The 114,249-nt window shown below is 42.7% G+C and carries 121 protein-coding genes and 1 riboswitch (2 of these 122 running past the window's edge); of the genes, 92 read left to right on the top strand and 29 right to left on the bottom strand.

Annotation, left to right across the window (positions count from 1 at the left end; all coding sequences use genetic code 11):
* The 7 genes from AB5N96_RS04350 to AB5N96_RS04320 all read left to right on the top strand — a co-directional run.
* Nucleotides 1-2,564, top strand: the 3' portion of a protein-coding gene (locus tag AB5N96_RS04350) for a DEAD/DEAH box helicase (RefSeq protein WP_499704749.1). Its footprint begins 682 nt before the window's first position; 2,564 of the gene's 3,246 nt are visible here — the last part of the coding sequence; the start codon falls outside the window, past its left edge; its stop codon occupies nt 2,562-2,564.
* 382 nt (nt 2,565-2,946) lie between these two features.
* The gene (locus tag AB5N96_RS04345; protein ID WP_499704748.1) at nt 2,947-3,132 is read left to right on the top strand and encodes a hypothetical protein; all 186 of its coding nucleotides are present in this window, start codon (nt 2,947-2,949) and stop codon (nt 3,130-3,132) included.
* A 978-nt stretch (nt 3,133-4,110) separates the two neighbouring features.
* The gene (locus AB5N96_RS04340) at nt 4,111-4,698 is read left to right on the top strand and encodes a hypothetical protein (protein ID WP_499704747.1); all 588 of its coding nucleotides are present in this window, start codon (nt 4,111-4,113) and stop codon (nt 4,696-4,698) included.
* Between the two features lie 48 nt (nt 4,699-4,746).
* The gene (locus AB5N96_RS04335) at nt 4,747-5,277 is read left to right on the top strand and encodes an ankyrin repeat domain-containing protein (RefSeq protein WP_499704746.1); all 531 of its coding nucleotides are present in this window, start codon (nt 4,747-4,749) and stop codon (nt 5,275-5,277) included.
* Between the two features lie 48 nt (nt 5,278-5,325).
* Nucleotides 5,326-5,505 carry a hypothetical protein gene (locus AB5N96_RS04330; protein ID WP_499704745.1) on the top strand — a complete coding sequence of 60 codons (180 nt, stop codon included), beginning with the start codon at nt 5,326-5,328 and terminating at the stop codon, nt 5,503-5,505.
* A 307-nt stretch (nt 5,506-5,812) separates the two neighbouring features.
* Complete coding sequence (locus tag AB5N96_RS04325; RefSeq protein ID WP_499704809.1) at nt 5,813-6,718, top strand: ABC transporter ATP-binding protein; 906 nt, start codon at nt 5,813-5,815, stop codon at nt 6,716-6,718.
* Complete coding sequence (locus tag AB5N96_RS04320; RefSeq protein ID WP_499704744.1) at nt 6,705-7,667, top strand: ABC transporter permease; 963 nt, start codon at nt 6,705-6,707, stop codon at nt 7,665-7,667. Before AB5N96_RS04325 ends, AB5N96_RS04320 begins: the two co-directional genes overlap by 14 nt.
* Nucleotides 7,668-7,715: 48 nt before the next feature.
* On the opposite strand, the gene AB5N96_RS04315 is transcribed toward AB5N96_RS04320, so the two are convergent.
* Entirely contained in the window at nt 7,716-8,474 is a 759-nt protein-coding gene (locus AB5N96_RS04315) for a PHP domain-containing protein (protein WP_499704743.1), read from the bottom strand.
* Nucleotides 8,475-8,652: 178 nt separating this feature from the next.
* On the opposite strand from AB5N96_RS04315, the gene AB5N96_RS04310 reads away from it, so the two are divergent.
* Complete coding sequence (locus AB5N96_RS04310) at nt 8,653-9,192, top strand: NUDIX domain-containing protein (RefSeq protein ID WP_204590042.1); 540 nt, start codon at nt 8,653-8,655, stop codon at nt 9,190-9,192.
* Between the two features lie 37 nt (nt 9,193-9,229).
* On the opposite strand, the gene AB5N96_RS04305 is transcribed toward AB5N96_RS04310, so the two are convergent.
* Complete coding sequence (locus tag AB5N96_RS04305) at nt 9,230-9,709, bottom strand: GNAT family N-acetyltransferase (RefSeq protein WP_499704742.1); 480 nt, start codon at nt 9,707-9,709, stop codon at nt 9,230-9,232.
* A 70-nt stretch (nt 9,710-9,779) separates the two neighbouring features.
* On the opposite strand from AB5N96_RS04305, the gene AB5N96_RS04300 reads away from it, so the two are divergent.
* The 6 genes from AB5N96_RS04300 to thiW all read left to right on the top strand — a co-directional run bounded on the left by AB5N96_RS04300 (nt 9,780) and on the right by thiW (nt 13,971).
* The gene (locus tag AB5N96_RS04300; protein ID WP_499704741.1) at nt 9,780-10,127 is read left to right on the top strand and encodes an NIPSNAP family protein; all 348 of its coding nucleotides are present in this window, start codon (nt 9,780-9,782) and stop codon (nt 10,125-10,127) included.
* Nucleotides 10,128-10,443: 316 nt separating this feature from the next.
* A riboswitch (TPP riboswitch) is annotated at nt 10,444-10,545 on the top strand.
* A 78-nt stretch (nt 10,546-10,623) separates the two neighbouring features.
* Nucleotides 10,624-11,310 carry a thiaminase II gene (tenA, locus tag AB5N96_RS04295; RefSeq protein WP_499704740.1) on the top strand — a complete coding sequence of 229 codons (687 nt, stop codon included), beginning with the start codon at nt 10,624-10,626 and terminating at the stop codon, nt 11,308-11,310.
* Nucleotides 11,300-12,040 carry a hydroxyethylthiazole kinase gene (thiM, locus tag AB5N96_RS04290; RefSeq protein ID WP_204590044.1) on the top strand — a complete coding sequence of 247 codons (741 nt, stop codon included), beginning with the start codon at nt 11,300-11,302 and terminating at the stop codon, nt 12,038-12,040. Before tenA ends, thiM begins: the two co-directional genes overlap by 11 nt.
* On the top strand, nt 12,037-12,897 hold the full coding sequence (thiD, locus tag AB5N96_RS04285) for a bifunctional hydroxymethylpyrimidine kinase/phosphomethylpyrimidine kinase (protein ID WP_499704739.1): 861 nt from the start codon (nt 12,037-12,039) through the stop codon (nt 12,895-12,897). Before thiM ends, thiD begins: the two co-directional genes overlap by 4 nt.
* Nucleotides 12,857-13,492: a thiamine phosphate synthase gene (gene thiE, locus AB5N96_RS04280; protein WP_499704738.1), complete on the top strand. Its 636-nt coding sequence runs from the start codon at nt 12,857-12,859 to the stop codon at nt 13,490-13,492. Before thiD ends, thiE begins: the two co-directional genes overlap by 41 nt.
* Entirely contained in the window at nt 13,483-13,971 is a 489-nt protein-coding gene (gene thiW / locus AB5N96_RS04275; protein WP_499704737.1) for an energy coupling factor transporter S component ThiW, read from the top strand. Before thiE ends, thiW begins: the two co-directional genes overlap by 10 nt.
* Nucleotides 13,972-14,010: 39 nt before the next feature.
* On the opposite strand, the gene AB5N96_RS04270 is transcribed toward thiW, so the two are convergent.
* Together AB5N96_RS04270 and AB5N96_RS04265 are read right to left on the bottom strand one after the other, a co-directional pair.
* Nucleotides 14,011-14,409, bottom strand: coding sequence for a cytidine deaminase (locus AB5N96_RS04270; protein WP_204590048.1), 399 nt, complete (start codon nt 14,407-14,409; stop codon nt 14,011-14,013).
* Between the two features lie 108 nt (nt 14,410-14,517).
* Nucleotides 14,518-15,141 (bottom strand): nitrite reductase, encoded by a 624-nt coding sequence (locus AB5N96_RS04265; RefSeq protein ID WP_499704736.1) that lies wholly within the window; start codon nt 15,139-15,141, stop codon nt 14,518-14,520.
* Nucleotides 15,142-15,315: 174 nt separating this feature from the next.
* Between AB5N96_RS04265 and AB5N96_RS04260 the strand changes: the two genes are divergently transcribed.
* The 5 genes from AB5N96_RS04260 (at nt 15,316) to AB5N96_RS04240 (ending at nt 20,051) form a co-directional block, all read left to right on the top strand.
* On the top strand, nt 15,316-15,897 hold the full coding sequence (locus AB5N96_RS04260; RefSeq protein WP_499704735.1) for a TVP38/TMEM64 family protein: 582 nt from the start codon (nt 15,316-15,318) through the stop codon (nt 15,895-15,897).
* 13 nt (nt 15,898-15,910) lie between these two features.
* Nucleotides 15,911-17,278, top strand: a complete 1,368-nt coding sequence (locus tag AB5N96_RS04255; protein ID WP_499704734.1) for a Mur ligase family protein — start codon at nt 15,911-15,913, stop codon at nt 17,276-17,278.
* Nucleotides 17,279-17,346: 68 nt separating this feature from the next.
* Nucleotides 17,347-17,934 (top strand): YdhK family protein, encoded by a 588-nt coding sequence (locus tag AB5N96_RS04250; RefSeq protein ID WP_499704733.1) that lies wholly within the window; start codon nt 17,347-17,349, stop codon nt 17,932-17,934.
* Nucleotides 17,935-17,990: 56 nt separating this feature from the next.
* Complete coding sequence (locus AB5N96_RS04245) at nt 17,991-19,352, top strand: sensor histidine kinase (protein WP_499704732.1); 1,362 nt, start codon at nt 17,991-17,993, stop codon at nt 19,350-19,352.
* A gap of 18 nt (nt 19,353-19,370) precedes the next feature.
* On the top strand, nt 19,371-20,051 hold the full coding sequence (locus AB5N96_RS04240) for a response regulator transcription factor (protein ID WP_499704731.1): 681 nt from the start codon (nt 19,371-19,373) through the stop codon (nt 20,049-20,051).
* A 36-nt stretch (nt 20,052-20,087) separates the two neighbouring features.
* Here the strand turns inward: AB5N96_RS04240 and guaC are convergent, their stop codons facing one another.
* Nucleotides 20,088-21,071 carry a GMP reductase gene (gene guaC / locus AB5N96_RS04235; RefSeq protein ID WP_499704730.1) on the bottom strand — a complete coding sequence of 328 codons (984 nt, stop codon included), beginning with the start codon at nt 21,069-21,071 and terminating at the stop codon, nt 20,088-20,090.
* Nucleotides 21,072-21,264: 193 nt separating this feature from the next.
* On the opposite strand from guaC, the gene AB5N96_RS04230 reads away from it, so the two are divergent.
* Together AB5N96_RS04230 and AB5N96_RS04225 are read left to right on the top strand one after the other, a co-directional pair.
* Nucleotides 21,265-21,972, top strand: coding sequence for an AzlC family ABC transporter permease (locus AB5N96_RS04230; protein WP_392455346.1), 708 nt, complete (start codon nt 21,265-21,267; stop codon nt 21,970-21,972).
* Nucleotides 21,969-22,298: a branched-chain amino acid transporter permease gene (locus AB5N96_RS04225; RefSeq protein WP_392455347.1), complete on the top strand. Its 330-nt coding sequence runs from the start codon at nt 21,969-21,971 to the stop codon at nt 22,296-22,298. The genes AB5N96_RS04230 and AB5N96_RS04225 overlap by 4 nt, the downstream gene beginning before the upstream one ends.
* 14 nt (nt 22,299-22,312) lie before the next feature.
* Here AB5N96_RS04225 and AB5N96_RS04220 read toward each other — a convergent pair whose 3' ends face one another.
* The gene (locus AB5N96_RS04220) at nt 22,313-22,669 is read right to left on the bottom strand and encodes a cryptochrome/photolyase family protein (RefSeq protein ID WP_499704729.1); all 357 of its coding nucleotides are present in this window, start codon (nt 22,667-22,669) and stop codon (nt 22,313-22,315) included.
* A 170-nt stretch (nt 22,670-22,839) separates the two neighbouring features.
* Here AB5N96_RS04220 and AB5N96_RS04215 point away from each other — a divergent pair, with 170 nt between their 5' ends.
* The 3 genes from AB5N96_RS04215 to AB5N96_RS04205 all read left to right on the top strand — a co-directional run bounded on the left by AB5N96_RS04215 (nt 22,840) and on the right by AB5N96_RS04205 (nt 25,721).
* Nucleotides 22,840-24,171 carry a hypothetical protein gene (locus tag AB5N96_RS04215; RefSeq protein WP_499704728.1) on the top strand — a complete coding sequence of 444 codons (1,332 nt, stop codon included), beginning with the start codon at nt 22,840-22,842 and terminating at the stop codon, nt 24,169-24,171.
* Between the two features lie 34 nt (nt 24,172-24,205).
* Nucleotides 24,206-25,183 carry a class F sortase gene (locus AB5N96_RS04210; protein WP_499704727.1) on the top strand — a complete coding sequence of 326 codons (978 nt, stop codon included), beginning with the start codon at nt 24,206-24,208 and terminating at the stop codon, nt 25,181-25,183.
* Between the two features lie 88 nt (nt 25,184-25,271).
* Nucleotides 25,272-25,721, top strand: a complete 450-nt coding sequence (locus AB5N96_RS04205) for a MarR family winged helix-turn-helix transcriptional regulator (RefSeq protein WP_499704726.1) — start codon at nt 25,272-25,274, stop codon at nt 25,719-25,721.
* Between the two features lie 55 nt (nt 25,722-25,776).
* On the opposite strand, the gene AB5N96_RS04200 is transcribed toward AB5N96_RS04205, so the two are convergent.
* The gene (locus tag AB5N96_RS04200; RefSeq protein WP_499704725.1) at nt 25,777-26,226 is read right to left on the bottom strand and encodes an ASCH domain-containing protein; all 450 of its coding nucleotides are present in this window, start codon (nt 26,224-26,226) and stop codon (nt 25,777-25,779) included.
* Between the two features lie 99 nt (nt 26,227-26,325).
* Between AB5N96_RS04200 and AB5N96_RS04195 the strand changes: the two genes are divergently transcribed.
* Complete coding sequence (locus AB5N96_RS04195) at nt 26,326-26,829, top strand: LURP-one-related/scramblase family protein (protein ID WP_204590061.1); 504 nt, start codon at nt 26,326-26,328, stop codon at nt 26,827-26,829.
* Between the two features lie 21 nt (nt 26,830-26,850).
* Here the strand turns inward: AB5N96_RS04195 and AB5N96_RS04190 are convergent, their stop codons facing one another.
* A complete protein-coding gene (locus AB5N96_RS04190) occupies nt 26,851-27,960 on the bottom strand; it encodes a site-2 protease family protein (RefSeq protein ID WP_499704724.1) in 1,110 nt (369 codons plus the stop codon).
* Nucleotides 27,961-27,972: 12 nt separating this feature from the next.
* A complete protein-coding gene (locus AB5N96_RS04185) occupies nt 27,973-28,491 on the bottom strand; it encodes a DUF1648 domain-containing protein (protein ID WP_499704723.1) in 519 nt (172 codons plus the stop codon).
* 204 nt (nt 28,492-28,695) lie between these two features.
* On the opposite strand from AB5N96_RS04185, the gene AB5N96_RS04180 reads away from it, so the two are divergent.
* The 6 genes from AB5N96_RS04180 (at nt 28,696) to AB5N96_RS04155 (ending at nt 33,396) form a co-directional block, all read left to right on the top strand.
* A complete protein-coding gene (locus tag AB5N96_RS04180) occupies nt 28,696-29,148 on the top strand; it encodes an Lrp/AsnC family transcriptional regulator (protein ID WP_499704722.1) in 453 nt (150 codons plus the stop codon).
* Nucleotides 29,149-29,294: 146 nt separating this feature from the next.
* Nucleotides 29,295-30,899, top strand: a complete 1,605-nt coding sequence (locus AB5N96_RS04175) for a gamma-glutamyltransferase family protein (RefSeq protein ID WP_499704721.1) — start codon at nt 29,295-29,297, stop codon at nt 30,897-30,899.
* Nucleotides 30,893-31,480 (top strand): chromate transporter, encoded by a 588-nt coding sequence (locus tag AB5N96_RS04170; RefSeq protein ID WP_499704720.1) that lies wholly within the window; start codon nt 30,893-30,895, stop codon nt 31,478-31,480. Before AB5N96_RS04175 ends, AB5N96_RS04170 begins: the two co-directional genes overlap by 7 nt.
* A complete protein-coding gene (locus AB5N96_RS04165; protein WP_499704719.1) occupies nt 31,477-32,013 on the top strand; it encodes a chromate transporter in 537 nt (178 codons plus the stop codon). Before AB5N96_RS04170 ends, AB5N96_RS04165 begins: the two co-directional genes overlap by 4 nt.
* A 9-nt stretch (nt 32,014-32,022) precedes the next feature.
* Entirely contained in the window at nt 32,023-32,799 is a 777-nt protein-coding gene (locus AB5N96_RS04160) for a DUF695 domain-containing protein (protein WP_499704718.1), read from the top strand.
* A gap of 39 nt (nt 32,800-32,838) precedes the next feature.
* Complete coding sequence (locus tag AB5N96_RS04155) at nt 32,839-33,396, top strand: MEDS domain-containing protein (RefSeq protein WP_499704717.1); 558 nt, start codon at nt 32,839-32,841, stop codon at nt 33,394-33,396.
* A gap of 32 nt (nt 33,397-33,428) precedes the next feature.
* On the opposite strand, the gene AB5N96_RS04150 is transcribed toward AB5N96_RS04155, so the two are convergent.
* Genes AB5N96_RS04150 through garR form a run of 3 tightly spaced genes read right to left on the bottom strand, consistent with a single transcriptional unit; the run spans nt 33,429 to nt 37,117 of the window.
* Nucleotides 33,429-34,772 (bottom strand): GntP family permease, encoded by a 1,344-nt coding sequence (locus AB5N96_RS04150; RefSeq protein WP_499704716.1) that lies wholly within the window; start codon nt 34,770-34,772, stop codon nt 33,429-33,431.
* 15 nt (nt 34,773-34,787) lie between these two features.
* The gene (locus AB5N96_RS04145) at nt 34,788-36,224 is read right to left on the bottom strand and encodes a four-carbon acid sugar kinase family protein (RefSeq protein ID WP_499704715.1); all 1,437 of its coding nucleotides are present in this window, start codon (nt 36,222-36,224) and stop codon (nt 34,788-34,790) included.
* Nucleotides 36,221-37,117 (bottom strand): 2-hydroxy-3-oxopropionate reductase, encoded by an 897-nt coding sequence (gene garR, locus AB5N96_RS04140; RefSeq protein WP_499704808.1) that lies wholly within the window; start codon nt 37,115-37,117, stop codon nt 36,221-36,223. The genes AB5N96_RS04145 and garR overlap by 4 nt, the downstream gene beginning before the upstream one ends.
* Before the next feature lie 161 nt (nt 37,118-37,278).
* On the opposite strand from garR, the gene AB5N96_RS04135 reads away from it, so the two are divergent.
* From AB5N96_RS04135 to AB5N96_RS04105, 7 genes are all read left to right on the top strand, one after another.
* Nucleotides 37,279-37,890: a GntR family transcriptional regulator gene (locus AB5N96_RS04135; RefSeq protein ID WP_499704714.1), complete on the top strand. Its 612-nt coding sequence runs from the start codon at nt 37,279-37,281 to the stop codon at nt 37,888-37,890.
* 99 nt (nt 37,891-37,989) lie between these two features.
* A complete protein-coding gene (locus tag AB5N96_RS04130) occupies nt 37,990-39,498 on the top strand; it encodes a hypothetical protein (RefSeq protein WP_499704713.1) in 1,509 nt (502 codons plus the stop codon).
* Nucleotides 39,499-39,520: 22 nt separating this feature from the next.
* Nucleotides 39,521-41,035 carry a hypothetical protein gene (locus AB5N96_RS04125; protein WP_499704712.1) on the top strand — a complete coding sequence of 505 codons (1,515 nt, stop codon included), beginning with the start codon at nt 39,521-39,523 and terminating at the stop codon, nt 41,033-41,035.
* Between the two features lie 15 nt (nt 41,036-41,050).
* Nucleotides 41,051-41,869: a S1C family serine protease gene (locus tag AB5N96_RS04120; RefSeq protein WP_499704711.1), complete on the top strand. Its 819-nt coding sequence runs from the start codon at nt 41,051-41,053 to the stop codon at nt 41,867-41,869.
* A gap of 184 nt (nt 41,870-42,053) precedes the next feature.
* Nucleotides 42,054-43,352 (top strand): diguanylate cyclase domain-containing protein, encoded by a 1,299-nt coding sequence (locus AB5N96_RS04115; RefSeq protein WP_499704710.1) that lies wholly within the window; start codon nt 42,054-42,056, stop codon nt 43,350-43,352.
* Nucleotides 43,353-43,608: 256 nt separating this feature from the next.
* Complete coding sequence (locus tag AB5N96_RS04110; RefSeq protein WP_204590900.1) at nt 43,609-43,710, top strand: diguanylate cyclase; 102 nt, start codon at nt 43,609-43,611, stop codon at nt 43,708-43,710.
* 3 nt (nt 43,711-43,713) lie between these two features.
* A complete protein-coding gene (locus AB5N96_RS04105; RefSeq protein WP_499704807.1) occupies nt 43,714-44,877 on the top strand; it encodes a putative bifunctional diguanylate cyclase/phosphodiesterase in 1,164 nt (387 codons plus the stop codon).
* Between the two features lie 32 nt (nt 44,878-44,909).
* Here the strand turns inward: AB5N96_RS04105 and cydC are convergent, their stop codons facing one another.
* The 3 genes from cydC to AB5N96_RS04090 form a co-directional block, all read right to left on the bottom strand.
* Nucleotides 44,910-46,595, bottom strand: coding sequence for a thiol reductant ABC exporter subunit CydC (gene cydC, locus AB5N96_RS04100; RefSeq protein WP_499704709.1), 1,686 nt, complete (start codon nt 46,593-46,595; stop codon nt 44,910-44,912).
* Entirely contained in the window at nt 46,592-48,298 is a 1,707-nt protein-coding gene (gene cydD / locus AB5N96_RS04095) for a thiol reductant ABC exporter subunit CydD (RefSeq protein ID WP_499704708.1), read from the bottom strand. The genes cydC and cydD overlap by 4 nt, the downstream gene beginning before the upstream one ends.
* 118 nt (nt 48,299-48,416) lie before the next feature.
* On the bottom strand, nt 48,417-48,722 hold the full coding sequence (locus tag AB5N96_RS04090; protein WP_392455364.1) for a nucleoside triphosphate pyrophosphohydrolase: 306 nt from the start codon (nt 48,720-48,722) through the stop codon (nt 48,417-48,419).
* 117 nt (nt 48,723-48,839) lie between these two features.
* On the opposite strand from AB5N96_RS04090, the gene AB5N96_RS04085 reads away from it, so the two are divergent.
* The 7 genes from AB5N96_RS04085 (at nt 48,840) to AB5N96_RS04055 (ending at nt 53,503) form a co-directional block, all read left to right on the top strand.
* Nucleotides 48,840-49,223, top strand: coding sequence for an SET domain-containing protein (locus AB5N96_RS04085; protein ID WP_204590884.1), 384 nt, complete (start codon nt 48,840-48,842; stop codon nt 49,221-49,223).
* 154 nt (nt 49,224-49,377) lie between these two features.
* Nucleotides 49,378-49,938: a sulfurtransferase TusA family protein gene (locus AB5N96_RS04080; protein ID WP_392455365.1), complete on the top strand. Its 561-nt coding sequence runs from the start codon at nt 49,378-49,380 to the stop codon at nt 49,936-49,938.
* Between the two features lie 17 nt (nt 49,939-49,955).
* Nucleotides 49,956-50,351 (top strand): DsrE/DsrF/DrsH-like family protein, encoded by a 396-nt coding sequence (locus AB5N96_RS04075; RefSeq protein ID WP_499704707.1) that lies wholly within the window; start codon nt 49,956-49,958, stop codon nt 50,349-50,351.
* A 40-nt stretch (nt 50,352-50,391) separates the two neighbouring features.
* The gene (locus AB5N96_RS04070) at nt 50,392-51,513 is read left to right on the top strand and encodes an MBL fold metallo-hydrolase (RefSeq protein WP_392455368.1); all 1,122 of its coding nucleotides are present in this window, start codon (nt 50,392-50,394) and stop codon (nt 51,511-51,513) included.
* A gap of 16 nt (nt 51,514-51,529) precedes the next feature.
* Nucleotides 51,530-51,757, top strand: a complete 228-nt coding sequence (locus AB5N96_RS04065) for a sulfurtransferase TusA family protein (RefSeq protein ID WP_499704706.1) — start codon at nt 51,530-51,532, stop codon at nt 51,755-51,757.
* Between the two features lie 17 nt (nt 51,758-51,774).
* The gene (locus AB5N96_RS04060) at nt 51,775-52,551 is read left to right on the top strand and encodes a sulfite exporter TauE/SafE family protein (RefSeq protein ID WP_499704705.1); all 777 of its coding nucleotides are present in this window, start codon (nt 51,775-51,777) and stop codon (nt 52,549-52,551) included.
* Nucleotides 52,552-52,636: 85 nt separating this feature from the next.
* The gene (locus AB5N96_RS04055; RefSeq protein WP_204590909.1) at nt 52,637-53,503 is read left to right on the top strand and encodes an aldo/keto reductase; all 867 of its coding nucleotides are present in this window, start codon (nt 52,637-52,639) and stop codon (nt 53,501-53,503) included.
* 40 nt (nt 53,504-53,543) lie between these two features.
* Here the strand turns inward: AB5N96_RS04055 and AB5N96_RS04050 are convergent, their stop codons facing one another.
* Together AB5N96_RS04050 and AB5N96_RS04045 are read right to left on the bottom strand one after the other, a co-directional pair.
* Nucleotides 53,544-55,670 (bottom strand): sensor domain-containing diguanylate cyclase, encoded by a 2,127-nt coding sequence (locus AB5N96_RS04050; RefSeq protein ID WP_499704704.1) that lies wholly within the window; start codon nt 55,668-55,670, stop codon nt 53,544-53,546.
* Nucleotides 55,671-55,761: 91 nt separating this feature from the next.
* Nucleotides 55,762-56,307 carry a hypothetical protein gene (locus tag AB5N96_RS04045; protein ID WP_499704703.1) on the bottom strand — a complete coding sequence of 182 codons (546 nt, stop codon included), beginning with the start codon at nt 56,305-56,307 and terminating at the stop codon, nt 55,762-55,764.
* Nucleotides 56,308-56,367: 60 nt separating this feature from the next.
* Between AB5N96_RS04045 and AB5N96_RS04040 the strand changes: the two genes are divergently transcribed.
* The 3 genes from AB5N96_RS04040 to AB5N96_RS04030 all read left to right on the top strand — a co-directional run bounded on the left by AB5N96_RS04040 (nt 56,368) and on the right by AB5N96_RS04030 (nt 58,663).
* On the top strand, nt 56,368-57,321 hold the full coding sequence (locus AB5N96_RS04040; protein WP_499704702.1) for a phosphatidate cytidylyltransferase: 954 nt from the start codon (nt 56,368-56,370) through the stop codon (nt 57,319-57,321).
* A 78-nt stretch (nt 57,322-57,399) separates the two neighbouring features.
* On the top strand, nt 57,400-57,984 hold the full coding sequence (locus tag AB5N96_RS04035) for a hypothetical protein (RefSeq protein WP_204590874.1): 585 nt from the start codon (nt 57,400-57,402) through the stop codon (nt 57,982-57,984).
* Between the two features lie 61 nt (nt 57,985-58,045).
* Complete coding sequence (locus tag AB5N96_RS04030; protein ID WP_499704701.1) at nt 58,046-58,663, top strand: NUDIX hydrolase; 618 nt, start codon at nt 58,046-58,048, stop codon at nt 58,661-58,663.
* 21 nt (nt 58,664-58,684) lie between these two features.
* On the opposite strand, the gene AB5N96_RS04025 is transcribed toward AB5N96_RS04030, so the two are convergent.
* A complete protein-coding gene (locus AB5N96_RS04025; protein ID WP_499704700.1) occupies nt 58,685-58,921 on the bottom strand; it encodes a hypothetical protein in 237 nt (78 codons plus the stop codon).
* Between the two features lie 122 nt (nt 58,922-59,043).
* On the opposite strand from AB5N96_RS04025, the gene AB5N96_RS04020 reads away from it, so the two are divergent.
* A complete protein-coding gene (locus AB5N96_RS04020; RefSeq protein WP_204590870.1) occupies nt 59,044-60,165 on the top strand; it encodes a GTP-binding protein in 1,122 nt (373 codons plus the stop codon).
* Between the two features lie 12 nt (nt 60,166-60,177).
* Entirely contained in the window at nt 60,178-60,327 is a 150-nt protein-coding gene (gene rpmG, locus AB5N96_RS04015) for a 50S ribosomal protein L33 (RefSeq protein ID WP_342527110.1), read from the top strand.
* 33 nt (nt 60,328-60,360) lie between these two features.
* On the opposite strand, the gene AB5N96_RS04010 is transcribed toward rpmG, so the two are convergent.
* Entirely contained in the window at nt 60,361-61,167 is an 807-nt protein-coding gene (locus AB5N96_RS04010) for an undecaprenyl-diphosphate phosphatase (RefSeq protein WP_499704699.1), read from the bottom strand.
* 17 nt (nt 61,168-61,184) lie between these two features.
* Nucleotides 61,185-61,769 (bottom strand): hypothetical protein, encoded by a 585-nt coding sequence (locus tag AB5N96_RS04005; protein ID WP_499704698.1) that lies wholly within the window; start codon nt 61,767-61,769, stop codon nt 61,185-61,187.
* 154 nt (nt 61,770-61,923) lie between these two features.
* On the opposite strand from AB5N96_RS04005, the gene AB5N96_RS04000 reads away from it, so the two are divergent.
* The 30 genes from AB5N96_RS04000 to AB5N96_RS03855 all read left to right on the top strand — a co-directional run bounded on the left by AB5N96_RS04000 (nt 61,924) and on the right by AB5N96_RS03855 (nt 91,597).
* Nucleotides 61,924-62,502 carry a copper resistance CopC family protein gene (locus AB5N96_RS04000; RefSeq protein WP_499704697.1) on the top strand — a complete coding sequence of 193 codons (579 nt, stop codon included), beginning with the start codon at nt 61,924-61,926 and terminating at the stop codon, nt 62,500-62,502.
* Nucleotides 62,502-63,587 (top strand): CopD family protein, encoded by a 1,086-nt coding sequence (locus AB5N96_RS03995; RefSeq protein WP_499704696.1) that lies wholly within the window; start codon nt 62,502-62,504, stop codon nt 63,585-63,587. Before AB5N96_RS04000 ends, AB5N96_RS03995 begins: the two co-directional genes overlap by 1 nt.
* 294 nt (nt 63,588-63,881) lie before the next feature.
* Nucleotides 63,882-64,454 (top strand): ANTAR domain-containing response regulator, encoded by a 573-nt coding sequence (locus AB5N96_RS03990; RefSeq protein WP_499704695.1) that lies wholly within the window; start codon nt 63,882-63,884, stop codon nt 64,452-64,454.
* Between the two features lie 110 nt (nt 64,455-64,564).
* Nucleotides 64,565-65,842, top strand: a complete 1,278-nt coding sequence (eutH, locus tag AB5N96_RS03985) for an ethanolamine utilization protein EutH (protein WP_499704694.1) — start codon at nt 64,565-64,567, stop codon at nt 65,840-65,842.
* 24 nt (nt 65,843-65,866) lie between these two features.
* A complete protein-coding gene (gene eutS / locus AB5N96_RS03980; RefSeq protein ID WP_499704693.1) occupies nt 65,867-66,208 on the top strand; it encodes an ethanolamine utilization microcompartment protein EutS in 342 nt (113 codons plus the stop codon).
* A 12-nt stretch (nt 66,209-66,220) separates the two neighbouring features.
* Nucleotides 66,221-66,709 carry a EutP/PduV family microcompartment system protein gene (locus tag AB5N96_RS03975; protein ID WP_499704692.1) on the top strand — a complete coding sequence of 163 codons (489 nt, stop codon included), beginning with the start codon at nt 66,221-66,223 and terminating at the stop codon, nt 66,707-66,709.
* A gap of 176 nt (nt 66,710-66,885) precedes the next feature.
* Nucleotides 66,886-68,301: an ethanolamine ammonia-lyase reactivating factor EutA gene (locus AB5N96_RS03970; protein ID WP_499704806.1), complete on the top strand. Its 1,416-nt coding sequence runs from the start codon at nt 66,886-66,888 to the stop codon at nt 68,299-68,301.
* A 14-nt stretch (nt 68,302-68,315) separates the two neighbouring features.
* Nucleotides 68,316-69,680: an ethanolamine ammonia-lyase subunit EutB gene (locus tag AB5N96_RS03965; RefSeq protein ID WP_499704691.1), complete on the top strand. Its 1,365-nt coding sequence runs from the start codon at nt 68,316-68,318 to the stop codon at nt 69,678-69,680.
* A gap of 12 nt (nt 69,681-69,692) precedes the next feature.
* Nucleotides 69,693-70,670, top strand: coding sequence for an ethanolamine ammonia-lyase subunit EutC (gene eutC, locus AB5N96_RS03960; protein WP_499704690.1), 978 nt, complete (start codon nt 69,693-69,695; stop codon nt 70,668-70,670).
* Between the two features lie 2 nt (nt 70,671-70,672).
* The gene (gene eutL / locus AB5N96_RS03955) at nt 70,673-71,320 is read left to right on the top strand and encodes an ethanolamine utilization microcompartment protein EutL (RefSeq protein WP_499704689.1); all 648 of its coding nucleotides are present in this window, start codon (nt 70,673-70,675) and stop codon (nt 71,318-71,320) included.
* 15 nt (nt 71,321-71,335) lie between these two features.
* Nucleotides 71,336-72,841 (top strand): aldehyde dehydrogenase family protein, encoded by a 1,506-nt coding sequence (locus AB5N96_RS03950; RefSeq protein ID WP_499704688.1) that lies wholly within the window; start codon nt 71,336-71,338, stop codon nt 72,839-72,841.
* Nucleotides 72,842-72,867: 26 nt separating this feature from the next.
* Nucleotides 72,868-73,155, top strand: a complete 288-nt coding sequence (locus AB5N96_RS03945; RefSeq protein ID WP_378142000.1) for a BMC domain-containing protein — start codon at nt 72,868-72,870, stop codon at nt 73,153-73,155.
* A 19-nt stretch (nt 73,156-73,174) separates the two neighbouring features.
* Entirely contained in the window at nt 73,175-74,029 is an 855-nt protein-coding gene (pduL, locus tag AB5N96_RS03940) for a phosphate propanoyltransferase (RefSeq protein WP_499704687.1), read from the top strand.
* Nucleotides 74,030-74,038: 9 nt separating this feature from the next.
* Complete coding sequence (locus tag AB5N96_RS03935; protein ID WP_499704686.1) at nt 74,039-74,341, top strand: EutN/CcmL family microcompartment protein; 303 nt, start codon at nt 74,039-74,041, stop codon at nt 74,339-74,341.
* Complete coding sequence (locus AB5N96_RS03930) at nt 74,316-74,651, top strand: BMC domain-containing protein (protein ID WP_499704685.1); 336 nt, start codon at nt 74,316-74,318, stop codon at nt 74,649-74,651. The genes AB5N96_RS03935 and AB5N96_RS03930 overlap by 26 nt, the downstream gene beginning before the upstream one ends.
* Before the next feature lie 12 nt (nt 74,652-74,663).
* Nucleotides 74,664-75,602 (top strand): malate dehydrogenase, encoded by a 939-nt coding sequence (gene mdh, locus AB5N96_RS03925; protein ID WP_499704684.1) that lies wholly within the window; start codon nt 74,664-74,666, stop codon nt 75,600-75,602.
* 72 nt (nt 75,603-75,674) lie between these two features.
* Nucleotides 75,675-77,042, top strand: coding sequence for an ethanolamine ammonia-lyase subunit EutB (locus AB5N96_RS03920; RefSeq protein WP_499704683.1), 1,368 nt, complete (start codon nt 75,675-75,677; stop codon nt 77,040-77,042).
* A gap of 11 nt (nt 77,043-77,053) precedes the next feature.
* A complete protein-coding gene (eutC, locus tag AB5N96_RS03915; protein ID WP_499704682.1) occupies nt 77,054-77,908 on the top strand; it encodes an ethanolamine ammonia-lyase subunit EutC in 855 nt (284 codons plus the stop codon).
* A 48-nt stretch (nt 77,909-77,956) separates the two neighbouring features.
* Nucleotides 77,957-79,384 carry a sensor histidine kinase gene (locus AB5N96_RS03910; RefSeq protein WP_499704681.1) on the top strand — a complete coding sequence of 476 codons (1,428 nt, stop codon included), beginning with the start codon at nt 77,957-77,959 and terminating at the stop codon, nt 79,382-79,384.
* An 85-nt stretch (nt 79,385-79,469) separates the two neighbouring features.
* Nucleotides 79,470-80,651, top strand: coding sequence for an acetyl-CoA C-acetyltransferase (locus AB5N96_RS03905; protein WP_499704680.1), 1,182 nt, complete (start codon nt 79,470-79,472; stop codon nt 80,649-80,651).
* A gap of 98 nt (nt 80,652-80,749) precedes the next feature.
* A complete protein-coding gene (locus tag AB5N96_RS03900; RefSeq protein WP_204590831.1) occupies nt 80,750-81,187 on the top strand; it encodes a MarR family winged helix-turn-helix transcriptional regulator in 438 nt (145 codons plus the stop codon).
* Between the two features lie 2 nt (nt 81,188-81,189).
* Nucleotides 81,190-81,807, top strand: a complete 618-nt coding sequence (locus AB5N96_RS03895) for an alpha/beta hydrolase (protein ID WP_392455386.1) — start codon at nt 81,190-81,192, stop codon at nt 81,805-81,807.
* Between the two features lie 62 nt (nt 81,808-81,869).
* Entirely contained in the window at nt 81,870-82,505 is a 636-nt protein-coding gene (locus tag AB5N96_RS03890) for a nitroreductase family protein (RefSeq protein ID WP_499704679.1), read from the top strand.
* Between the two features lie 171 nt (nt 82,506-82,676).
* Nucleotides 82,677-83,795, top strand: a complete 1,119-nt coding sequence (locus AB5N96_RS03885) for a sugar ABC transporter substrate-binding protein (RefSeq protein ID WP_204590825.1) — start codon at nt 82,677-82,679, stop codon at nt 83,793-83,795.
* Nucleotides 83,796-83,868: 73 nt separating this feature from the next.
* Nucleotides 83,869-85,389, top strand: a complete 1,521-nt coding sequence (locus tag AB5N96_RS03880) for an ATP-binding cassette domain-containing protein (protein WP_499704678.1) — start codon at nt 83,869-83,871, stop codon at nt 85,387-85,389.
* An 11-nt stretch (nt 85,390-85,400) separates the two neighbouring features.
* The gene (locus AB5N96_RS03875; protein WP_204590822.1) at nt 85,401-86,576 is read left to right on the top strand and encodes a sugar ABC transporter permease; all 1,176 of its coding nucleotides are present in this window, start codon (nt 85,401-85,403) and stop codon (nt 86,574-86,576) included.
* 74 nt (nt 86,577-86,650) lie between these two features.
* Complete coding sequence (locus AB5N96_RS03870) at nt 86,651-87,622, top strand: sugar ABC transporter substrate-binding protein (protein WP_204590819.1); 972 nt, start codon at nt 86,651-86,653, stop codon at nt 87,620-87,622.
* The gene (locus AB5N96_RS03865; protein ID WP_204590817.1) at nt 87,619-89,052 is read left to right on the top strand and encodes a sensor histidine kinase; all 1,434 of its coding nucleotides are present in this window, start codon (nt 87,619-87,621) and stop codon (nt 89,050-89,052) included. Before AB5N96_RS03870 ends, AB5N96_RS03865 begins: the two co-directional genes overlap by 4 nt.
* Nucleotides 89,049-90,551, top strand: coding sequence for a response regulator (locus AB5N96_RS03860; RefSeq protein ID WP_204590815.1), 1,503 nt, complete (start codon nt 89,049-89,051; stop codon nt 90,549-90,551). Before AB5N96_RS03865 ends, AB5N96_RS03860 begins: the two co-directional genes overlap by 4 nt.
* 11 nt (nt 90,552-90,562) lie before the next feature.
* Nucleotides 90,563-91,597 (top strand): sugar ABC transporter substrate-binding protein, encoded by a 1,035-nt coding sequence (locus AB5N96_RS03855; RefSeq protein WP_499704677.1) that lies wholly within the window; start codon nt 90,563-90,565, stop codon nt 91,595-91,597.
* Between the two features lie 19 nt (nt 91,598-91,616).
* Here AB5N96_RS03855 and ltaE read toward each other — a convergent pair whose 3' ends face one another.
* Nucleotides 91,617-92,639, bottom strand: coding sequence for a low-specificity L-threonine aldolase (ltaE, locus tag AB5N96_RS03850; protein ID WP_499704676.1), 1,023 nt, complete (start codon nt 92,637-92,639; stop codon nt 91,617-91,619).
* A 122-nt stretch (nt 92,640-92,761) separates the two neighbouring features.
* Here ltaE and AB5N96_RS03845 point away from each other — a divergent pair, with 122 nt between their 5' ends.
* Nucleotides 92,762-93,139: a VOC family protein gene (locus AB5N96_RS03845; RefSeq protein WP_499704675.1), complete on the top strand. Its 378-nt coding sequence runs from the start codon at nt 92,762-92,764 to the stop codon at nt 93,137-93,139.
* Nucleotides 93,140-93,165: 26 nt separating this feature from the next.
* On the opposite strand, the gene AB5N96_RS03840 is transcribed toward AB5N96_RS03845, so the two are convergent.
* From AB5N96_RS03840 to AB5N96_RS03830, 3 genes are all read right to left on the bottom strand, one after another.
* Nucleotides 93,166-94,281: a hypothetical protein gene (locus AB5N96_RS03840; protein ID WP_499704674.1), complete on the bottom strand. Its 1,116-nt coding sequence runs from the start codon at nt 94,279-94,281 to the stop codon at nt 93,166-93,168.
* Nucleotides 94,256-94,789 (bottom strand): sigma-70 family RNA polymerase sigma factor, encoded by a 534-nt coding sequence (locus AB5N96_RS03835; RefSeq protein ID WP_499704673.1) that lies wholly within the window; start codon nt 94,787-94,789, stop codon nt 94,256-94,258. The genes AB5N96_RS03840 and AB5N96_RS03835 overlap by 26 nt, the downstream gene beginning before the upstream one ends.
* A gap of 88 nt (nt 94,790-94,877) precedes the next feature.
* Nucleotides 94,878-95,249 carry a hypothetical protein gene (locus AB5N96_RS03830; RefSeq protein ID WP_204590805.1) on the bottom strand — a complete coding sequence of 124 codons (372 nt, stop codon included), beginning with the start codon at nt 95,247-95,249 and terminating at the stop codon, nt 94,878-94,880.
* Nucleotides 95,250-95,530: 281 nt separating this feature from the next.
* On the opposite strand from AB5N96_RS03830, the gene AB5N96_RS03825 reads away from it, so the two are divergent.
* On the top strand, nt 95,531-96,535 hold the full coding sequence (locus tag AB5N96_RS03825; protein WP_499704672.1) for a sodium:calcium antiporter: 1,005 nt from the start codon (nt 95,531-95,533) through the stop codon (nt 96,533-96,535).
* A gap of 43 nt (nt 96,536-96,578) precedes the next feature.
* On the opposite strand, the gene AB5N96_RS03820 is transcribed toward AB5N96_RS03825, so the two are convergent.
* On the bottom strand, nt 96,579-97,127 hold the full coding sequence (locus tag AB5N96_RS03820; RefSeq protein WP_204590801.1) for an ECF transporter S component: 549 nt from the start codon (nt 97,125-97,127) through the stop codon (nt 96,579-96,581).
* Between the two features lie 109 nt (nt 97,128-97,236).
* On the opposite strand from AB5N96_RS03820, the gene AB5N96_RS03815 reads away from it, so the two are divergent.
* Nucleotides 97,237-98,940 (top strand): ABC transporter ATP-binding protein, encoded by a 1,704-nt coding sequence (locus AB5N96_RS03815; protein WP_499704671.1) that lies wholly within the window; start codon nt 97,237-97,239, stop codon nt 98,938-98,940.
* Nucleotides 98,941-98,952: 12 nt separating this feature from the next.
* Here the strand turns inward: AB5N96_RS03815 and AB5N96_RS03810 are convergent, their stop codons facing one another.
* On the bottom strand, nt 98,953-99,795 hold the full coding sequence (locus AB5N96_RS03810) for a TetR family transcriptional regulator (RefSeq protein WP_204590796.1): 843 nt from the start codon (nt 99,793-99,795) through the stop codon (nt 98,953-98,955).
* A gap of 100 nt (nt 99,796-99,895) precedes the next feature.
* On the opposite strand from AB5N96_RS03810, the gene AB5N96_RS03805 reads away from it, so the two are divergent.
* The 5 genes from AB5N96_RS03805 (at nt 99,896) to AB5N96_RS03785 (ending at nt 106,133) form a co-directional block, all read left to right on the top strand.
* On the top strand, nt 99,896-102,991 hold the full coding sequence (locus tag AB5N96_RS03805; protein ID WP_499704670.1) for an efflux RND transporter permease subunit: 3,096 nt from the start codon (nt 99,896-99,898) through the stop codon (nt 102,989-102,991).
* An 86-nt stretch (nt 102,992-103,077) separates the two neighbouring features.
* Nucleotides 103,078-103,266 carry a hypothetical protein gene (locus AB5N96_RS03800; RefSeq protein WP_204590792.1) on the top strand — a complete coding sequence of 63 codons (189 nt, stop codon included), beginning with the start codon at nt 103,078-103,080 and terminating at the stop codon, nt 103,264-103,266.
* A 103-nt stretch (nt 103,267-103,369) separates the two neighbouring features.
* The gene (locus AB5N96_RS03795; protein WP_499704669.1) at nt 103,370-104,218 is read left to right on the top strand and encodes a VOC family protein; all 849 of its coding nucleotides are present in this window, start codon (nt 103,370-103,372) and stop codon (nt 104,216-104,218) included.
* Nucleotides 104,219-104,314: 96 nt separating this feature from the next.
* Complete coding sequence (locus AB5N96_RS03790) at nt 104,315-104,980, top strand: HAD family hydrolase (RefSeq protein WP_499704668.1); 666 nt, start codon at nt 104,315-104,317, stop codon at nt 104,978-104,980.
* Between the two features lie 52 nt (nt 104,981-105,032).
* The gene (locus AB5N96_RS03785; RefSeq protein ID WP_499704667.1) at nt 105,033-106,133 is read left to right on the top strand and encodes an MBL fold metallo-hydrolase; all 1,101 of its coding nucleotides are present in this window, start codon (nt 105,033-105,035) and stop codon (nt 106,131-106,133) included.
* A 23-nt stretch (nt 106,134-106,156) separates the two neighbouring features.
* Here the strand turns inward: AB5N96_RS03785 and AB5N96_RS03780 are convergent, their stop codons facing one another.
* Nucleotides 106,157-106,600: a GyrI-like domain-containing protein gene (locus AB5N96_RS03780; RefSeq protein WP_499704666.1), complete on the bottom strand. Its 444-nt coding sequence runs from the start codon at nt 106,598-106,600 to the stop codon at nt 106,157-106,159.
* A gap of 46 nt (nt 106,601-106,646) precedes the next feature.
* Between AB5N96_RS03780 and AB5N96_RS03775 the strand changes: the two genes are divergently transcribed.
* Nucleotides 106,647-106,838 carry a hypothetical protein gene (locus AB5N96_RS03775; protein WP_204590782.1) on the top strand — a complete coding sequence of 64 codons (192 nt, stop codon included), beginning with the start codon at nt 106,647-106,649 and terminating at the stop codon, nt 106,836-106,838.
* An 18-nt stretch (nt 106,839-106,856) separates the two neighbouring features.
* On the opposite strand, the gene AB5N96_RS03770 is transcribed toward AB5N96_RS03775, so the two are convergent.
* Entirely contained in the window at nt 106,857-108,617 is a 1,761-nt protein-coding gene (locus AB5N96_RS03770) for an ABC transporter ATP-binding protein (protein WP_499704665.1), read from the bottom strand.
* 187 nt (nt 108,618-108,804) lie between these two features.
* Here AB5N96_RS03770 and AB5N96_RS03765 point away from each other — a divergent pair, with 187 nt between their 5' ends.
* Genes AB5N96_RS03765 through AB5N96_RS03755 form a run of 3 tightly spaced genes read left to right on the top strand, consistent with a single transcriptional unit; the run spans nt 108,805 to nt 113,513 of the window.
* Nucleotides 108,805-110,190 carry an ABC transporter permease gene (locus AB5N96_RS03765; protein WP_499704805.1) on the top strand — a complete coding sequence of 462 codons (1,386 nt, stop codon included), beginning with the start codon at nt 108,805-108,807 and terminating at the stop codon, nt 110,188-110,190.
* Between the two features lie 11 nt (nt 110,191-110,201).
* Nucleotides 110,202-111,698, top strand: a complete 1,497-nt coding sequence (locus tag AB5N96_RS03760; protein WP_499704664.1) for an ABC transporter permease — start codon at nt 110,202-110,204, stop codon at nt 111,696-111,698.
* A 21-nt stretch (nt 111,699-111,719) separates the two neighbouring features.
* Entirely contained in the window at nt 111,720-113,513 is a 1,794-nt protein-coding gene (locus AB5N96_RS03755; RefSeq protein ID WP_499704663.1) for an ABC transporter substrate-binding protein, read from the top strand.
* 43 nt (nt 113,514-113,556) lie between these two features.
* On the opposite strand, the gene AB5N96_RS03750 is transcribed toward AB5N96_RS03755, so the two are convergent.
* Nucleotides 113,557-114,249: the 3' portion of an RQC-minor-2 family DNA-binding protein gene (locus AB5N96_RS03750; protein ID WP_499704662.1), read on the bottom strand. It continues 672 nt past the right edge of the window; only the last 693 of its 1,365 coding nucleotides appear in the window; its start codon lies beyond the right edge, outside the window; its stop codon occupies nt 113,557-113,559.

Below are 114,249 nucleotides of genomic sequence, written 5' to 3'. Positions count from 1 at the left end.
TGGATTTACTCCTTAACAATTATGAGGAGAGAATTGAACTATTAAGATTCTTATTTCCTCAAAAGAATTTTAAGGTGTCTAAAAAAAGTATTAATCTCAAAAATGTAGATGAATCACTTTATACGCAATATTTAATGAAGTATTGGGGATATGATCGATTCAGAGAATTGGAGATTTATAAAGATCCGGACAATTCTAATGAAGTTATCAAGGTGAGTCAGGCTCAAATTATTGACGACATTGTAGAAGAAGTAGAGAAAGCTAGAAACAATCACCCCTTCCGAGATGTGTTTGTGACCTCGCCAACAGGAGCGGGTAAATCTGTCATGTTCCAATTGCCTTCACTTATGCTTTTTGAAAAATATAAGCTTTTGACAATTGTTATATCGCCTCTAATAGGGCTGATGAAAGATCAGGTAGATAATCTACATGAACGAGGAATAAACAATACGGCAACTATCAACTCAAATATAACTCCGATGGAAAAGATGGAGATACAACAAAAGATTCAAAACAATGAATTGGCAATCTTATATATTTCTCCCGAAACGCTGCTTAGCCGCTCCGACATCAAAATGTTGATTGGGGATACAACGAAAGTGGGATTATTCATTGTGGATGAAGCCCACATCGTCACAACATGGGGGAAAGCATTCCGTTCAGATTATTGGTATTTAGGTACCTACTTACAAAAAATGCGTAAAGAAATGAAATTTCCGATTGCTACTTTTACTGCCACAGCTATATATGGTGGAGAAGAAGATATGTATAAAGAAACTCGGGACAGTCTGGGATTAATCAAACCTAAAGTTTATCTGGGTAAAGTTCGTCGAGAGGATTTAGCGGTAAGAATTCAGGCGACTGATAAAGAAATGAAAGATGGGCAATATCAACGTACCAAGTTTTTGATTACAGCTGAAAGATTGAAGAGTTTAGTTAAAAACGAGGAAAAAGTATTAGTGTATTTCCCGACTATACCGTTGATTCATAACTTTAAAATTTATCTCGAAGAAAATCATCCGCGACTAGCAGGGAAGGTCGGCGTTTATTACGGCAGGCTCAGTAAAGAAGAGAAAGAGAAAAATACCGAGCTATTTAAAAATGGTGAATTAAAAGTGATGCTCGCAACAAAAGCATTTGGTATGGGAATCGATATCTCTGACATACATCACGTTTATCATTATGCTCCGACAGGTAATGTCTGTGATTACGTTCAAGAAATAGGCCGTGCAGCCCGAGATCCTCGAATTGACGGCAAAGCTCACTTTGATTACTTGAAAAATGATTTTTCTCATATTAAGAAATTGCATGGTATGTCTATCATTCGAAAAAATCAACTCCAGATGGTGGCACAAAAAATATTTAGTGTATACAAAGAGAAGAAGTATTCGCGTAACTTACTTGTAAGTGTTGATGACTTTGCATATATCTTCGCTGAAAACAATGTAAACGACATGGATGGAGATGTAGAAGGAAAATTAAAAACAGCCCTTCTGTTAATCGAAAAAGATTTTGTGAATCGCATTGGGTACTCACCATTTGTTGCTAGGCCAAGAGGAATATTCTCGAGAGAGTATTTTCAAGTGACAGAAGCAGCTAAAAGGAAGCTTGATTTAGTAAAGAACTCGAAAATAGCTAAGAAAGTAAAAGAAATGCCCAAGGGAAATAAATACACAGCCATTTATGAGTTGAACTTAAAAGAGATATGGGAAAAAGATTATCGCAAGATGTCTTTTCCTGAATTTAAATATCATTTTCATAAGAAAGACGATCGCATTAAACTGGATTACTTGCACGAAATAGACCCAGTAATGCTTGTACAATTCACACCTAAAAATCAGTCTCTAGACTTTAGTATCAATCAGACTGTAACGAGACTAAATAAGATTGCAAAGTTCTTTTCGGGGCAGGTCTTGACTCAAAAGTTTTTCCAATTAGAACACTTTGCTGAATTTTTGACGAGAGAGATGAAAATCAACTCTTATGAATCACAAAACGTGGCGCATACCATTTTGCAAGCAATGGCGCGTTACGATCGTTTAGGGCAAAATTCCAATGCGCGTAATATTCTCTACAAAGAAGATACAAAAGGTTATCAGATTAGACCATCGTTTGATGATTTCTTCTCATTTGTAAATAAACAGGTTAACTTTTATTTTGGTGGAAGTACTCTGCACCAAGATATGGATAAACAATATTACATCTATTTATCTAAATCTAGTAGAGATACAACTGAAAAGATATCTATAATATTCGGACTTCTTGAATCACTTGGAGGATTAAATTATCAGATACAAGGTGGTAATAATCCTGAGATATACATTCGTATCAACTCCACTCTGCAACTAGAAAGTATGATCAAACATCCTGAACGATATCAAAACAAAATTTTAAACTCTGTTCACTATCGACACAAATTAAGTGTGGCTATGCTATCGCATATTTTTGAATCTCAAATGCCAACTGAAGAATTTTGGGATGTGATTGAGGAGTATTTTCTAGGCAAGATACCTGATCAGGTTATTGAAACTGTAAAGAATATTAAAGTGGGAATTCAGGGTTAGAATTAAAGATTTAAATACTAATACGATATCGCCTAAGTAGAGTTCATAATAATCTATTTAGGCGATTTTTTAATTTAAATATTTATTGTCATAGTATAAATTCAACAACCATTGAAAATTATTCAAAAAAGAAATAATATTTAGATAATAGAAATGGGGTTTTTAGGAGGTGAAAGATTTGGGGAGGTTTCCTGATGTAGATTGGTTTTGTGATCGTTGCGAAGCACATTTGAATGAACAAACAGCTTTTGATGATAACAAATATTTATGGCAATGTACAGAATGTGGTTTTAAAAATAGTATATCAAGTGTTAACATTTTTGATTCTAAAGATGATTTCAGAAATAGATAGTAAAGGCAAAAGTATCAAAGGAGGTAATTCATGAGTAGTTCAAAACAAAAAAGAATAGTAAAAAAAATTATCGATAATTTAGAACAGATGGACGAAGATGAAATGGAAAAATTATATGACCAATTAGACGAAGAGCATCAGATGAAAGTGGATGATGCTATTAGAGAGTTTGCTAACGCAGCTGTTGGTAGTGAATATTGGGATTCTGATGAGTAGTAAACATCGAGTTTCTTATAATACTTTTCTATAGTTTAATTCAGTGGAGTTTAGTCTCTCCTATCATAGTGATATCTAGAGTTCCAAGAAAGAGCATAGCGAAACAAGAACGTAGATATAAACATTTTTTTGCCAATGTTTGCTGAGTGAAAAAGAGTTGAAATTCTGGCTTTATTTTAAAAAATATTGGGTTTTATCTGAGGTGAAAAAATAGCGTGGGTAACCCTTCTTGAAAGAGTCTATCCACGCTATTTTAATTCTTTCTTGTTTATGAAGGATAATGTGATTTTTGAATAGGGTAGGTATACCGGAGATAATGCCTTAATGCTAGATAAAAATAAAACTTTCTCTAATTCTAATATCACCAGGACAAATATTAAACATCAATGGCGCAAGTAAATAAATATTTCAAACAAGTACAATTATATTCTTTTTCTCTAACACTACATACCTGATACCTGTGTCAGCCACAATTCCTCAGCAAAGCCTCGAATGGTGTCTGCACGAAAGCAGAATGGTGTCCAACACAGGTACATTCAGCTTTCTGTCGAGCGGATCTTCTTGCTACTAGATGGTATGCGCCTTAAAATAAAGCGGTCAGTGCTCTCTTCCAAACCCCCGCCGCTCCGCATACTCCACACACAATCGACAAACCTTGATTGTCTGATTGGCTTCGTTCCGGTACGTTCGCATGTCACGCGACTTCTTTTTACAGAAGTAACAAGCATTCTTGGGGATGACCGTACCAGAAGGTGTTTTTTGTGTAGTGAATAAACCCGTTAGTTTTTGAAATAGACTCATGTTAGTTGGATCCTTCTTTCCTTACGCACTTGGCATTATTTGCAATACTATCATAAACAAGTGCTTTCACAGCTGAGCCGAGATTAAAAGAACTAGGTGGGATCTAGACTCTTTCTATATAGGAGAGAGAGCGGTATAGTGAAAAGAGAAACTCGTTACTGTTTGGAGGACAAGACATTGCCCAAAATCCCATTAGAAATCGTAAAAGACCTTGGTATCAAGGGGATGGAATTCGCCAGGAAAAATCCAGATAAATTAAAAGCGGCAGCCGCTATGGTGCCCTCACTGGTCGGGATATTGTCTGACCTGAATGATAAAAAGCATCAATGGCATTTGAACAAATTGAAGAAGAAAAGTGAGCTCGGGAAGATGGAGTATCGGGAGACCCGCTATATGCGCTATCAAGATCAGATTTTGCCGAACTTGGAATCGTACAAGTACGCGAAGCTCGATGAATGCATTTCCGAAGTGGAGAGCTTTTTGATGCAATTGAAGAGTGAGATGACGGTAATCAAGCGTCCCAAGTTGATGCCGCGCGTAACCAAGTGGCAGGCTGTAAAAACGCAGCTGGAGGATTACCGAGATCTGCGGTTCTATAGTGAACTTTTGCGTGTGAATGATGATGCGGACTATGACAGTGCGTTTTTAACTAAAAGTGTGCAAACGTATTTTAGAGAGCTTCCGACGATTGAAGACCGCCGTGCATTTGTATTGCAGGTTACCGAGAAGGACGAGCAAAAAGTGGCGTTGGATTTTTTGAAATAACACTAATCGTATTTGAAAGTTACAAGTAGTAAAGGAGAAGGATTACGAATGGGCAATGGGGAAAGAGATTATTGGGTGACAATTAGGTTTGGTTCTTTAGAAGACTTTCAAGAGAAATTGCGAGCAGATAAGAAAACTGTAAGTGAGGTAATGAATCTTGTGGATGACCGGGGGATTAGTTTGCTACAACAGTCTTTGAGCAATAGAAAATTTGAGATTGCGGATTTGCTATTAAATCAAGGGGCTCTAGTCAATAACGTTTCAAAAGATGGGTGTAATGAACTGCATTACATAGCAGCGCACTTTGAGGATAGACATGCGGTACAACTAGCCCATAGACTGGTCGAGCTAAATGTCGACTTAGATTTACAAGATAAAAAATATGGGAATTCAGCATTTTTTACTATGTGTTATGAGGCATTCAAAGTACGTTCTGATGAAACAAATGAATTACTTCTCTCTTGTCTAGAGTTAGGTCCAGATGTGGAAATAATAAATAGTGCTGGATATTCAGTGAAAAAATTCATCGAAGAGAATGGGGACGAAGACTTGAAAAAGGCTTTAGTTAGTAGTAGATAGCCATGGAATATTGTGAAGCCGAATGTTGAAAAAGGGAGATTTTTCATTTTGAATAAACAGTATCTAGCAAGCTTGAAATTATTGTTACTAGTAGCAGCGATTCTTGGAATTGCAAAGTTTTGGTTAGACTTGCCACTTGGTTTTGGAATCGTGATAGTTCTTGGAACTGTAGCGTATACAATTTATAAAGATGTTCAAGCTGCGAGAAGCTTGAAGCAACAAAATTAAGAAGTGAAGCCGTTCTTCGTTAACTAGAAGAGCGGCTTTTTGAATGCTTAACTTGTGTATAACTTTTCAAGCCATACTTCCTTCTAATTCTGTGGATAAGCAAACTTGAGAATTTCTATGCACATGTGGATAAGTGAATCAGAATGCCATGTTGCTTTTAGTATACCGATAAATTTAAGGAAATCAGACCACTTTCTGAACATTTCCCAAAAAACTGTTCAAAAATTGAAACAAATTTCCAATTCATACGTACCTAAGGAGGGAGTACATATAAAGGAGTGAGGTCGTGAACGAACAAACAGTAGTGATGGACATCGTGAATCTGAAAAAGACCATTGGTAAAAAGGAAATCATCAAAGGTCTAAACTTCCAAATTCGTAGCGGTGAAGTTTTTGGATTCTTGGGGCCAAATGGTGCCGGGAAAACAACGACAATCCGAATGATGGTAGGCTTGATTGGAATTACAGAAGGCGACGTAGTGATTGAAGGAAAGAGTATCCGCAAAGATTTTAAAGGTGCCGTGCGTCGTGTTGGGGCGATTGTAGAGAACCCAGAAATGTATCCGTTCTTAAGTGGATGGAAAAACCTGAAGCAGTATGCCCGCATGATGGAAGGTATTACAGAAGAGCGTATCCAAGAAGTAGTCGCGCTTGTTGGGTTAGAGAAGGCGATTCATGAAAAGGCGGGACGTTATTCCCTTGGGATGCGTCAGCGACTTGGAATTGCTCAAGCGTTATTACATAATCCGTCGATTCTGATTTTAGATGAGCCGACGAACGGGTTGGATCCTTCCGGTATCCGAGAAATCCGCCTATACTTACGAAAACTTGCGCAAGAAGCGAACGTGGCCGTCATCGTATCGAGTCACATGCTGAGTGAGATTGAATTGATGTGTGACCGGATTGGGATCATCAAAAACGGGGAGCTTGTAGCGATTGAAATGGTGCAGACAAAAGCAACCGAAGCGACAGGCTTGATTGTCCAGTTGGAAGTGGAACCTGTCCAAGGTGCGCTTCAAATTGTCAAAGGACACGTGGCAGGAGAAGTAGTGGCTGAAGGCAATACACTGACGTTCTCCACAACACGGGAGACGATTCCCGTACTGGTGAAAGCACTGGCGGCGAAAGATGTTGCGGTCTATAGTGTGGAGCAGAAACAAGCATCCCTCGAAGACAAGTTCTTCGATTTGATTGGAGAGAATGTCATTGGGTAACTTTTTCAAGCTCGTTTGGAACGAGCAAGTAAAGATTTTTGGACGCAAATCGGCGTGGGTGATGGTTGGACTGGTCGTCTTATTAGTTATTGGGTCAGGTATTATGACAAACTCATTCTTGGATGAATGGGATACAAAAGAGTATTCGAATGACTGGCGTACAGAACTAACTGAAGAAAACGCAGCACTGGAAGCAGAGATTGAAGAGGCGGGAGACTTTGGCGGCTTCACACAGCAGATGCGCATTGATCAGAACAATGTAGCACTCGCAGAAGACATCCAACCAAAGCCATATGATGCGTGGGCGTTCACATATGACAATACGTTTATGATGATGATTGTCAGCCTATTTGCGATTGTGACGGCAGCTGGAATTGTCTCGAACGAGTTCAAATGGGGCACAATCAAGCTGTTATTGATTCGTCCAATTCAGCGTTCAAAGATTTTGCTTGCGAAATATGTATCTGTGTTTATTTTTACAGGAATTTTACTTGTGACATTGTTTGTCAGCTCAGTACTGGTCGGTGCAGTGCTGTTTGGAATCAATGACATCACGCAAACTTCTGTCATTCCAACGATGTCAGGTGAGTATCTGGTCATGAACTACATGACGGCGATCTGGCAGGAATACGGATTCAGTATGGTGTCGCTTGTGATGATGACGACACTTGCGTTTATGATTTCAACGCTCTTCCGCAGTAGTGGAATGGCCATTGGGATTTCGTTGTTCTTGTTGTTGTCGAATGGCGCTTTGATGTTATTCTTGTCTCGCTTTGATTGGGCGAAGTTCGTATTGTTCGCGAATACAGATCTTGGTCAGTATGTAGAAGGTGGCACTCCACTCATTGATGGCATGACGCTTGGTTTTTCGGTAACGATGCTAGTAATTTATCTTGTCGTGTTCCTTGCTGCTTCGTTTGTGACGTTTACGAAGCGGGACGTGGCGTAAGAAAAAGTTAACGAGACGCCCTCAAGTGAGGACGTCTCTTTTTTACTTCTATAGATACGGCTCGCCCCAGACACCTAGTTCAGGAGCGGCCCCGTTATGCAAAAACATACCACTTGCAGCAGGTGCTACTTTTACCGTGAATTGTTCATTTTGCACAGCTCGCTTTAAATCCCTTACGGTTGAACAGGTCGTATGGAGCTTTGTGTAGACCCGACCGTACTGATTTTTGTGAAATGCGCTTGTTCCTCCGACAACTGGTTTTGCAAAGCGCATTCCGAGATAATAAACCTCTTGAACGGATTCAGTTGTTGAAAGGATTGATAAATCTTTAGCATTCAGTTCGATTGCATCTAGCTTTTCAAGATGGCTTGGATGTAATTCGAAGTAGGCTCTTTGATGCGCGAGCGGGTGACCACCAATGACTAAAACTTCTTCAAGTTTTACCAAATCCATAAATTTTTCGAATGAGATATAATTTAGTTTATGTGTAAACGGTTGAAGTTGCATACGTAAGTTTCGTATGACAGTACGGTCTGCAATAAGTAGAAGGTGGTCCATTTCTTTCGTATGGACCTCGATTCCAGGAAAGACGCGAATGCCTTCCACTAAATAGTATCCGTCTTGATAAGGATAGAAATCATCTAATGTTCTGAAGACATCAAAGAAGTGGCGTGTGTTGAAATGTTCCGTAAGCGCGAATCCATCGAGTCCAGATTCTTGTGCAGCTTTTACCAATGTGCGAAAGTACTTCAAAGAAAATTCGTCGTATTTGGTGAGTTTGCCGTGCGTGTGGAAGTCAAAGTTCATCTCTGAACACATCCTTTCTATCTCGTAGTATACGTAGTTTGTGTGAAGAGAGAATGAAGGGAATGCTAATTTTTTGTAAAGAGCATAAGGTTTTGTTTGGACAAGCAATGGGAAAATCTACTATAGTAGAACCTCACCAGTTTTTTGGAACGGATTTTATGGGAAAAGAGGTGCCACGATGGAGTTATGGGATGTGTACACGAAAGACCGAAAGCTAACAGGGCGCACGCATGTCCGTGGAAGTGTACCAGCGCTTGTTGAAGGTGATTACCATATTGTGATTGATGTTTGGACATTCTTGCCGGATGGTCGTTTGATTTTATCACAACGCGATCCAGCGAAACCACACGGTCTGAAATGGGAGTCGACAGGTGGCTCGATTACCACGGGAGAGTCTTCTTTACTAGGAGCTGCTCGCGAAGTAGAAGAAGAATTAGGTTTATTATTAAACTCAGATGAAATGATCTTGCTCGGCGAACAAATCCGAAATGATTCTTTGATTGACGTATATGTCACGCGACTTCCAAAGAGGATTTCGTTGGATGAGTTGAGCTATCAAGTGGGCGAAGTAGTCGATGCCCGAATCGTAACGAAAGATGAGTTTTTTGAAATGGAAGCGCAAGGACTGCTCACGCACAATATGCTCCCGCGTTATGAGCTTTATAAAGAGATATTCGATACGTACTTTGAACCTGTACCGGTTCTCGAGACAAAATAAAAAGTGCCAGATGGAGAAGCCTCCTTCTGGCGTTTGTTTATATAGTGAACTTATAAAAAATCGTTGAATCCGTTTGGTTTATTTCTTTGAAGCCTGCTCGAATAAGTAGATTTTGAGCACGTACATTCGAAAGCTCTGTTTCAGCCCTATATGAATGGATCGCATAATTCTTTGAACCAAACTCTAGCGCTTGGGAGAGGGCTTCCTTGCCAAGTCCTCTTTGCCATAGTGTGGAGTCACCGATTGCTATGCCGATTTCTGCTCCTCCGTTATTTACTTCTGCAAAGTCAATATAACCGATGAGCTTTTGGTCCCACTCAATACCTATTCGAAAGAAGTCATTCGAGGTGTTTTCAACGAACATACCCCACCACGTGAAGAGCCGCTCTTCGTCTTGATTTAAACTCCATCCGTTCGCTTCGCAAAATAGTATATCTTGATTCCAAAGGAGGACTTGAGGAAAATCGGTAAACTCTAGTGGTCTCAATACTATAGAGGGCTGTGCAACATTATCCATGTGAGTATCGTCTCCTATTTTTGTTAAGTATAGCATGTACTGGATTTAGTGCGGTTGAGGAGGGGAAAAAATGTTTTATAGAAGGAAGTATTATCGTATTAGCACCGAGTTTTTAAAACCATTTAATCAATTATTCAATACAATTAATCTACCGAATCAGTTAAAACACGGCGCGAGACTCGTCGGGAGATGGAGTATGCCCCTAGATGATGGAATTACAGAGGTCTTCGCTATCTGGGAATACGATGATTACAACAAATATGTTGAGATCGAAGATGCTGTTCGCAGTGATAAGTACCATGTTGATAAAGTGCTCAAGTGGTATGAGGAACACGGAGGGAAATCCTTTGTCCAGTCGACTTATTTTATAGAGGTACGAAATGAGAAAATTGAAGACACGGTGCACGTACAGAAGTGAAGGAATAGACTATTTTAAAACAAAGGTGCCGACTCGTTTTCCTCCGAGTCGGCTTTCTTTTAGTTAGATTTCCAAGAACCAATCATTTCCTCACTCTTCTTCCAAAGCAAGCGTGCTGTCGTACCGTCATCAATTGCCTGCACACGCATGGGTTTGCCCTTCGTTTAGTGTGGCGCGTAGTGTTGGCTAGACAGCGCATATGGTCGAACAACTTGAAAACAATGTCATTTTTCGGCCGGAGTCGGTATACGTGACATTTGCAAAATGATTTTGCACCGTAAAAAAAGTATGGTATAGTAATCGCGACAACTACATGCACATCCACTAGGGGAGCCGAAGAGGCTGAGACGGACAAGTGTCCGGACCCTTTGAACCTGATCTGGATTATACCAGCGGAGGGAAGTGGCGCGACCGTTCTGGTAGTCTTTTTTGACGGCTTCACGCTACTTTCCTTCGGGGAAGTGGCGTTTTTTGTTGTCAGAAAGGATGGGAGATTATGAGTTTTTGCAAAGAGGTACGAGAAGAGTTTAAAGACAGCTGGGAGAGCAGTTTTCATCATCCATTCGTCACGGGGTTAGCAGACGGAACATTGCCGGAGGATGTATTCCGGTATTACGTTATGCAAGACGCTTATTACTTAACACATTTCGCAAAGGTACAGGCACTCGGCGCTGTGAAAGCGACCGATCTTCAAATGACGCGTGCCTTCGCCCATCATGCAGAGCAAACGTGTGCGGCCGAGCTTAGTTTGCATGAATCGTTTATGCAGATTTTGGGTGTGACTGAGTCTGAATGGGAGACATTCGAGCCTTCACCTTCTGCATATGCTTACGTGTCTCACATGTATCGCGCAGCTCAAGGGGATGTAGCAGACGTACTGGCTGCACTGCTTCCATGTTACTGGTTGTACTATGAAATTGGTGTCCATCTTCAAGGGGCAACACCTGACAATCCGATTTATCAGCGCTGGATTGCCACATACGGGTCTGAGTGGTTTGCGTCGCTTGTCGAGGAGCAGAAGGACCGGATGGATCAGTTGGCCGCAGACGTTTCACCTGCGCGTCTACAAGAACTAAAAGCGCACTTTAAACGCAGCACATATTACGAGTGGCATTTTTGGGAGCAGGCTTGGACTCAGGAAAAGTGGGTTGTTCAATCGGAGGTGCCAGCGTATGAGCGTTAATAACATCGCACCTGTTCCAATTGTTCATTGCATCACGAACTACGTGGTCGCAAATTTTGTGGCGAACGGACTAGTTGCAGCTGGCGCATCGCCCATTATGGGAGATGAAGAGCGAGAAGTGGCTGAACTTGTGCAGCTAGCAGACGCACTCAGTTTAAACTTAGGCACGCTGACAGAGCGCACTGTACGCAGTATGAAAGTAGCCGGAGAAGCCGCAGTTGAAAAGGGAATTCCACGCGTAGTGGATCCAGTAGGGGCAGGAGCTTCAGCGTACCGATTGCAATCTGCCAAAGAAGTGATTGCAGCAGCTCAACCGACACTTATTCGTTGCAATGCCGGAGAAGCCGCTGCGCTTTTAGGTAAAGACTGGCGCGGTCGAGGGATTGATGCAGGGACAGGAAACCAGGATGTGTCAGCGCTCGCTCTTGAACTGTCTACAGTCTATAACACAACAGTAGTCATTACAGGAAAAGTAGATTTCGTTTCAGATGGCAACGTTGTGTTGACAAACGACTCAGGGCACCCCGATATGACCAAGGCAGTCGGAACAGGCTGTTTACTGAGCAGCCTACTTGCAGCCTGGCTCGTTCAAGACGCTAGCCTTGAGGCAATCCGGGAGAGGTTGCATGAGTATGGCCGTGCTGGCGAAATCGCTGTAAAAAGTGGGATGGGTGGATTTCCTGCCGCGCTCTTAGACGCACTTGCAACTAAGGAGGTGTCTATCTCATGACCTATCCAGTTGCGCTAACTATTGCAGGATCTGATAGTGGAGGAGGTGCTGGTATTCAGGCAGATTTAAAAACATTTCAAGAACGTGGGGTGTTTGGAGTCTCTGCATTGACTGCTGTTACAGCTCAGAACACGCTCGGAGTCCAACGTGTCGGCATGGTGGAACCAGAGCTTTTAAAAGCCCAGCTGGATTCAATCGGTGCTGATTTTCAGCCTGCAGCTGTGAAGACCGGGATGCTAGGTGATTCGTTTGTTATTGAACAAGTTGTGCGAGCCATCGATGCCTATTCTTGGAATACAGTTGTTGTGGATCCAGTAATGGTTGCAAAGGGAGGGCATACGTTGCTTCAACAAGACGCGATCGAGTCATTGACGCAACTCCTTCTTCCAAAAGCATTTATTGTCACTCCGAATGTTCCTGAGATGGAGTTGATGACAGGACTGACGATTGAAGATGATAGCAGTGCACGAAGATCTATGGAAATGTTGTTGAAGACAGGTGTAAAGGCTGTGATTTTAAAAGGTGGGCATCGAACGGGGCCACTTGCGACGGATCTTTACCTGGACCAGTCCGGTAGAGAGTTCAGCCTGTCTACCCAAAGGATAGCGACACATCAGACACATGGGACAGGATGTACGTTTAGCGCAGCGTTGACAGCAGAGCTCGCCAAAGATCATTCGGTAGAAGCGGCCTGCACGGTTGCGAAACGGTTTATTCAAGCAGCACTTCAGTATCCTCTATCGCTTGGAGCCGGTCATGGTCCTACACATCATGCGGCATATAGAGTATACGGACAGGGAGAGGGGGAGAAACAAGATGCACAGGCACCTATACTTCATTATGGGCACGTCCGATAATCAAGATTTACCTGTTGAGAAAATCTTAGAAGAAGCGTTGGAAGCAGGTATTACAGAATTTCAGCTGAGAGAGAAGGGGCCGCATGCCAAGTCTGGTAAAGCGTTACTTGAACTAGCACTCAACTGCAAGGAGTTATGTGCGCGTCACGATGTCCCTTTTTTCATAAATGATGATGTGGAGTTGTGTATAACAAGCGATGCAGATGGTCTTCATATCGGACAAGACGATGGGTCTGTAAAAGCTGCTCGTCTGCAAATTGGACCGAACCGGAAGCTCGGCGTATCCGTTCATACTCTTGAACAAGCCATTCGAGCTGTGCAAGAGGGGGCTGATTATTTAGGAATTGGTCCTGTCTTTGCAACTAACTCGAAAGCGGATGCCCGTCCCCCGTCAGGTGTTTCAGTAATTCAAGAGGTACATGCTTTGTACCCAGACGTCCCAATCGTAGGTATTGGGGGCATCACCGAAGACAATGCCCATGTGGTGTGGGAAGCGGGAGCAACAGGTATAGCTGTGATTTCTGCGATTGCGCGCTCAACAAATCGTAAAGAGACCATTGCTCAGTTCAAGAAAGGAAGTGCCGTATGGAATTGAAACGATTGACGCAAATGGCGATGTTGAGCGCGCTTGGGGTCTTAGGTTCTCTGTTTATCTGGATACCACTTGGTGTGGCCAAAGCCTTTCCGGTACAACACGCTATTAATGTGATTTCTGCCGTGCTATTTGGACCAGTGGGAGCTGGCGTTGTGGCACTTGTGACAGCGTTGATTCGTATTTTTACTGGGACCGGCTCACTCTTAGCGATTCCAGGAAGTGTTTTAGGAGCTGTACTAGCGGGGCTACTCTACCGTTATACACGACGTATTGGTTTTGCAGCTATCGGAGAGTTTGTAGGGACAGGAGTGTTAGCCTCTTTAGTAGCTGTCCCATACGCGGCTATTTTTATGGGCACACAAGTCGGAGCATTCTTCTTCATGCCAGGATTTATGGCGTCGAGCGCTATAGGTGCGGTGTTAGGACTTGTCATCTGGCAGTTTTTAGAGCGATCTAAAGTAGCGTTGCCTGTAAACTAAATTAAAAACCACTTCGCAATCGCGAAGTGGTTTTTGGTATTACATATCTAAATCGGTAAACGCCATCGGCAACAATTCTTTCAATGCCAACGTGTAAATTTCATTTTTATCATTCGTTAAGTGGACCGGCATTTCGGGCTCGAAGAATTCTGCCATGACTTGACGACAGATACTGCACGGTGGAAGGAAGTCTTCCGTATTTCCATTCACCGCAATCTCCGCAAAATCACCTTTTTTATAGCCTTCCGTAATCGCTGTGAAAATTGCAGTACGCTCCGCACAGTTTGTTGCTCCGAACGAGACATTCTCAACATTCACACCAGTAAATACACGGCCATCTTTCATTAAAAGCGCAGCGCCAACAGGAAACTTCGAATACGGTGCATAAGCGCGCTCTTTGATTTCACGTGCTTGACTAACTAATTGTTCTTTATTCATCCAATCATCCCTCTCACGAAAAATGAACTTTCTCAAGTTCCCTGTCGATTTTTCTGAAAATGGGCAGGAAGACTAGTATACATTGTTTTGAAAGCGGATGCAACAAACTTAGTGTGCAACAAGGTGACGCATTGCCTCTATCCCATAACGATCCACAAACTTAGGCAAAGGCTCTCTTTTTTTCCCTTGTGCGGCATACAAATCTAATACTCGATCTATAGCAATATAAAGTTTGTCAGGAGAAGCCCCCTCTATTAGAATCTGACCAAGTTGAGCATCAATTCCTTTTGCTTTACCACCTACATACAAAGAATAAGTCTCTTTTATTTTCATGACTCCAATGTCATTTGTACGAGGTTCACCGCAACCAACCGCACACCCTGTATAGGCGGCTCGAACTGTAAATGGCATTGGCCGTCCAGCTATCCGGTTATTGATTTCTTTCGCTACAGGCATGCCTTCTTGTTCCGAACCTTTACAAAAATTACAGGTGCGTAAACTCTTTACAAAATTCCCCACAGGATAAACTGATAATCCCGCGTCCTCGAATGCTGTAAGGGCGGCATCCACTTTTGCTTGAGGAATATCAATATAGAGCTGCTGGAAGGTAGTCAGTTCAAGCTCGTCTTTTTCATCCATAAACGATGTCAGCACTAAAAGTTGTTTTCCCGTTAATTTTGAACCGAATCCAATCCCACCGTTTACAGCGAATCTTTGCTTCTCAACTGTCATTCGCTTCCACCTCCATCTACTTTTACGATTTTCTCCATTCTAATGATACTATACTAACGGGGGGTATGAAAAGAGCGTGTCATTTGGTTCATTTTTTCCCAAATCATCATTCCTCGCTTTTTTATTAGAGAAATGAAATTTATACTAAACATACATGTGCATGAAGGAGTGGAAATGGCTTCAATGACAGACTCACTACTAGCGTTACTTACTGAACCGAGCATATGGACGGCACTTGTCGCATTTATGACCGTCATTGTAGTCTCAATGGTTCCGGTTTTACCGCTCCCACTTCTATATGGGACAATCGGATTTACCTTTCCTGTGGGAATAGGTCTTCCCATCAATGTATTCGGATCCCTGCTTGGGACATTTTTGATCTTTAGTGCGATTCGCTACCTATTTCATAAAAAAGCCGCTATGTACGTGGTACGCCATGATCGAGCACGCCGCTTATTTACGCAGATGGGGAAGAACGGCTTTCAAGTAATTTTAATCGCTCGATTGATTCCGGTGGTCCCATCACTGCTCGTGAATGTTGTCGGTGCATTGTCCACAATCAAGATGACACCATTTTTACTAGCGACGGCCATTGGAAAAATGCCACTTATCACACTCTATACAGTTGCGGGGAACCAAGTAGATATCTATACATGGCAATCTATCCTTGCGCTACTCATCTATACTTTTGTATTGCTCGTTCTCGCCAACTTTGTTCAAAAGAAATGGCGTTTGACCTCTACACCTATCCGATAAAGGAGTCGAATTTATGCTGCTAGATGAATTACTTGCACCCCTATCACAAGACCCTTTACCTAAAATAGAACTAACAGGAATTGAAACAAATTCGCTGAAGGTTCGCCCGGGAGATGTATTTTTTGCACTGACGGGCCATGTTTTTGATGGCCATGCCTATATAGAAGATGCAATTGAACGAGGGGCTGTTGCGATCGTTGGTACAAAACCACTAACGTCCCTCAAAGTTCCATACATACAAGTCAAAGATTCTCGCAAAGCTGTGGCGATTGCTGCGAAGCGCTATTATAACAATCCATCCGCAACCAAAACCGTTATCGGCATCACCGGCACGAATGGGAAGACGACCACTTCATTTTATTTAAAAGAAATGCTTGAGAAGGCGGGGAAAAAGTGCGCACTTTTCGGGACTGTACAATACATCATCAATGGACAAGAATTGCCGTCTCCGAATACGACTCCAGACAGCCTAAATTTTCAGCGTATGCTGCACGAAAGTCAAGATGATGTGGTGATCATGGAAGTGTCCTCGCATGGCATTGACCAACTGCGGATTGAAGGAATCGAATTCGATTTTGCTGTATTCACAAATCTTGATCAAGACCATTTGGATTATCACGGCACAATGGAAGAGTACTTTCAAGTTAAAGCAAAGCTCTTTGATCAGCTAAAGCCGGCTGGTGTAGCGGTTGTTTGGACGGAAGGTTACTGGGGGCGTCGTATAGCAGAGAAACTTGAACATGAGTCTCATCACGTACTCGAGCTTTCCAAAGATGCTGTCGCACGTTTTGCAGATAGTAACATTCCATTTCACAATCAAATTAATGCGGTGCTCGCTGCTGCAATCGCTAAAAAGATGATTGTAGAAGAACAGGTTGTCGAGAGAGTCATTAAAGAGTTTTCAGGCGTTCCGGGAAGATTTGAAGTCATTCATGTATCAGGAAATCGACATGTCGTGATTGATTATGCGCACACAGCAGATGCCTTCACGCAAGTACTAGCCAGTGTCCGTAAGCTTGCAAAAGGCCAAGTGATTCATGTCTTTGGTTTTCGAGGAGGGCGAGATGAAACAAAGCGACAGGCAATGATTGAAGCATCTGAAAAGGGGAGTGACATTCAGATATTGACCTTCGATGATTTGAACGGACTACCTGTTCAAGATATGCGCAACCAACTTCAAAAATTAAAGTTTACGGGTATACGTATCGATGACCGGACGAAAGCGATTGCTTATGCACTTGAGCAAGCATGCTCTGGTGATTGGGTTGTCATCACTGGAAAAGGGAATGAACTGTACCGTGATCTTTACTCGGCACCTTGTCAAACAGATAACGAGACTGTTGACTGGTATTTCAAAAGAGAAAAAAATAACTCATTTTAATCATCTGCACAATTTTTTCATATTTTGTGGGTATGCTAAAAGAGACAAAGATAAAGGAGGCATTCCCAATGAAAAAATATACTGGTTTCGCTACTGCCACACTCACGGTAGCTTTATTAGTAGCAGCTTGTGGAGATGCTACTGACGACATGATGATGGATGAGTCACAAATGGAAGAGCATGGTGAGATGGGTCACGGAGAGATGGATCATGGTTCCATGAATCATTCGACAGATGGGTCCATTCCATCTGGCTTACAAGAAGCTGAAAATCCAACATTTGCTGTTGGTGAAACAGCTCTTATAACAGATGCGCATATGGAAGGTATGGAAGGGGTAGAAGCTGAAATCGTGGGCGCGTTTGAGACAACCGTCTATACAGTCAGTTATACACCGACATCTGGAGGAGACCCGGTCGAAGATCATAAATGGGTTGTCCATGAAGAATTAGAAGATGCTGGCGAAGCACCTCTAGAAGTGGGTACAGAAGTTACGCTTGATGCTGACCACATGGAGGGAATGGACGGTGCTACCGCTACCATTGATTCGGCGAAAGAAACAACGGTCTATATGGTAAACTATACGGACAAAGTAACTGGAGATGAAGTGACCAACCACAAGTGGGTCACAGAAAGTGAACTATCTCCTGTAAACTAACATCGTGAGAGTCTCTCCATCGTGGGGGGCTCTTTTTTGCAAGGAGGAGGGGGAAAATGAGCAAACTGTCCGTAAAATTGGCTGTGTGCTTTTTAGTGACAATCCTATTGTTAGAAGGCCTCTTGATGATGTATCTGCATCCAAATATCGAACAAGCACGATTGGATGAAGAGTATACGCGACAACTGGATACCGGCGCGAATCACCGGGAGGTTTTAGAAGATAATTTTTCTGAAGAGACCATCCATCATATCTTATTAATGGAGTCGCGCAATGACAGAGGTGTTGCACTCTTGGATGAAGAGCAACAAGTAGTCGATGCTTCTGGGCAGATTTCGGCGGAGTGGCAGCAAATCGCCTCGCGTTGGGATTTTTCAATGATTACTGAAGATACGATTTTGCAGAGAGAGTGGAGGGGCGAACCCTATTTAGTCAGTGCCCATCCATTTACTACAGAGACAGGGGAGTCCGGAACGCTTGTCATGCTACAGAGTACGTCAGCGATTCAAGCACTGATGGACACGTTAAACTTCCACTTTTTATTAGCAGGGGTAGGCAGTTTGCTTATTCTTGGCGTGATCTATTTGCTTATGACACGCTTTTTGACGCAGCCTCTCAACCGGATGAAAGTTGCGACAGAAAAGTTAAGTAAAGGCAATTTCAATGTAGTGCTTCCAATTGAAAGTAAAGATGAACTTGGAGAATTGGCAGCCTCTATTCAAAAGTTAGCACGAGACTTAGAACATCTTCAAAAAAATCGAACTGAATTTCTATCTTCCATTTCTCATGAACTTCGTACACCGCTCACCTATTTGGCGGGTTATTCACAAGTAGCGATGCGACCAGATGTGCAGCCTGCTGAAAAACAGAGGTATCTAGAAATTATTCGGGAAGAAACCGTTCGACTGACTGCACTGATAGAGGATCTATTTGAATTAGCCAAGCTTGAAGATCCGAGTTTTCGCATCGTGAAGGAGCAAATTGAAATGGAGCCTTTTGTGCAGAGAATTTGTCAGCGATTGGCCCCATCATTTGAACAACAAAATAGTCACTTACTGTATACTACTGAACCTGGTGTGGTCACGTATGCAGACCCTCTGCGTCTTGAACAGATTTTAGTGAATTTGTTAGACAATGCTCGGCGGTATGGGGGGAAAGGAATAGATACTCAGATTCGCGTTCACCGGGAGGGGGCAAAGACGCGAATTGTAGTAATGGATCAAGGGCAAGGAATTGAGGAGAATGAGCGTGAGGCCATTTTTGACCGATTGTACCGGATCGAGAAATCAAGATCTCGTTCGCATGGAGGGTCGGGTCTTGGTCTGTCTATTGTTAAAGAGCTGGTGGAGGCCCATGGTGGCTCTATTCAAGTGAACAGTGAATTAGGAAAAGGAACAATCTTCACTATTGTAATGTAAGAGGTGAGAGTGAGAGAGATGAAAAAAATTTTACTTGTAGATGACGAACGGCGCATGGTCGAATTGGTCGAGTTGTTTTTAAAACCTCATGGGTTCGACTGTGTGAAAGTAATGAATGGGACCGAAGCGCTTCATGTGATGCGTACGCAGACCATTCATCTCGTCATCTTAGATATTATGATGCCGGGGATGGATGGGTTCGAAGTGTGTGCGGAGATTCGTAAGCTATCTACAGTACCAATCTTGATGTTAACCGCACGAGAAGGAAAAGAAGCGGTGGTCAAAGGGCTGACGCTTGGTGCGGACGATTATGTCACGAAGCCTTTTGATGAAGAAGAGTTGGTTGCTCGAGTCCATGCCCTATTGAGGCGAGTTCCAGAGCCAGAGCCTGCAGGGATTGAAATAGATGGTATTCGACTCGATACAGAAAGTTATGCGCTCATTTGGGACAGCGGACATGTCCGGTTAACAATGAAAGAGTTTCAATTGGTAGAAGCCCTAATGAAGCATCCCAAAAGAACGTATAGCCGTGAACAGTTGCTAGCCATAGCTTGGGATTATGCAACCCATACAGATCCACGTACCGTAGATTCCCACATGCGTAATCTTCGGGATAAATTAAAAAAGGCAGAATTCCCAATCGATCAGTTCTTGGTAACTGTCTGGGGCATCGGGTATCGTTGGAAAGATGTTACCTAATAAGACCCCTGGGTTGAATCCCAGGGGTCATTTAGTTTAATACACTTTATCTCCATTAAAGATAGAGTTTTTGACAACAACATAGTCTACGTGACGGAGTGCGTCTAGTGTGTCGCCACCCGCGTATGAAATCGCTGACTGTAGGTCTTGTTCCATTTCTGTCAGTGTGTCTTGTAGTTTACCTTTGTGCTCGACAAACATTTTCTTCCCTTCGACGTTTTTGCGTTCGCCTTTTTGGAATTCAGAAGCAGAACCAAAGTATTCTTTCACAACTTTCCCATCAACTTCTTTCACTTCGCCTGGAGATTCGTCATGCCCTGCAAACAAAGACCCGATCATCACCATCGAAGCACCAAAACGAACAGATTTTGCAATGTCGCCATGTGTACGGATTCCGCCGTCTGCAATGATTGGTTTTGTAGCAGCTTTTCCACATAGTCGAAGAGCAGCGAGCTGCCAGCCACCTGTGCCAAATCCTGTTTTGATTTTTGTGATACACACTTTTCCTGGTCCAATCCCAACCTTTGTTGCATCGGCGCCTGCATTTTCAAGTTCACGAACGGCTTCTGGTGTCCCGACATTTCCTGCAATGACGAACGTTTCTGGAATATGCGACTTAATATGTTGAATCATCCGGATGACTGCATTCGAATGACCGTGGGCGATATCAATTGTGATGTAATCAGGAATAAGCCCTTGTTGTTTCAATTCTTCAATAAACGTGTATTCTTCTGGCTTTACCCCAACACTGATCGACGTCACAAGTCCTTTTTCCTGCATCATCTCAATAAATGCTTTACGTGCTTCCGGTTGGAAACGGTGCATGATGTAGAAGTACCCGTTCTCCGCTAAATACATAGCGATTTTTTCATCGATGATGGTCTGCATGTTTGCAGGCACGACTGGTAACCGGAACGTGTGGTTTCCGAATTGAATCGACGTATCACACTCTGACCGACTTTCCACGATACATTTATTTGGTACTAACTGAATATCTTCATAATCAAATACATTTTCCATTCATTCCATCCCCTAAAAACGAATATTTTAATTTAAAACACTATTAATGTTCGTCCATTGAGTAATTTACAGCACTTTTTGGAAATTGTCAAAGGCTTATCTGTAGAATTTAAAATAAACCTGAAAATAATGATACTTATAGGAATGGAAATATGGTACAACTGAGGTAGAGAGAGAAGGAGGCTGTTGCACCATGGCATCACCTGTAAGAAGAGCAGCACGTGCGGCTTTTCCTGCGACCATTCCGATACTAGCCGGATTCACGTTTTTAGGAGCGGCGTACGGAATCTATATGACTTCATTAGGGTTTCATCCGATCTTCCCGATTTTGATGAGCTTTTTTATTTTTGCGGGTTCGATTGAATTCATAACAGCGAACTTGTTGTTGATGGCATTTGCTCCGTTCCAGGCGTTTTTACTAGCCATTATGGTAAATGCGCGCCATCTTTTTTATGGGTTGTCGATGCTTGAGAAGTATCATTCTGTGGGGAAAAAGAAGCTATATTTGATTTTTGGAATGTGTGATGAGTCGTTTTCGATCAATTACACAGCGAAGCCAGATCCAACGATTGATAAAGGGTGGTTCATGTTTTTTGTCACACTTTATAATCACATGTACTGGGTAGGTGGTTCGACGCTCGGTGCTGTACTGGGTCAATTTATCACATTTAATACAGATGGCCTGTTGTTCGTAATGACGGCTTTGTTTGTGGTGATTTTCTTAGAAAACTGGCTACAAGAAAAACGCCATACAAGTGCGATGATTGGGCTGGTTGCATCCGTTGCTGCACTGATGATATTTGGCGCGAATCAGTTCGTCATTCCGGCGATGATCGGGATTTTGATAATTTTAATTGCTTTCCGGAAGCCGCTTGAGCGAAGGGAAGTGAAGCCGTTATGACACTTACACAACAGATTATAACGATTGCAGTAGTTGTACTCGGTACGATGTTGACGCGGTTTTTGCCGTTCTGGATTTTCCCGGCGGATAAACCGACGCCAGGCTATGTGTTGTTCTTAGGACGCTTATTACCGCCAGCTGTACTTGGCCTCTTGGTGATTTATAGTGTGAAAGATGTGGAATGGACCGGGGGATTATACGGGTTACCCGAGATACTTGGGATTTTACTGATTGTCGGTTTACATATATGGAAGCGCAATATGTTACTGTCGATAGCCGGTGGGACTGTATTTTATATGGTGCTTGTCCAAACGATCTTTGCATAAAAACAACCTCCCGCTCAGTCCGAGTAGGAGGTTGTTTTGTTGTCTAGATGAAACGCACCGGAAGCTAGCTGCGCTTTTAAAGATGCAGCCTTTTTCCGTATGGCTTCTTTGTCTTCTTCAGCGTGTTTCTCCCATGCCTCTTGAAATGACTCTGCCTCTCGGTAATCTACCGTATATCCTTTGTTTTTGAGTTCTTCCGCAAAGTGACGCATTGCTGAAAACACGAGAACAAGCTTCTGTTTGTGGTAGTTTTGCCAGGTCGAACGAGAGTGCGCTTCGACAAACAAAAAAACATCCGTTTCTTTATCTGCTTCTTTCACAATGGGTAAGTCATGTGAAAGGTGACTTCCAAAAATCCATCGCGTCGTCATCTGATCCCCTCCAATTAAATTGAGTATACGAAACAAATACACACGTGTCTAAAACCGTGTGTTTCTGGAGCAAAATCAGCAATTACTTCAACAATTCTTCGTTAAAAAGTGATCCATTGCGCAAATTCTTTCGTTAGCTCGTTATAGAGAAAAATGAAGGAGTGGATACTATGAAGAAACAAAAAATTATAGCTCCGCTTGCCGGGGCTGTTCTTTTATTATCTGGCATCACAACAGCGAGTGCTGCGGAACAAGCACCCACAACTGAGACTTCCGGTGTTGAGCTACGGGCAACTTTAGATGCCTTGTTATCTGAACACTATGTACTGGCTGTTGATAGCATGATGAAGATTTATGATGGTGATGAAGCAGCAGAAGCAGCAATGGATGCACTCGATGAAAATGCAGCAGATATGGAACCAGTCATTGCTTCTGTTTATGGAGAAGAAGGCGGTGCGGCATTCGTTGAAATCTTTGATAAACACAACACAGGGACGGATGACTACGCACTTGCTGTGAAAAATGGAGATGAACAACTAAAGCAAGAAGCATTGGATGGGATTCAAGCATTCGTTACCGAGATGGGCGACTTCCTAGGAACGGCTACTGAAGGAAATCTTCCAGCGGACGGGGCAAAAGAAGCGCTACGGACACATGAAGACTTCGTTCAAGATACATTTGATTTATATGTGGAGGGCGAGTACGAAGCGTCTTATATGACTTATTTAGAAGGGTTTAAACAAATTTTTGGAGCAGGAGCTGCAATCAGTGGAGCAATCCATGCACAGTTCCCCGACCAATTTACAGACCCGAACACGCCAGCTGGTGATTTCCGTTCGACTGTTAATCGTCTCGCAGCAGAACACTTTGCACTAGCACACCTAAGCTTAACAAAAGGGTTCACAGCTTCAGAAGACTTTGACTTTGTAGACTGGGCGCAGGACCAAAATACTGCTGAGTTTACTGGCGCAATCTCCACTTTTTACGGTGAGGAAGCAGCCACTCAGTTTGAACAAATTTGGACAGGAGAGCATCTTTCTGCACAAAGTGATTTAGCATTTGCTCGAGCAAATGAAGATCAAACGGCGATTGACGAAGCAACACAGGCCTTAACGAACGTGTTTGCTGATGAACTTGGAGTATTCTTAAGTGAAGCAACAGAAGGGCGAATGCCTTTAGAAGATACAGTTGCTGCAATTGCTGCACATGAAAAGTTTGTAATCGATACATTCAACTTTTATGTGACAGGTGATTTTGACGGCTCCTATTCTACGTATCGCGATGGATATGCGATTATGTTCGACCTTGGAGAATTGTTGAGTTTTGCGATTGTCGACCAGTTCCCAGAAGAATTTACGACAACGGCACCTGAAAAAATGCCAGCCACAGGTCTTGGTGGTTCAGAAGCAAACTCTACGATGAACCTATGGGTAGCGTTAAGTACATTGATTCTTCTTTCAGCAGGAGCAGTCATGTATCGCCAAAGAAAAATGCAGAACTAAAGCACACGATTCGGTTTAAGGGAGGAGGGTATTCATGCAAAAGCGCTTTCTGCCACTAGTTGTGGCATTACTTCTAATTACAAGTCTATTTTTCATCTTAGATCCGATAGGAGATGAACCAATAGGAGCGGAAGGGCAAACGACAGAGTCAAAAGAATCTCCACGTCAAGAAGTGAAGACATTGACGGAGATTCAAGATGATGTTGATAAAATCGCCGAATTCCCCATTCTCCCAAAACAACGTGAAAAGCTGAAAGAACTGCAAAAGCAGCGCCTAAATGCAATCAAGGGAATGGAGCCTCAAACAATAGAAATACCTTCTATTGGAGTTAAAGCTACTGTACAGCCTACAGGAGTATTAGAGAATGGAGAGATGGGGGTTCCGGATGATCCGGACGAAGTAGGGTGGTTTGAACCTGGATACAAAGTGGGGGCAAAAGGACACTCTGTTCTAGCGGGCCACGTCGACAGCACAACCGGACCTGCTATCTTTTATGATCTTAAAGATGTAGAAGTAGGAGAGCAAGTCATTATTACAGACTCCACTGGACGAGAGATGGTGTTTGAAGTAACGAATAAAGTGAGCTATAAAACTGAAGAAGCACCAATACGTGAGATTTTTGGACCGTCAAATCAACAAATGTTGAATTTGATTACATGTACAGGAACATTTAACCGGGATGTTGGATCGCACGATCAACGTCTAGTGGTTACGACAAAGCTTGTATCAGATTCTAGCGTGTTGGAAACAGAACCCGAAGCGCCTTCAAACATCTCCTTAAATGAAGCAACGAGTACACTTTCATGGCATGCAGTTCGTGACGATACAATTATCGGTTACCGGATTTACGCACAAAATCCGACTAGCGGAGAGATGGAAAAAATTAAAACTGTCTCCCTTTTCGACCGTAAGAAAGTTGTAGTGGATGGTGAGAAAGGAACAAAGTATTTTATTTCCTCTGTAGATGTTGATTTAAATGAGTCAGAAGCAGCAGAAATGGAATCAGAATAAATGCTCGAGGAGTGCATGCGGATACTATGCACTTCTCTTTTTCTTTTGATAGTTCAGTGTTAAAATACAATAAGGGAGGGGGATGTGTATGGGACAGCAATCAAAAGATTTATTTGAATTGATTCATTCTGCTGAAGCGGTAACGAATGAGGCGATTATGCGCTGGAATGAGGAGTTTTCACACCCACTCGGTATTTCACCAATCCTCGTGTTGGCAGAACTGAAACGTAAAGGTCCACAAAATTCGATGAAGCTTGCAGAAGTGTTGCATTTTACAGGTGGTGCGATGACCAATATTGGGAACAAGCTCGTGAAATTAGAATTGGTCGAGCGTCAAGCGGTTGAGGGAGATCGTCGCCAAACCAAGCTTGCAATTACAGAGGCAGGAGAGCAAGTGCTCGAAGAAGCCACACAGTTGGGTCGCAAGCATCGTTTGGAGCTTTTTAGTATATTATCGGAACAAGAAGTTGAACAGTACTTAGCCATCAATCAAAAACTATTGACGGTCTTACGTGAACGTAAACAAGGAACAAAATAGACAAGACTAGTAGCTTCTCTAAACAAAATGAGAGACGCTACTTTTTTAGTTACTATTACTTCACATCTATAAGTTCAAATCGCTCACAGACTAAAGGCATGTCATCACTGAAAGAAAGATTATGCTCTTTTAGAGCCATGGTAAAAAATTCTTTATGGACTCTATACCAGTATTCGTAAGAGAGGTCTCCTTCACCCTCTGCGCGCGCAAAAGACTCTGGAACTTCATTCATCGGCATGATAGACACCTCTGAAGTACGAATAATTGCGACGGGTTCATCTAAGCTGTTTACTACTACACTGTAGTCATTTACCGCTGGAATTGGTTCTTTCTCCAATTCATAAAAAATGTGGCCCGAACACGTAGCAGTTTTCATCCCGTTGATGACTTGCTGCGCTAAATAGTCGGGTTGTGCGCCGAACTGCCAGGCGGTTACTTTTTGGGGAGCTTGTTTTTGCTGGTTTGACCAGTAGTTGTCCCAATATTTCTTTGTTTGATTGTTCATTTCTACACACCCTTTTTCGTTTAGTATGCCATGAAATTGAATCTTTTGCTTCCGTACTTCGTAAAGATATGTAGGTACAACGCGGAAGGGGATGCGGATATGAGACAACTCTATATCAAACAAAAAGTCTTTAGTTTAAATGGACAATTCACAGTGAAAGATGAGAACCAGAACGATGCTTATTTTGTAGAAGGTAGCTTCATGAAGATTCCAAAGACCTTCAGTATCTTTGACACGTCACGCACAGAAATTGCTATGGTTACGAAGAAAACCTTTAGTTTCTTACCCCAGTTCTTTCTAGAAGTGAACGGGCGTCAAATGATCACAATCAAAAAAGAGTTCTCCTTCTTCAAAGCGCGTTACACGATTGACGCTGCCGGAATTGAAGTACAAGGGAATTGGTGGGACATGACATTTGATGTTCTACAAAATGGAGAAGTCATTGGGAGTGTATCGAAAGAATGGTTTGCTTGGGGAGATAGCTATCAAGTCACTATCTATAAGGAATCTATGGAAGAAATTATGATTGGATTGGTAGTCGCGATTGATTGTGTGAAAGCAGATGAAGCGGCTGCATCGAATGCCGCTACGTCATTCAATTAAGAAGCAGCTGGCCTCATGGGGTCAGCTGCTTCTTGCATCCTGGAGTAAATCACGTAGCACAGACTTCAGAGCGGTAGCTTCTAAATAGAGTGGATGCCAATCGCCTAACTCTTTTTCAGTGGCATAAATAGCGGTTATCGCCTCATTCTTATCACCAGAAATAAGTGCTAAATACGCATCGCGCAGATGACGAGAGACCTTGTCACGGTCACTAATTTGGCGGAGCTTTTCTTCAATACCTGGTTCTGTCCTCAATCTTCCTGCGTAATAGTAGTTCGTAATAACCGAGAGATCTGTAATGTCTTCTAAAATACTACTTTGCTTTGTCCGCTCTAAAAACGCTCTGTCTTCGGAAAGCTCTATAATGCGTTCGGGGTCGCGAGAATAGTAGTACGGACTAACAGAAGCCAATAAAGACGCTGCAAGAGGCCAATTTTTATAACGCAAGATGATTTCTTCTGCTTCTTGCATGACATCATTCGTCCAACGTCCAGAGGCTGTAGGGTCTTGTTGCAATAGCTTATAGCTGATCAGTAACAGATCTGCCCCCGGCTCTTTTCCTTTTAACATCGCAATCACTCGCCCATCTGTCTGGGCACCACCAGTTTCCATCGATGTAAGGTTTGAGAGACCTGTAAACAGTTGAACTAGCGCAAATGTAAACCAGCCACTCCATCCGTAAATGTAGGATGGAATGAGTAGGGAGACGGCTACGACTATATTCGCTACAGGACCTCCGTAAATGAAAGGAATCAATCGTCTCCGCATTTCATGACCTGGTAATTGTGTGGGGAAGCGCAACATGGCACGTCCTATGTACCCCATAGCAGGTGCCTTAAAATAGAATTTAGATGCTCCATTCGTCTTTGCATAAATGAAGGGTCCGTAAGAAAGGTTCATCACTTCCATACCCGAAAGCTTACCAGCAAGTGCATGACCAGTTTCGTGCAAAATAATAGCGAAAATAAAACTAGCAATCGCGATGAGTAGAATTGATAGAACACTCATTAAGCTGAAAGTGATGTCATGGGTAAAGTAGTAACTGACGATTGCGAACCCTGCTATCCCACCAACGATGAATTGAGAGAGTGGGGTCTTCCAACTTGATTTACCTCTTTGTCTAGTTTCCATGGGATAGCTCCTTTATGACTTTTGTTTCGACTGATACCGAAACATCTTGATGAAGAAGTAAATCACCGGCGCAAATATCCCCGTCAAAAATACTGGCATGAACCAGTTCTCTAAGAATGGTGAATGGCCACGCGCAATTTGAACGACATCCCATGACAACCACGCAAACCCTGCCACAATGACGAACGTAATCCATACAAGCAGATTTCGGGACAATCGATAATAGAAAGGCGCATTTTCTTCTGTTATGTTAACAGGAAAGTTGTGCCATTCTGGCTTCTTTCGTAACCAAATCATGAAGAAACCCAGTACTCCAGAAATCACTGGCAACATAATCAATTCCCATTTTGACCCCCATCGTGTAATTTCGCCATCGATTCCAAAATGTGCAGGCAATTGTGCAGGTAGAGACCCCCACTGTACTGCAAGCCACCCGACCCATACGATATAAATCCCGATTGTCAGGATAATGAGAAGCCTCTCGAATAAAGTAGATTCTAATTCGATGTGAGGACGATTTTGTTTCCACATAAAAACCACTCCTTTCCTTTAGTACGAAAGAAGTGGTCAAACGTTTCACAAATTCACTATTTCCCGGGAAATACCAACACAATTCGACACTGCGTAACGAAGGAGCAAGGAAAACCTTGCTTCTTTTTCAATTTGATTAAAAATGAGGTATATTTGAATCATAACGTAATGAAGAGCTGGGATTTAGTAAGGGAGAGTGTGAGAATGGAACGAATAGATGCTACAGATAAAAAAATATTAGAATTGCTAACGATGAATGGGCGGATGTCGTATGTAGACATCGGAAAGGAACTAGGGCTTTCACGAGTTGCTGTTCGTGAACGCGTCCATGACCTACAAGAACGTGGTATCATCGAGCGCTTCACAGTCGTCGTCAATTCAGAAAAAGTTGGCAAAAGCGTATCTGCTTTTTTTGAAGTGGATTGTGAGCCAAAATCATTGGTTGAAGTGGCCGAAAATCTCGCAGAGAACGCAAATGTGGCGAGCTGTTACCAAATGACGGGGCCTTCAACACTTCATATGCATGTGCTAGTAGATGACTTCCAAAGCCTTGAGAAGTTTATTAACGAAGAACTGTATGCTTTTGAAGGAATCACACGTGTAGAAAGCCATATTTTATTGCGCAGATTTAAAAGTAGAAGTGGATTGAAATTATAAATGTAAGCCACAGGTGAGTTTTTCTCGTCTGTGGTTTTTTGGTGGATTCTACTCGAAATTTTCTGTATACTTCTAGATGGTAAACATTTGTTAATCAAATGATGAAAAAAACTTAACATTTGAAATTGAATGGAGGCACTTTATTAATGGATCACTTATATCACCCGTTTCCAGGGAAACGAAACACGGTCTTTGCTAAGAATGGAATGGTTGCTACATCACAGCCGCTTGCGGCTCAAGCGGGGCTCGATATTTTAAAAAAAGGTGGAAATGCAATTGATGCTGCGATTGCAACGGCTGCTGCACTTACGGTTGTAGAACCAACATCGAACGGCATAGGTGGAGATGCATTTGCACTCGTCTGGGTGAAAGATCAGCTACATGGTTTGAATGCTTCAGGGCCAGCACCAAAAAGTATTTCTGCAGAGAAAGTGAAAGAAGCCGGACACAATCAAATGCCTGTCTTTGGTGTGTTGCCAGTGACAGTACCTGGTGTGCCAGCGGGGTGGATTGAACTTTCTCGTAAGTTTGGGAAGTTGCCATTCAAAGAAGTAGTAGAGCCCGCAATACGTTACGCAGAAGAAGGCTATCCGATTTCACCGATCCTTGGGAAGTTTTGGAATGGTGCACATAAGAAGTTTAAGGAAATCTATAAAACAGAAGAGTTCGAGAGCTGGTTTGAAACCTTTGCCCCTGGTGGGAACGCTCCACAAATTGGAGAAATGTGGTCTTCTCCAGGACACGCATCTACTTTACGTGCAATTGCAGAAACGGAAGCAGAAGCGTTTTATAAAGGGGATCTTGCTGATAAAATCGATGCCTTCATGAAAAAGCATGGAGGATATTTGTCGAAGGAAGATTTAGAGAGCTACGAAGTAGAATGGGTCGAGCCGCTCAGTGCGCACTACAAAGGGTATGATGTTTGGGAGATTCCACCGAACGGGCAAGGTGTGATTGCACAGATGGCGCTCAAAATTTTCGAGAAGACAGGGGATGCGAAGTGGCAAGATGCCGATACGCTTCACCGCCAAATTGAAGCAATGAAACTCGCATTCACAGACGGAAAAGCATTTATTACGGAACAAAATGAAATGCCAGTTGATCCGCATCATCTATTATCCGATGAGTATGCAGAAGCACGTGCTTCAAGAATTACAGAGGAAGCGATTCATCCGGAGCCTTATGACCTTCCACGAGGTGGAACTGTTTACTTGGCAGCGGCAGATTCAGAAGGAAACATGATTTCTTACATTCAAAGTAACTATATGGGCTTCGGTTCAGGGATTGTCATCCCAGGGACGGGAATCGCTATGCAAAACCGTGGTCACGACTTCTCACTTGATGAAAACCACCCGAACTATTTGCAACCAGGAAAGCGCACGTACCACACAATCATTCCAGGGTTCCTTACTAAAGGTGGTCAAGCAGTTGGACCATTTGGGGTGATGGGTGGCTACATGCAACCACAAGGTCATTTCCAAGTTGTTTCAAGCACAGTGGATCATCACTTGAATCCGCAAGCGACACTTGATATGCCTCGCTGGCAGTGGATTGAAGGCAAGACGATTCATGTCGAGCCAGAATTTCCAAACTACTTGGTGCAGGCACTGATTCGCAAAGGGCATACAATTCAAGTCTTGCCGGACGGAGGAAGCTTTGGGCGCGGGCAAATCATCTGGCGGGATCCTGAAACGGGTGTATTGCAAGGTGGTACGGAATCTCGTACAGATGGATCGGTGGCTGCGTGGTAAATCCGACTCCTTCTGCGCGTCCGAAGGGGAAACTTTATAAAGAGCTCGCAGCAGGGTTCTTTCGTGTAGGGATGTTGGGATTTGGTGGAGGACCTTCTGCCATCCCACTCGTTCACACAGAAGCTGTGAAAAAGTATGGATGGATGACTGATGACGAGTTTAGTGATGTACTTGCGCTTGGTAACGCGATGCCAGGGCCCATTGCGACGAAGATGGCTGGTTATATTGGCTACCGAGTGGCGGGCTGGATTGGGATGCTCATTGCGCTCGCAGTGAATGTCGTTCCGACTGTAATCGGGGTCATCGTGTTACTCAAGCTTCTTGAGATTTACAAAGACCTGCCTGTTGTTCAAAACATGGCAAATGCGGTTATTCCTGTCGTCACAGTCATGCTCGGTGTGTTGGCCTGGGATTTTGTGAAAAAATCGGGGGAAACTATTGGCTGGATGAAAGCAGTTGGAGCGCTAGTGATTGCGTTCGTGGCCATGTATGTACTAAACGTGCACCCGGCGATTGTCATTCTAGCGGTCTTTGCACTCATCTTCTCACCACTTCTTACTAGAAGGGGGCGAGCATCATGATTTACTGGGAATTATTTATTGCCTTCTTAATTCCGGGGATTCTCGGGTATGGGGGAGGTCCAGCAGCCATTCCACTTGTACAAGTGGAAGTCGTGGAGCGATACGGCTGGATGACCAATGCCGAGTTTTCGGAGATGGTGGCAGCAGCCAATGCTCTTCCTGGACCAGTCGCAACAAAGATGGCCGGCTTTGTGGGCTACGATCAAGCAGGTGTAGTGGGTGCGTTGGTTGCTCTCTTCGCAGCAGTGGGGCCTTCTCTGCTGATGATGATTCTTTTATTAAATCTGATTTGGAAACATAAAGAATCCGTTTACGTGAAAAGTTTGACGCGCTGGATCCGTCCAATCATTGCCGTATTAATGATTGTGTTGACCTATCAATTTGTACAGGATTCCTATACACTTAATGGTATCTGGGTGACGCTTTTTTTAGTCATCAGTGCGTATTTGTTATTAGAACGTGTCAAGATGCACCCTGCATTTGTCATTCTACTCGCACTTGGCTTTGGGGCGGTCACTACATACTTGTTGTAGGAGGCGCTTATGGAAGATCGATGGATTGGATACGAATCGATGAAATTTGAAGTACCAGTAACCGTAGTGATGGTAGATGGATTAGTGGAAGATGGACTGCATCACGCTTATCCATACGCGATGAAAATTCTTTTAACTCTTCAACAACCGAATGAACATGGTCTGCCTGAGCTACCTGAACTCGATTCGTTGAACGATCAAGAAGAACCCTTTCTTGATGTATGGGAAAAACAAGGCTTCCTTTATGCAGGTAGACTAACAGGCAATGGAGAACGCTCAATCATTCTTTATGGAAAAAGTGAAAGCCAGTTAGCCGAGTTGCAGTCTACAGCGGAACAGGCTTTTTCAAACTACTCGCTCGAAGTAACGCGGTTAGAAGAACAATCGCCTTGGGACTATTATTTAGAAGTACTGGTTCCAGATGTCTTTGAAATACAGGTGATGAACGATTATGAACTACTCGGACAACTTGAAGAAAATAAAGACTCTGGAGAAGTCGTTCGCAGAGTGGACCACTGGAGCTACTTTCCGACAAGTGAAGCAGCTAAGGCTTATCAAGAATACTTAGAGGATAAGGGCTTCATGATAGAAGAGGTTGCCGAACAGCCCGACGAGGATGGGGTTTATTTGGTTCAATTCTTTAAAGATGATCAACCCATTGAAATCAGTGATACGACACTCCCTCTTTTACAAAAAGCTCTTGAGCTAGATGGGGATTATGATGGGTGGGAAACAGCTGTTATTGCAAAAAAATCAAGATTTCTTAATTTCCTGCGTCGAAACTAGACGTTTGTCTCGGAATCCTCATGGAGAGTTGGAAAACCTATGAAATCAACTGTTCAACAGCTAGTTGATGAAAAGCGAAACGTTCATATTCTTTACGCATTCACTGGAGACGATAATTACTTTCGAGAGTTGTATCAATTTATCGAAGATGGAATTCGAAATGGAGAGCATGTCTTACTTGTTGAAAACGAGCGTGTAGCAAATCAAATTCAAAAAGAAGTGAAAAGAAAGTATTCTACTAAACAACTCGAGCAAATCCATTATGTAAACAGTCTGCATTTTTACTGGTCAAGTGGCAGTTATAACCCACCTGCTATCCAAGATTATTTTACTGAAATGGTTTCCCCGTTTGTTGAGAGTGAACAACCATTCCGGTCTTGGGCTCATGTGGAATGGGAGAGTATCAATGAACCACTCCATTTGATAGAGGAATTCGAGACGATTGTAGACAATGCAGTGAATGATTTAGAATTTCCTTTGATTTGTGCTTATGAATTAAAGAAAATGCCTGAAAGACTTCAAATCATTCTTTTAGAAACACACCCGTATGTGCTTGAAGATGAACTTGTATCTGAATCCTCTATCTATACACCATAAAAAAACCACGTCAACTGCGACGTGGTTTTTGTTTACAGTCCTGGCAAGAAGCCTGCAAACAGACTTAAGATGAAGACGGTTACGAGGGCTGTGACACCGGCAATAAATCCACCTAACGTCCAAGCTTGTAATGTCTGTGTAACTGTCAATTTCCCGAATCGAGACACAACCCAGAAACCGGAATCGTTTGGTAATGAGAGGCCGATACCGCCCGCACAGATTGCAAGTCCAAGAAGAATTGGAGATACTCCGAGTTCGCCAATCATTGGCCCTAGGATACTTGAAGTAGTCACCAATGCTACTGTTGCAGATCCTAAGGATGCCCGTAAAATTTGAGAGAAAATGAATGCGAGTAAAAGCACTGGAATACTCCAGTCTTGCATCGTTGCAATCAAGTGATCGCCAATCCCACTTTTATTAATTACTGCACCGAACGCACCACCTGCACCTGTGATCAAAATGATGACACCAGCTGAGCTGATAGCTTCCGTGTACAGACGCTCGCTCTTCACAGCAATGTATGGGCGTAAAACAATCAAAGCAACAACAACCGAGATAAAGAGGGCAACGTTCTTTTCCCCAATAAATCCTAATACAGCTGAGAGTGTCGTTTCAGGGAACCAAAGATTTGATAATGTGTTCAGTAGAATCAAGATGATTGGTAAACCGAGTAGGAAGAAGCTTAACCCTGTGCCGATTTCTTTTTTCGGTGCATCTGCAGGATCCACTTCGATTTCTTCTACATCTCCTGAATGTTGGATGCGTTTACCAATAAACATTCCGTATAAATAACCACCGACAAGCGTTGCTGGAATCGCGACGATCAAGCCGTATAAAATGAAGAAACCTAACTCTGCACCCGTATTTTCAGCAACTACTAAAGGACCTGGAGTTGGCGCAATCATATTGTGCGATACAATCAAACCGACACCTAGCGCAGTGACGAAGGAAACGACGGAGATTCCTGTCTTTGTCGCAAGGCTACGAATCAATCCGCTTAAAATGACAAACGCTGCATCAAAGAATACAGGGATAGATACCGCTGTACCTGTTAGAGCAAGTCCGGCAGGAGATTTTTTAACTCCGAACAAACGAAGGACCGCAGCTGCAATTTTCTCTACTGCACCTGAAGCGCCTAAAAATTGACCAAAAATAACACCAAGACCAATCAAAATACCAACGCCGGCGAGTGTATTACCGAAACCGGTAGTAACAGTAGCCGCGACTTCGTTCAATGGCATACCAATGATGAGACCTGTTGCTAACGCCACCCCAACGAGCGCCAAAAACGGCTCAAGCTTTACTTTCAAAATTAAAAAGAACAGCGCAGCGAGAGCCGCTAAAAACACAACGATCAATAAATTCCCTGTAAGCATACTGAATTTCCCCCTTTAATTTACGTGATTCTCCAACATTTCTACGACATCTTTTAGTGTATCCACTGATCCGACATTGCCTGGAAAAATAATATACGGCAAGTGTGGGAATCGACTTTCCTCTCCAGTCGTCCACACCGGAACGCCCGGTGCGACTTGACCAGCAACGGTTGCTCGCTTTACTTCTAAACCGCGCGTTCCAATATCACTTGATGTGATGCCCCCTTTGGCAATCAAATAGCGTGGTGTGTGAGCAAAATCATGAACAATGGATGTCACGGCTTCTGAGATGCGAACGGAGAGCTTAAGTTCTTCCTCTTCCATGCCTGGACCTAGATCGAGGCGTTCGCGTTTTGTATAGACGACAGCCGTTTTCCCACTCGCGACAAACGTTTCAGCTACTGTGCGTGCGCGTTCCACTTCTTGTGCAAAGATAGCAGCATCCTGCACGAGGTGTGCATCAAGTTCAATAAACGCGAGGTCTTTTAAAGAACGTAAAGCATCTAGTTGCTGTGTTGTCTTTTGAACATGCGAGCCAACCATAATCAATCCGCCACGTGTAGACGTGGCATCTGTTAATTCCTCTGCTGTAAGTAGAGGACGACTAGATATATTGCCAATCACTTTTGTGAAAGTAGCAGCAGTTCGGTATAAGAATTGTTTTCCTTCCGCCAGAGCACGGAGAAGCGCAATGCTGAAGATTTTCACATCTTGCTCTGTTAATGCATTCACGACAACTTTTTGGAAGTCGTGTACACTCATCAATTTTGAAACCATAGCATTGATTGAAAGTGTGCGAATTTCTTCTAGTGTGATGGAAACGGTTTGGTCTTTCGTAAAAGCACCCGCTGTTTTTTCTTCGATATACGCACCTAAGTGACTCGCTTGATAGCCAAAAGTACGGTCTTTTGCAAACTCCGTTTCACCCGCAGGAATCATTTCATCTCCTTGTACGACATAATGAATGTCATCGACAGTGAGGCGGCCCCCTTGTTCAAAGAACGGCAACAAGATCTCACCATCCATTGTCGTAGTGCCTTGTCTCTCAATTGTTTCTTTTAAAGTCAGTGTTTCGAGAGGGTAGTGGCCTCGTAGAGTTGAATCTCCACGACTGATCAACAGGTATGGAGTGTTCGTTCCTCTTGAAATCGCTTCAACTCGCTCAGCAATTTCTGTGTGCACCGTTGTTGTCTCTTGAGCGGTGAATGCACGAGAATTCGTTAAAATGAAAAACATACGGTTGTCTTCTGCGAATCCGGCACGAATCGAATCCTCGGACCAATCTGTATAAACCGAAACACCATGGACAGTCTGCACACCTGTTGGATCATCATCTAACACGATGATTTTGTGAGAGAGTTGTGCAAAGGCCTTTTCAAATAGAGTATCTACTTGTTCACTAGCAACAGTCGGATAAGTAGCAAGTGTCTGTGCTAAATTTTTTGTTGTCATTTTGTCTCACCAACTGTAAAATTCGCTAATTTTTCATAGTGCTGAATTAAACCGCCGTGATCATCTGCTGCCTTTCCGTCTGCTTTCATAGAATGGAGCATTTCCAGCACTTGGCTTGTAAGAGGTAGCGGCACAGCAAGCTCATGCGCAGTTTCCATAACGTTTGTTAAGTCTTTAGCGTTAATATCGATTCGTCCACCAGCTACAAAATTTCGTTCTAAGATAAGTGGTACTTTGGCATCGAGGACAGCACTTCCAGCAAGACCGCCACGGATGGCTTGATACATCTTATCGATATCGATACCAGCCTTTGCAGCTAAGATCAATGCTTCAGACATTGCGGCAATGTGTACATTGACTAAAATCTGATTGGCAAGCTTAGCAGTCGTTCCACTCCCTGTATCTCCAACGTGTGTTACAACACTTCCCATAGCTTCAAGTACTGGGCATGCTTGTTCAAAATCAGGTTCTTTCCCACCGACCATAATGGCAAGTGTTCCGTCGATTGCTTTTGGTTCTCCGCCACTAACAGGTGCGTCTAAGAATCCAATCGAGCGCTCAGCAAGCTTTGCAGCAATCTCGCGTGATGTGACCGGCGAGATTGAACTCATATCGATCACGATAGCCCCTTCGGAAGCGCTTTCGAAAACACCATTCGTATCAAATAAAACGCTTTGTACATGATTTCCGTTTGGCAGCATCGTAAAGATAATGTCGTTCCCTAGTGCGGCCTCTTTTGGAGAGTTCGCTCCTTTTGCACCTGATACTTGCATTTCTTCGATAGCGCTTACATTTATATCAAAAGCAGTTACGTTATAACCGGCTTTCAGTAAGTTCTTCGCCATCGGTCTACCCATGATTCCAAGACCAATAAATCCGATATTCACTGAAATTCCTCCTCAAATTATCTGTCAATTGAAGTTATTGTACACAATATATTTTATTTTGTATACAAAAAATAATTAAATGTATACAAAATTATCACTGGGAATTGGTGGACAAGCACTCTATACTTAGGAAAGAAGAGGTTTAGGAACGTGAGGAGTCGAAAAGTATGACCTTAAAATCAACATTGGCTTATAGTCAGGCCTACACATATATTCGAGATCAGATTTTAACAGGTGAGTTAGAGCGAGGAACGAAACTCGTGGAGGAAAAACTAGCGGACGAAATTGGTGTAAGCCGCACTCCGGTTCGAGAAGCGATTCGAAAGCTCGAACAAGAAGGATTAATTCAAAAAAAACGTGTTACCAATCCGACAGATACGGATCTGCGAAATCTATTTGAAGTACGTATTCTTTTGGAAAGCTACGCAGCACGCATCGCAGCAACCTATTTGAATGAAGAGCTTCGAAAAGAGCTGCGCCAATGTGTGACAATCGGTCGCGAAGGAACGCCAGAAGAAGTGATGGAAGCCAATGCACGGTTTCACGACATTATCGTGCAAGCAACCAACAATCCGGTGATGGTAGATACGATTGAGCGTATGCAGTCTATCATTTACTTGTTTAGAAAAACAGTTGTGTATCAAAAGCGTCCATTTTTGATTGATGAACATGACGCGATTTGTTCTGCGATTGAATCACATCAACCAAATGAAGCCGAGCGGTTGATGAAAGAACACTTAGAAGCAGATTTAGATTTTTGTTTACACATATTGCGTTAGTTCACACCTTCCCTGCGAAGGTGTTTTTTTATGGAAAAATTGAAACAATTTCCATGTTGCATCGTATATACTTAGCAATAAGGGGTGTGAGGAAGAACAGTGAAAACATTACTAAAGGGAAGTTTAGTTGTTGTCGGTCTACTCGCTTATTTAGCACTGAGCGGATGGATTATCTTTTCGCAGGATGCTTGGATGGGTCTATTTGTAGGCGTTTTATTAATTTTGGTACCATTTTTTCTGGGGATCGTATCCATTACCGCTCTATTCATAGGAAAAATTCCTGCATTCGGGATTCAATCAAGAGTAGGAGCTTTGGGGAACTTACTAAGTGCCAGTGTAGCTGGATTCTTGATTGTGGTACTAGTTGCTGCGAACAGCTTTGTATTGTTTGATACCGACCGTGAGTTTACAGCAGTGGATAAGTTCAATTGGTATGGGCAACTTGCAGGGATAAAGGGGATGCAGCAAGATACATATGAAGTAGAAGGTGAACACGCCATCTATATCGTTACTGAAGCAACAGAGAATAAAATTGAAGAGATTGAAGAGCTGTATCCGGCAATGGAAGCACAACTAGATCGTTTTTTACCCGCAGTTAAAACAAATGAAAAGCCAGAGATCGAACTTCATGAGTCCGCCTCTACGCTATCAGTGATGGAAATGGGCCCTCATACAGCAGGTGTGTTTTCGAAATTAACTGGACGAATGCATGTGCACATCGGTGTTGAAGATTGGATGCAGGTGCTTGTTCATGAATATGCTCACTACCGCGTTCATAGCTACCAACTTGAACAAACGGGTGGAATGGTCGATACGCTGCATTGGTTAGAAGAAGGGTTTGCTCAAATGGTATCCGCTGATCTTTATTTTATGGACGTTGAAAATTTCAAGGAAATCTCGTTAAGCGAGGCGAGTGATAGTGATTTACAGTATAAGAACCTGAGAGAGGGTAAAGACGTCTATACCTACGGTCATGTTATCACGACTGAATTACTACATACGGTGCCATTAAAACAATTCCAGAAATGGTTACTAGAAAGCGATAGTAAAGTTATTGAGGGAGAAATCCGTACTATTTATGATGTGGATGATACCACGGAAACACAAGTTGCATTACTAAATGCGTTTGAAAAGAGTGCAGATACTTATATGAATGCACATTTGAACCTCAATAAAATTACCACAAACGAATGGGAGACTGCTTTGTTGAATTTTAAAGAAACAAACTATTTTCAGATGCATCCTTATTTTTTGGAGTTGCTATACAATAAAGCTCTTAATGAATTAAATTTTATAGAAGCAGAAGAAATACTGAATGAGTGGGAGTCCATTCATTTATTTGCAACAACAACAGAAAAGCAGCAAAAGCTTGCGCGTCTTCTAGCAGGTAAAGGAGATTTAGAAAGCGCAATTACACAATTAGAACAATCATTGGAGTCACAAAGTCTTGAGGAACGAGATGAAGTTACAGAAATGAATTTACACGTATACAAGTTACTTTTAGAAGATCCCTTTCATCCAGAAGCACTTCAAATCATTAAAGAAAGACCGCTTTATTGGGACGGCACCGAAGAATGGTTACGTATGATTCAAGAAAGCCGAACATAACTCAAACGTAAGGAGGGATGAAGTGAAGAAACTAGCAGCAAATATAATAGTACTTCTAATAGGTCTCATGTTTTTAGCGGCGAGCGGTTGGCTCATTTTTCAGCATGACGCAGTCACCGGAATGCTCTGGGCAATTGGTTTGTGGCTGATTCCCTTTGCATTTTTTATCCTTTCTATTGTCGCGCTCGTTAACAAAGGATTACCGAAACTCTTCATCCCGTCTAGACTTGCGGCATCGGGGCTCTTTGCATTATCACTGACACTCGGAGCCAGTATTGTTGTTCTCGCGTTCGCGAATGCATTTGCCATTGAAGTTGGAGAGCCGGAAGAAGATGCAGCTGCCAAAATCGGCTGGTTCGGTAAATGGACAGGCTACAAAGACCTGCAAGATAATCTAGAAGAAATTGAAGGCGTCTACGCTACCTATTACGTTACTTCTGAAAACAAAGATAAGATTTCGGAAATTGAACGTATGATGCCACTTATAGAAGAACGTTTAGATATGTACCTCCCAAAACTAGAAGCAGACGAAAAACCACAGATTGAGCTCCACCGGGATGCTTCTACCCTGCAATTACTTGGGGATGGTGACATGCTAGGCGGGTTCTATACAAGTATCACAGAACGCATGCATATCCATGACAACAATACATACTGGAAGGAAATCTTGATTCATGAGTATGCGCACTATCGCATTCATCAGTATCAGCTTGAAGAAACCGGTGAAGCTCTTCTTATTCCCATTTGGTTAGAAGAAGGATTTGCTGATATGGTGACAGGAACGCTTCCACTTGGACCATTTGATGCCTATCAAGATCTGCCATTAGAAGAGGTTCATAAACGGGGGAGCCGGGCCACTACAGAGCTAAATGGTGTTAGTTTATATACATACGGTCAACTGCTTGTGACTGAATTAACACGAAAAGGTGGCGTGGAACAGCTACAAAAGTGGTTGTTAGAAGAAGATACAACTCAATTGGAGCAAGATTTTCGAGCACTCTATGGAATGTCAGAAAATCAGGAAATCCAGCGTGTCATCATTGCTGACTATCAAAAACAACTGACGATTTCCGCGGAAAGTCGAATGGAAGCGTCAACGAACCATTTTGAAGACTGGCAAGAACAACTGGATGTGCTAAAAGAGAAACTGTATTTGCCTATGTATATCCAAGCTATGGAACATTGTTATAGATTGTTTAAGAATGAACTGAATTTCGAGGAAGCAGAGCAACTCTTGAATCTCCTTGAACGAACGGATATTACTAGAACGCAAGAGGAAATTCAACAAGAGCGAGCTATGCTAGAAGCAGGTAAAGGAAACCTTGAAGAAGCTGTTCGTCTCCTTGAAGAAATCACTAGTACCCAGACAGAAGGGGTTCGCCTTCTACTCCTGCAACAAGACAATTTACTGTTGAAGCAACTCATAGAAAACCCACATGATCCGGAAGTGGCGAATTATTTGCAGAACCGACCGTTATTTGGAGATGGAACTAGTGAGTGGCTAAATCGAATGCAACAAAACATGAATACAGAATGAATGTGAGGAAACCGAATGGAAATTGAACAGACAACGAGACAAGGCAAGCTTAGACCTTTTCTCAAATCAACGTCATTGGTTGTCATAGGCGTATTACTCGGGCTTAATCTCTCTGGATTCTACTTTAATCAGTCAGAAGCCGAAAGTACTACCAGTAAGCCTGCTGTCGCAGGGACTACCACTAGTCAATCCGATAACTATAGTGCATTAATCAAATCACTTTCTCCCCAAGTCGTTACGATTTATACGGAAACAGGGATGGGTTCGGGCTTCCTTTACGGGGATGAGGGGTATGTGATTACGAATGCGCATGTTACATTGGATGGGACCGAAGTAGAGGTCTGGAATGCGTATGGTCATTATTCAGAAGGCGAAATTGTTGGAATTTCTGAGTATATGGATATTGCACTGGTCAAAGTACCGGATTATACAGGAGAAATAGGGTTAGCTATTGACCGTGAAGCTGTAATCCCTGTGGGAACTCCTATCCTAACAATTAGTGCACCATACGGTTTAGAGCATACTGCATCATTAGGATACATTACAGGAAGAGAACGCAATTTAGAGATGGATTCCGCTTCATCCTACAATCAGTTCATCCAATTTGACGGACAAGTCGGCCCAGGAAGTAGTGGTGGACCTTTATTCGACCGATCGACTGGAGAGGTTATTGGGATCATCACGCAAACTGGTGGTGACTTTGGAGAAATCAAATATGCGATTCCTGTAGAAGATGCCTTGTACTTTGTGGATCGTTGGTTAAAGAAACCTATGCAGGCGAAAACCATTGAAGAGGTTCAATCAAACTTGAAACAGCTTTATGAATGGGAATAAATGAAGCCCTTCTTCAAAATAAAGGAAGAAGGGCTTTGTTGCGCATATTTCTATGGTAATAATCATAAATATAATAGAATGTGTCACAAAATACTCACTTTATTTGCGAAAAATTCGATTTTTAAAGGGTATATAGTATATAATCAAACCAATTATTGTTTTTTTGGGAAAAGGGGAAATGGGTATGCAACAATTCTTCGATTCGTATCTATCTGAAGGATTAAAAATGATACGCTTATTTGACTATGTCGATGACTTGGTGTTTTTAATGAAAGTAGAGCCACGAGGAATTTCCTACCAATATATTAACCAAGCTGTAAAAGATATTTTGTTGTTTGATGAATCAAAAATCAACAAAACTCTGCAAGAAGTCATTTCAAATAAAGAAGAAGCTGACCTTCTTCATGCCCAGTACATGCAAGTAGCTACTTCACGAGAACCCGTAAAGTTTATTCATGAACTTGTTAATCCTACCCGCAAATTTATCGGAGACACTACCCTTTACCCTGTCTTAAATGAAGACCGAACATGTTTGTATATTTTAGCGATTGTAAAAGACATCACTGAGAAGTACCAGTTAGAACAAAAACTCCGAGAAAACGAAGAGCGGTATCGACTCATTGCAGAAAACTCATTAGATGTAATTAAATTAATTAGTCCTGAAGGAATTATTGATTATGTGTCTCCTTCCAGTGAAGAAATTGTGGGATTCCAACCATCAGATTATTTAGGTCATCATTTTAGTGAATTTCTAGCTGATGAAGATAAAAATCGAATTGTGCAATCATTTGAAGAAGTCGCACTGCTGGCGAAACCCATTACAGTTGAAGTGAAACACCGTCATCAACAAGGTCACTTTATTTGGATGGAAATTATTGCGACTCCCGTTTTAAAAGATGGGCAAGTGACCCAAGTCGTAACTTCTGCACGTGACATATCTGAACGAATGGAATATCGTGAGAAGCTTGCTAAAATGGCTTTTCATGATTATTTGTCAGGTCTTCCGAACCGCCGCCTATTCGAAGATCGATTAAACATGGCCCTTCGACATGCAAGTCGTCATGGAGAACGTGTTGGGCTGATTTTACTGGACGGACGAAATTTTAAACGAATCAACGACACCTATGGACATGAAGTCGGCGATGAAGTTATCGTGAAGATAGCACGCCGTTTAGAGCAATCAGTCCGGGAAGTTGATACCGTCGCACGTCTTGGAGGAGACGAATTTGCAATTGTGTTACCCGAATTGATTAAAGAAAGCGATGCAATTCGAATTGCAGAGCGTATCGTTCAAGTTTTTGAAGAGCCTTGTGTAATTAATGGATACACTATTGAATTTAAAGTAGACCTTGGGATTGCTGTCTATCCAGACCATACCCAAGATCAGAAAGAACTGATTCGTTTCGCAGATGAAGCCATGTACACAATCAAAGCGGATACAAAATCATCTTACTTTATGTATGGAACAACTACTCTCGTTTAGTCTCTAGTACCTAAGGTCTGACATCTTCAGGCCTTTTTTTTATGTATTTATCTTCTATTTGCTACAAATCAGCTATCCTTTGATATAATTAGGAGACTGAAAATTCTTTCAAGTTGGCAATTAAAAGGTGGGTAGGTATGGAAAACACGAATCAGACGCACGCATTTGAAACGCATTTTTCAAAACAGGATTTGCAAACGCTACTTTTGGTAAAGACATCACACTGCTCAAAAAACATCAAGAAATGATGCATTATATGGCATACTATGATAGCTTGACGGGTTTAGGAAACCAACGTCTTTTCAACGAAGAACTAAAGCAAAAGGTAGACCCATCCACTGAGCAAGAGTTTGCCTAATGGATTGTAGACCTTGATCGCTTTAAATTCATCAATGACCATTTAGGGCACGAAGCAGGTGACCGGTTGATCACTTCTTTTTCGGAGAGGTTGAAAGCTGTCATTGGAGATCGTGGTCAAGTGTTTCGCTATGGAGGCGATGAATTTGCTATTCTCACACCGATGGAATCCGAACTTGCCATTAAATTGATGGCTGTAGAGGTCATCTCCGAGCTGACGAAATCGTATGATATCGATGGATTCTCCACTATTTTGACAGCTAGTGTAGGTATAAGCTTCTACCCACGACATGGGAAGGAACAACAGGAGTTGATTCGGGCAGCAGATCATGCGATGTATCACGCCAAAAAGTACGGACGAAATACATTTAAACTGTATAGTTCAGACATTGAAGGATTAGCACATTCTGATTTACGCATGGAAAATCTTTTGCATCAAGCACTCGAAAATAAAGAATTTGTTTTATACTATCAACCACAATATCATGCAAATACAAATAAGATTCATGGAATTGAAGCATTGATTCGCTGGAACAATCCTGAACTTGGCATGGTTCCCCCAGATGTCTTCATTCCGATTGCTGAAGAAACAGGTGCTATCGTACAGATCGGCGAATGGGTGATTGAAGAAGCTTGTCGCCAAAATGCAGAGTGGCAAAAGAAAGGTTTTCCGGCAACTCCTATAGCTGTCAACCTCTCTCTTCGTCAATTCTATCAAGCCGATCTTCAAGAAAAAATCAAAGCAATTTTAAAACGAACTGGATTGGGACCCCGCTGTCTGATGCTTGAAATCACAGAGACAATTGCTATGCAAGAAGACATTGCAGCGGAAATACTACGTGACTTGAAAGCGTTAGGAGTACGCATTGCAATGGACGACTTTGGGACTGGTTATAGTTCGCTTCGCTACTTACAGAACTTTTCGATTGATCATATTAAAATCGACAAAGCATTTACAGATAAACTATCGACGAAGGAAGGGCGCGCTATCATCGCCACGATTATTTCTTTAGGCCATCACTTAGATATGACAGTTGTTGCTGAGGGGGTAGAGACACCTTATCAAGTTCATCAGTTACGGGAACTTGGGTGCGATGTCTTCCAGGGCTATTATTACAGTCGACCGCTTCCTCCTGAAGATTTGATTGAACAATTATTTGGAAAGTAAAAAGCTGCCCTTCGACAGAAGGACAGCTTTTTTTATAGAATAGTGTCTTCAATTTGCTTCATCTCATAGAAAACGCCTTTCTGTTTCATTAACAAATCGTAGGTGCCTTTCTCCACAATCCGTCCGTGATCGAGTACGACGATTTGATCCATCTGCTCGAGTCCAGAAAGTTTATGACTAACCAATACAACTGTGGATCCTTCACTATGTTTCCAGAGTTCGTTTGTTAGGTTTTCTTCTGTTTTGTAATCTAGACTTGTAAAGGGTTCGTCGAAAAGGTAAATCGCTTTTTTCGTGAGGAACAGACGAGCTAGTGCTAATCGCTGTTTTTCTCCACCTGATAAGTTCTCCCCACGTTCAAACACTGGTTCATCGAGTTCAATTATGAACTGCGCCTTTTCGAGAGCGTCCTGAAGTTCTTGGTCTTGTGCGTTCGGGTTTGCAATCGCCAAGTTTTCTCGAATTGTTCCGTAGAAGAAATGGCTAGTTTGTAACTGAACACCCATCACATTCCATAAGGATTCAGGGTCAAGAGCGGTGAGAGACTGGTGATTCACACGAATGTCTCCACTCGTTGGAAATGCCATGCCTGCAAGTAATTGAAGAAGTGTCGATTTACCAGAACCACTAGCCCCTACTAATGCCGTCCGTGTTCCAGCTATCAATTCCAGATCCAAATTTTTTAAAGTGAATCGGTCGGCTTCTGGGTAAAGATAGTTTACATTTTGTACATGAAGTGAATACGCAGACGCTTGATTTAACTTTTCATAGTGGTGAGGCGGTTGTTCATCTACGACCACTTGAAGTCGGTTCAGTGCCTGACGACTTTCATGAAGATGTCCTGGCACACCGGCAATCGGTACGGCGGTTTCAAACGACGTCAATGCAACAAGTGTCAGCATGGCTAAAAACAGCCCATTCAATTCACCTTGTGCTACTAAGTAAGCACCGACAGCTAATATACCAAACGCTGTTAAGGAAGCAACAGAAGCATTTAATGTCTGACTCCACAATTGCACGTTTCCAACTTGACGTTGTTCGCGTATATACGCCTCTTGTGCTTGTTGCACTGCCTGTTCTTTTTGTTTCACTTGATTGTGCAATTTCAATTCCCGAAATCCGGCAATGTACTCCGCGGCTTCTGTAGCAACAGCCGCCCGTCTCACTAACACATCATTTCTTCTTAGTCTTTCGGAAAATAGTGCCGGTATGACAAGGGCGACAAGCAGAAACCCGAGAATCATAACGAGAGCTAACCAGATTGAGAAGAACAACGTGAAAAACACGGTCGCTAAAAATACGACAGCCGTGACAAGTGGTGGATAGACCACGCGCAAGAAGAAATTCTGAATAATCTCGACATCACTCACAAAGCGGCTGAGTAAGTCACCACTGCGATAGCGTGTGAAAATTTGCGGCACTAGGGGACTCAGCTGTGCAAAGAAGTGCTCGCGAATACGACTGAGCGCTTGAAACGTCACGCGATGCGAAATCAAGCGTTCAAAATATTTACTGGATGATTTCACCGCTCCAAACAACTTAAGAAATGCAGTTAAAATTAAAATCGTATAAAACGGTGGGGACAATGCAGCTTGAGAAATCAAAAAACCACTTTGAGCAAACAACGCAATGGATGTTAATCCACTAACTGCTCCTAGAGCTATGGCAATCGCTACATCTTTTCGTTCTTCTGCCAGTAAGCTAATTAGTTCTTTCATACGTCATCGCCTCCTTCTAATAAAGAAGCCGCATAAGCATTTTCGCGTATCACATGTTCAGGAGGCCCAAAAGCAACAAGACGACCGTCTTCAAGCACAGCGATTTTATCAGCTTTCCGAATGGTTGGTAGGCGGTGGGCAACCGTTATCACAGTGGCCGTTTCAGAAAGGCTCTCCATCGATTGTGATAGGATACGCTCGGTTTTCACATCAAGACCGATAGTCGGTTCATCATAAAAGACGAGAGCGGGCTTCTTGAGAAAGGAGCGGGCTAAAGCAATTCGTTGCTTTTCGCCACCGGATAATCCGCGCCCGCCTTCACCAACCGCTGTTGACCAACCTTGTGGAAGGGTGCTGATCAGTTCTGTTAAACCGGACGCTTCAATAGCGTGCTTCAATTCATCATCGGATGAAACAGTACCCATCTCAATGTTTTCGCGGATTGTCCCTGAAAATAGATAAGGATGTTGAGAGATATACGTTGTCTGATCCCACCAACTGGACTCATCGACTGTATTGCGTTCCTTTCCGTTTACCACTATTGCTCCAGTAAGTGGATCATAAAGTCCGGCTAAAACGCCAAGGAGTGTCGTTTTCCCTTGTCCTGAAGGGCCTATAATAACGAGCCGTTCATTCGGTAGTGCTTCAAGTGCATCAATTTGTAAGGTAAATTCACCACCATATGAGTAAGTAGCCTTGTTTAAATCTAAACGAACCGGATAGCGGAGAGGTGATGAGCCCCACTTCACAGATTTCTCTTTAGCATCCAATTCTTCTTTTAATTTTTCGGCAGCCGCTAAACTCCCACGACCTGTATGGAATGCGGCCCCAAGCTCTTTCAAGGAGTTGTAGTACTCAGGCGCAATTGCTAATACAAAAAATGCTGGAGCAAATGCGAGCGTTTCAAACACGAGCATCTGGAAGCCGATCTCTAGAGCTAGCAATCCAATTCCCAATGTGATGATCAGTTCAATAAAGAACGAGGAAGCAAAAGCGATTTTCAGAATCGACAACGTCGTTTTTTGAAAGCCCGCATTGGTTTCTTTTAGAACAGTAGCCTGTTCTTTGCCGCGTCCGAAAAGCTTTAAGGTTTGAAGTCCTTGCAAGATGTCTAAAAACTTCCCAGAAAAGAATGAGAGCTCTGCCAATTGGCGGTCGGATTTTTGTTGTGTCTTTAAACCAACTAAAATATACGAAATCGGTATAAATGGAGCGGTGATCAACATGATCCATCCGCTGTTAGGATTCACTATAAATACACTAATTAAAATTGCCAAAGGAACAATCGTTGTTTTAATCACTTGCGGAACATATTCTCTGAAGTAAGGATCAAGCTGATCCACGTAATCAATTAATGTCGTTAATTTTTCTCCAGTTTGATTGCGTCCTTTTTCAGATACTGGTTGTTTTGTCCATTTCGATAATAAGTCGTTACGTATCGATTTTCGGACAGTTAATGATAAGTGTAGGCCTAAACGAGCATTGCTGTAGTTTACTACTGAACGAGTGAGCAATGCTCCAACTAGAATGACAAGAAAAAAACTAATTTCTTCAAAAGAGACGTCCTGTACAAATACACCATCGACTACTTGCACGATAGCATAGCTTTGTACAATAATAGCTGCGGCTAAAACGCCTGTAAGAAGAAATAGAATGAATAGTACCGTTCGATATTGAAAGGCCCACGCTTGGAGCGTTTTCATTGGCTTCACCTCTTACTCCTTATTATACGGATTCTTCGCTGTCTATACGCTTCTCAGGGCTTAGAAATGGACTAGGATTTGAAGGAACTGTGACAACGAGAAAGCCCCGTTTCCAAAGTTAGGAATCGAGGCTTGTGTTAGGTATAGCTTGTCCTTGATCAAAAGCACCTTGTTCTGTTTTTTTACGTCTGCGTACCATTTCAAGTTCTTCAAATGTCATATTATGAGCGGGAAGTAGTGCGTGAACAAGCTCAACTAAATCAACAAGTTCTTGAACAGCCTTCCGGTCTGTCTCAGCTTTTTGGTAATTTTCTGCAGTAGCAAGAAGGCGTTGTTTCAAAGCAACTCGATAAGCTGTTCCTCTTAACCTTTCAGGCTTTTCCGTCTTCAGTTCTGGACATTTGTCTCGTACTAATTTCATCATTGGCATTCGCTCCTCAAAAACAAAGTACTTTTCTATACCCGATTTTTTAAGATTTAGACTCAATTGAACGAACGTGGTACAGTAGGGAAGACAAATCTAGGAAAAGCAGGTACTTGTATGATTGAAATTAAATGGTCTCCATTAGGCGAAGGTGAAATGAACAGAGGCGTGTTTGCAAAACAAACGATCACAAAGGGTACATTGTTCCATCAAGCCCCGGTCTTAGCCTATCCGAATGAAGAACATCAGTATATTGAAAAAACGCATCTTGCAGACTATGCATTTGAATATGGGATTGGCCGTTCTGCGATCTTGCTTGGATACGGGATGCTGTTTAATCATTCGTATACACCAAATGCGACGTATGAAATCAATTTTGACAACCAAACGTTTGATTTTTATGCGTATACGGATATTGCTGAAGGAGAAGAGATTCTCATCAATTACAATGGCGATGTCGATGATCAAGACGAACTTTGGTTTAATAAAGAAGAGAAGTAATACTCCTAGCTGTCCTTTCAAAAGGGCAGCTTTTTTTAGTAAAATGCATAGGTTGACATTTTGTCGCATACACTTTAATATACCTAGTGGGGTATATAAAATTCTTTTTTATTTCAATTAAAATATACCCATTAAGGTATAAGGGAGGCTCGTTATGATTCACACAGATTTCGTGTTGGACGCAAAAGGACTGGCTTGTCCAATGCCAATAGTCAAAACACGCAAAGCAATGAAAGACCTTCAAACAGGCGAAGTGCTAGAAATACAAGCAACAGATAAAGGCTCTACTGCTGATTTGCAAGCTTGGGCAAAAAGTTCTGGACACCTGTATCTCGGTACAGATACTGAAGGAGAAACATTACGCCACTACTTAAAAAAAGATGGCCTAGGTGAAGTGGAGGAAACGATTGAGATTCCGGAAATCTCACTTTTATCTTTTGAAGAACTACTTAACGATTCTTCACTAACAATACTAGACGTTCGAGAAGAACAAGAATTCAAAGACGCACATATTCCAGGTGCTCTTCATATTCCGCTAGGTGACGTTGAAACACGTGCACAAGAACTTCCCAAAAATGAGACCATCTATTTGATCTGCCATTCTGGAAGACGAAGTGCGATTGCAGGAAATATCCTCGCAAAAGCTGGATATGAAAACTTATACAATATTGTTCCGGGAATGCGGGACTATAAAGGAAAAACAACATCACTATAAAAGAGGAGAGATTTTTAATGACTAGAAAAACAGCAATTATCGCAGCAAACGGTGGACTATTCGACGCATACAAGGTATTCAACATTGCAACTGCAGCAGCAGCTACCGATCATGAAGTCCAAATTTTCTTCACGTTCGAAGGATTGAACTTAATTCATAAACAAGGGAATCAACAACTTGAAATGCCAGCTGGTAAAGAACATTTTGCAGAAGGATTTGCAAAAGCGAATGTTCCAAGCATTCCAGAATTGATTGAAATGGCACAAGATCTTGGTGTTGAATTTATTGGATGTCAAATGACAATGGACGTAATGGGACTAGAAAAAGAACATTTCGTAGATGGAATTGAAGTCGGTGGAGCTGTAACTTTCCTAGACTTTGCACAAGATGCTGACGTTACACTAACGTTCTAAATTTTTTTGATTAAAAATATACCTTGGGGGTAGTTTGTAAATGACAGTACATGCAATGCCGGCAAAACAAGTTGCCCGTAAAATTATAGAAAATCAACCTCTTTTCATTCTAGATGTACGGAACGGCGATGCGTTCGCAGATTGGAAAATCGAAGGAGGCAACATTCAGTACTTGAATGTACCTTACTTTGATTTATTAGATGGAGTGGAAGAGGTAGTAAAAGACCTACCAACAGACCGTGATATCTTAGTTGTCTGTGCAAAAGAAGGCTCTTCAATCATGGTTGCCGAAATGCTATCAGAAGAAGGCGTTGACGTCGCGTATTTAGAAGGTGGAATGAAAGCATGGAGTGAACATTTAGAACCTGTGAAACTTGGAGACTTACCTTCAGGTGGAGAGATTTATCAATTTGTCCGTTTAGGAAAAGGCTGCTTATCGTATATGATCCTATCAAACGGCGAAGCCTTAGTAGTGGATGCTACGCGTATGACAGACGTATTCTTAAACTTTGCAAAAGAAAAGGGACTCGAAATCAAACACGTTTTCGATTCTCACCTTCACGCGGATCATATCTCGGGAGGACGCCAAATTGCAGAACAAACAGGAGCAACATATTACTTGCCACCTGCAGATGCAGAAGAAGTGGTTTTTGGGTTCGAACATCTAATAGATGGTCTTACTGTAAAAGTAGGATCCGTAGAAGTAGAAGCTCTTTATTCACCAGGACATACGATTGGGTCGACGTCATTTGTGATTGATGCAAGTTACCTGTTGACGGGAGATATCCTCTTTATCGATTCGATTGGCCGTCCAGACCTTGCTGGTTTAGCAGAGGATTGGGTAGGCGATTTAAGAGAATCACTTTATGCTCGCTATCAAAAGTTAACGGATGACTTACTCGTTGCACCTGCCCATTTCATGATTATGGAAGAACTGAATGAAGACGGCAGTGTGGCAAAACGTTTAGGTGATTTGTTCCGTGACAACCATGGACTCAACATTCAAGATGAGCAAGAGTTTCGTGAGTTAGTAACAAAGAATTTACCACCACAACCAAATGCATACCAAGATATTCGCCATATGAACATGGGGAAAATCACACCGGATCTAGAAGTACAGCGTGAGATGGAAATTGGACCAAACCGCTGTGCTGTCCGCTAAAGAGGGGAGTTTATACATGAGTATAGCAAAAACACTAGACGCAAAGGGACTTGCTTGTCCGATGCCAATTGTAAAAACACGTAAAGCGATGAACGATATCGAGTCAGGTGAAATCCTAGAAGTAGTAGTCACGGATAAAGGTGCCAAAGCAGATTTAACTGCATGGTCTCGTTCAGGAGGACATGAATTGTTAGATGTGCAAGAAGGATCAGAAGTGCTTACATTCTTGATTAAAAAAGCGTAAGGGAAGAAGGAATAGAGATGAGTATCGAATTTGTCGTTGTCATCTTTTTAATCGGGTTCATCGGTTCATTTATTTCAGGAATGGTCGGCATCGGAGGCTCGATTATCAAGTATCCTATGCTTCTCTATATTCCACCGATGCTAGGATTCGCAGCGTTTTCAGCGCATGAAGTATCTGGAATCAGTGCCATCCAAGTATTCTTTGCAACAATTGCAGGTGTCTGGGCGTACCGTAAGAGTGGGTATCTCAATAAAACACTGATTACGTATATGGGTGGAGCTATTTTAATTGGTAGTTTTATTGGAGGATACGGTTCTACGTTAATTTCAGAAGGTACAATCAACATGGTATATGCGGTACTTGCGACTTTGGCTGTCATCATGATGTTCTTACCGAAGAAAAACTTAGATGATCGTCCAGTCGAAGAAATTGTCTTTTCGAAATGGTTGGCTGCAGGGCTTGCTTTTATAGTAGGGATTGCAGCAGGAATTGTGGGAGCAGCTGGAGCATTTATTTTAGTTCCGATCATGCTTGTCGTCTTAAAAATTCCAACGCGAATGACAATTGCAACATCCTTAGCAATCACATTTATTTCATCCATTGGTTCTACCATCGGAAAAATTGCAACTGATCAGATCCTCTATGGACCTGCAGCGGTCATGATTGTGGCAAGTGTTCTCGCAGCACCACTCGGGGCGAAAATTGGTCAAAAAATGAATACGAAATACCTCCAATGGATTCTAGCAGGGCTAATTTTAGCGACAGCTATAAAAATTTGGTTGGATATTTTGTAAGAGTACGCTATTCTTTTCCTAATAAGAAAAGAGTAGCGTCTTTTCGTATGAAGGAGGAATTGCAGTGAAGGATAATCCATTTGTAATGGGCTGTATGCGCATCAACGAGTTGACGGATCAGGAACTGACAGAATGGGTACAACATGCACTTGAGTTAGGAATTCATACATTTGATCACGCCGATATTTATGCCCGCGGGGAATGTGAAACACGATTCGGAAACGTCATCAAAAACGAACCATCGTTGCGTGACAAGATGGTGCTACAAACAAAAGCTTCTATTCGAGCGGGATATTATGATAGTTCTAAAGAACACCTCTTATCATCAGTAGATGCAAGTCTTTCACGTCTTCAGACAGATTACATCGACGTCTTCATGCTACATAGACCTGATGCATTGATGGAGCTTGATGAGATTGCCGATGTATTTGATACGCTTGCAGGTTCTGGAAAAGTTCGTTCATTCGGTGTAAGTAATTTCAACCGCTATCAACTAGAATGGTTGCAAGCAGCGACACATCAGCCAATTGAAATCAATCAATTACAGTTTAGTCCTGTACACTCTTCATTGTTGACTACAGGAATTCAAGCCAACACGGAATTTTCAGGAGCCATAGATCGAGATGGTGGTGTATTAACCTATTGCCAACAACAATCCATTCGCATTCAGGCCTGGTCACCGTTCCAGTTTGGTTTCTTTGAAGGGGTATATCTGGATCACCCACGTTTCCCTGAACTCAATAAAGTGTTAGAAGAACTTGCTACACATTACGGTGTAACAAAATCAGCGATTATAGCAGCGTGGATTCTCCGCCATCCTGCCAATATGCAGGTCGTTGCAGGCTCGACAAAAGTGAACCGGATCAAAGAAATCGTTGCCGGAGCAGAAATCACACTGTCGCGAAAAGATTGGTATACAATCTACCAAGCAGCAGGGAACCGTCTGCCATAAACAAAAAGTGCTTTCCTAGAAAAACTAGGGAAGCACTTTTTTATTCACTACCATAGGTCACGACTTGATTTCGTCCTGCTTCTTTCCCAATATAAAGTGCCTTGTCTGCACGTTCAATGAGTTCATCTACATGCCAATCTTTTGAAGAATACGTAGCAATACCAATCGTTGCTGTAATATGAATCGAAATCGTATTGAAACGTATCTCGAGCTCTTCAATGGATTGACGTAAACGCTCTCCAATCTTTCGTGCATCTTGTAAATCTGTGTTTGGCAAGAGCATTAAAAACTCCTCGCCACCCCAACGAGCTGTGACGTCCGATTGCCGGATGAAGGACTGAAAGTGCCGACTGAGTGTTTGGAGAACGAAATCACCGCAGCTATGACCGTATGAATCGTTTACTTCTTTGAAGTGATCTAAATCAATGACTAAGATAGAGAACGACTTATTGGATTTATGGTACGTCTCCATGGACTGCGCAAGTAACTGTTTCATGTGGCGCATATTGTACAAGTTTGTTAAAGGGTCTGTCTTTGCCAGATGTTCCAATTTACGAGTTTGAAGTTGCAATTCTTCTGACTTCAGCATATTACTCATTGCAATGGATAGATACAAAGCCAGTAACCGCAGCATTTCAATCTGACGTTCACTAAAGGCATCTTGCTCATAACTCTGCACTGTCATAGAGCCAATCGTCTCATCATTCATGCTGAGCGGTAAGAAATGGATAGAACGCGGATTTTTATCCGGAAAGCCAGATTCTCGAGGTGTATAGTCTTCGTCTACGACAGCTTTTCTAATATGAATTTCTTGGTTTTCCCGAATGCAGCGCACTGACAGACTGGAGGTGTCTTGAATGCTTTTATTGCTAAGGGAAAGGAGTGTACCCTGTTCAACAAATGCACGGTACTCGACTTCTTGGGTTTCTTTATTGTATAGACATAAACCGAAGATATCTGCATCCATCAAGCGATTTAAATCAAGATAAACTGAATACATCGCTTCTGCGTCTTCTTGATTCGCGATGATACGGCGACCAATCTCACTGACAGTCTTCAAATCTTGATAGGAGTCTTCTAGTACTTGCGCTCGAATTGAAGCTTCTTCCGACTCACGCTTCAATTGCAATCGCTCGATCTCCGCTTCCCGTTGCATGCGTTCTACTTGAGCTTCTGTCATATAACGAGAGAGTTGATCTTTTACTTCTTTTGTTTTAATTTGTTCAGTCACTTCGTTATAACGCAGTAGATATTGGTAAGCTCTTTTATACTCTTCTGATGCATAATAGACATCCGACATCCTTTGTAAGATTTCTTGAGTTAATAAGACTGCTTCTAAGGATTCGGCGATTTCTAATGCTTCTTTATAATTTTCTAATGCATGTGTGTAGTGGCCTTGATCTGAATAGAGACCACCCATATCAATCAGAATTGTAGCTACTGCATACTTTGCATCTTGCTCTTGATACATTTTTAAAGCGAGTGCAAACGATTCATAAGCTTCTTCCCAATGCCTTTTATGTTTCGAGATCAATCCAAAGATACTATGACAATGTGCCAATGAGTTGCGATCTTCTACTTTCGTTTGAAGTATTGTAAAGGCTTGTTTATTGAATTCTTCTGCTTCATCTATTTCTCCAAACTGTAGATGAAGATCTGCCACGTTCGATAGCAATAAAGGGACAATATCATGCTGTTGCTCTTGCGCCACAGCTAGTGCTTCTAAGAGCTGATTGTGTGCTTGTTTAAACTCCCCAAGTTCATAATAAATAAACCCAAGGTTGTTTAAATAGTGTGGGTCAATTGGCAAATCATATTTCTTGATTAGATATAAACCTTCTTCAAATGCATCCCCTGAACGCTTCAGGTCACCTAAGCTAGAGTATACATATCCAATTACTCGTTTTGCGTTGACGATCCATTCGATAGATTGATAATGTTCAACGACTTGCAGGGCTTGTTTGACGAGACTTAATGCCTCTGCGTTTTTCCCTTCATGGGCATGACAAAAAGCAAGCGTGATTTCAGCTTGTGCATATAGAAGTGCATTTTCTTTTTTAGTAGTAGTATTTAGAATATTTTGGCTGATGCGTGCAGCTTTTTTTGCGTCAGAGTGCACAGTGGACCAAGCGCTTTGAATCTGTGTATAGGAATCGATAGCTTCCATTGGGTCACATCCATATAAGTTCAATTATTTAGAATAGTATACCATTTCGGTAATTAGGAAACCATACATTGGAAATTAATTTGTTCGTCAACTAGCTCTTTTTTTGTGCTACATATTCTTGTAGTAATCCCTCATAGACTAAGTGTGACGATAAAATTGTTCGAAAATCATTTGGTTCAACTAATGAAGGGAGCTTGGGCCAAAAGCGAATTCCAGCACGATGTAGAATTTCAGCAACAAATTGTGAACAAAAATAAGACCCTTTTGGTTCGAACGGAGCTTTTACTGCAACACCAAAGACACCTAATAAATTATAAATCGTCTTTTTATTGTTTTTCTGAAATAATGCTATCATCCGCTCAATCTTTTGATATTGACGTGGGCTTACTTGGATTTCATAAAGCGCACATGTTGTATTAGGATACTTTTTATAGGTGCCGTTAAGGACATCTTCTTGGACAAAACCTGCTTGAAAAGGGTTGTTGGGTTTTTTGCGCCCAAAGCTATATAATTGAGTCAGCTCTTTATCGAGAGAGAGAGAAGAATGATTATAGGGAGCTTTCGTGTACGTTTTGATAGTCTTTGTAAAAACAGTACCTGTATCGGTTAATAAGATGTAGACAAATCGTTCATTCAAAGGGGATCCTCTCCTTCTGTTTGATACCAGGGGTGTGGGCAAATGTTGGTGGAGTATTTTATGAATTCGACATTTTATGTCGTCTATGTAGTATTTCTAGTGTTGATTGCAGTAAGTCTTCTTGTATCAGTTATAACATATTTTCAAAAGAGGAAAAATAAGGGCGCAAATAAATATGAAGAATTAGTGATCCGTACGAAGCTATGGTGGGGGATGGCAACAATTTTTGGACTATCATTTTTAGTCCATCCGAATGTTTCATTGTTGTCACTAATGGTGTTATGTTTTTTAGCATTACGCGAATACTTTTCAATGCTCGAGACACGTAAGCATGACCGTAGACTTTTTATCTGGGCATACCTTGCAATCCCTATCAACTTTTACTGGATTTATATTGGATGGTACGGCATGTTTATTGTTTTTATTCCAATCTATGTATTCTTATTTCTGCCACTCGCTCGTCTATTTCAAAAAAGCAGTGCAGGATTTTTAAAATCTGTCAGTATGACGCAGTGGGGGCTAATGCTTTTAGTATTTGGTTTAAGTCATTTAGCTCTGTTTGCTAAAATGCCAGAAATCACGCGTCATGATGTTGGAATTGCTACACAGTATGGTGCATTGATGGTCCTGTTCTTGATTCCGTTGACGCAGGCCAATGATGTGATTCAGTATATGGTCTCGAAAAAATGGGGCAAACGAAAAGTATTGCCAGTGGCTAATCCGGTTTTGACGTGGGAGGGTGTTGTGGCTGGCGTACTCGGAACAACTTTGCTCGCGGTAGTGATAGCACCATGGATTACTCCGATGTCTGTTCCATTTAGTATTTTCGCTGGATTCTTGATTGGCGCGACAGGCTTCTTTGGAACGGCTGTCATGTCAGCGCTTAAGCGAAACTTCTTTTTACGGGAGACAGTAGATGGACAAGTGGTTGAAAGTAAGACGATTAATAAAGTGGATAGCTTAACATACACAGCACCCGTGTTTTTTCATTTGGTCTACTGGGCTATTTTTTAAAGCACCCTGCAAGGCAGATTTATTTATGGTAGACTGTTATTATCAAAATTGTCAGAAACTATATGGGAGTGTTCGAACATGTCAATGGAGTTACTAACGAAGCAGACAGCTGGCGTGATCAATGCGGTTACAAAGCAACCGAAATGGGAGAAAGAGACACTCCAACAAGGAATTCAAAAGATTCTTGTGGAGAAGCGCGCGAAAGTAGAGTCAGATGAAGTATATCTTGAGTCTTTGCTGCAAAACGTTGCGTTTTATATCAATCATACAAATGGGATGAACAACTTTTTCTTTCAAAGTATTGATAAAGAGACGTTTTATTCACCGGATAGCTTCAAAGTGTATTTAGGGAATCTCCGGACGATGGTGAAAGATCCGGAAGAGCTTCAAAAGATGATGGAGAAGCAGCGGGACTTCGTTTTAAAAGGTGAGACTGTAGAGGAACGGGCGCGTCACGCAGAGCTTGCGTATATGACGACGAAGATTGTGAATGACTTGCTGCTCGATTTCTTAACGACATTCTACCATCCAAATAATCGAGAACCAATGAAACCGTTCATGGAATATAGTGCGAAAGTGGTTGTCGAGACAGTCTTTAAATTCTGTAACACCTATGCATCTTTGCAAATCAATGAGTTGCCTGGTAAAGAGAAGTTAAACTAAATGAACAAAATCCTCTTCTGCATCGTCATAGCGGGGGAGGTTTTTTTTAGGGGGAGAGAAGATGCCAGAATTGCTACGCACATTTACAGAAGACTATACATTTATTGAGAACAAAGAGCGTGAATTGGTTCATCGCGACGGGGATTGGCATGAAGTGTTTCATTGTTGGATTCTTGAGAAGCGGCGAGAAAAATGGTGGATTTATCTTCAACTTCGTAGTCTTAAGAAAAAAGATTATCCAGGAGACCTTGATATTACAGCAGCCGGCCATATAGGAGCGCATGAGCGTGCGGAGGAGGGGATCCGTGAAGTGGAAGAAGAGCTCGGTATAAAAGTGAACTACGATGAATTGATTTCACTGGGCGTGATTCCTTATCAAATTCACACGCAAGCTATTCATGATGCAGAATTTGCACATGTTTTTTTGTATAAACATTCTGGAACGATAAGAGATTTTACAATTCAGCGTGAAGAGCTTGATGGACTGTATGCGACTCTGCTTGATGACTTTTTAAATCTAATAGAGGAGAGTAGGGCTTCTATCTCGGTTGAAGGATACAGATTTATAGATGACATACGGGTAGAGGAGGCTCGTACCATGGAATTAACCGATTTAGGTACCCTGCCGAAAGAATACTTATATCCTCTAAAGCAATTAATTGAAGAACAGATCAAATAAGAGCCTAGAATGGGCTCTTTTTTAATCCCCCCATTTAAAAGGCGTATAACGCTTCTTAATTTTCTCTATATCATGCATATTATCTAACCATTCTTCCATAGAGCCACAACTTGTGCAAAGATAGCGCCCAACTGGAGATGCTGTCAAAGCCCCTATTCCTGTATAAATATTATTCCCAATTTCATTGAGTTCAAGAATACCATGGACATGAAGAACTTCGTCATGGTTACATTTTGGACAAACTCCTGTATTTTTCATGATCAACACTCCTTTAAGTCATTTACGGAAAGCACATGTAAAAGTTTCGCTTGCACTAAGACAAGGAATAAAGTATTCTATAAAACGTAATGATTACGATTTGATAAGTGAGGGGCTTTACTATGAGAAAAATTCCTGTGACAGTATTAAGCGGTTATCTCGGAGCTGGAAAAACAACACTACTCAATCATATTCTCGCCAATCGAGCAGGACTGAAAGTAGCGGTTATTGTGAATGACATGAGCGAAGTCAATATAGATGCTGAACTTGTAAAACAAGGTGGCTTTCGTCATACAGAAGAGAAACTCGTAGAAATGCAAAATGGTTGTATTTGCTGTACACTGCGTGAAGATCTAATTCTAGAAGTACAAAAGCTCGTTGAAACAGGAGACATCGATTATTTGGTCATCGAATCATCAGGAATCAGTGAGCCGATTCCAGTGGCTCAGACATTCACTTACATCGATGAAACTGTTGGCATCGACTTAGGGCAAATTAGCCGCTTAGATACAATGGTGACAGTTGTTGACGCAAATCGTTTCTGGCACGATTTCACTTCAGGCGAAACACTTCTTGACCGTAAAGAAGCCGTTGGAGAAGATGATGAGCGCGAAGTGGCGGATTTATTGATTGATCAGATTGAATTTGCGAACGTCATTTTAATTAATAAAGTCGATATGTTGAAAGAAGAAAATGTCGCGGAGTTAAAAGGTGTTATTCGTAAACTAAATCCTGGGGCAAAGATTTACGAGACAGATCATTCGAAAATTCCATTAGATTATGTACTAGACACAGGCTTATTTGATTTTGAAGAAGCAAGCCAAGGTGCTGGTTGGATCAAAGAGCTAAACGAAGAGCATATTCCAGAAACGGAAGAGTACGGGATTTCATCGTTTGTGTTTAGAGCTGAACGCCCTTTTCACCCCGAACGCTTAATGGATTGGTTGATGGAATGGCCAGTGGAAGTTGTTCGAGCAAAAGGATTTTTATGGATTGCGACTCGACCAAAAGATGCCATTTTACTTTCACAGGCTGGGCCAGCCATGACAATTGAAAAAATTGGACATTGGGAAGAAGACACAGATGCGTATTTAACAGAGCTTGTCTTAATCGGGATCAAGATGGAGCAAGAGACAATTCGTCAAGATCTTACTAGCTGTTTGTTGACCGAAGAAGAACTAAAACAAGACTGGTCGTCATTTAACGACACTCTGCCAGGTGCAGAGACGATTATTCAAAACTAGGAGGAAATAAAAATGCGAGTTAATATTACATTGGCATGTACTGAAACAGGAGACCGCAATTACATCACAAAGAAAAATAAGCGTAACAATCCGGAGCGTATTGAATTGAAAAAGTATTGCCCACGTTTGAAGCGTGTGACACTGCACCGTGAAACAAAATAAGAAGCGAGGACTTTTGTCCTCGCTTCTTTTTTGTTAGCCAAAAATCAAGAATCCAAACCCTACAACTAAACAGTAGATGGTGAAATAAATCAGGTTCCCACGCGCCATAATATTCATGAACCACTTTAATGCAAAATAGGAGAAACCGAATGAGAAAATAAACGCTAGTAAGTAAGGCAACCACATATCACCAAGCGCAAGGTCCGGAATTTTTACTAGGATGAGACCTAAACTAATTGGGATAAACAATAAGAACGAGAAGCGAAGAGCGGTCTCTTGCTTCATGCCAAGACCCATTGCTGCAACGATGGTAGCACCAGAACGACTCACACCTGGGATTAAAGCAATCGCTTGTGCAAACCCTATAATAACTGCATCTTTCCACGTCAAATCCCCATCATTTTTGCGTCCCTTCAAATTCCGAATAAAGAATAGAGCGATACCTGTAGCGATTAAAGCAACAGCTACAGTTTTTGACGATCTAAAAACGGAGGCGATGGTATCTTCGAACAACAGTCCAATCACCCCTGCAGGGATTGTGGCAATAATTAAGTAGAGCACAAACTGAAAATCTTTTTTTGTTTCTTCTGTTTTAACACGTACATAACTTAATGAGTTTGTAACTAAACGTATAAGATCTTTTCGGTAAATCGCGAGAACAGCAAGAAGTGATGCAAAGTTCATTAAAATCTCAAACGTAAAATCGTCCCCACTCATGTTCAACCCAAATAATTCTTGAGCAATTACAAGGTGTCCACTAGACGAGACAGGGATGGGTTCAGTAAACCCCTGTAGGGAACCTAAAAATATGTACTTTAGTAAAATGATTAACTCTTCCATAGCCAACTCCTTAACTGTTAAAGCCCATCCTCTATCACAGGAATCGAATAATCACCAATGATTCTCTGTATAGCGCGAGACGTCCGCCCATCTTCTGCACTGAATGGGATGGTAATTTCTTTATCTGGACTTACAAATGTAATAGACGTTACTCGAGTGGGATTGGGTTCATAATGACGCGTAATTTGAGAGACTTCAACCAACTCTATACATTCAGAACTAAACTCCCCAAAATTTTGAGTTTCTATATAAGTTTCTTGAACAGATGAATAACTGAATAGCGAAAACAAGGCAATCGGTACACTGAGGAAGGCCAAAATCAAATGCACCCATTTAAGACGATAAGGCTTTCTCTTTTTGTCTGCATAAACGATTGTTGCATACGCACTAAGTGCAACAATTCCCAGCCAAGCAAAAGCAGCAGCCAACCCTTTAAAAGCTTCATCATGACGAATAACCGATAATGTATCATCCTTGAAAAATAGTAAATCTTGCATAAATAAAATAATAGGTATAGGTATAAACAAAGAGAAGATAAGCAACAAAATTCCGGAACTTAATAAAATAGGTTCACTATTCACCGGTTGTTTTTTTCGCTTCATTAGCTCTACACCCCTTTACAATGATGACAGAATTTCAAGTGCATGTCTAAAGGAAGTTGATCCATTTAAAAAGTTTTAGCGTTAGCCTCATAGAGTTCATTCATATTTCACAAACGTTTCGTATACTTAAACCGAATGTAAAGGAGGCCTTTCTATGAAAAAAATACTTCTATCAGTCACATTTTTAATTACTTTATTTTTTGCAACAACTGCATTTGCACACACTGAACTTAGTACGACAAATCCAGAAGACGGGTCGGAACTGACAGAAACAATTGATACAGTTACACTGACTTACTCTGGCCAAATTGAAGAAGGTAGTGTGTTTGAGGTAATCACTGAATCAGGTGAAGAAATAAGCGTAACAGGATTTACGATTGAAGACGGCGTTCTAACTGGTCAATTGGAACAACCTCTTGAAAATGGCATGTACACAGTCAATTGGAATTCAATAAGTGAAGACGGACATCCTTTAAACGGGACATTTACCTTTAGTATTAATGCATCAGTAGAAGAGGTAGCTACTGAGGAAGAGGTAGCAACAGAAGAGGAAGAACCAGTTGCAGCGGAACAAGAAGAAACCGATGAGACATCCCAAGCGACAGAAGTGGCTTCTACAACAGCGACAGCTCAAGAAGAAAGCACTGCTCCATTCATCTGGATAATTGCCGCACTTGCGGTCGTGCTAGTAGCGGTTAGCATCCTCACTATTACTAGAACAAAGAGAGCGTAATGGAACTCCTGGTTATGGCAGGGCAGCTGGTACTGTCGCTTGGACTAGCTGTACTTGTTGGAAGCTTTTTATTGCTGGCGGTACCTGAAACGAAACGACCCGCTTTGCGAGTGTCTCCAATTGTCATATTGATCAGTACACTGGCTGTGGTGATTGGTGCGTTTATTCCGATACTTCAAATTACATTTGCTCTACTACCACGCCAGTCGTTTACTACTGCACTTGAAACGGTATTACTAACTTATCGAACAGGGTTAGCTTGGGATTTCACACTTCTTGGAGGAGTACTGTTGGTTTTAACTTATGCGGTATTTCAAGAAAAGCGTCAGTGGTATTTCCAAGCAAGTTATCTCGCCTTAACAACATTTATGATTGGGACAATTGCTTGGGCTAGTCATGCAAGTTCTATTGCTCCAATTAAAGGGTTTATCGGGGATTTTTTACACCTACTAGCAGCTGCAGTATGGGTCGGCGTCGTCCTTGTAATTGCCTGGTTTTCAACGAATACTGAAAACTGGTTGGCGTGGTTAAAGTGGTTTTCTCCACTTGCATTTATTTGTTTCGTGACAATGGGTGTCAGTGGATTCTTATTAATGGATTTAACAGTTCCAAACTATGCGACAGGACTCAGTACTTCCTATGGGCAGGGACTATTCATTAAACAAGTACTGATGATTCCTCTCATGGCGTACATTGTGATCAATAGCTTTTTCATGAAGCGCTGGATTGAAACACGAAAATTAGATCCGATTCCATGGGTTCGAGCAGAATCCATCATCCTGGTTGCGATCTTCACTGTGACGGCATTCTTTAGCCATCAAGCGCCACCAAGCACTATGGTCATGGAGGCGAATCTATCGGCATTGTCCGCGTTCTTCTTGCAAGATTCTGTTCAATCCGGTGTTCAATTAGGGTTACAAGTGGGCGTGGGAACTGTAATATTTACAGGTCTTGCGATACTGTTTAGTGGTCTAGTGGTCACTTCATTTATCAAACGAGCACCACTTCTAGCAGGAGGATTCTTTAGTTTAGCTGCTATACTTTCGGCTTACATTGCTATGATGTCTGGTGTCATCATCATTTAAGACTGGTTTTAGGACCAGTCTTTTTTGATGGTATTTTTTTGAATTTCCAGAACACATTCAGTAATTACTTGCTTTTTTTAATGAACTTTTTTAAAGAACTAAGTGAAAAGTTTCATATTTATTTTTTGATTATTCAAAAATAACTTGATTCTTAAAATGTATCCCCTTACAATAAAACTGATACTCAGCGGCGACTACTGAAAGACAATGGCGTTTTCTCGGTAGGCGCAACCACTGCTTTACTGGTTCACCAGTTGCATGAGTTCTAATTTCCGAAGAAGGGAAGGACTCCGCATGAAAAAGCGCATTCTCATAGCTGAAGATGAATCTCTCATTCGTATGGATATCCGTTTGATGTTGGAAGACAGCGGCTATGAAGTCGTTGCAGAAGCGGGGAATGGAGACAAAGCAATCGAACTTGCCTTTCAACACCGACCTGATTTGGTACTCATGGATATCAAGATGCCAAAAATAAATGGTTTGCAAGCAAGCCAAGTGATTGCTAGTCAGCTCGATCTACCTATCCTGCTTATCACAGCGTACAGTCAAAAAGAGTTCATCGAAAAAGCCCGTCAAGACAATATCGTTGGCTACTTAGTGAAGCCGATTTCTGAAGCCAATCTTTTACCTGCTGTAGAAATTGCATTGCATCAAGCCGAAAAAGCTAAGCGTTTAAAAGCAGATGTGAAGGATGCAAAGAATGCAGTCGAAAAGCGAAAGCTCGTTGAACGAGCAAAAGGCATCTTGATGGACAGAGACAACCTCAGCGAACCAGAGGCGTTTAAGCAAATGCGAACAGCCAGCATGTCGCGTCAAATCACCTTAGAATCTCTTGCCAAGGAAATCATTGAACAAGTCCATAATTAAGCAACGGCGCTTAAAGAAAAGTTACTTTTTCTTTAAGCGTCTTTTTGTTTGGTTTTGGGTGAAGCGGTTTATCTTCTGAGGGTAAAACACACATAGGGGAGGAAATTGAAATGGCGTTAATTGGAACAATTGTAGTGTATATCATTATGATTTGTGCGGTAGCCGGAGCATTCGCCGCAATCAAGGATCCGGATCGGGGTCTAGGAAAAGAGTTTATGAATGGTTTACATGCAGTTGGTCATATTTTTGTACCGGCAGCTGGAATCATGGCATCTATACCGTATTTGACTTGGTTTATTGACCGGTTTGTTGGACCGTTGTTTAACTTTATCGGAGCTGACCCAGCAATTGCAGCGACAACCATCCTTGCATCTGACATGGGAGGCTACCAGTTAGCGGACGCTTTGAAAGCATCGTATGAAGGGTGGGTCATGGCCCTCATCGTTGGATTCATGGCTGGGGCAACAATTGTATTCTCGATTCCAATGGGACTTGCTATGTTAGATAAACGCGATCATAAGTATATGGCTCTTGGCGTTATGGCTGGAGTTTTAACCATTCCAATCGGAGCACTTATCTCATCTGTCCTTATCGTTTTATTTGATACAAAGGTACGTGAAATTGTTAGTACGACTGCGGACTCTAGTTATGAATTTGCAATCGGATATGGTCAAATACTCATCAACTTGGCCCCACTCCTCATCTTTGTTGTCATTATTGCAGCTGGACTAAAATTCTTTCCAAACGCGATGATAACAGGATTCATGGTATTTGGTCGATTAATGGATGCTGGAATAAAACTCGTTCTTGTCTTCTCCATTGTAGAAATCTTTACAGGTTTCTTTACAAATGTATTTGGAGGATGGGGCTTTGATCCGATTATGGCGGATGAAGAAGATCAGTTCCGAGCACTTGAAACAGCTGGTTATATCGGAATTATGCTTGCAGGGGCGTTCCCAATGGTGTATTTGATTCGTAAGTTCTTCTCGAAGCCGCTTGAAGCAGGTGGACAAAAAATTGGTCTTACGTCGGTCGGCAGTGCTGGATTACTAGCAACCGTTGCAAACATTTTAGCGATGTTCACATTAGTTCGTTATATGCGTCCAAAAGATAAAGTCATCAATATTGCCTTTGCAGTCTGTGCTGCGTTCTTACTTGGAGATCATTTATCCTTCACCGCAAACTTCCAACCGAACATTATTTTGCCGGTTATTTTAGGGAAGTTAGCTGCTGGAATCCTTGCGATTGGCTTTGCATATTGGCTATCCGTACCAACAGCATTAAAACTTGAAGAAGAAGACCGTGCAAGTGGTTTGATTCGTCCAGGAGAGTACGTGGATAAAGAGTACGGTGAACATGAGGAGATTCCTACGCCAGGTCGTCTCTAATCTGTGAATGAAAGGAAGATGAACGTGAGCGAAGAGAAAAAGCGATTTATTCAAGAGTTTGTGCCAGGAAAGCAGATTACACTCACGCATTTGATTGCGAATCCTGATCCAGACATGTTTGTGAAACTTGGAATAGAAGAGGCGGGAGCACTTGGAATATTAACATGTACACCAAGTGAGACGGTCATCATTGCGGGCGATCTTGCCACAAAAGCCGCAAGTGTACGCATCGGATTTTTAGACCGATTTACAGGAAGTTTAGTCATCGTGGGTAGTGTCTCAGAGGTAGAAATGGCGATGGAAGAAATCAACCGCTTCTTATCGGAACGCCTTGGCTACAATACAGCACCCATCACGAAGTCCTAAGGGGGCTACATCATGAAACATCGTGTCATGTTGATGGGACCGATCGGTGCAGGGAAGACGTCTCTGACAAACGCCCTGTTAGAAACTAAGAATTCCGCAATCAAGACACAAGCGCTTTCTTACCGGGATTGGATTGTAGATACACCGGGTGAGTACATGGAGAATCCGTATTATTATAAGACAATTATGGCAACGGCTTTAGAAGTCACCCATCTCATTTTCTTATTCGATGCGACACGCTCTAAGATTACATTTCCTCCAGGATTTAGTCAGGGATTTACGAAACTACCGATTGGTGTCATCACAAAAGCAGATCACCCGGAAGCAGACATCGCGCGAGCCATTCGAATCTTACGCGTAGCATTACCGACTGGTCCGATTGTCATTACATCGTCTGTCACAGGTCAGGGTCTTGAACACATAAAAGGATTAGTTGCCTGTGCTACACTTGCCGAAATGAAAGAATACGCAGCTGATTATTCGTCAGAAATTTTCATTTAGTCGAATCTTTACAAAAATAATGGAGTTTGATAGGATGAGTGTATTCGCAACAAGTCCATATTCAGGCAAAGGCGCCTTATACATGACATGCTTTGGCATGTCGTGTGTAATGGCGTCTTTTTTATGTATAAAAAGGGGGGAGTAGCGTGTGGGAAAGACCACGAAAACGTGAATCGATGCTCAGTGCCGGCATTGATGTGGGAACAAGTACGACCAAAATGATTGTCAGTCGATTTGAACTCATGAATGTAGCTGGTGCAACGCATGTTCCTCGAATTGAAATTGTTGAAACGGAAATTTTATATCAAAGCCCCATATACAGAACGCCTTTACTCGATGCATCTACGATAGATGTTGCGAAAGTAGAGCAATTGGTGCGCGGAGAGTATCAAAAAGCTGGCGTTCGTCCAGATGAGATTGAAACAGGTGCTGTCATCATAACAGGTGAAACGGCCACGAAAAAGAATGCACGAGAAATGGTGAATCATCTTTCTGAACATGCGGGTGACTTTCTTGTCGCAACGGCCGGACCAGACTTAGAAGGCATGATTGCGGCCAAAGGTTCTGGAGCTTTTGAAGAATCTGCAAAACGCTACGCACCCATTGCCAATGTTGATATCGGCGGGGGAACAGCGAACATTGCAGTCTATCATCAGAAAAAACTGCTTGGCACGTGTACGATGCATGTCGGAGGTCGATTGATTGAATTCGAATCAGGAATGATCCGTTCTATCTCACCGCCAATTGAAAAGTTACTTCAAGCAAACGGCTGGCAGTTAGCCATCGGAGATTCTGCTGATCATCCAACGATTGAGCGTGTAGTAGAGGAACTCGCAGATGCATTATTCCGCATCTTGGCGAAGCAGCAGAAGTCTAGTGATGAGGTACTCGTTCTTGGTCATATGCCAAACTGGACACGTGAAGTAGAGGCTGTCATGTTTTCAGGTGGTGTCGCGGAATGCATGTACCACTATGAACAACAAGGAGCCTCTCCTGCTCACTATAACGACATTGGTGAGCGGCTCGCATCTGCGATTCAAAGACGCCGTGATACTTCCTCATGGGACTGGCTAGAGCCAAAAGAGACGGTACGTGCAACGGTGCTCGGAGCTGGCACACATACAACAGAAATCAGTGGAGCCACTATCCAAGTCCAATCAGATGAGTTGCCACTGAAAAACTTACCGGTTTATGAATTTGATTTCAGGCAAGACTTGGACACGCGTCTTCCACAAATGGAGGATGCAATCACACAAGCACTTGACCTATACGATGCTTACCGAGAAGGTCAAAATTTTGCACTCTATTTATCAGGCCTACCCTACATGAAATTTCATGCCATACAGCAACTGGCACAACGTGTGATGAACGTTATGAACAACCGGGTTGATCCGATGTTGCCAATAGTTCTGGTACTAGAAACAGACCATGCAAAAGTGCTTGGCCAGACGCTGCACGCTATGCAAGTGCGCCAGAGCATCATCTGCATTGATCAAATTAAAGTGGAGCATGGCGATTACTTAGATATCGGGCGGTCACTCGCTTCAGATACCGTACCTGTCGTCATCAAAACACTTACATTTCATAGCTAAAAGGAGGGATTGCTGTGAAGCTTTCCGCTACTCTCGGCGGGGAAACCTATCAATTTCGAGACTTAAAAGAAGTCATGGCAAAAGCGAACGAAGAAAAGTCGGGCGACCGCTTGGCAGGAGTTGCTGCTGAGACGGTACAAGAACGAATTGCCGCAAAGACGGTCTTGAGCGCTTTGTTACTTGAAGACATTCGGAATAATCCACTTATCGCGCCGGAAGACGATGAAGTTTCCCGCATTATTGAAGAAGATATAAACGAACGAATCTATGAAGAAATTAAACGGTGGTCAGTCGCGGAACTGCGTGAATACATTTTACACCTTTCAACAGGGCACCGGGAGTTGATGCGCATTAGTAGAGGGCTTACTTCTGAGATGATTGCCGCCGTCACAAAACTGATGTCCAATCTCGACCTCGTCCACGCAGCAAACAAAATTGAGATAATTACGACTTGCAACATTTCCATTGGCCAACGCGGAACACTTGCCTCTCGTTTACAACCAAACCATCCGACAGACAATGTGGAGGGGATGATTGCTTCCCTAAAAGACGGACTCTCATACGGGATCGGGGACGCAGTGATTGGGATTAACCCAGTAGATGATTCAGTAGAAAGTGTTAAGCGTCTGTTGCATGCGACATATGACTTCATCCACGAATGGCAAATCCCAACACAGAACTGCGTCCTTGCACATGTGACGACACAAATGAAAGCGATTCAACAAGGGGCACCGGCAGATATGATTTTTCAAAGTATTGCTGGAACTGAAAAAGCAAATCGGTCATTTGGAATCTCAGCGGAACTCATAGCAGAGGCTCACTTTGTTGCGAAAAAACAGGGTACTGGCAGTGGCCCACAACGACTCTATTTTGAAACGGGTCAAGGGTCAGAACTATCAGCAGAAGCACATCACGGTCTTGATCAGATGACATTAGAAGCTCGAAATTATGGATTTGCGCGCCGTTATGATCCATTCATCGTGAATACAGTCGTCGGTTTTATTGGTCCAGAGTACTTGTATAACAGTAAACAAGTTATTCGAGCAGGTCTTGAGGATCATTTCATGGGTAAGATGCACGGCATACCGATGGGTGTGGATATTTGCTACACCAATCACATCAAAGCTGATCAAAACGACATGGAAGACCTAGGTGTATTGTTATCTTCAGCAGGAGTGAACTTTATCATTGCAACACCGATGGGCGATGACTGTATGTTGAATTATCAATCGATGAGCTACCACGACGTTGCTACATTACGTTCTACGATGAATAAACTACCATCGCCTGAATATGTAACATGGCTTGAGAAAATGGGGATTTACGAAAATGGTCGTTTAGGTCCGAACGCCGGAAACATAGAACTTTTCAATCGGTAGGAGGTGAACCCGGTGAATGAACAACTTGTTGAACAGATTACAAAACTCGTAATGGCCGAACTACAAGGAACGAAACCGTCGCCTACACAAACAACAGTCGCACTCAGAGGGCAACCACCAAAAGGGCGAGTGGATATCGAGGAACGTCGACCTGAACCAGCAGGAGAAGTGAAGTTGCATCATGTGAAGACAACATCCAAAGCGCCTGCAGAGTCATCAAAAATCAAAGAATCGTTTGCGCCAACTGTTAAAAAAACAGCAGACACTAAGAAGACTGAACAAGTGACTGAAGATATCCAAGCGATGAAACAGACGACGCCAGCTCGTATTGCAGTAGGTCGTGCCGGCTCAAGACCGCGAACTGAAACGCTGCTACAATTCCGATTTGATCATGCTGCTGCAGTAGATGCCGTGTATGGTGAAGTTCCAGATGAGCTAATTGAAGGACTTGGTTTTTTCCAAGTGACCACACGTGTTCAAGACAAAGAAGAGTATATTTTACGTCCGGATTTAGGACGCCGTTTATCGGATGAGGGAAAAGAAAAAGTGTCGCGCGACTGCAAAAAAAATCCGACCGTACAAATCATTTCGTCCAATGGGCTGAGTGCGAAAGCGGTAGAAGAAAACTTAGAAGACGTGTACTTAAGTCTTCAACAGTCTTTGAAGCAGCTAGATATTGATACGGGAACCCCATTTTATATCGATAAAGGCAGGGTCGCGTTGATGGATGAAATCGGTGAGATTTTAAAACCAGATGTCGTCATTTACTTGATTGGCGAACGTCCGGGACTGGTATCAGCTGAATCGCTAAGCGCGTATGTTTGCTATCAGCCGCGGATTGGAACGATTGAAGCGGACCGCATGGTGGTCTCGAACATCCACAAAGGCGGTATTCCGGCAGTTGAAGCGGGAGCTTACCTTGGCACACTCGTGAAAAAGATTCTTCACTATCAAGCGAGTGGTGTGAACTTGGTGAAGAAGGAGGCGTAACGATGACAAAAATCTATGCACAATTACCGGCGATGCAAATCATTCCGAATGTTCAAGACGATATGCGTCGTACGTTTGGATTGAAAGAACATGAAAGAAGCCTTGGACTATTTACCTCTACCATTGATGATGTCGGTTACACAGCAGCAGACGAAGCAACGAAAAAAGCCGATGTACGTGTCGTCTATGCAAAGAGCTTTTATGCAGGAGCCGCCCATGCCTCGGGTCCTTTATCTGGAGAGTTTATAGGTATACTTGCAGGTCCTTCTCCAGAAGAAGTACGTAGCGGGTTAGATGCTGTACAACAAACCGTAGAGACAGACGCTTATTTTGAGGCCATCAATGGAGATGAAGGACACGCACTGTATGCCAAAGTGATTTCAAGTTGCGGAAGCTTTTTAGCCGATCAAGCTGGTGTTAACGAAGGTCAGGCGCTAGCCTACTTGATTGCACCACCACTTGAAGCGATGGTCGGATTAGATGCTGCCTTGAAAGCGGCAGACGTCCGGATTTGTGAATTGTTCAAACCTCCATCGGAAACAAACTTTGGCGGAGCTCTTTTAACAGGTAGCCAATCATCTTGTCAGGCAGCCGCGGATGCGTTCCGAGAGACGATTGAACGGTTAGCACAGCAACCAGTGCAGTATTAAGAAAGGAGGAACGATATGGTCACCTTAGTAGACAATGATTTACTTGCGCTCCAAGAAATGCGGGAAGCTGTTAAAGCCGCTAACATAGCGCAAAAAGAATACATGAACTTCACACAAGAACAAGTCGACAAGATTGTTAAAGCCGCTGCAGACGCTGCATATAAAGCTTCGGAACGACTCGGGAAGTTGGCAGTTGAAGAAACCGGAATGGGCGTTGCAGAACATAAAAAGATCAAAAATGAAGTCGGTTCACGAGACGTCTATGAAAGTATTAAAAGCTTGAAAAGTGTTGGTGTAGTCGCAGAAGACCGGGCGTCAAAAGTAGTCGAGATCGCGGCTCCATTTGGTGTAGTCGCAGGAATTATTCCAACAACGAATCCGACATCCACAGCTTTTTTCAAAACATTGATTGCACTGAAGACGCGTAATGCCATTGTAGTCAGCCCACACCCTTATGCCATCGAGTGTACAAAAGAAGCGCTTCGTGTCTGCTCCGAAGCAGCTGAAGCAGCAGGGGCACCAAAAGGCTTGGTGCAGTGTCTCACACTAGGTTCTATGGAAGCGACACAAGAACTGATGAAGCATAAAGATATTCATTTGATTTTAGCAACCGGCGGAGGTGCACTTGTACGAGCAGCTTATAGTTCTGGAAAACCTGCGTACGGTGTAGGGCCTGGAAATGTGCCGGTCTATATCGAGCGTAGCGCACGTATCGAGAAAGCTGTTGCACAAATTGTAGATAGTAAGTCGTTTGATTACGGCACGATCTGCGCAACGGAACAGGCACTTGTGGTCGACAAAGCCATCAAAGAACAAGTGGTTAAAGCATTAGAGAAAAACGGAGCGTATCTCTTAAACGAAGAAGAAAAGAAAAAAATGGAGAAGACAATATCTCCTGTACCTGGAAAAGTAAATCCCAAAATTGTTGGCAAAAGTCCACAAACGATTGCGAGACTTGCGGGTATCTCGATTCCAGAAGGGACACGGATTCTTGTTGGCATGGAAGATAAAATCGGCAAAGATGTGCCATTCTCACTTGAGAAACTGTCACCTGTATTTGCGTTCTATGAAGTGCGTGACTCCAATCATGCACAAGAAGTCTGCATGGACTTATTGAATCTTGGGGGACGAGGCCACAGCCTTTCCATTCACACGCAAGATGATAAGATTGCCCGCGAATTTTCAATGGCAATGCCCGTTTCTCGTATACTAGTAAACACGCTGTCTTCTATTGGAGCAGTAGGAGGAACGACAGGATTGAAACCATCGCTCACACTTGGCTGTGGAACATTTGGTGGCAATATTACATCGGATAATATTTCTGCCCACCACTTGCTGAATATCAAGCGAATGGCATATGGCACGAAAGATGTCACGCTTCCGAAAATAGCACCGCGACACGAATCCGAGCAAGACGTCACGCAAAAGGTCCTGCAATCGGTCGGAACTGTCGATGGACTGAATGAAACACAGATCAAACAGCTCGTCACACAAATCGTGAACCAATTAACTACTAAATAAACTTACATTTAAAGGAGGACATACACATGTCTAGAGAAGGTACAGCATTAGGAATGGTTGAAACAAAAGGATTAATCGGATCAATTGAAGCAGCAGATGCAATGGTCAAAGCAGCAAGTGTTCACTTAGTTGGAAAAGTACATGTTGGAGGCGGGATTGTAACCGTTCTTGTACGCGGTGATGTTGGTGCAGTGAAAGCAGCAACAGATGCAGGGGCAGCTGCTGCACAACGTGTTGGAGAATTGCTATCCGTTCATGTCATCCCACGTCCACATAACGAACTTGAAATGATTCTTCCAAAATCAGAGAACTAATCAGTAGAAGGAAAGGGGAATGACGATGGATCCGCAAATGATTCAGACGATTGTCAGAGAAGTACTCGCTTCTTTAGAGGCGGATACCAAACAGACACCCGATTCTTCTGTACCGATAGCCGTATCTGCACGACACGTGCATCTTTCGGAGCAGCATGTTGAGCAATTGTTTGGGAAGGGGTATCAGCTCACGAAACGAGCAGACCTCTCTCAACCTGGTCAGTTTGCAGCGGAAGAGACGGTACATGTAGCTGGACCAAAGGGAAGTTTCGCTCGGGTCCGTGTATTAGGACCTGCACGTAAACTTACACAAGTCGAAATGAGTCAGACCGACACGGTTACACTAGGTGTCAAAGCACCAGTTCGTGAATCAGGAGATATTCAAGGGTCCGCGGCTATTACGCTGATTGGCCCTATGGGTAGTGTACACCTAAACGAAGGGTTGATTGTTGCTCAGGCACATATCCATATGGCACCTCAAGATGCTACTCGTTTAGGTGTAGAAGACCAGGAGTATGTCAGTGTTCAAATCGATTCCGAGCGACCACTGACACTTCAAAAAGTGAAAGTCCGTGTGTCCGAAAGCTATCGTTTAGAAATGCACGTCGATACAGACGAAGCAAATGCCGCGCTTCTTCCGAAACAAGCGAGAGGCGTTTTACTAAAGCTTGGTGAAACGCCCGTGGTGAGACATGATCCCACACCGCAAGTGGCGAAGCCATTAGTCTATACGAAGAAGTTGTTGACAAAAGATGACTTGGCGACGTTTGACGGAACAGAAATGCACGTGGCAAAAGGCACACTCGTCACCGATCTTGCAAAAGATTTTGCACGAGAACGCGGCATTGCCTTGTCGTTTGAAACAAGAAAGTAGGTGCCCTAAATGCAAATGGGAAAAGTAATTGGCAACGTATGGGCAACACGCAAAGAAGAAGGCCTTGAAGGATTAAAACTACTGATTGTCCAACCGATGGATGCAAACGGGAAGCCGATTCGCACGCAACTCGTGGCTGCTGATCGAATCGGTGCAGGGATTGGTGATGACGTACTCGTAACATCCGGGGGATCTTCTCGTTATATTATGAAAGATAAGTCTTTGCCATTAGATGCTGTGATTGTTGGCATCATTGACTCTACAGAAGTGGAAAGAGGTGGTCAACATGAGTCAAGCGATTGGAATGATTGAAACAAAAGGATTGATCGGCTCGATTGAAGCGGCCGATGCGATGATCAAGGCGGCGAATGTGTCGATCGTCAAACAAGAGATGATTGACGGTGGGATTGTAACTGTTATTGTTAAAGGAGATGTGGGAGCTGTTCAAGCTGCCGTATCCGCTGGGGAAGAAGCGGCGAAACGTACAGGTGAGTTACTCGGAGCCCACGTCATCCCACGTCCAGATACAGACGTGTACGAGATGCTTGACCCAAAGCAACCTGAAGCTCCCAAATTACCTGTGAAAAAACCCGCTAAACCAGTGCCACCAAACGAAGCGTAAGGGAGAGATTGTATGGCTTTCAAACGTCCGAAAATTGCCGTTATCGGCGCAGGATTCACAGGAGCAACAGTTGCACTTATGGCTGCACAAAAAGAACTTGGAGACGTGGTGTTGATTGATACACCTGAGCAAGAGAATCCGACAAAAGGGAAAGCACTCGACATCCTTGAAACCGGTCCTGTTCAGCGATTCAATTCCCATGTAAAAGGGTCATCTGACTACGAAGCAATACGTGGAGCAGATCTGGTCATTATTACAGCTGGTATTGCACGAAAACCAGGGATGAGTCGTGATGATCTGGTTGCTACAAATGCTAAAATTATGCGTTCTGTCGCCGAAAATGTAAAGACCTATGCACCTGACAGCTACATCTTAGTGTTGAGCAACCCAGTCGATGCGATGACCTATGTCTGTTACAAGACGACAGGCTTTCCAAAGAACCGTGTTATCGGTCAATCAGGCGTACTCGACACTGCTCGCTTTAATACGTTTGTTGCAGAAGAACTGAATGTCTCAGTAGAAGATGTATCAGGATTTGTGCTCGGTGGACACGGCGATGATATGGTGCCACTTGTTCGGTATTCAAATGCAGGCGGTATCCCACTTGAGAAGCTCATTCCACAAGACCGAATGGATGCCATCGTAGAACGTACCCGTAAAGGTGGCGGTGAGATTGTTGCGCTGTTAGGTAACGGTTCCGCCTATTACGCACCGGCTGCATCTCTTGTTGAAATGGCAGAATCCATTTTAAAAGACAAGAAACGTATACTTCCTTCGATTGCCTTTTTAGAAGGAGAGTATGGCTACAGTGATCTGTACTTAGGCGTCCCGACTATTTTAGGGGGCGATGGAATCGAGAGTATTATTGAACTCCCGTTGACGACTGAAGAAAAAGAAGCTTTAGACCGTTCGGCAGATTCTGTCCGGACAGTTTTAGAACTATGTAAATAATTTCTGGCAACGGCGCCAGCTCAATCTTTCTTTGAGCTGGCGTCTTTTTGATTTTAGGGGAAGGTGAAAAATGTGCCAAAACTAGGGGCAACACTTAAAGGAGAAACGTATCACTTTTCAAGTGTACGAGAAGTTCTTGCCAAGGCGAGTGAAGCGAAGTCTGGTGACGTCATGTCAGGGGTGGCAGCTACCAGTGCTCTTGAGCGGATGGCCGCAAAAGTAGTCTTGAGTGAACTCACACTGGCAGATATTTATGAAAATCCGGTCATTTCGTATGAGCAAGATGAAGTGACGCGTATCATTTATGACGACATCAGCCAACCGATCTATCAATCACTCAAAGGGTGGACAGTAGGGGAGTTGCGCAATCGCATCTTATCCTACGATACAACGACGGATCACCTCATGAAATGGTCACGTGGACTGACGAGTGAAATGATTTCAGGGGTAGCCAAGTTGATGTCGAGCATTGATCTGATGCTGGCATCACAAAAGATGAAGTTCACCGCACACTGTAATACAACTATCGGAGAACCAGGGCGTTTAGCGTTTCGCTGTCAACCGAATCATCCAAATGATGTGTCAGAAGGAATTTTGTATTCGATCAAAGAAGGATTGTCGTATGGGGCGGGAGATGCCGTGATCGGAATCAATCCCAATATTGATTCAGTAGAATCTGTGAAGCGCCTATTGACGTTATCGCATGATTTTATTGAAAGGTGGGAAATTCCAACACAAAACTGTGTGCTTGCACATATCACGACACAGATGGATGCACTGAAAAAAGGCGCACCAATCGCGTTAATGTTTCAAAGCCTAGCAGGTACAGAACGCGCGAATGATGCGTTTGGAATTTCACGTGATATTTTGACAGAAGGCTACGAAATGATGCGGTCACTTGGAACATCTACTGGACCGAACTTTATGTACTTCGAGACGGGGCAAGGTTCCGAAGTATCACTCGATGCGGATCATAAAGTAGATATGCAAACATTAGAAGCACGAAGTTATGGGTTCGCCCGTCACTGGAAGCCATTCATGGTCAACAATGTGTCAGGATTCATTGGCCCTGAAACGCTCTATGACGGCCGCCAATTGATTCGCGCAGACCTAGAAGATGTGTTCATGGGGAAACTGTCCGGACTACCGATGGGAATCGCACCGACCTATACGAATCATATGGAAGCCGATCAAAATGACCAAGAAATTGGTGGGATGTTGACGGCACTTGCGGGTGCAAACTTCTATATGGGTGTTCCTGGTGGGGATGACGTCATGCTGAACTACCAAGATACAAGTTATCATGACGATGCCTCGCTCCGAGAAATGCTGGGTCTTCGTCCTCTTCGCGAGTTTGAGAAATGGATGGAGCGTATGGGATTAATGGAAGACGGGCGTTTAACTAAACGTGCAGGAGACTTATCAATTTTTGACGAGTAGGAGGTGGCACAATGGATTTAGAAAAAATTGTTCGGCAAGTTGTAGAAGAAGTGATCAGAGGGTCGTCTACATCTAAACCTAGTGAAGAAAATGGAGAGGTTGTCCACTTCTCGGAAGAGTTTGAGATGGGTGTCGATACTCCACACCGGGAAGAAGCCATTCGGCATGCGCAGTCCATCACACCTGCACGAATTGGAATTGGACGCGCTGGAACGCGCATGAAAACAAAGAGTTATTTACAGTTTCGGATTGATCATGCAGCGGCTCAAGACGCTGTAAGAAAAGAAGTGAACCCGGATGTGATTGAAGCACTCAAGCTACCAGTAGTAGAAACTCGTGCAGAATCATTAAAACACTATTTAATGGATTTAGACGCAGGACGCAAGCTATCGGACCGCTCAAGAGAATGGCTGGAGAAGAATGGAGAGAAAAATGTCCAAGTGCAAATTTTGGTCTGTGATGGACTGAGTTCTTCTGCTATTGAGGCGAACGCTGGTGACCTTCTGCCGGCTCTCATGCAGGGGTTGGCGCTGAAATCCATCCGTGTCGGACAACCTCTTTTTGTCAAACGAGCTCGTGTATGGGTACAAGATGAAATCGCGCAGATTCTGAATGCAGACTTTATCATCTCTCTGATTGGCGAACGTCCTGGCCTAAACACAGATGAAAGTTTAAGTGCTTACATGATTTATAAGCCAACGGAAGCGACAGTTGAAGCAGATCGCACAGTCGTATCGAACATTCATAAAGGAGGTCTTGCACCGGTAGAAGCGGGTGCGCACCTTTCGAGTCTCATTGAACAAATGCTAGAAGTTAAAGCATCTGGGGTTCCATTTGCCCGCCGCCACAACTTGCAAGATACATGAAAATGAGGAAAGATAGAGGAAATCGTGTAAAAGGTAGGGGATGGGGAGATGGCAGAGAGCACACTTCATCAGCTTTGTCGTTTATATACAAACTTATCAGCAACAGATATTCAAATCTTAGAACAAGTGGCTGAAACGCTTTCGAACTATGCAGAGCTCTCAGGTAATTATATGTACATCGACTGCTTATTAAGTTCGGGTGATCACGGGATTGTCGTGGCAGAGGCACTCCCTCGCACACCAGATGCTATTTATAAGGAGCGTGTATTAGGAAAATTAGTGTTTGAAGCGTTCGAACCCGCCGTTTTGCTGTGTCATAAAACGGGACGAAAGTCGTTGAAGCACCGGGCGATCACGCAAGAAGGAAAAGTAGTGGAGCAGAGTGTTGTGCCGATCCACAACGAGCAACATGAGGTCATTGGGACATTGATCATGGAAGCGGACCTGTCCGAAGAGTCTGCTGCGAGAGAACCTGCGTACCCAATTAAATCTATAGACATGGGTAGCTTCTCGAACAATCCAACAGTCGCCGATTTATTGATGGAAATCATTTTGATGACAGATCAACAACAACGTCTCGTCTATGCGAATCCTTCTGGTATCAAGTTTCTACACGCAATGTGCGGAGAAATGGATTGGAAGGCCGAGCAGATTTTATCCGTCCTTCCGTTTTTAGAATCTGTCCTGTCTAATAATGAAGAAGTGTTCATTTCGGAAGTATTAGCGTCAGGGCGGGTACTTGAAATTAAGAAAGTCAATATGCGCACCAAGCGTAACGAAGTAGAAGGACTTCTTTTTATCATCCAAGATTTGACGGAGCTGCGCCATAAAGAGAAAGAGTTGCTGATGAAATCTGTAGTTATTAAAGAGATTCATCACCGCGTCAAAAACAACTTACAGACAGTCGCCAGTTTGTTGCGTCTTCAGATGCGGAAGGGAATTTCAGACGAAAGCAAAAGTCATTTTGAAGATACTTTGAACCGCGTATATAGTATTTCAGCGGTGTATGAACTGATTCTTGCAAATGAAGATGCAGATCAAGACGATGTCGACGTGATTGAATTGACATCCAAAATCGGTTCGACAATGATGTTGAATGACTTGGATCATCAAATTCAATTTGAAGTCATTTCTAATAACTATCAGCTGCTCGCTTCTTCTCGTAAAGCCGTAAGCATCGCGCTCATAGTAAATGAACTCGTTCAAAACTCTCTGAAACACGCGTTTCCTAATCAAGCAGGCACCATTACAGTAGAGTTTCGGGTGCAGCAAGACTTTATTGAAATGCAGATTCGGGATGACGGGAAGGGGATGGAAGGGTATAAACAGTCTCTTGGTTTAGACATTGTCCGAAATCTGATCGTCAATGACTTAGAAGGCGAGTTACTCTACAAACCAGTAGACAAAGGGACGCATGCCAGTATTTTATTCCCTTATCACGATGAAATTCTCGTTCGGCGGGAGAGTGTCTTTTAAAAGAGGCATGCGTTTTGCATCCATTCCAGCGAATGCTATACTGAAAAAGAGTTTTCAGAATAGTCGATGTAAAGGGGATTGGACGATGAAAAATGTTTATATCTTAGATGGAGCACGTACGGCATTCACTGCGTTTGGAGGCTCTTTTTCAGCAGTGCCGGCAGATGAACTCGGAAAAGTAACCGCTCAAGAAGCGTTGAAACGTTCCGGAGTATCGCCAGATCAGGTAGATCATGTCGTATATGGGAATGTGATTCATTCCCATACAAATGCTGCGTATCTCGCACGTCATATTGGACTTAAAGCAGGTGTTCCAAAAGAAGTACCGGCTTTGACGCTCAACCGTCTTTGCGGGTCCGGTACGCAAGCGGTCGTGACAGCTGCACAGCTTATTCAATTAGGGGAAGCTGATGTTGTTTTAGCAGGTGGAGCAGAAAATATGTCGATGGCACCTTTCGCTAGCTTCACAAGTCGCTTTCATCAAGCAAAGCTGGGTCCAATGAAATTTGAAGATATGGTACTTTCCACGTTGACGGATGACTACACAGGCAATGGCATGGGGATGACAGCAGAAAAACTAGCGGATATGTATTCCATTAGTCGGGAAGAGCAAGATGCATTTTCTGTAGAGAGTAACCAACGTGCAGCAGCAGCCCGTGAATCAGGACGATTTGCAAAAGAAATTGTGCCGTTTCCTGTGACAACGCGTAAAGGAACCATTTTAATAGAAGAAGATGAACACATCAAACCAGATTCAACTGTTGAAGCCCTCAGTAAGTTGCGCCCTTCTTTCAAGAAAGGTGGGTCAGTTACAGCTGGGAACGCTAGTGGAATCAATGACGGTGCTGCAAGTCTCGTCATTGCTGGAGAGCAAAGCGTAGAGAAACACGGATTCAAACCGATTGCGCGTATCGTGTCTTGGGGTGTGTCAGGAGTTGACCCGGAGATTATGGGGATTGGACCAGTACCGGCAATCAAGCAGGCATTAGAGCGCGCAGACATGACACTGGAACAAATGGATCTAGTAGAAGTTAACGAAGCATTTGCAGCACAGTATTTGGCTGTGGAAAAAGAACTTGGGCTTGAACGTACGAAAACAAATGTGAATGGCGGAGCTTTAGCGCTTGGTCATCCAGTAGGTTCAAGTGGTGCACGAATCGTCTTAAGTCTTGCATATGAACTGCAAGAGAGAAATCTAAAGTATGGCGTAGCAAGCCTTTGTATTGGTGGAGGACAAGGAATTGCAATGATTATTGAGCGCGTATAAAGAAAAGAGCTTGGGCATCCGTTCAAGCTCTTTTTTTGACGCTACATCTGAAAACTGCTACAATTATCTTGAAATCAAGATAAAGGAGGCGTATTGCATTGGACACGAAACAAGTTGGTTTAGCAATTGAAGCACTCGTTCGAACGTCTGGCGCCTTTCATCAACGCATTAAAGAAGATGCAACAAAGCATGGTCTTCATGCCACAGAATTTTCAGTGATGGAACTGTTATATCACCAAGGAAGACAGCCAGTTCAGAAAGTAGCGAAGCATGTCTTGATCACAAGTGGCAGTACAACCTATGTATTAGACAAACTAGTGAAGAAAGAATTTATCACACGCACTGTATGTTCAGACGATCGAAGGGTAATTTATATAGAACTAAGCAATAAAGGACAAGCTCTTATGGAAACAGCTTTTCCTGAACATTTAGAACGGATGAAAGCCTACTTTAGTGGACTTGATGAAGAAGAGTTCAAGCAATGGTTAGAAATTACACGAAAACTGGGCAAAGCCGCCCGTAAAGGAGAGAGATAGACGTGAAACATGTATTTAAAAAAGGAACAAACGCAACAGCACCTACACTACTAATGCTCCACGGGACAGGAGGCAATGAACATGACTTGCTGTCAATTGCATCGATGATTGACGAAGAAGCAAATGTATTGAGTGTCCGGGGGAATGTTTTAGAAAACGGGATGCCGCGTTTTTTCAAACGGTTAGCTATGGGTGTGTTGGACCAAGAAGATTTAGCCCTTCGCACGAAAGAGCTGCATGACTATATAAAAGAAGCGTCAGAAGAGTACGGTTTTGACCGCGAAAATGTCGTGGCTGTAGGCTACTCGAATGGAGCCAACATCGCTGCAAACTTAGTGATGACAGAGAAAAATAGTTTAGCAGGTGCAATCCTCTATCATCCAATGATTCCGAACCAAGACGCTAAAATTCCCGAGTTAACGGGTTTACCTGTATTCATTGGCGCAGGGGTCAATGATCAAATGGTACCGTATACGGAATCAGAAGGATTAAAAGCCATGTTACTCGAACACGGGGCAGAAGTGGACATGCATGTGGAACCATATGGTCATCAGTTAACAGGTAGTGAAGTAGAAGCTTCGAAGATTTGGTATAACCGGAACTTCAAGCAGACAAATTGACGACTACCCCTGAAACGCGATAGACTAATTTCCATTCAAAGACTAAAAGTGAGGGACCTATTATGACAACTACGACAAAACCGACGTATGAACAATTAGTAAAAGAGCGGCGTTCTATTCGTGTATATGATCCAGAAGTGAAAATTTCAAAGCAAGAAATGCATGAACTATTGGAAGAAGCAACAATGGCACCTTCCTCTCTAAACTTGCAGCCTTGGCGCTTTCTTGTCATTGAGAGTGAAGAAGGAAAAGAGACGTTGAAAGGATTGGCGAAATTCAACCAACGTCAAGTTGAAACATCTGCAGCTGTCATTGCTGTTTTCGTCGATATGCAAAGCGTAGAAACAACTCAGGAAATTTATGATTTAGCTGTAGAAAAAGGCGTTATGCCAGCAGACGTTCGTGACCGACAAGTTCCGGCCATTCAAGGAATGTTGAAGGACATTCCAAAAGAGCGCCTGAAAACAATGAACTTCCTAGATGCAGGCCTAGCAGCAATGCAAATCATGTTATCTGCGCAAGCGCGCGGGTATGCGACAAATCCAATCGGTGGATTTGATAAAGACCATATCGCAGAAGCATATGGCCTAGATAAAGAACGCTTCGAAGCGGTCATGCTGATTTCAATTGGGAAGGCAGCTGAAGTAGGCTATCAATCCGTACGCCTACCAATCGACGATTTAGCAAAATGGGTATAGAAATAGGAGAGTCTGACACATGAGTGTCAGGCTCTTTTTTTAATTTTCAGACACTCTTCTTAAAAAAATACAGAAGAGTATAAAAGATTACCCGTGATAGCGCTTACATAAGAACTCTTCGCTTTCTATACTGAAGTAGAAATCATTTCAGGTAAGGGAGAGGGTTAAGAAATGAACAAGAAATCTGTATGGAAATGGGCTAGTTTATTAGCAGCTTCTATGATTTTTGTCGCGGGGTGTAATTCAACAGGAGGAGAATCAGGAGGAAGTGGCGGTGTAGACGTAGGGATCGTTCTACCCACTAAAGATGAGCCACGCTGGGTGCAAGATGAGCAGCGCTTTAAAGATGCATTAGCAGATTCGGATTACTCAACTGAAATCCTATTCAGCCAAGGATCTTCTGCAAAAGAAAAAGAAAATGTCGATGCACTTTTAAACAAAGGAATTGACGTATTGATTATTACGCCACATGACGGTGCAGCAGCAGGAGCGGCTGTGGAAGCAGCGAAACAAGAAGGCGTCACAGTCATCTCGTATGACCGTTTAATCACAGACACAGACGCAGTAGATTACTACGTAACATTCGACAGTTTAGCTGTTGGTGCTGCACAAGCCCAATACTTAGTCGATAATGCCGATGGATCAGGTGTACCGCTTTACCTGTATGCAGGTGCAGCTTCTGATAACAACGCCTTCCTATTCTTCCAAGGTGCTTGGGAAGTGTTACAACCGAAAATTGCAGACGGCACATTTGTCATCGCAAACTCTTCAGAAGCAGAAGCATTGAGCGATAAAGCAGACCTTTCTCGTGATGAGCTTGGTAAGATCATTGGCCAAATCACTACAAACTGGGATGCAAACGAAGCAAAGAACAAAGCGCAAACGCATTTAACAGCTGCATCGGATGAGCAAAAAGGCGACGTTGCGATCTTAGCTCCGAATGATGGAACAGCTCGTGCAATTGCAGACGTATTTGGTTCGGATTCAGCAATCACTTCATACTTCGTCACTGGACAAGATGCTGAGAAAGCATCGATTCAATATATCATTGATGGTCAGCAGTCGATGACAGTATTCAAAGATGTTCGTACGCTTGTGCAAGACGCTATGGGCATGGCTGTTGACATTTTAGATGGGAATGACCCTGAAACAACGGGCTCTTACGATAACGGAGCAGTAGAAGTAAAAGCGAAACAAACAGATGTTATCGTAGTGGATCAAGAAAACGTGAAAGCAGAATTGATTGACTCAGAGTATTACGAGGCAAGTGAATTCACTGGATTAGAGTAATCCCTAGGACGCGTCTCATGCTTCGGCGTGAGACGTGTTTACTTACAAAGCAAGTCGCAAGGAGGCGCGCAAAGTGGCAGAGTACATTTTAGAGATGCGGAACATATCAAAAGAATTCCCAGGAGTGAAGGCGTTGACAGACGTCAACTTTCAAGTGGAAAAAGGGGAGATTCACTGTCTAATCGGCGAGAACGGGGCAGGGAAATCCACGCTGATGAAGGTTCTGAGTGGCGTCTACCCGCACGGCACATACTCGGGCGACATTGTATATGAAGGGAATGTTCAACAATTTAAAGAAATCAGCGACAGCGTTACAGCAGGGATTGGCATCATTTATCAAGAACTTGCTTTATTCCCTGACTTGACTGTCTATGAAAATATTTATGCAGGCAATGAAGTACGAAAAGGTCCTGTCATTGATTGGAACAAGACAATTGTGCAGTCAACTGAACTTCTTCGAAAAGTAAAGCTTCGTGTCACACCGGAGACATTGATCAAGGAATTAGGTGTTGGAAAACAACAGCTTGTGGAAATTGCAAAAGCCTTGAGTAAAGATGTAAAGTTGTTGATTTTAGATGAACCAACAGCTGCGCTTAATGAAGATGACAGTGAGAATCTATTAAATCTTCTCAAAGAACTGAAAGAACAAGGCATCACGTGTATTATGATTTCTCATAAATTAAAAGAAGTCATCTCGATTGCCGATAAAGCGACAGTGCTGCGAGACGGAAAAACGATTTGTACGCTGGACTCAAGAAAAGGAGAGATTACCGAACGACTTATCATTCAAAATATGGTCGGACGAGAAATCGAAGACATCTATCCAAAACGACCTGACCATGTCATTGGTGAATCTGTTCTCTCGCTTGAGAACTGGTCGGCTTACGATTCACAACTTGGTCGCCAAGTCGTAAAAGAAGCGAATTTACATCTAAACAAAGGTGAAATCATTGGGATTGCAGGCTTGATGGGATCAGGACGCACAGAGCTTGCCTTAAGTATTTTTGGAAATCCTAAAAAGTACAAGCTGACTGGTGAGATGAAACTATTTGGTGAGACCAAGCGATTGAAACATACAAGTGAAGCAATCAAAGAACGAATTGCCTACGTAACAGAGGATCGCAAAGGAGATGGCTTGTTTTTATTGCAAGATGTTAAAAGCAATATCTCTGCTGCACACTTAAAGGGGATTGCGCCTAAAGGTGTGCTGAATGTGAATGAGGAAGTAAAGGTCGGGACGCGTTATAAAGATTCCCTTTATATCAAAGCGAATTCGCTCGAGCAAATCGTCGGCAAACTCAGTGGAGGCAATCAACAAAAGGTTTCTCTGGGCAAGTGGTTGTTTACTGGACCTAAGATCTTGATTTTGGACGAACCGACACGTGGAATTGATGTCGGGGCAAAATTTGAAATTTACACGATTATGAATCAACTGATTAGTGAAGGGTTGAGTATCATCATGATTTCTTCTGAATTAGGTGAGGTGCTCGGTATGAGCGACCGTGTCTACGTGATGGCGGAAGGACAAATCAAAGGAGAGCTTTCCCGCGAACAGGCAACACAAGAAACGATTATGGAACTAGCGACACAATAGGGGGACCGGCTATGAATTTAGTAACGGAAGCAAAAACAATTATTAAAGAAAACATCCGGGATTACGGGATGTATATTGCCTTACTTGTAATTTTATTGACGTTTACGATTATGACGAACGGTCTATTTCTATCGTCTCGAAACATTAGCAATATGCTTGACTCAGCTGGCTATATTGCCGTTTTGGCTGTCGGGATGACACTCGTAATTGTCATTCGTCACATTGACTTGTCTGTTGGGTTTGTGGCCGGTTTCTTAGGAGCTGTCGCTGCTATTTTCTTAACTCAAATGGGCGTGTCTGTCTGGATTACGATTCCAGTCGTACTCCTACTTGGAATTTTAATTGGCTTGTTTAATGGTGTACTTGTGGCAAAGATTGGGATTCCTGCGTTTGTAGCAACACTTGCTGCGATGTTAATTTTCCGTGGGGCATTGTTACAAGTAACGGAACGGACAGGAACAATCATTGTGCGAGATGATACGTTCAACGCTCTTGGAAACGGGTTTATCCCCTCTCTTGTACAAATCGGCGGCTTACATCTTTTAACCTTGTTAGTAGGTGTTGTTGGTATCCTATTTTACATTTACAGTGAATTCTCCGGACGCAAGGATAAACAAAAATACGGATTCGACGTTATGTCGATGCCTATGTTTACAATTAAACTATTATTAGTATCCGCGATTATTGGCTATGTAACATGGATCTTAGCAGGATACAACGGTCTTTCTTGGACTGTCGTCATCATGCTCGTCGTCGTTGTGATTTATCACTTCCTGACAACAAAAACGGTTCTTGGACGTCACATTTACGCAGTTGGAAGTAATCCAGAAGCTGCGCACTTGAGCGGGATTAATGTTCAAAAGATCACACTATTTGTATTCGGTTCAATGGGGATGCTGGCTGCCGTTTCCGGGATACTCTATACGGCGCGTCTGCAGTCTGCGACTACGACTGCGGGAACGTTGTTTGAGCTAGATGCTATCGCTGCTGCTTATGTCGGCGGAGTTTCATCAGCCGGTGGGGTAGGAAAAGTGACAGGAGCTATCATTGGGGCTGTTGTTATGGCGTCCTTATCTAGCGGAATGAACTTATTGGGTGTAGGCGTTTCCTATCAGTACATGATTCGCGGTGGTGTACTAGCAGCTGCAGTGATCTTTGATGTCATGACTCGTAGACAGCGCGCATAATCAAAAGCACCCTCTTCGGGTGCTTTTTGAATTGAAATGACAGTGGTAAGATGGGAAGAAAAGGAGTCGGAGTCATGCGGAAAAAAGTAACGGTAGTACTCAGTTTGTTGATTGCTTTTTTCGCAGTCTTCACCGCCATTTCAGTATGGCGTGTCATACAAGCCGCTCCAAACTTCCCGGAACCAGTAACAGGTACAATTGATCAACTACGTATTGTCTTGATTACTGAAAATCAAACTACAGACTTTTGGAAGCAGGTTGAACGGGGCGCCTTGGAAGAAGCGGAGAGACAAGGGGTCCTCGTGGAAGCATGGGCAGGTTTTGGTACGGAGGATCAAGACTTCAATGGCAATTTGGAGACCGCCATCTATTCCAAAGTCGATGGCATCTTAGTGCAAGGGCAAGATACAGAAGCGTTTAAAGAGCTGACGAAAATTAAAGCTGCTTTCTACGGAGTCCCGATTATTACAATTGGAGAAGATGTACCTGCAGAAGACAGTCTTCGAAAAACCTATGTAGGGTCAAATCAAAAAGAGGCTGGGGGATTGCTTGCAGAGCGTGTGGCAGAAAAGCTCGATTACGAAGGAGAAGTCATTATTGTAGGTGATGAAGAGCCGAGCTACATGCAGCGCCAGCGATTAGAAGGAGTCGAGGAGTCGTTACAAGAATTCTCACAAATTACACCGATTTATCAAGGTATGGGGGATACAAGAGAAGAGATTATGCAAGCGACGATGGAGCGGATGAATCAGTCTCCGGCAGCAACGGCTTGGATCTTACTTGATTCAGACGTTGCGTATTTTGTGACACAAGAAATATCAAGACGCACGCAAGTCGCTCCCTATCTCATTTATTCCTTTGATGAAGCGCCTGAAGCACGAACCCTTCTTCAAGCAAAAGTGATGGATGGTGTCATTCGCCAGCGTCCTAGAGAGATGGGCGAAACAGGTCTACGCTTACTCGTAGAATGGATTCGCGGAGAGACCGTTCCCCTTGATTCAGAAGGGTATGAGACGCCGATTTTCATAGAGGAGGCGGGCTCATGACGATTCAAAACAAGATATGGGGACTGGTCTCTCTGGCTGTACTGATTATGGGCGGGATTTGGATTGCCTTAATGTATTCAAACCAACAATCACAAGAACAGTATAGTTCTATACTGAGCCGATACTTGCAAATGAATGAAGTGACCACCGCTAGTCAATCACTAGTTACAGAATTAAACGAATATATTCGTTTTCCAGTCCCTGCCCAAGAAGAGAAATTAGCACGCGAGGAACAACAGTTGCGTGAGATTCAAGAACAGGTCAGGCAGTTTCGAACAGAAGACAATCAGCTCGATATGACGAACTATTTGTTGATGATGGATAGCTTAATTGAAGCTTCTAACCGAACACTCAGTTTTGTGAAGCAATCTGAAGCAGATGCTGTCACGCAGGAATTCAATGAAGCCAATCGCATCGCAGCTGCACTTGAGAGCAGGACGCTTTATATTTTGGATCAGGAATTGCGTACGTACAATCAAATTTATCGTGACTTGATCCAACAATCGAAAGAACTTGAAAGGCTAGGCCTGTGGTTACTTGGACTGATTACAGCGATTGTACTGTTAGTGGCATACCGATTTTCACTCTCAATCACAAAGCCCGTTCATGAACTTACGCGTGCTGCCAATGAAGTGGCGAAGGGAAATTTCACCACACCCATCCACAGCTCATCCAATGATGAAATTGCTTTTCTCGCCAAAACATTTGATACGATGCGTGAAAATATCAATGAATTATTTCAGGATACCCAGGAAAAAGCTCGACTTGAAAATGAGTTGCAAGAAAATCAACTGTTGCTGAAAGAGAGTCAGTTGAAGAGTCTTCAGAGCCAAATTAATCCGCATTTCCTATTTAATACACTAAACACATTATCGAAAAAAGCTTACTTAGACGGAGCAGAAGAAACAAGTGATTTACTCGTCAGTGTGGCAGGATTGCTCCGCTATAGCCTGAAGAAAGTCGACCAATCCGTCACGTTGAAAGAAGAGGTTACTGTCATTGATCAATACATTGCGATACAGACAGCACGCTTTGCTGATCGATTAACGTTTCACAAAGAAATTGATCCCACATGCATGCAAGTACAGTTGCCAAGTTTAACACTTCAGCCAATCGTTGAAAATGCAATGATTCATGGAATTGAACGACTAGTAGATGGCGGAACGATTGTGTTGCGCGTTTTCAAGCAGCATGATGCGGTAATTGCTGAAGTAAAGGACGATGGTCCAGGTATTTCAGAGATAGATATTGAACATTTGTTGCACCAAGAAGTGCGGCAAGAAACCGGCCACTCTACGAGTATCGGGTTTCAAAATGTCCGAAAACGATTACAGCTCTTTTATGGCACGCAGGATGTAATGACGATTGAAAGTTCGCCTGCAACTGGGACTACCGTACGAATTCGAATTCCACTGGAGGTGACACCATGAAATTACTAATGGTTGACGATGAACCAATCGAACGAGAAGGTATGCGCCGAATTCTTTCCACTGCATTTCCTGATTTAGAGATCTATGATGCACGCAATGGCTATGAGGCGATTGAGAGTGTAAAACAACATCGACCGGACATCGTCTTGATGGATATTATGATGCCAGGTATTAATGGAATTGAGGCTCTTCAAACCATTCAAGAAATTCATCCTACTATTCGTGGCGTTATGGTAACAGCGTTCGATACATTTGATTATGCACGACAAGCCTTACGTTTAGGCGTAAAGGAGTATTTATTAAAGCCGAGTCAACGTAGTGAAATCATTGCTACAGTTGAAACGGTTATCGAGCAATGTAAAGAAGAGTCCCGGAAGCAGAAAGCAAGTATGCATGCAGAACGTTTAGCAGAGACAGAACTTGTCACGCAACTTGTATTCCATCACATGCATGACGTACAGTTGGACGTTTTAATGGAATCTGTGGGTATTCAATCGCAACCTGCTTTTGTACTCGTGGTGTATCTACCAGAACCGACGGAAGCGTTATATAGCTTAATTAAAGAACGTGTCCATGAAACTGAGCATGCTTTAGTCGGAGCCCTTTATGGCAAGCAATTGCCACTAGTAGTTTTCCGTAACTCTACTGTGTCATACCGCTCACAAGCAATGCCTTTTGCTCAAGGACTCATTGCTTTACTTCGTGACAAAGCGGATGTATTTGTTGGGGTGGGGGAACAAGTAGAAGACCTGGCAGACATAGCGGTTTCCTATCAACAGGCAGTCATTGCACTCGCTTCCCATACACAGTCTGTGCGTTTTCGCTTCTATGAAGAGAACTTGAACCAATTTGAAGGGACAGATACAACAACGGTTCGTCAGAAAGAGAAGCAGTTTTTTGACGCATTGGATCAAGGAGATTGGCAGGAGATTGAACGGCTTTTTAATGAGTTTATAGATGAACAAGAACATCAGAACCAACCCCTCGTCTATTCACAACAACGTGTACTCGAGTTAGTGTGGGTCATCCAGCGGGCATTAGAGAATCTCGGAATGGTGACACCCACTGCCTATTTATCTTTTCAATCCCAAAACTATCGTCAATTACGAGCAGAAGTGCAAGGTTTACTCGAACAGATTTCGGCCCATTATGAGCAGCATTTAAATAAAGCGGAGTCCAATAAGGTCCAACAAGTCAAACGCTATATCGAGGAACATTCACATGAAGAGATTTCATTGGATGCGCTTGCAGCGTTAGTAGACTTCACACCAATGTATTTAAGTAAATTGTTTAAAGATAAACTAGGCGTCAATTATATTGACTATTTAACGACATGTCGTATTGAGCATGCAAAACAATTGCTGAAAAACCCTGAGCTTAGTTTGAAAGAAATCAGTTACGAGGTTGGTTATCACGAGCCGAACTATTTCAGTAAGGTGTTTAAAAAAGTATGCGGCAAGACACCATCAGATTATCGAAAGCAGCTAATAAGTCGATGAGATGGCGATGGATGCAAAGATGGACATTCCTTGTTTTTGTCTTGGTATTTCTTTTCGCATGTGAACAACAAGTAGAGCAACAGCCGTCGCCAAGGCCTGAGCCTATAGCGATAGAAGACATTCGAATTGGTTTTTCAATGGATACACTTGTTGAAGACCGCTGGATCAAGGACCGCGATTTATTTAAAGAGGCAGTAGAAGCCTTAGGTGCAGAAGTGGTAATCGAAGCTGCAAACGGCGATGATGTATTGCAAGTAGCGCAAGCAGAGACATTGATTCAAAGCGGCATCGATGTTCTTGTCATTGTTCCCCATAACGCAGAAGCTACAGCGGCAATTGTCCATAAAGCGCATCAGGCGGGAATCAAAGTCATTTCTTATGATCGACTCGTCAAAAATGCAGATATTGATTTGTATGTTTCGTTTGATAATGAGCGAGTTGGAGAATTGCAGGCAGAGGCCATGTTACAAGAGGTACCCCAGGGGAATTATGTGTTTATCGGTGGAGCCGCTACAGACAACAACGCGCACTTATTAAAGCGAGGTGCTTTTCGTGTATTACAACCTGCGATTGATGCGGGAGACGTACGAGTGATTTATGATCAGTGGACGGAAGACTGGACGCCAGTAAATGCCCGTGACAACATGCGCGAAGCTCTTGAAATCAATGCTCAACAAGTAGATGCTGTGATTGCCTCGAATGATGCGACAGGCGGAGGCGTGCAAGAAGCATTGGCTATCTATGGACTCAACGGAAAGGTGCCGATAGCAGGTCAAGATGCAGATCTTGCAGGGATACGTAGGATTGTAGCAGGGGAGCAGCTGATGACCGTCTATAAACCTATCCGCCATTTATCGCAGACGGCGGCACAACTAGCCGTCATGCTTGCAAGAGGGGAAGAGGTTGAGACCAGTAGTTATGTAAACAACGGCAAAAAAGAGGTGCCATCCGTATTGATTGAACCAATTGCTGTCATGCGCGATACGATTGATTCTACAGTAATTCAGGATGGGTATCATAGTTATGACGACGTTTATGGAAATTAAAAAAGAGTAGCTGCGTGAGCTACTCAGTAAATTGATGTAAAGCATCCAGTGTTAGCTGGATGTCTTTTTCTGTAATTCCGTTATTTGTGACAAAGCGAATAATGCCTGGACCAAAACCACCCGCTAAAATTCCATGTTCTTTTAAATGTGCTAACAATGCCTCTGTTGTATGTGCCGAATTTGTCAGTTCAACCAGAAGGATATTTGTTTCGACCGCATTTACTAAATGAAACGTATCTAGTTGTTGAATTCCTTCTGCCAGCTGTTTAGCTAACCGATGATCTTCCTGTAAACGAACAGGATTCTCTTCCAGTGCAGTAAGTGCAGGGGCAGCCAGTACTCCGACTTGGCGGAGTCCACCGCCTAGACGTTTCCGCCATTTGCGTGCATGCCGAATAAAATCGGCAGATCCTGCAATAATGGAACCTACAGGAGCCCCAAGCCCTTTCGACAAGCAGAACTGGACAGTGTCCGTATACTTGGCAAACTCTGAAACGGGGATTCCAGTAGCAGCTTGTGCGTTAAATAGACGAGCTCCGTCTAAGTGAACTGGAATGCGATGTTTTTGTGCGACTTCGTAGATTGCCTTCATATGTTCAACGGGAAGTACCGCACCACCTGCTTTATTATGCGTGTTCTCGAGACAAATCAAACCTGTTTCCGGTTCATGAATATCTGCTCCGCGAATCGCTGCTTCTACGTGAATGGGGTCCATTGCGCCACGGAGGCCATCAATTGGTTTTAGTTGAAGACCAGCAAGTGCGGACATCGCACCACCTTCATAGAGAAAGATGTGTGCTTGTGAGTCTAAGATGACTTCTTGACCAGGTCTACAATGCACCAGTCCTGCAATTTGGTTTCCTTGTGTGCCACTTGTGACAAATAAAGCCGCTTCTTTTCCGAGTAGTTCTGCTGCTCTCTCTTCTAATCGGTTAACAGTCGGATCCTCCCCGTACACATCATCGCCGACTTCCGCTTCATACATGGCACGGCGCATGCGTTCGTCTGGTTTGGTCACTGTATCACTACGTAAATCAATCACTCAAATCCCTCGTTTCGTCTAATTGGTTCTACGTACTAGTGTAGCAGGTCCTCAAAAGATTTTCTTGTTAGGAAGGGATGAAGTGAATGTATCTAGAATGAAGTAGAAAAGGAGGCGACGGGATGATTTCGAAGCTTGGAGAAGTTATGGTGTATGTGAACGATCAAGATGAGGCAGTTCGGTTTTGGCAAGAGGACATGGGGTTTGTGATTTTACAAGATTTTAAAGACGGGGAGATGCGTTGGGTGCAGATTGCGCCGACAGCTGATGCGGAAACGACGGTAATTCTGCACCACCGGGCATTTGTCGAGAAGAATAGTCCAGATATAAACTTTGGAACTCCATCTTTATTATTTTTTACATCAGATTTAGATACCCTCTATGAGCGACTGCAAGCCAAGGGTGTCACACTCGGTGAAAAGGTACAGATGGGAGACAGCAAGTTTTTCAATTTTGCAGATCGCGAAGAAAACTATTTTGCGGTCATGGAGACAAACTAAAACCACGGCGATTGCGCCGAGGTTTTTTATGGTTTGATTAAATGAATGGTTGGGCCACCATCAAAATAATTTTCTTCTACAATCTGAAGCGTACCGTCTGGAGCAAACTGCGGCGTAACAAGACGCCCCTTTACTTTCGGAAAGTCGCTGAATGGAACTGCTTTGTAGTTTTCGATTGTAAAGAGTTCTACGTCATCGGTATCTTCCCCCCAACGATCTACGACACTGAGTGCTAGATAGTTCCCATGAATCGCTGAATAACTGTATTCTGGCGTTTCAATCATTTGAAAAGCACCTGATTGGATGTCCATATACCCAAGCTCAAGACGTCCATTCTCTGTGGCAAAATCGAAGTACACCCGATCTTCTACCACGTACATGTTATATAAAGAAGTGTACGGGAGATTCGATTGCTGCTGAATCAACTTGCCGGTTAATGTATCATACACAAATAGAGTAGAACTACCTTCAAAGCTGTTTAAAATTGCAGCTCTATGATTTTGGTAGGCGCCTCTTGTAGTCCTTTTATCATTTGTATGAAGTAGTTTGGGGATTTGTGTAGTTAAATCCATAACATAATGACTATGATCATTCGTATAGAAGTTGGCATAAAACAATGTATCATCCTCTAAGGTTAGTTCTATAGGATTGATAGAAGGGATGACCGTTAGTTCTTTGCTCTTCCGGTTTAGTATATTCAGTGTGTAGTCTTCATTGTCGAAATCTCCCCAAACGAGCCATTTTTCATTCGCTACAAAATTGAATTGTCCACTAGGGGACGAAAAACTTGCGATTTTTTCTATGAATTTCTCATCGATTGAGTAGCTGTAGGCTCCATCTTCTTTAGGGAGAATTAGTTCATTTGTTTCTGGAATATAAACCGAGTCATACAAAGCACTTTGGTACATATCGGGAACGGCTACTTCTTCATGTGATGTCAGCGGAGAGGTTGTCGAGTTAGTAAAACTTGTAAACAACGCATACCCAATCACTCCAATGAAAAGTAAAGCGGCTAAAGGTAAGAACTTCAAAGTTGCGGGCGTTTTCTTTTTCCGAACGCGCTCTCGTACAAGTTGCTGCTCACGTTCACTGAACGAGATGTCTTTCGGCAGTGTTTCATTTAGAAGCTGTTTCAGATCCATTCCACTCCACCTCCAATTCATTCCGTAGTAGTTCGCGACCTCTTGCAAGTCTAGTTTTCACAGTATTTGGAGAACAACCCAAGACCTCAGCTGTTTCGTTGACCGAGAGCTCGGCGTAATAATGGAGCCACAAAGATTCTCTATAATGAAGTGGCATTGATTCAAGCACGATATGTAATTCCGATGTTTTTTCTTTCTCAAGGAACGTCTCTTCATTGCTTGCACGCTTGCCAAAAATTTTGAGTTTATCACTGAACTTCACTTTTTGTGCATGCCAACTTTTTAAGTAATTCAAGCTTTCATTGACGGCAATTCGGTACAAGTACGTTTTTAGAGAAGCGCGCCCTTCAAAACGCTCCATCCCTATATAAAATTTAAGAAATGTGTCTTGCGTGAGATCTTCAGCTTTTTGCAAATCTCGAACGTAGGAATAGATGACGCGTTTTATCATGTCACCATGCTCCTGCATAGTTTCGTTCAACCTGTCGTTCTTTTGGTCTTCTGTCACATCATCGCATCCTTTCCTACTCGTTAGACAATGCACGTCTCTCCATGGTTTCATACGCAGCAAAAAAAGAAAAGCCCCAAAGGAAAAGTTATCCTTTCGGGACCTGCACAAGTGTATAATTTTTTGTCCATTTTTGTGTCGTTAGGACAATCTCTGCACCTGAATTAGTAAAAAACAATCCACTTCCGTCCAGTTCACGCAACTCCCAGCCATGCGAAGCCATAAATTCTTCGATGCGCTGATTCGCTAAATCCGTCCGTTTTTCTTTTACCGCATACCATAACGAATTGGCTTCTTCCGTTAAATAAACCAGAGGTGCATTAGACGCGGAAATCCGTTGTGCCACTTCAGGAGGAGTTAATGATGAAAATGGTAATGGCGGATGCGCGAGCCGTTCATAAAGTCCAAATAGACCGATGGAGACCATAAGCATCCCTATGACAATCACAATCTTTTTCATGGTAGTCCCACCTTTCCCTTCCGAACTAGACGGAAAGAACCCGAAAAAAGTTTCACAAAGGATTAAGAATAGACAACAGCGGGTAGAGATTGTATACTGTTTTTATAAATAGGGGAGTAGTGGCAAGCGACGCATTCGTCATTTCGGTAAAATGTACCCGGATCGTCCCGCTCAATTTGAGCGCACAAGACCTTTTTATGATGCAGACTGAGTAAGTTCAGATGTTTTCATAAAAAGGTCTTTTTTTGTGACTACTTTCCAACATAGAAGGAGTGAATGCAATGGTCTATATCTTATTTATTCTTGTGGCGGGTATTACCCTTTACGCGGCTATGAAGCTATCAACGTTCGCAGACGTCTTAAGTACCAAAACATCTATGGGAGGCATGTTAGTAGGAACAATCTTACTTGCAGGTGCGACTTCATTACCCGAAGTAACTACCAGTCTTTCAGCAGTGCTAATCGGAAATCCCGACATCGCAGTAGGAAATGTCCTTGGCTCAAATTTATTTAATTTATGTGTGTTAGCTTTGTTTGATTTATATTTCCGTAAGAAGAAATTATATGAACAAATCGATAGCACACATCTTTACTCAGCTGTATTAGCAATTATTCTTACCGCATTGGCGCTTTCAGGATTAGTCTATAGCCAAACTCCTGCAGTCTTTGGAGTCGGCATCGACATGATTGGAATTCTAGTAATTTATATCGCGGGTTTAATTTACATGAACAAAAAATCTTCTTCAATGAAACCAGTAGTGGAACCTACAACGGAGAAGAAGTCTAAGAAAAAGCCTGGGAATCCTCATTCAGATATTTCGTTAAAGAAAGCCATCATTGGCTTTGCAATTTCAGCCCTTGTCATCATGGGTGCAGGTACAGCCCTATCCATCCTAGGTGATCAGATTGCTGTTTTAACAGGTCTTGGTTCAAGTTTCGTCGGAAGTTTCTTAATCGCTGGAACGACTTCCTTACCGGAAGTTGTTTCAGTCTATGTAGCGCTCCGGTTACGTAATGTAAACTTAGCATTCGGTTCAATATTAGGTAGTAACATCTTCAACATGTTAATTCTTGTTATGTCTGATTTCGTTTACCGAGATGGTTCTATCTTAAATGCTGCAGCAGAAAGTCATATCATAACAGGAATCAGCATCACATTCTTGTCTCTACTAGTTATTTACGGAATTCGCCGTAAGCCAACTACGAGCCTAGCAATGTACTTAATTCCATCTGTACTTACTGTTATCGTCTATTTCGTAACAACGTACCTATTATTCATCTCGTAATAAACAAAAACACGGCCATTCAGTGAAGTGGCCGTGTTTTTTGTTATTTAAAATATGGTAATTTCTTTAAAGCAATGACTACTGGAATGGCAATTAATAAACCAACTGCATTCTGAATCAGGTTCCCTGGAATAGAAGCTAACGGAATCACAAAGCTTGAGAACATGATAGCTTCTCCAATGTAGTAAACGACTAGCATGAACGGTATTGAAATGACAGCAGCCGCAATATTCCAGCCGATGCTAGTGCCGTTGCGGTTTTTCGACCAAGCCACTTTCCCGACTACATACCCTTGGATACCACGTGCAACGATTGTGATAGGTGCCCACAGTAACCAGCCGCCCATAATATCAAATAGACCCATACCGAGTGCACCTGCTGCTGCTCCTTTTTTCGGACCAAACAACATCGCAGAAATAAACAACATCGCAGTGCCTAAGTGAACTAATCCACCGTTTGCAGCGAAGAACGGAATACGAATATTCAATAACATAGTGGATACAAATACTAATGCGACGAGCATTGATGTTAGAATTAAATCAAACGTCTTGCCACGAGCAATCGGTCGAGACAGCGATTGAGGGTTTTGCATACAAATTCCTTCTTTCTTCAAATTGAGTTAGTCCTACTTTACCAGGGAACTGAACCCTCAAAAAGTATCAGTTCTAAATAAAATATAGTGGTCAGAAAGAGGATGCACAATGAAAATGAAATCGTTAGTGGATGGAATGAGATGGCCGAAGTGGATGATTGCCTTCGCATTTCTCTTTAGTTTAGTGGAAACAGGCTTTGGTCTTGTCATTCCTTTACTTACTATGAACTTCATCGATAGTTTCACAGAAGGAGGAATTAGTCCACTTCTACTAGGTGGCGTTGCGCTATTATTAATTGTTCAAGCCGTCTTATCTGGAATCGCATTTTATTTGATGCGGAAGATTGGAGAATATGTAGTAGCTTACATTCGCAATCGTGTCTGGCGTCATGTCCTTGGCCTTCCTGTTGGTTTTTTTGATAATGAAGAATCTGGAGAATTGATGAGCCGTATTTTACAAGACACGAGTGTAATCAAATCGCTTATTACCGATCATTTGATTACATTCTTCACGAGCATTTTGACGGTCATCGGAGCTGTCGGTATTTTGCTTTGGATCGACTGGAGAATGACATTGATTCTTTTAGTCTCAGTTCCAGTTACACTCGCTGTCATGTTTCCAATCGGACGTGTTATGTCAAAGGTGGCGAAGTCGACACAAGATGAAGTCGCAACGTTTAGTGCGCAGCTAGGTCGTGTTCTTCAAAACATCCGTCTCGTCAAATACAGCCAGTCTGAAGCCAGGGAGCGGATTCACGGAGAACAACAAGTGGACCGGATTTATAAGTTTTATTTAAAAGAGGCAAAACTTGTATCGATTCTTTCTCCCGTTATGACCCTTATTATGACCCTCGTGTTAATTGTTGTATTTGGGTATGGAGGAGCTCAAGTCGCTTCTGGAGCGTTATCTGCAGGGGCCTTGGTCGCGATTATATTTTACTTGATTCAAATCATTGTGCCCTTCACTCAAATGGCGAGCTTTTTCACAGCGTATCAAAAGACGGTAGGTGCAACAGAACGCATTCAAGATATTTTAGAGCGGGCACAGGAAAATGCGGAGGGGAAATCGCTTCCTTCTACAGAGCAAGATGTCGTTCTCCACGATGTGACGTTTGCTTACGGAGAGAAAGTGATTCTCGAAGATATTTCCTTAAGTATTCCAAGAGGAAAAGTCACAGCGTTTGTTGGCGAAAGCGGTGGAGGGAAAACGACGATGTTTTCGATGCTCCAGCGTTTTTATGAACCGAAACATGGAGGTATTTACTACGGGGACACAGATATTCGAGAGATTAAACTGGCAGAGTGGCGGGGTCTCTTTGGGTACGTCTCTCAAGAAAGTCCTTTAATGAACGGAACGATTCGAGACAATATCCTATATGGTGTGGAACAAGTGCCTACGGATACAGCTATAGAACAAGCTCTACGCCAAGCCAATGCGTGGGAGTTTATAATGAAACTTGAGCAAGGACTTGAGACGCCAGTAGGTGAAGGCGGGATCAAACTTTCAGGTGGACAACGTCAAAGAATTGCAATTGCTCGAGCCGTACTGCGCAACCCGCGTATATTACTACTAGACGAAGCAACTTCAAGTCTTGATACGGAATCGGAACGACTTGTACAAGAGGCGCTTCAAACTGTCATGCGTGGACGAACGACGCTGGTCATCGCGCACCGCTTGTCGACTGTACAGCACGCAGATCAACTTGTCATTTTGCGAGACAAGCAGATACAAGGTGTCGGTACGCATCATCACCTTGTAGAAACCAATACCTATTACCAAGAACTCGTAAAAAATGCGCAGCTTCTTACGTAAAAAAGACGCCGATTAGGCGTCTTTTTTGTGTGTATAGTGCTTCACCAAGTAAGCAAGCCATTTGGTCGGCGTGTAGGTCATGAAGTTTGCAGCAAGACCCTGAAGTAGCGCTTGGCGTGGAGATTCTTGGCCAAGTTCATCTACTAAAATTGCAAAGGATTCTTGGATGAGTGCTGGGTGCTCATCAGAAAGAAGTTCGCTCACTACAGCTTTGAGATGAGCAGGTGTAGTTGCTAGTTTATCGGTTTGAACCGGAATACGCATCATCTCTTCCGTGATATAACACGTTGTAGAGTGTTTCGCTAAAATGTCCGTCTTTTCCACTAAACTAGCTAGAATCTGTTTCGTGTCATGAGGATAGGGATGAAACAAAATTAGTTGTGAATAAATACGCACAAGTCCTTTGACCGCTACTAATAAGTCCGCAGACTGGTCAGTTGTGTGCGTTGGATATAGTTCATGAAACAGAGAGAGCAAGGATCGGTCGATGAGTGTATCGTACACAATTAAATCCGATAAGATGTCTTCATTGATCGAATGCATTTGCTCTTGCGCATACATTTTCGCAAAATCTGCATGTTTCACAAGTAAATCCAGGTGCGCTGCGAAGTAATTATGAAGTTTTTCTGATGCTGGAAGTAGTGATGTGACTACTTGGTCAATATCGGCAACAAATTGCTGCATGAATGTATCGATAATCTCTTTTATAAGCTCTTCTTTTGAAGAAAAGGCTAGATAAAACGCGCCTTTTGAAATTCCAGTAGAACGAGTGATGTGTTGGATTGAGGTTGCTTCGATACCTTGTTTGGCAAATAGCTGAATCGAGGTTTCGAGAATCTGTTGTTTTTTTGACACATTTTATGCCTCATTTCGAATGCGATAGATTGACTGTTGACCAATCGGTCATTAGTATAAAGTAGTGATTGAAATTCGTCAAAAAGAAAGGGAGTTCGTTGTGCAAGGTTTCGTACGTTTCGTCTTAAAAAATAAATTTGCGGTGTGGTTACTTACCCTAATTGTAACCTTTGCAGGAATCTATTCAACTACACAAATGAAAATGGAGTCGATTCCGGATATTTCAATTCCTTACTTGATAGTAGCAGGAGTCTATCCAGGCGCTACTGCAGAACAAGTAATGGATGAAGTCTCCATTCCATTAGAGCAAGCTGTTGAAAGTTTAGAAGATGTCAAAGCTGTATTTTCAAATTCATCTGCGAATGTATCCCAAGTACAGATTGAATATGAATACGGGGTCGATATGGACCAGAAAAAGCGAGAGCTTGAATCTGCTCTGGATGGTGTCACATTACCAGAAGAGGTAGAAACACCTTCCATTCTATCAATTAGTTTAAACATGTTCCCAGTCGTTGCTCTTTCTGTGAGTAGTGAATCGGAATCGATTGTTGAATTAACAGAGCGCGTTGAAAACTCTATTTTGCCAGAGATTGAAAAAATCGATGGTGTGGCGTCTGCTACAGTCAATGGACAACATATAGAAGAGATTCATTTGACGTATGATCAAGCAGCACTTGAACAATATGGAGTGACAGAAGACGACGTCAAACAAATGTTAGACGCGAGTAACTTAGCGGTTTCTTTAGGTTTGTATGAGTTTGAAGAAGGGGAAGAGGCTGTCTATATTGACGGTGCCCTCACAACTCTTGCAGAGCTGCAAGAACTACTCATTCCGGTTACGCCTTCAGAAACGAACCCAGCACCTTTTGTAGAGCTTTCTGAACTAGCGACGATCGAACTTGTCGGTCAAGTCGAGTCGATTGCTCGCACAAATGGAGAAGATGCGATTGCCATTCAAGTGGTGAAAGGGCAAGAAGCCAATACGGTCACAGTCGTCAATGCTGTGAAAGAATTGATGACCGAATTTGAAAGTGAAGTAGATGGTCTTGTCATTGATATTACACTGGATCAGGGAGAGCCGATTGAAGAATCTGTATTTGCCATGATTGAAAAAGCATTAATCGGTGGATTGATTGCTGTTGCGATTATTTTAATCTTCTTACGCGACTTCCGCTCCACATTGATTGCGATTGTCTCCATTCCAGTTTCAATTTTTGTAGCATTACTCTTATTAAACTGGTTAGATATCACGTTGAATATTATGACACTCGGAGCGATTACGGTTTCAATCGGTCGAGTCATCGATGACTCCATAGTCGTTGTAGAAAATATTTACCGACGCATGCATTTGAAAGAAGAGAAGTTGTCGGGTAGAAAGCTCATTCAATCCGCAACAATTGAGATGTTCAAGCCGATCTTGTCTTCCACACTTGTTACGATTGCGGTATTTGCACCACTCGTGTTTGTCGGAGGTATGGTAGGTGAGTTGTTCTTACCGTTTGCACTAACCATGTCCTTTGCACTTCTTGCATCTCTTGCTGTAGCGATTTCTATTGTTCCAGCGATGTCGCACAGTTTATTCCGTAAAAAGTTATACGGAGAGAAGACTGCTTCTTCCCATCAAGAAGTCGGGAAATTAGCATTGTGGTTTAAAGGTATACTTGAAAAAGCATTGAATCATAAATGGATCACTTCCATCATTGCAGTTGCACTTCTTGTTGGATCACTTGCTCTGACACCGTTGATCGGCTTCTCGTTCTTAGGCTCTCAAACGGAGAAAATGATGTATGTGACGTACTCACCAGCTGCGGGAGAATTGCAGGATGAGACGGTTGCGAACATTGAAGAAGTTGAACAAGAGTTGCTTACACGTGATGAAATTGATGTCGTTCAACTCTCTATTACGGATGCCTCTTCTGCTGATATGGCGGCCATGATGGCGGGAGGAAGTGACGGAGCGCTTCTTTACTTAATCTTTGACGATGCAATCTCAGTAGAAGAGTTTGAAGAGTATCGAAATGACATTACGACGTACTTATCGGAACTCGATCAGTCGGGCGAATGGAGCGAACAAGACTTTATGGGTGGCGGTATGATGTCATCGAATGAAGTCGCGTATACGTTGTATAGTGAAGATTTAGATGATTTACTAACGTCTGTAGAAGAAGTTGAACAAGCCATGACGGAAGTAGATGGGTTAGAAGAAGTCACTTCAGATGCTGAAAATCCATATGTGGAAAATGTTTTACGTATTGAGCAGCAGAATGTTTTACAATACGGATTAACATCAGGGCAAATTCTAATGGCCTTATCATCGACTGGTCAGGATGAAGTCATTACAACCATACGTACAGATGATGGCGATTTGGATGTTGTTGTACAGCGTGAAGAAGCAGCAATTGCTGAGACATTTGAAGAATTACTTGAAACACCGATTCCGACTGCTATGGGTACGACAATGACAATCGGAGAACTGGTAGAAGTAGAAGAAGGGACGACACAAAATACGTTGAGTCGTTCGGAAGGGGAATATTACGCTTCCGTATCAGGTACGATTGCTGGTAATGACGTATCGGGCCCAAGTGCTGATGCGCAAGAAGCCATTGACGCGCTTGACTTGCCGATGGGTGTGAAAGTCGAGACAGGTGGTGTCACTGCTGACATCAACGAAACGTTTACGCAGCTTGGAATTGCGATGGCAGCAGCGATTGCGATTGTCTACTTTATTCTAGTCGTGACGTTCGGTGGTGGACTCGCACCATTTGCGATTCTGTTCTCCCTTCCGTTTGCAGTAATCGGATCCTTTACCGGGCTCTTTATTGCAGGGCAAACCATCTCTGTTTCTGTTATGATGGGTCTTCTAATGCTAATCGGTATTGTTGTCACGAATGCGATTGTACTAGTTGACCGTGTTATCCAGATGGAACGCGAAGGACTCTCTGTACGTGATGCTTTATTAGAAGCAGGAGCTACTCGTCTTCGTCCAATCTTGATGACGGCGATTGCGACAATCGGAGCAATGGTTCCAATGGCGTTGTCGAGCGGTGGAGGCGGTCTTGTATCGCAAGACTTAGCCATTACTGTAATTGGCGGGTTGTTCTCGTCTACCCTATTAACGCTAATTGTTGTTCCAGTTGTTTATGAAGTATTACGCAAATTCCAAAAAAATAAATCATTCGTAGATACAGAAGAGTGAAACTGACCGACTTCCTTTTTAGGGAGTCGGTTTTTTTGAAACCATTTTGTTTATGAAACGTAAATCTGTTCAAGGAGGCGGTAGTGATGCAAGGAATAACGACGGTAGGATTTGGTCTGTTTGGGCTTTTTTATTTAGTATTTGTACTAGCCATCGTTGGTTTTGTAATTTGGTTCATGGTGCAACTCATTCAAACGCAGCGCGCAAAAGTACGTGTACTAGAAGAAATTTCAATGAAATTAGATCGACCGAAGTCCACGCGTGACAATTTTTAACCACTTCTTACTGGAGTGGTTTTTTTGATTAGTACAAGAAGTATTGACATTATTAAATTACTATTATAAACTAAGTTACAAATAGTAACTAAGGAGAATTTACATGAACTTTCATCAAAAACCTACCACTTTTGTAGCTAGTGTCGCAATCAATGTTACAGATTTAAAACGTTCCCTAGATTTTTATACTCAGGTCATCGGTTTCCAAATCGCAAGTCAAACCGAGTCAGACGCAACCTTAACAGCGAATGGAAGAGACGTGCTCTTGACACTTGTTCAGCCAGAACGTGTCACTCCTAAACAGCCACGCACAACAGGTTTATATCACTTTGCTATCCTACTTCCGACACGCCAATCTTTAGCTAGCATCGTACCCCATCTAGTGAATCAAGGAGTACAGCTGGGTTCTTCTGATCACTTAGTCAGCGAAGCATTATACTTTGCCGACCCAGACGGAAATGGGATTGAAATCTACCGTGATCGCCTTCCAGAAGAGTGGACTTGGCAGGGTGACTCTGTTGAAATGACGGTAGACCCATTAAACTTTGAAGACCTATTAACAAAAGAAACTGTAGAAGAATGGACAGGTCTGCCATCAGATACTGTCATGGGGCATATTCATTTGCATGTAGATGACATTGGGCGCGCAGAAGCATTTTACACACAAGGTCTCGATTTTGAAGTGGTTACACGATATGGTCACCAAGCGCTCTTCATCTCAGACAATCGTTACCACCACCATATCGGTTTGAATGTCTGGAACGGTGTTGGTGCTCCGCAACCGGCGAAGCATTCAGCAGGCCTTGTTCACTATACACTCGATGTGCAAGATGCTGACAAACAACAGCAACTTGCAGAACGTTTACAAGCCTTTGGTGCGCGTGTTGACTGGAATGAGAATATCTTAATCACAGCAGACGCTGCAGGAAACGAAATTCATATCGTCTATTGATCCAGTGCGAAACCGATTTTGTCGGTTTCGTTTTTTCATTTCTCAGTAAATTCCTGTACACTAAAAGAAACAGCAATGGACTTGGAGGAACGATTTATGAAAGTGGCTTTGTTTGACTTTGACCGTACGATTTACAAATATGAAACTTACTCATTACTGATGCGGTTTCTTCAAAATCATGACGTGTATGGCAAGCGGTACAAGAAGTTTATGCGCCGGCTCATGCCCATTTATTTATTATATAAAATGAAAATGACTCCGGAAAAAACGATGCGCAAAAAAGCGATGGAAATTTATTTGAAAACGTTTGAAGGAGCTTCAGAAGCAGAATTACGAAGCTATTTTCGAGAAATGGCCGAGGAAATGTCAGGGGACTTTAATCAAGAAGTAATTGACCGCTTGAATTGGCACCATGAACAAGGACATCGCGTGCTCGTCATTTCAGGTGCATTTGATATTATGCTGGATGAAGTGCTCCGTGACTTGCCGATTGATGCGAAACTCGGGACAGAAGTACCTCTAGCGAACGGTATGCTAACGAAAGTGACAGAGTTGTCGCATGTCCATGAGCGTCAAAAAATTGTGCGCATTGAAGAAAATTTGAAAGAAGTCGACGTCGACTGGGAAGAGAGCTACGCATACGGCGATAGTATTTATGATATTGATGTACTTGGGCTTGTTGGATATCCAGTAGCTGTGCAACCGGATGCAGATTTAAAAGCCTATGCAAAAGAGCAGGGATGGGAAATTATCACCGCATAGTTTATCTTTATACTATTTACGGGAATTCACACTATAGAAAGAGGTGGACGGTATGCAAATTAAGAAAAGATGGATTGCAGGTGCAGCAGTCGCAGCGGTGGCCGCTTATATTGTCGCAAACCCGACGTTTGGCAAACGTGTTTCACGGAAACAGAAGAAGCAATTTGAACAATTACCACATTACAAAGACGGCAAGTTCCGCAATACCCCGCCGATTGTATCGCCTGGGGGATTTGAAACGCTTCAAAGTCTAGCAAAAGATTACTTTGTAGGAAAAGCCGATCTACATCCTGCTAATCCACTACCAACGGTGAAGTTTGCGTGTCACGATAATGTCCAAACACCGCACGTCACGTGGCTAGGTCATTCATGCTTTTTAATCGAATGGAAAGATAAAACTATCCTAGTCGACCCGATGCTAGGGAAAGTACCTCTTCCATTCAAAGTAAAAGATATGCGCTATCCGGTAGTAGAACAATTCGATATCGATTGTTTAGAAGATATAGATTACGTCGTTTATTCGCATGACCATTATGATCATTTAGATTATGATACGCTGCAGCACATTAAGGACCGCGTGCGAAAGTTTTTTGTACCACTAGGCCTTGGTGATCGTTTAGAAGGATGGGGAGTGCCGAAACACCGCATTTTTGAACTAGATTGGTGGGAATCTTTACAAGAAGAGGGTATCCGCTATACAGCTGCCCCATCTCGTCATTTTTCCGGTCGTTTAGGTATCGACTACGGAGAAACGTTATGGTGCTCTTGGGTCTTTGAGTGGGAAGATACAAAGATTTTCTATAGTGGCGACAGTGGATACGGTAAACATTTTGAAGAAATCGGTCGCAGATATGGGCCGTTTGATCTTGTCATTATGGAAAGCGGACAATACGATGAGCGCTGGCCGGGTGTCCACATGCATCCTGATGAGAGTATGCAGGCATTTTTGGATGTAAAAGGGAAACATGTGTTACCGGTTCATTGGGCAGCTTTTACATTGGCATTCCACAAGTGGGATGACCCACCTGAACAAATGATGGAGCTCGGTAAACAACGAGGTGCTCATGTAGTGATTCCCAAAATCGGAGAGACACTAGATGTCGCAACGTTAGATGCGTATGAAACAAAAACTTGGTGGAGACCTGTTGTATAAAAATAGCCCCTTCTTAGAAGGGGTTATTTCGTCTTGATCGGTAAGTAGATTTCTACTTCCTCGCCTTTATCAGTAGGGAAGTACATTTCGATAATGTAGCCAGTCAAATCAAATTGTAGTTCATTTTCAAGCATCCAGTTAGAGAGTGTCACATGCAACTCACCGATTTCATCAATCGTCCCTTTAGCAAAAGCATAATCACGGGTGATTTCCATATACTCCATACCTGCTGGCGGGTGTATCGGTTGTTCAGAAACAAGGATGCCTACGAAAAATGTGCCTTCTACTTGATCGACGGTAGATTGTGGTTCGAAAAGAGCAAGCTCTACATGGGATTGATAGTCGGTATCGTGTAATTTTTCTAAAAAAAGCCGTGCTTTTTCAGGTACAACTGTGGCATACTCTTGGAAGATTCCTTTGTGTTTGGTTACAAGAGAACGTACTGTCAGTGTTTTATGAGCGGGCATGCATGTAGCCTCCATTCAAATAAATACGTATAGTAAGGAGTTCAGTATGAAAAATCGTGTATTTGGAACTATTTATTTAGTATTCAGTATAGCATTGTTTATAGGCGTACAAAGATGGCCGTATTTGCAAGATATAGACCCAATCTATCACATACCGCTTTATTTCCCTGCACTTGTGCTAGCAGCCATTGGTTTATACCTCTATCGCATTTCTTTACCGAAAGAACCAAGTTCATAAATCTTGGTTCTTTTTTGTTTAATGGTGTGTCAGCTCCTGTTGTAGAGCTACCCAGTGGTTCGGGCTTACTTCTGTTAAAAGGGCATCTTCCACATCGTAGTGAGTGGTCGCATCTTGTTCAGCAGAAGCGGCACGTGCAGCTCGTCGCTCTACCTCCACATGTGGATCCGGGAGAGGGATTGCTGCAAGAAGTGCTTTTGTATACGGGTGCTGTGGACTTGTATAAAGTTCTTCACTCTCAGCCAGTTCTACAATCTTTCCTTTGTACATGACAGCTACACGGTCACTTAAATGTTTCACCATCGATAAATCGTGGGCAATAAACAAGAATGTGAGACCTAGTTTTTGTTGCAGCTCTTGAAGTAGCTCTACTATCTGCTTTTGAATCGACACATCTAAAGCGGACAGTGGTTCATCGCAGACAATAAAGTCTGGCTCTACTGCGAGGGCACGCGCAATACCGATACGTTGACGTTGACCGCCAGAGAATTCGTGTGGATAGCGCATCGCATGAGCTTTCTCAAGACCAACAAGTTCCAACAGTTCCTCTACACGTGCCTGACGTTGTTCTCGAGAACCCGCTAAACCATGTAAATCCAAGGCCGTACCAATAATATCTACAACTTTTTGACGTGGGTTTAATGAGGCATACGGGTCTTGGAAAATAATTTGAACACGTCTGCGCATCTGCTTTAATTGTTTTTTCGTCAAGCGGTTTAGTGGGATACCATCAAAAAGTACATCACCAGAAGTCGCTTGGTGTAGTTGTAAGAGTGTGCGACCTGTTGTTGATTTACCAGAACCCGACTCTCCAACGAGCCCTAGAGTTTCACCAGGGTAAATGGAAAAGCTAATGTTGTTGACTGCTCGCATACGCTCCCCGCGGCCTAAATCAAACTCTTTCACTAATGAACGAACCTCTACTAGGGGCTGTGAAGGGTCACGGTCTGTTTCAACTAAACTCTGAAGTTTTGGTTTTTTCGGTTCATGAAGTTTTGGAAGGGCATCGAGCAATTTTTTTGTGTATGGATGTTTTGGTGAATAAAAAATCTCTTCAGTGCTTCCGGTCTCAACAATTTCACCTTTTTGCATGACGATCACGCGGTCACACATTCCTGCCACAACACCTAGGTCATGGGTAATGAGAATAATCGCTGTTCCTAAACGCTCTTGCATCTTTTTCATTAGAGCTAAAATCTGCGCTTGAATCGTCACATCAAGAGCAGTTGTCGGTTCATCAGCCAGTAACAGTTCGGGTTCACAGGCTAGCGCCATAGCAATCATCGCTCGTTGACGCATGCCTCCAGAAAATTCGTGCGGATACTGCGCTGCACGTTGACGAGCTTTTGTGATACCGACTTGTTCCATTAAAGAAATCGCTTGTTCAAGCGCGTCCCGTTTCGACAGACCTTTATGCTTCGTCAAGCTCTCAGCAATTTGCTCTCCGATACGAGTAGTGGGGTTCAGAGAACTCATAGGGTCTTGGAAAATCATTGAGACTTCACGTCCCCGCAATTGCTCCAGTCTTTTTTCAGTAGCACTCAGTAACTCTTCACCTTTCCACTCGATTGATCCACTTTTTACAAATGAAGGAGGAGAAGGAAGAAGTCGCATAATAGAGCGGGCTGTCACACTTTTGCCACTTCCCGATTCCCCTACAATTGCAACGGTCTCTCCAGGAAATACCTCAAAATTTATACCTTTAACGGCTTCTACCTCACGCTCTCCTGCTAAAAAAGAGACGCGAAGATCTTTTATAGAAACAATGGGTTGGACCATTTTAAACACCTCAATCATAAAGTAAGAAAAACTAGTTGACTCTTTTTCGAATATGTTTCATACTCTACTATACCACTAGGAATTATACAATATATACAGTCCATAGAAAACTCCTCTTCTATCAATTGGAAGGGGGGTTGAATTTTTGCTAAGAAAGGAGTGCGGTCAGGTGAACGTTGCTCAATTTATGGAATCGAATTATCGTAAAGCAACAGGTGATAAAGGGATGCGCCTTTTCATTATTCTTCTTGGTTTGCCTCTCCACCTCATTACATTCTTTCTATATCTGATTCATCGTCCTTCTAGCGACTATGAAAAGCTCGTTGCTAAAGAAAAAGACAAACTATCCGAGGACTTACGCGAAAAATGGTTCTTGGATTATCTGGCACAAGAACAGGCAAAAAACAAAGCGTTTCAGCTTGGTCAATCTCCAGAAGTGCTTGAGCAAACAGCTCGTGGACTTACAGTAGACCATGAGAATCGCTTAATTGGTACCCAGTTAGAGAAAAAGGGAGTCAAACCTAATAGCTACATTGATTTTACAGCAGATCGGATTGGACGCCCGCTCTTCTTTTGGTTAACTTCTATACTTGGATTGATCATGTATGCCTATCTAGCAGGGAGAAGTCAGTCGTTTGCTTGGTTCGTGTTTGGTCGTCTCGTTCAAACCGTGTTCGTTATTTTAGGAGTCGCTGCATTCGTATTTACAATACTCTACATATCGCCTCTAGATCCCGCACGAAACATACTTGGAGTTGAATCAACACCAGAGCAAGTCGCCAACTTCAATCGTATCTATGGATTAGATCAACCGTATCTTGTACAGCTTTGGAATGCCCTTCACAGCTTATTTACATTTGATCTAGGCACTTCATTTGCTGGAAGAGAAGATATCACAGCAAGCATCGTATCCAAGTTTCCTATCACGTTGACGATTGCATTTTTCTCCTTGCTGATGGCGATTAGTATTGCGATTCCAGCTGGGATTGTTTCAGCTCTTCGTCCAAATACGTATTGGGATTACACGTTTATGATTGTGGCACTCATCGGACTCTCTATTCCTAGCTTTTGGCAAGGTTTACTCTTCATCTTAGGGTTCTCCATTCACTTGCAGTGGTTCCCAGCGACATATAGTACATCCAATTGGTTGTCTCTTGTCTTACCGATAGCAGTTCTCGGGACCTCGATTGCTGCATCAATTGCACGGATGACACGTTCATCGATGTTGGAAGTCATTCATGAAGATTACATCGTAACAGCGAAAGCAAAAGGATTGTCTGAACGCCATATTGTGACTAAACATGCACTGAAAAATGCAATGATTCCTATTATTACTGTCATTGGTTTGCTGTTTGGTGGAATGCTTGGCGGTGCTGCCATTACGGAAAAAGTCTTCAATATTAGTGGTATCGGAAGTTACATCGTAGATAAACAGTTCATTCCAGACATTCCAGCACTGCTTGGTGGCGTTGTGTATATCGCAATTGCTATCTCTCTTGTGAATTTGATTATTGATATTTTGTACGCATTTTATGATCCACGTATTCGCTCGACAATGAAGAAGAAAGGATAGGAGGGGCGACATTGAAACAAATCACAAATGACGCCCTGCGTCTGAAACTCTCGCAAGACTATCGCAACGCCAATTTTACATGGGTTTTCACCTTACTTTTTACACTTTTGTTTTTAGCATACAGCTACGACTTCTCGGAAGCTCAATTTCGTCTACCTGTCGTTAGTTTCCTGATTGTTTATGCTCTCACGACTATCTATGTCGTATTTGTTGCACGGAAGATAAAAAAAGACGTAGTAACAAAAGGGGAAGTTGCAAAAGCAACACGCCTTCTAGCATATCCACTGGTACTTACAGTGGTAGTCGGAAATATCTTTGCTGCAGGTTTTGCATTCTCCTTTGCGAGTCGAAATCAAACACCTGAGTATACATTTGCAGTTTATGCACTTCTTACACAATTGTTTGTAGTAGGCGTCTCTGCATTTAACTTGTTCAAGCCATACGTCGTCGATACGTTCCTCCTTGCGATGGGTGTGTTGCTGACAGCAGCTATCATTTACTTCGTGTTAATCATACTGACTGCAAAATTTGTAACGGCAGATGCAGCTCCTAAATGGATGCTCATTCCAAGTATCTTGCTCATAGCAACTGTTCTAACGGGGAACTTCTTTGCATTCTTGCTAGGGTATTCATTGCTTAAAAAAATCATTTCTAACAACCCATCGTCCATTGAGAAATGGAATTCCATGTGGGTAAAGATTACGCGGAACACCATGGCAATCTTTGGGATGTTCTTTATTACCTTTATCTTTTCGCTATCTGTCGTGAGTGAATGGCTGTTTGATTATGATTTCGCAACTCAGAATAACTACAGTGCAATTTTACAGAGCCCGTCCTTACTTTATCCACTGGGTACAGATGACTTCGGACGTGACCTGTTCTCTCGTATTGTATTCGGCGCTCAGATTTCATTAATTGTCGGATTTGCATCGACTGTTATTCCGGCACTTATTGGAGGAGCACTTGGGGCAATTTCTGGTTACTTTGGCAGAAAAACAGATTCCATTATCATGCGTTTGCTCGATATTTTATATGCAATTCCAGGAATCCTCTTGGCGATTGCCATCATTGCAGCATTTGGTGCGAATACAGTCAATTTGATTATTGCGTTGAGTGTAGGAGCGATTCCTACTTACGCACGAACGATGCGTGCGACCGTCATGCAACTATCGAATTTTGAGTTTGTAGAAGCAGCTCGCGCACTGGGGGCATCGGATGCGTCCATTATCTTTAAGCAAATTGTTCCAAACTCGTTAGCTCCAATGATTGTTAAAGCGACGCTTACTATTGGTGGTGCTGTTATTGCAACGAGCAGTCTTAGTTTCTTAGGACTTGGGATTGAACCTCATATCCCAGAATGGGGAAATATTTTGAAGGTGGGGAGCACATACCTAGAGACTCATTCGTATGTCGCCATTTTCCCAGGAATCTGTATTATGCTTCTTGTTTTATCATTTAACTTTTTTGGAGATGGCCTGCGCGATGCGCTTGATCCAAAAACAAATTAACCTAGAGGAGGAATTAACAACATGAAGAAATTTTTTGCGGTTGCTGCAGCAGCAACGCTCGTATTAGCAGGCTGTGTAGAAACAAAATCGGGAAGTGAGTCAGGTGGAGTGTCGGAAACGGCTTCAGCTGAAAAACCGGTAATTGAAGTGCTAGGGATGGCATCGAATGAGCAAGATATGAATATCGTTCGTGACCAACTATTAAAAAATGGTTTTGAAGTGACATTGAACATTCAGCCAGACTACGGTTCATTCTCTTCTCAAAAAGATGCCGGGAATTATGATGTGGCCATCTCATCTTGGACGACAGTAACAGGGAACCCAGATTATGCAGTACGTGGGTTATTTAAGTCAGACGGTGCATCTAGTGTCATTGCGGATGAGCAACTAGATGAATTGATTGATGCTGCAAGTGCTGTAACAGGCGACGAAGCAGTAGAGGCATATAAAGCAGTTGAAGAATTACTTGTATTTGACCAAGCGTATATTGCACCTCTTTACATTTCAAATAAAGCACAAGGGATCTACTCTGCGGCAGTAAATCCTGATACAGTGCGTTTATCCAAATCACGTGCACAGGCATGGGAAAAGATTTCGTTCAACGACGAATCACTCAATGCATCTGAGACATTGGTTTTGCACCAAGCAATCGGTTCATTGACATCACTTGATCCAATTAAAGCAAATGACGGTTCTATCAATACATTGAACACAAATATGTACGTTCGTTTAGTGAACTTAACAGATGAAGACGAAGTGGTTTCAGAAGATTCCTTGTCGTATAACTATGCTATGACAGATGATAATTCAAACTACTACTTCATCCTACGTGACGATATTAACTTTGCTTCAGTAGAAGACGGGCAAGCGGTCGACACAGGTGATTTAGTGTCTGCTGAGGACGTTGTATTCTCCCTTAACCGTGCAAAAGATCCTGAATCTGTTCCGGATCACCGCACATACAGCTTGCATGAAAACATGGAGACTGTAGAAGTTGTAACAGACCTTGCGGAACTTGAAGGAGCATCTACTCCGGATGGCGACAGTATTTTAGAAGCATTATCTCAAGAGTTACCGACTGATATCACAGCACTAGTTGCTTCTGAAGACGAAGTTGACAACGCTGCTGGAAACTATCAAGTTGTAAAAGTAACAACGACTCAACCTTTCCCACAAGTATTAAACTACCTTGCACACCAATCAGGTGGTATCGTATCTGAGCAACAAGTATCTGCAATCAACACATTTGATGTGGCAAGCTTTGATCCGAACAGTGATATCGCATACGGAGACCAGTCTACAATCACAGAAGGCGGTTCATATGACAACCAATTGTTTGCGAGCGGTCCTTATATCTTAGTTCAAAAAAATGACTACGAAGCACAATTTGTAAAAAATCCAGCATATCGTGCAGATTCTGACTATGCTCCACTAATTGATTCAGTAAATGTTCGTTTCATCGATGATAACGACAGTGCATTATCGGCACTTCGTAACGGAGAAATTCACGTTCTTCAAACAGTTCCAGATACGAAGTATGACGTAGTGTCTTCAGATGATAACTTGACATTGAAACAAGCTGACAGCAACGGCGTGAGCTACTTACAGTTCAACATGTCAGGTCGTGAAGTGTCAGAATCAGCAGATCTACGTAAAGCGGTTCTGTACTCAATCAATCAACAAGATTTCATCACGTACTACCAAGGGAACAAAAAACCAGCTGTATCTACAGTTTCACCTTTAGTAGACACTGGTCTAACATTTGAAGCGGATGCAGACAAAGTGAAAGAATTCTTGAACGCACACGCAGAGTAATCAATAAAGACCTGTTCCGAAAAATGGGACAGGTCTTTTGTTGTTACCAAAAGCTCTTGATAGCCTGGGGAATCAATTTTTTAGGCCACGGTCGCAGGAGCCCAAAAATCGGTGAAGTGTGTAGGTTTAAACTACGAACTTTGCTAGTCGCTTCACCTTTTAATACTTGGATCAATAAATGGAATGTCATATTTTCATCGCGTGCTAAGTAATCCTCAATGACATCGACTTCTTCTTCCATCAGCTCATATCCCTTCGTAGAGAAATAAACGACTTCAGATTTTGAAATCTCAGTAGTGGTATGGTTTGCTTGCTCGAGTTCATCTTGCAGAACATTTAGGAACTCTTCTTTTGTAAAAGCAAGGTAAGGTTGAACAAAGCGTAAGCTATCAATCGTTGCTAATTTAACGTGTTGTAAAGAAAGCAAAGTTGGCTCGATGAGGTCATGTGGAAAAACTGCCTCACGTATCGATGCTACAAGTTGATTCCCAGGACCAAGGATATCTTGGGTAGCGACATTCTTCGTCCATAACTGAACTTGTTGAAGTTTTTGTAAAGCTCTTATTACTTTAGGAGTACCCTCTGCTAAATCATTGAATTGTCGCTCGATTGTAGCGATACGCTTTTTAGCTTGTTCTATAGATGGTTCTTCAGGGAGCACAACTTGATCTGAAAGTGGGTAGTAGCCATACTGTAGGTTACACTCTTCACAAGTCACAGTAAAGCTAGTGGCGGA

The sequence above is a fragment of the Chryseomicrobium imtechense genome, assembly GCF_041475995.1.
Lineage (GTDB): Bacteria > Bacillota > Bacilli > Bacillales_A > Planococcaceae > Chryseomicrobium > Chryseomicrobium aureum.
This window is presented reverse-complemented; position numbering and strand designations above follow the sequence as displayed.

Excerpts from the sequence above, each read along its gene's own strand:
- AB5N96_RS04090 (WP_392455364.1), bottom strand. The coding sequence starts at position 48,722 with ATGATGAAATTAGTACGAGACAAATGTCCAGAACTGAAGACGGAAAAG.
- AB5N96_RS03930 (WP_499704685.1), top strand. The coding sequence starts at position 74,316 with ATGAGTCAAGCGATTGGAATGATTGAAACAAAAGGATTGATCGGCTCG.
- AB5N96_RS04325 (WP_499704809.1), top strand. The coding sequence starts at position 5,813 with ATGGACATCGTGAATCTGAAAAAGACCATTGGTAAAAAGGAAATCATC.
- AB5N96_RS04150 (WP_499704716.1), bottom strand. The coding sequence starts at position 34,772 with ATGCTTACAGGGAATTTATTGATCGTTGTGTTTTTAGCGGCTCTCGCT.
- AB5N96_RS04320 (WP_499704744.1), top strand. The coding sequence starts at position 6,705 with ATGTCATTGGGTAACTTTTTCAAGCTCGTTTGGAACGAGCAAGTAAAG.
- AB5N96_RS04310 (WP_204590042.1), top strand. The coding sequence starts at position 8,653 with ATGGAGTTATGGGATGTGTACACGAAAGACCGAAAGCTAACAGGGCGC.
- AB5N96_RS04265 (WP_499704736.1), bottom strand. The coding sequence starts at position 15,141 with ATGACAGTTGAGAAGCAAAGATTCGCTGTAAACGGTGGGATTGGATTC.
- AB5N96_RS04085 (WP_204590884.1), top strand. The coding sequence starts at position 48,840 with ATGATTGAAATTAAATGGTCTCCATTAGGCGAAGGTGAAATGAACAGA.
- AB5N96_RS03785 (WP_499704667.1), top strand. The coding sequence starts at position 105,033 with ATGCAAATTAAGAAAAGATGGATTGCAGGTGCAGCAGTCGCAGCGGTG.
- AB5N96_RS04245 (WP_499704732.1), top strand. The coding sequence starts at position 17,991 with ATGAGCAAACTGTCCGTAAAATTGGCTGTGTGCTTTTTAGTGACAATC.
- AB5N96_RS04175 (WP_499704721.1), top strand. The coding sequence starts at position 29,295 with ATGGATCACTTATATCACCCGTTTCCAGGGAAACGAAACACGGTCTTT.
- AB5N96_RS03830 (WP_204590805.1), bottom strand. The coding sequence starts at position 95,249 with ATGAAAAAGATTGTGATTGTCATAGGGATGCTTATGGTCTCCATCGGT.
- AB5N96_RS04055 (WP_204590909.1), top strand. The coding sequence starts at position 52,637 with ATGGGCTGTATGCGCATCAACGAGTTGACGGATCAGGAACTGACAGAA.
- AB5N96_RS04155 (WP_499704717.1), top strand. The coding sequence starts at position 32,839 with ATGAAATCAACTGTTCAACAGCTAGTTGATGAAAAGCGAAACGTTCAT.
- AB5N96_RS03865 (WP_204590817.1), top strand. The coding sequence starts at position 87,619 with ATGACGATTCAAAACAAGATATGGGGACTGGTCTCTCTGGCTGTACTG.
- AB5N96_RS03820 (WP_204590801.1), bottom strand. The coding sequence starts at position 97,127 with ATGCAAAACCCTCAATCGCTGTCTCGACCGATTGCTCGTGGCAAGACG.
- mdh (WP_499704684.1), top strand. The coding sequence starts at position 74,664 with ATGGCTTTCAAACGTCCGAAAATTGCCGTTATCGGCGCAGGATTCACA.
- AB5N96_RS04110 (WP_204590900.1), top strand. The coding sequence starts at position 43,609 with ATGGCATACTATGATAGCTTGACGGGTTTAGGAAACCAACGTCTTTTC.
- AB5N96_RS04205 (WP_499704726.1), top strand. The coding sequence starts at position 25,272 with ATGGGACAGCAATCAAAAGATTTATTTGAATTGATTCATTCTGCTGAA.
- cydC (WP_499704709.1), bottom strand. The coding sequence starts at position 46,595 with ATGAAAGAACTAATTAGCTTACTGGCAGAAGAACGAAAAGATGTAGCG.
- AB5N96_RS04300 (WP_499704741.1), top strand. The coding sequence starts at position 9,780 with ATGTTTTATAGAAGGAAGTATTATCGTATTAGCACCGAGTTTTTAAAA.
- AB5N96_RS04185 (WP_499704723.1), bottom strand. The coding sequence starts at position 28,491 with ATGTGGAAACAAAATCGTCCTCACATCGAATTAGAATCTACTTTATTC.
- AB5N96_RS03765 (WP_499704805.1), top strand. The coding sequence starts at position 108,805 with ATGGAATCGAATTATCGTAAAGCAACAGGTGATAAAGGGATGCGCCTT.
- eutC (WP_499704682.1), top strand. The coding sequence starts at position 77,054 with ATGGATTTAGAAAAAATTGTTCGGCAAGTTGTAGAAGAAGTGATCAGA.
- guaC (WP_499704730.1), bottom strand. The coding sequence starts at position 21,071 with ATGGAAAATGTATTTGATTATGAAGATATTCAGTTAGTACCAAATAAA.
- AB5N96_RS04000 (WP_499704697.1), top strand. The coding sequence starts at position 61,924 with ATGAAAAAAATACTTCTATCAGTCACATTTTTAATTACTTTATTTTTT.
- AB5N96_RS04345 (WP_499704748.1), top strand. The coding sequence starts at position 2,947 with ATGAGTAGTTCAAAACAAAAAAGAATAGTAAAAAAAATTATCGATAAT.
- AB5N96_RS03855 (WP_499704677.1), top strand. The coding sequence starts at position 90,563 with ATGCAAAGATGGACATTCCTTGTTTTTGTCTTGGTATTTCTTTTCGCA.
- AB5N96_RS04240 (WP_499704731.1), top strand. The coding sequence starts at position 19,371 with ATGAAAAAAATTTTACTTGTAGATGACGAACGGCGCATGGTCGAATTG.
- AB5N96_RS03910 (WP_499704681.1), top strand. The coding sequence starts at position 77,957 with ATGGCAGAGAGCACACTTCATCAGCTTTGTCGTTTATATACAAACTTA.
- AB5N96_RS03970 (WP_499704806.1), top strand. The coding sequence starts at position 66,886 with ATGCTCAGTGCCGGCATTGATGTGGGAACAAGTACGACCAAAATGATT.
- eutH (WP_499704694.1), top strand. The coding sequence starts at position 64,565 with ATGGCGTTAATTGGAACAATTGTAGTGTATATCATTATGATTTGTGCG.
- AB5N96_RS04070 (WP_392455368.1), top strand. The coding sequence starts at position 50,392 with ATGACAGTACATGCAATGCCGGCAAAACAAGTTGCCCGTAAAATTATA.
- AB5N96_RS04050 (WP_499704704.1), bottom strand. The coding sequence starts at position 55,670 with ATGGAAGCTATCGATTCCTATACACAGATTCAAAGCGCTTGGTCCACT.
- AB5N96_RS04020 (WP_204590870.1), top strand. The coding sequence starts at position 59,044 with ATGAGAAAAATTCCTGTGACAGTATTAAGCGGTTATCTCGGAGCTGGA.
- AB5N96_RS03815 (WP_499704671.1), top strand. The coding sequence starts at position 97,237 with ATGAAAATGAAATCGTTAGTGGATGGAATGAGATGGCCGAAGTGGATG.
- AB5N96_RS03870 (WP_204590819.1), top strand. The coding sequence starts at position 86,651 with ATGCGGAAAAAAGTAACGGTAGTACTCAGTTTGTTGATTGCTTTTTTC.
- AB5N96_RS03770 (WP_499704665.1), bottom strand. The coding sequence starts at position 108,617 with ATGGTCCAACCCATTGTTTCTATAAAAGATCTTCGCGTCTCTTTTTTA.
- AB5N96_RS04120 (WP_499704711.1), top strand. The coding sequence starts at position 41,051 with ATGGAAATTGAACAGACAACGAGACAAGGCAAGCTTAGACCTTTTCTC.
- thiD (WP_499704739.1), top strand. The coding sequence starts at position 12,037 with ATGACCTATCCAGTTGCGCTAACTATTGCAGGATCTGATAGTGGAGGA.
- AB5N96_RS03905 (WP_499704680.1), top strand. The coding sequence starts at position 79,470 with ATGAAAAATGTTTATATCTTAGATGGAGCACGTACGGCATTCACTGCG.
- AB5N96_RS04225 (WP_392455347.1), top strand. The coding sequence starts at position 21,969 with ATGACACTTACACAACAGATTATAACGATTGCAGTAGTTGTACTCGGT.
- AB5N96_RS04230 (WP_392455346.1), top strand. The coding sequence starts at position 21,265 with ATGGCATCACCTGTAAGAAGAGCAGCACGTGCGGCTTTTCCTGCGACC.
- rpmG (WP_342527110.1), top strand. The coding sequence starts at position 60,178 with ATGCGAGTTAATATTACATTGGCATGTACTGAAACAGGAGACCGCAAT.
- AB5N96_RS04260 (WP_499704735.1), top strand. The coding sequence starts at position 15,316 with ATGGCTTCAATGACAGACTCACTACTAGCGTTACTTACTGAACCGAGC.
- AB5N96_RS04200 (WP_499704725.1), bottom strand. The coding sequence starts at position 26,226 with ATGAACAATCAAACAAAGAAATATTGGGACAACTACTGGTCAAACCAG.
- AB5N96_RS04250 (WP_499704733.1), top strand. The coding sequence starts at position 17,347 with ATGAAAAAATATACTGGTTTCGCTACTGCCACACTCACGGTAGCTTTA.
- AB5N96_RS04035 (WP_204590874.1), top strand. The coding sequence starts at position 57,400 with ATGTCAATGGAGTTACTAACGAAGCAGACAGCTGGCGTGATCAATGCG.
- AB5N96_RS03780 (WP_499704666.1), bottom strand. The coding sequence starts at position 106,600 with ATGCCCGCTCATAAAACACTGACAGTACGTTCTCTTGTAACCAAACAC.
- pduL (WP_499704687.1), top strand. The coding sequence starts at position 73,175 with ATGACGATGGATCCGCAAATGATTCAGACGATTGTCAGAGAAGTACTC.
- AB5N96_RS04210 (WP_499704727.1), top strand. The coding sequence starts at position 24,206 with ATGCAAAAGCGCTTTCTGCCACTAGTTGTGGCATTACTTCTAATTACA.
- AB5N96_RS04215 (WP_499704728.1), top strand. The coding sequence starts at position 22,840 with ATGAAGAAACAAAAAATTATAGCTCCGCTTGCCGGGGCTGTTCTTTTA.
- AB5N96_RS03840 (WP_499704674.1), bottom strand. The coding sequence starts at position 94,281 with ATGGATCTGAAACAGCTTCTAAATGAAACACTGCCGAAAGACATCTCG.
- tenA (WP_499704740.1), top strand. The coding sequence starts at position 10,624 with ATGAGTTTTTGCAAAGAGGTACGAGAAGAGTTTAAAGACAGCTGGGAG.
- AB5N96_RS03795 (WP_499704669.1), top strand. The coding sequence starts at position 103,370 with ATGAACTTTCATCAAAAACCTACCACTTTTGTAGCTAGTGTCGCAATC.
- AB5N96_RS04305 (WP_499704742.1), bottom strand. The coding sequence starts at position 9,709 with ATGGATAATGTTGCACAGCCCTCTATAGTATTGAGACCACTAGAGTTT.
- eutL (WP_499704689.1), top strand. The coding sequence starts at position 70,673 with ATGACAAAAATCTATGCACAATTACCGGCGATGCAAATCATTCCGAAT.
- AB5N96_RS04335 (WP_499704746.1), top strand. The coding sequence starts at position 4,747 with ATGGGCAATGGGGAAAGAGATTATTGGGTGACAATTAGGTTTGGTTCT.
- AB5N96_RS04075 (WP_499704707.1), top strand. The coding sequence starts at position 49,956 with ATGACTAGAAAAACAGCAATTATCGCAGCAAACGGTGGACTATTCGAC.
- AB5N96_RS04315 (WP_499704743.1), bottom strand. The coding sequence starts at position 8,474 with ATGAACTTTGACTTCCACACGCACGGCAAACTCACCAAATACGACGAA.
- AB5N96_RS03790 (WP_499704668.1), top strand. The coding sequence starts at position 104,315 with ATGAAAGTGGCTTTGTTTGACTTTGACCGTACGATTTACAAATATGAA.
- AB5N96_RS03935 (WP_499704686.1), top strand. The coding sequence starts at position 74,039 with ATGCAAATGGGAAAAGTAATTGGCAACGTATGGGCAACACGCAAAGAA.
- AB5N96_RS03990 (WP_499704695.1), top strand. The coding sequence starts at position 63,882 with ATGAAAAAGCGCATTCTCATAGCTGAAGATGAATCTCTCATTCGTATG.
- AB5N96_RS04180 (WP_499704722.1), top strand. The coding sequence starts at position 28,696 with ATGGAACGAATAGATGCTACAGATAAAAAAATATTAGAATTGCTAACG.
- AB5N96_RS03995 (WP_499704696.1), top strand. The coding sequence starts at position 62,502 with ATGGAACTCCTGGTTATGGCAGGGCAGCTGGTACTGTCGCTTGGACTA.
- cydD (WP_499704708.1), bottom strand. The coding sequence starts at position 48,298 with ATGAAAACGCTCCAAGCGTGGGCCTTTCAATATCGAACGGTACTATTC.
- AB5N96_RS03885 (WP_204590825.1), top strand. The coding sequence starts at position 82,677 with ATGAACAAGAAATCTGTATGGAAATGGGCTAGTTTATTAGCAGCTTCT.
- AB5N96_RS03945 (WP_378142000.1), top strand. The coding sequence starts at position 72,868 with ATGTCTAGAGAAGGTACAGCATTAGGAATGGTTGAAACAAAAGGATTA.
- AB5N96_RS04165 (WP_499704719.1), top strand. The coding sequence starts at position 31,477 with ATGATTTACTGGGAATTATTTATTGCCTTCTTAATTCCGGGGATTCTC.
- thiE (WP_499704738.1), top strand. The coding sequence starts at position 12,857 with ATGCACAGGCACCTATACTTCATTATGGGCACGTCCGATAATCAAGAT.
- AB5N96_RS03775 (WP_204590782.1), top strand. The coding sequence starts at position 106,647 with ATGAAAAATCGTGTATTTGGAACTATTTATTTAGTATTCAGTATAGCA.
- AB5N96_RS03875 (WP_204590822.1), top strand. The coding sequence starts at position 85,401 with ATGAATTTAGTAACGGAAGCAAAAACAATTATTAAAGAAAACATCCGG.
- AB5N96_RS03860 (WP_204590815.1), top strand. The coding sequence starts at position 89,049 with ATGAAATTACTAATGGTTGACGATGAACCAATCGAACGAGAAGGTATG.
- AB5N96_RS04010 (WP_499704699.1), bottom strand. The coding sequence starts at position 61,167 with ATGGAAGAGTTAATCATTTTACTAAAGTACATATTTTTAGGTTCCCTA.
- AB5N96_RS03800 (WP_204590792.1), top strand. The coding sequence starts at position 103,078 with ATGCAAGGAATAACGACGGTAGGATTTGGTCTGTTTGGGCTTTTTTAT.
- thiM (WP_204590044.1), top strand. The coding sequence starts at position 11,300 with ATGAGCGTTAATAACATCGCACCTGTTCCAATTGTTCATTGCATCACG.
- AB5N96_RS03975 (WP_499704692.1), top strand. The coding sequence starts at position 66,221 with ATGAAACATCGTGTCATGTTGATGGGACCGATCGGTGCAGGGAAGACG.
- AB5N96_RS04040 (WP_499704702.1), top strand. The coding sequence starts at position 56,368 with ATGAATTCGACATTTTATGTCGTCTATGTAGTATTTCTAGTGTTGATT.
- AB5N96_RS04060 (WP_499704705.1), top strand. The coding sequence starts at position 51,775 with ATGAGTATCGAATTTGTCGTTGTCATCTTTTTAATCGGGTTCATCGGT.
- AB5N96_RS03890 (WP_499704679.1), top strand. The coding sequence starts at position 81,870 with ATGACAACTACGACAAAACCGACGTATGAACAATTAGTAAAAGAGCGG.
- AB5N96_RS04220 (WP_499704729.1), bottom strand. The coding sequence starts at position 22,669 with ATGACGACGCGATGGATTTTTGGAAGTCACCTTTCACATGACTTACCC.
- AB5N96_RS04270 (WP_204590048.1), bottom strand. The coding sequence starts at position 14,409 with ATGAATAAAGAACAATTAGTTAGTCAAGCACGTGAAATCAAAGAGCGC.
- AB5N96_RS04115 (WP_499704710.1), top strand. The coding sequence starts at position 42,054 with ATGCAACAATTCTTCGATTCGTATCTATCTGAAGGATTAAAAATGATA.
- thiW (WP_499704737.1), top strand. The coding sequence starts at position 13,483 with ATGGAATTGAAACGATTGACGCAAATGGCGATGTTGAGCGCGCTTGGG.
- AB5N96_RS03755 (WP_499704663.1), top strand. The coding sequence starts at position 111,720 with ATGAAGAAATTTTTTGCGGTTGCTGCAGCAGCAACGCTCGTATTAGCA.
- AB5N96_RS03825 (WP_499704672.1), top strand. The coding sequence starts at position 95,531 with ATGGTCTATATCTTATTTATTCTTGTGGCGGGTATTACCCTTTACGCG.
- AB5N96_RS03845 (WP_499704675.1), top strand. The coding sequence starts at position 92,762 with ATGATTTCGAAGCTTGGAGAAGTTATGGTGTATGTGAACGATCAAGAT.
- AB5N96_RS04145 (WP_499704715.1), bottom strand. The coding sequence starts at position 36,224 with ATGACAACAAAAAATTTAGCACAGACACTTGCTACTTATCCGACTGTT.
- AB5N96_RS04025 (WP_499704700.1), bottom strand. The coding sequence starts at position 58,921 with ATGAAAAATACAGGAGTTTGTCCAAAATGTAACCATGACGAAGTTCTT.
- AB5N96_RS04065 (WP_499704706.1), top strand. The coding sequence starts at position 51,530 with ATGAGTATAGCAAAAACACTAGACGCAAAGGGACTTGCTTGTCCGATG.
- AB5N96_RS04195 (WP_204590061.1), top strand. The coding sequence starts at position 26,326 with ATGAGACAACTCTATATCAAACAAAAAGTCTTTAGTTTAAATGGACAA.
- AB5N96_RS03950 (WP_499704688.1), top strand. The coding sequence starts at position 71,336 with ATGGTCACCTTAGTAGACAATGATTTACTTGCGCTCCAAGAAATGCGG.
- AB5N96_RS04160 (WP_499704718.1), top strand. The coding sequence starts at position 32,023 with ATGGAAGATCGATGGATTGGATACGAATCGATGAAATTTGAAGTACCA.
- AB5N96_RS04080 (WP_392455365.1), top strand. The coding sequence starts at position 49,378 with ATGATTCACACAGATTTCGTGTTGGACGCAAAAGGACTGGCTTGTCCA.
- AB5N96_RS04190 (WP_499704724.1), bottom strand. The coding sequence starts at position 27,960 with ATGGAAACTAGACAAAGAGGTAAATCAAGTTGGAAGACCCCACTCTCT.
- AB5N96_RS04030 (WP_499704701.1), top strand. The coding sequence starts at position 58,046 with ATGCCAGAATTGCTACGCACATTTACAGAAGACTATACATTTATTGAG.
- AB5N96_RS04005 (WP_499704698.1), bottom strand. The coding sequence starts at position 61,769 with ATGAAGCGAAAAAAACAACCGGTGAATAGTGAACCTATTTTATTAAGT.
- AB5N96_RS04135 (WP_499704714.1), top strand. The coding sequence starts at position 37,279 with ATGACCTTAAAATCAACATTGGCTTATAGTCAGGCCTACACATATATT.
- AB5N96_RS04255 (WP_499704734.1), top strand. The coding sequence starts at position 15,911 with ATGCTGCTAGATGAATTACTTGCACCCCTATCACAAGACCCTTTACCT.